At 61.5% G+C, this 109,976-nt stretch carries 113 protein-coding genes and 1 other annotated feature (2 of these 114 only partly in view); of the genes, 32 read left to right on the top strand and 81 right to left on the bottom strand.

Features of this window, described 5'->3' with window-relative positions; all coding sequences use genetic code 11:
* Nucleotides 1-817, top strand: partial view of an aldo/keto reductase gene (locus B3C1_RS04165; RefSeq protein ID WP_008483125.1) — the 3' portion only. The gene continues 74 nt to the left of window position 1, outside the view; 817 of the gene's 891 nt are visible here — the last part of the coding sequence; its start codon lies beyond the left edge, outside the window; the stop codon is at nt 815-817.
* Here B3C1_RS04165 and B3C1_RS19270 read toward each other — a convergent pair whose 3' ends face one another.
* Nucleotides 818-1,252: a YbaY family lipoprotein gene (locus B3C1_RS19270; protein ID WP_008483124.1), complete on the bottom strand. Its 435-nt coding sequence runs from the start codon at nt 1,250-1,252 to the stop codon at nt 818-820.
* A 152-nt stretch (nt 1,253-1,404) separates the two neighbouring features.
* Here B3C1_RS19270 and B3C1_RS04155 point away from each other — a divergent pair, with 152 nt between their 5' ends.
* The gene (locus tag B3C1_RS04155) at nt 1,405-2,337 is read left to right on the top strand and encodes a TAXI family TRAP transporter solute-binding subunit (protein WP_008483123.1); all 933 of its coding nucleotides are present in this window, start codon (nt 1,405-1,407) and stop codon (nt 2,335-2,337) included.
* 5 nt (nt 2,338-2,342) lie between these two features.
* Nucleotides 2,343-4,235 carry a TRAP transporter permease gene (locus tag B3C1_RS04150; protein WP_008483122.1) on the top strand — a complete coding sequence of 631 codons (1,893 nt, stop codon included), beginning with the start codon at nt 2,343-2,345 and terminating at the stop codon, nt 4,233-4,235.
* 70 nt (nt 4,236-4,305) lie between these two features.
* On the opposite strand, the gene B3C1_RS04145 is transcribed toward B3C1_RS04150, so the two are convergent.
* The 5 genes from B3C1_RS04145 to B3C1_RS04125 all read right to left on the bottom strand — a co-directional run bounded on the left by B3C1_RS04145 (nt 4,306) and on the right by B3C1_RS04125 (nt 10,114).
* Nucleotides 4,306-5,694 carry an ATP-binding cassette domain-containing protein gene (locus tag B3C1_RS04145; RefSeq protein ID WP_008483121.1) on the bottom strand — a complete coding sequence of 463 codons (1,389 nt, stop codon included), beginning with the start codon at nt 5,692-5,694 and terminating at the stop codon, nt 4,306-4,308.
* Between the two features lie 68 nt (nt 5,695-5,762).
* Nucleotides 5,763-6,977 carry a 3-oxoadipyl-CoA thiolase gene (gene pcaF / locus B3C1_RS04140; protein ID WP_008483120.1) on the bottom strand — a complete coding sequence of 405 codons (1,215 nt, stop codon included), beginning with the start codon at nt 6,975-6,977 and terminating at the stop codon, nt 5,763-5,765.
* Between the two features lie 51 nt (nt 6,978-7,028).
* A complete protein-coding gene (locus tag B3C1_RS04135; protein WP_008483119.1) occupies nt 7,029-8,510 on the bottom strand; it encodes a tripartite tricarboxylate transporter permease in 1,482 nt (493 codons plus the stop codon).
* Nucleotides 8,511-8,571: 61 nt separating this feature from the next.
* Nucleotides 8,572-9,069: a tripartite tricarboxylate transporter TctB family protein gene (locus B3C1_RS04130; RefSeq protein WP_008483117.1), complete on the bottom strand. Its 498-nt coding sequence runs from the start codon at nt 9,067-9,069 to the stop codon at nt 8,572-8,574.
* Between the two features lie 55 nt (nt 9,070-9,124).
* Nucleotides 9,125-10,114, bottom strand: a complete 990-nt coding sequence (locus tag B3C1_RS04125) for a Bug family tripartite tricarboxylate transporter substrate binding protein (protein WP_008483115.1) — start codon at nt 10,112-10,114, stop codon at nt 9,125-9,127.
* 293 nt (nt 10,115-10,407) lie between these two features.
* Here B3C1_RS04125 and B3C1_RS04120 point away from each other — a divergent pair, with 293 nt between their 5' ends.
* Nucleotides 10,408-11,262 carry a CoA transferase subunit A gene (locus B3C1_RS04120; RefSeq protein ID WP_008483111.1) on the top strand — a complete coding sequence of 285 codons (855 nt, stop codon included), beginning with the start codon at nt 10,408-10,410 and terminating at the stop codon, nt 11,260-11,262.
* Nucleotides 11,255-12,025, top strand: a complete 771-nt coding sequence (locus B3C1_RS04115; RefSeq protein ID WP_008483110.1) for a CoA-transferase subunit beta — start codon at nt 11,255-11,257, stop codon at nt 12,023-12,025. Before B3C1_RS04120 ends, B3C1_RS04115 begins: the two co-directional genes overlap by 8 nt.
* On the opposite strand, the gene B3C1_RS04110 is transcribed toward B3C1_RS04115, so the two are convergent.
* Nucleotides 12,022-12,801, bottom strand: a complete 780-nt coding sequence (locus tag B3C1_RS04110) for an IclR family transcriptional regulator domain-containing protein (RefSeq protein WP_035481112.1) — start codon at nt 12,799-12,801, stop codon at nt 12,022-12,024. The two genes, B3C1_RS04115 and B3C1_RS04110, sit on opposite strands and share 4 nt — an antisense overlap.
* An 85-nt stretch (nt 12,802-12,886) precedes the next feature.
* Between B3C1_RS04110 and B3C1_RS04105 the strand changes: the two genes are divergently transcribed.
* From B3C1_RS04105 to B3C1_RS04095, 3 genes are read left to right on the top strand one after another with little or no spacing between them, the layout of a single operon-like run.
* Nucleotides 12,887-13,612 carry an SDR family NAD(P)-dependent oxidoreductase gene (locus B3C1_RS04105; RefSeq protein ID WP_008483107.1) on the top strand — a complete coding sequence of 242 codons (726 nt, stop codon included), beginning with the start codon at nt 12,887-12,889 and terminating at the stop codon, nt 13,610-13,612.
* Nucleotides 13,609-14,895 (top strand): hypothetical protein, encoded by a 1,287-nt coding sequence (locus B3C1_RS04100; protein WP_035481050.1) that lies wholly within the window; start codon nt 13,609-13,611, stop codon nt 14,893-14,895. Before B3C1_RS04105 ends, B3C1_RS04100 begins: the two co-directional genes overlap by 4 nt.
* A gap of 52 nt (nt 14,896-14,947) precedes the next feature.
* Nucleotides 14,948-15,598 (top strand): MarC family NAAT transporter, encoded by a 651-nt coding sequence (locus B3C1_RS04095; protein ID WP_008483105.1) that lies wholly within the window; start codon nt 14,948-14,950, stop codon nt 15,596-15,598.
* A 27-nt stretch (nt 15,599-15,625) separates the two neighbouring features.
* On the opposite strand, the gene B3C1_RS04090 is transcribed toward B3C1_RS04095, so the two are convergent.
* The 6 genes from B3C1_RS04090 to B3C1_RS04065 all read right to left on the bottom strand — a co-directional run bounded on the left by B3C1_RS04090 (nt 15,626) and on the right by B3C1_RS04065 (nt 20,807).
* On the bottom strand, nt 15,626-16,162 hold the full coding sequence (locus B3C1_RS04090; protein WP_008483104.1) for a glycine zipper 2TM domain-containing protein: 537 nt from the start codon (nt 16,160-16,162) through the stop codon (nt 15,626-15,628).
* 126 nt (nt 16,163-16,288) lie between these two features.
* A complete protein-coding gene (locus B3C1_RS04085; protein WP_008483103.1) occupies nt 16,289-17,125 on the bottom strand; it encodes a hypothetical protein in 837 nt (278 codons plus the stop codon).
* 3 nt (nt 17,126-17,128) lie between these two features.
* Complete coding sequence (locus tag B3C1_RS04080; protein WP_008483102.1) at nt 17,129-17,815, bottom strand: glutamine amidotransferase-related protein; 687 nt, start codon at nt 17,813-17,815, stop codon at nt 17,129-17,131.
* A gap of 62 nt (nt 17,816-17,877) precedes the next feature.
* A complete protein-coding gene (locus tag B3C1_RS04075; RefSeq protein ID WP_156804443.1) occupies nt 17,878-18,519 on the bottom strand; it encodes a hypothetical protein in 642 nt (213 codons plus the stop codon).
* Between the two features lie 117 nt (nt 18,520-18,636).
* The gene (tyrA, locus tag B3C1_RS04070) at nt 18,637-19,746 is read right to left on the bottom strand and encodes a bifunctional chorismate mutase/prephenate dehydrogenase (RefSeq protein WP_008483100.1); all 1,110 of its coding nucleotides are present in this window, start codon (nt 19,744-19,746) and stop codon (nt 18,637-18,639) included.
* Nucleotides 19,746-20,807 carry a 3-deoxy-7-phosphoheptulonate synthase gene (locus B3C1_RS04065; RefSeq protein WP_008483098.1) on the bottom strand — a complete coding sequence of 354 codons (1,062 nt, stop codon included), beginning with the start codon at nt 20,805-20,807 and terminating at the stop codon, nt 19,746-19,748. Before B3C1_RS04065 ends, tyrA begins: the two co-directional genes overlap by 1 nt.
* 324 nt (nt 20,808-21,131) lie before the next feature.
* On the opposite strand from B3C1_RS04065, the gene B3C1_RS04060 reads away from it, so the two are divergent.
* Nucleotides 21,132-23,276, top strand: a complete 2,145-nt coding sequence (locus B3C1_RS04060; RefSeq protein ID WP_008483096.1) for a M4 family metallopeptidase — start codon at nt 21,132-21,134, stop codon at nt 23,274-23,276.
* 53 nt (nt 23,277-23,329) lie between these two features.
* On the opposite strand, the gene B3C1_RS04055 is transcribed toward B3C1_RS04060, so the two are convergent.
* From B3C1_RS04055 to B3C1_RS04045, 3 genes are read right to left on the bottom strand one after another with little or no spacing between them, the layout of a single operon-like run.
* Nucleotides 23,330-26,440, bottom strand: coding sequence for an efflux RND transporter permease subunit (locus tag B3C1_RS04055; RefSeq protein ID WP_008483094.1), 3,111 nt, complete (start codon nt 26,438-26,440; stop codon nt 23,330-23,332).
* An 8-nt stretch (nt 26,441-26,448) separates the two neighbouring features.
* Entirely contained in the window at nt 26,449-27,516 is a 1,068-nt protein-coding gene (locus tag B3C1_RS04050; RefSeq protein ID WP_008483093.1) for an efflux RND transporter periplasmic adaptor subunit, read from the bottom strand.
* A 51-nt stretch (nt 27,517-27,567) separates the two neighbouring features.
* Nucleotides 27,568-27,888 carry a hypothetical protein gene (locus B3C1_RS04045; protein WP_035481047.1) on the bottom strand — a complete coding sequence of 107 codons (321 nt, stop codon included), beginning with the start codon at nt 27,886-27,888 and terminating at the stop codon, nt 27,568-27,570.
* 103 nt (nt 27,889-27,991) lie between these two features.
* Between B3C1_RS04045 and B3C1_RS04040 the strand changes: the two genes are divergently transcribed.
* A complete protein-coding gene (locus B3C1_RS04040; protein WP_008483091.1) occupies nt 27,992-28,294 on the top strand; it encodes a hypothetical protein in 303 nt (100 codons plus the stop codon).
* Between the two features lie 218 nt (nt 28,295-28,512).
* Nucleotides 28,513-33,291: a S8 family serine peptidase gene (locus B3C1_RS20735; RefSeq protein ID WP_008483090.1), complete on the top strand. Its 4,779-nt coding sequence runs from the start codon at nt 28,513-28,515 to the stop codon at nt 33,289-33,291.
* A 73-nt stretch (nt 33,292-33,364) separates the two neighbouring features.
* Here the strand turns inward: B3C1_RS20735 and B3C1_RS04030 are convergent, their stop codons facing one another.
* Entirely contained in the window at nt 33,365-33,799 is a 435-nt protein-coding gene (locus B3C1_RS04030; RefSeq protein WP_008483089.1) for a hypothetical protein, read from the bottom strand.
* Between the two features lie 317 nt (nt 33,800-34,116).
* Here B3C1_RS04030 and sbcB point away from each other — a divergent pair, with 317 nt between their 5' ends.
* The gene (gene sbcB / locus B3C1_RS04025; protein WP_008483088.1) at nt 34,117-35,532 is read left to right on the top strand and encodes an exodeoxyribonuclease I; all 1,416 of its coding nucleotides are present in this window, start codon (nt 34,117-34,119) and stop codon (nt 35,530-35,532) included.
* On the opposite strand, the gene B3C1_RS19265 is transcribed toward sbcB, so the two are convergent.
* A complete protein-coding gene (locus tag B3C1_RS19265) occupies nt 35,529-36,365 on the bottom strand; it encodes a M23 family metallopeptidase (protein ID WP_008483087.1) in 837 nt (278 codons plus the stop codon). The genes sbcB and B3C1_RS19265 overlap by 4 nt on opposite strands.
* Nucleotides 36,366-36,483: 118 nt before the next feature.
* Between B3C1_RS19265 and B3C1_RS04015 the strand changes: the two genes are divergently transcribed.
* Together B3C1_RS04015 and efpL are read left to right on the top strand one after the other, a co-directional pair.
* Complete coding sequence (locus B3C1_RS04015; protein ID WP_083858254.1) at nt 36,484-36,978, top strand: DUF3592 domain-containing protein; 495 nt, start codon at nt 36,484-36,486, stop codon at nt 36,976-36,978.
* 58 nt (nt 36,979-37,036) lie between these two features.
* On the top strand, nt 37,037-37,606 hold the full coding sequence (gene efpL / locus B3C1_RS04010; RefSeq protein WP_008483085.1) for an elongation factor P-like protein EfpL: 570 nt from the start codon (nt 37,037-37,039) through the stop codon (nt 37,604-37,606).
* A 27-nt stretch (nt 37,607-37,633) separates the two neighbouring features.
* On the opposite strand, the gene B3C1_RS04005 is transcribed toward efpL, so the two are convergent.
* The 3 genes from B3C1_RS04005 to B3C1_RS03995 all read right to left on the bottom strand — a co-directional run bounded on the left by B3C1_RS04005 (nt 37,634) and on the right by B3C1_RS03995 (nt 39,520).
* Nucleotides 37,634-38,119 (bottom strand): aminoacyl-tRNA deacylase, encoded by a 486-nt coding sequence (locus B3C1_RS04005; RefSeq protein WP_008483084.1) that lies wholly within the window; start codon nt 38,117-38,119, stop codon nt 37,634-37,636.
* Nucleotides 38,120-38,192: 73 nt separating this feature from the next.
* Nucleotides 38,193-39,023, bottom strand: a complete 831-nt coding sequence (locus B3C1_RS04000; RefSeq protein WP_008483083.1) for an NAD-dependent epimerase/dehydratase family protein — start codon at nt 39,021-39,023, stop codon at nt 38,193-38,195.
* Nucleotides 39,020-39,520, bottom strand: a complete 501-nt coding sequence (locus tag B3C1_RS03995; RefSeq protein WP_008483082.1) for an MgtC/SapB family protein — start codon at nt 39,518-39,520, stop codon at nt 39,020-39,022. The genes B3C1_RS04000 and B3C1_RS03995 overlap by 4 nt, the downstream gene beginning before the upstream one ends.
* A gap of 153 nt (nt 39,521-39,673) precedes the next feature.
* Between B3C1_RS03995 and B3C1_RS03990 the strand changes: the two genes are divergently transcribed.
* Nucleotides 39,674-41,569, top strand: a complete 1,896-nt coding sequence (locus B3C1_RS03990) for a methyl-accepting chemotaxis protein (RefSeq protein WP_008483079.1) — start codon at nt 39,674-39,676, stop codon at nt 41,567-41,569.
* 77 nt (nt 41,570-41,646) lie between these two features.
* Nucleotides 41,647-42,063: an acyl-CoA thioesterase gene (locus B3C1_RS03985; protein WP_008483076.1), complete on the top strand. Its 417-nt coding sequence runs from the start codon at nt 41,647-41,649 to the stop codon at nt 42,061-42,063.
* Here B3C1_RS03985 and B3C1_RS03980 read toward each other — a convergent pair.
* Genes B3C1_RS03980 through B3C1_RS03920 form a run of 13 tightly spaced genes read right to left on the bottom strand, consistent with a single transcriptional unit; the run spans nt 42,060 to nt 52,585 of the window.
* Nucleotides 42,060-42,578 (bottom strand): AraC family ligand binding domain-containing protein, encoded by a 519-nt coding sequence (locus B3C1_RS03980; protein ID WP_008483071.1) that lies wholly within the window; start codon nt 42,576-42,578, stop codon nt 42,060-42,062. The genes B3C1_RS03985 and B3C1_RS03980 overlap by 4 nt on opposite strands.
* Nucleotides 42,578-43,744 carry a methyltransferase gene (locus tag B3C1_RS03975; RefSeq protein ID WP_008483069.1) on the bottom strand — a complete coding sequence of 389 codons (1,167 nt, stop codon included), beginning with the start codon at nt 43,742-43,744 and terminating at the stop codon, nt 42,578-42,580. Before B3C1_RS03975 ends, B3C1_RS03980 begins: the two co-directional genes overlap by 1 nt.
* 32 nt (nt 43,745-43,776) lie before the next feature.
* Nucleotides 43,777-44,295, bottom strand: a complete 519-nt coding sequence (locus B3C1_RS03970; RefSeq protein ID WP_008483068.1) for a DUF3833 domain-containing protein — start codon at nt 44,293-44,295, stop codon at nt 43,777-43,779.
* On the bottom strand, nt 44,280-44,738 hold the full coding sequence (locus B3C1_RS03965; RefSeq protein WP_008483067.1) for a chalcone isomerase family protein: 459 nt from the start codon (nt 44,736-44,738) through the stop codon (nt 44,280-44,282). The genes B3C1_RS03970 and B3C1_RS03965 overlap by 16 nt, the downstream gene beginning before the upstream one ends.
* Nucleotides 44,735-45,214: a DUF2878 domain-containing protein gene (locus B3C1_RS03960; protein ID WP_008483066.1), complete on the bottom strand. Its 480-nt coding sequence runs from the start codon at nt 45,212-45,214 to the stop codon at nt 44,735-44,737. Before B3C1_RS03960 ends, B3C1_RS03965 begins: the two co-directional genes overlap by 4 nt.
* Nucleotides 45,199-46,449, bottom strand: a complete 1,251-nt coding sequence (locus B3C1_RS03955) for an SAM-dependent methyltransferase (RefSeq protein WP_008483065.1) — start codon at nt 46,447-46,449, stop codon at nt 45,199-45,201. The genes B3C1_RS03960 and B3C1_RS03955 overlap by 16 nt, the downstream gene beginning before the upstream one ends.
* Complete coding sequence (locus B3C1_RS03950) at nt 46,446-47,174, bottom strand: DUF1365 domain-containing protein (RefSeq protein ID WP_008483064.1); 729 nt, start codon at nt 47,172-47,174, stop codon at nt 46,446-46,448. Before B3C1_RS03950 ends, B3C1_RS03955 begins: the two co-directional genes overlap by 4 nt.
* Nucleotides 47,171-48,403: an NAD(P)/FAD-dependent oxidoreductase gene (locus B3C1_RS03945; protein ID WP_008483063.1), complete on the bottom strand. Its 1,233-nt coding sequence runs from the start codon at nt 48,401-48,403 to the stop codon at nt 47,171-47,173. Before B3C1_RS03945 ends, B3C1_RS03950 begins: the two co-directional genes overlap by 4 nt.
* Nucleotides 48,400-49,119: an SDR family NAD(P)-dependent oxidoreductase gene (locus B3C1_RS03940; RefSeq protein ID WP_008483062.1), complete on the bottom strand. Its 720-nt coding sequence runs from the start codon at nt 49,117-49,119 to the stop codon at nt 48,400-48,402. Before B3C1_RS03940 ends, B3C1_RS03945 begins: the two co-directional genes overlap by 4 nt.
* Nucleotides 49,116-49,544: a nuclear transport factor 2 family protein gene (locus B3C1_RS03935; RefSeq protein WP_008483061.1), complete on the bottom strand. Its 429-nt coding sequence runs from the start codon at nt 49,542-49,544 to the stop codon at nt 49,116-49,118. The genes B3C1_RS03940 and B3C1_RS03935 overlap by 4 nt, the downstream gene beginning before the upstream one ends.
* Nucleotides 49,544-50,932, bottom strand: coding sequence for a deoxyribodipyrimidine photo-lyase (gene phrB, locus B3C1_RS03930; protein ID WP_008483060.1), 1,389 nt, complete (start codon nt 50,930-50,932; stop codon nt 49,544-49,546). The genes B3C1_RS03935 and phrB overlap by 1 nt, the downstream gene beginning before the upstream one ends.
* On the bottom strand, nt 50,929-51,651 hold the full coding sequence (locus tag B3C1_RS19260) for a MerR family transcriptional regulator (protein ID WP_008483059.1): 723 nt from the start codon (nt 51,649-51,651) through the stop codon (nt 50,929-50,931). The genes phrB and B3C1_RS19260 overlap by 4 nt, the downstream gene beginning before the upstream one ends.
* The gene (locus tag B3C1_RS03920; RefSeq protein WP_008483057.1) at nt 51,641-52,585 is read right to left on the bottom strand and encodes a YbgA family protein; all 945 of its coding nucleotides are present in this window, start codon (nt 52,583-52,585) and stop codon (nt 51,641-51,643) included. The genes B3C1_RS19260 and B3C1_RS03920 overlap by 11 nt, the downstream gene beginning before the upstream one ends.
* A 117-nt stretch (nt 52,586-52,702) precedes the next feature.
* On the opposite strand from B3C1_RS03920, the gene B3C1_RS19255 reads away from it, so the two are divergent.
* Entirely contained in the window at nt 52,703-53,467 is a 765-nt protein-coding gene (locus tag B3C1_RS19255; protein ID WP_051012877.1) for a DUF1853 family protein, read from the top strand.
* A 14-nt stretch (nt 53,468-53,481) separates the two neighbouring features.
* Here B3C1_RS19255 and ihfA read toward each other — a convergent pair whose 3' ends face one another.
* From ihfA to thrS, 7 genes are all read right to left on the bottom strand, one after another.
* Nucleotides 53,482-53,772, bottom strand: coding sequence for an integration host factor subunit alpha (ihfA, locus tag B3C1_RS03910; RefSeq protein WP_008483054.1), 291 nt, complete (start codon nt 53,770-53,772; stop codon nt 53,482-53,484).
* A gap of 3 nt (nt 53,773-53,775) precedes the next feature.
* On the bottom strand, nt 53,776-56,154 hold the full coding sequence (pheT, locus tag B3C1_RS03905) for a phenylalanine--tRNA ligase subunit beta (RefSeq protein WP_008483053.1): 2,379 nt from the start codon (nt 56,152-56,154) through the stop codon (nt 53,776-53,778).
* A 16-nt stretch (nt 56,155-56,170) separates the two neighbouring features.
* Nucleotides 56,171-57,154, bottom strand: coding sequence for a phenylalanine--tRNA ligase subunit alpha (gene pheS, locus B3C1_RS03900; protein ID WP_008483052.1), 984 nt, complete (start codon nt 57,152-57,154; stop codon nt 56,171-56,173).
* A gap of 17 nt (nt 57,155-57,171) precedes the next feature.
* Nucleotides 57,172-57,293: a sequence feature (Phe leader region), on the bottom strand.
* A gap of 44 nt (nt 57,294-57,337) precedes the next feature.
* The gene (gene rplT, locus B3C1_RS03895; protein ID WP_008483050.1) at nt 57,338-57,691 is read right to left on the bottom strand and encodes a 50S ribosomal protein L20; all 354 of its coding nucleotides are present in this window, start codon (nt 57,689-57,691) and stop codon (nt 57,338-57,340) included.
* Between the two features lie 16 nt (nt 57,692-57,707).
* Nucleotides 57,708-57,905 carry a 50S ribosomal protein L35 gene (rpmI, locus tag B3C1_RS03890; protein ID WP_008483049.1) on the bottom strand — a complete coding sequence of 66 codons (198 nt, stop codon included), beginning with the start codon at nt 57,903-57,905 and terminating at the stop codon, nt 57,708-57,710.
* A 78-nt stretch (nt 57,906-57,983) separates the two neighbouring features.
* On the bottom strand, nt 57,984-58,529 hold the full coding sequence (gene infC, locus B3C1_RS03885; protein WP_035481042.1) for a translation initiation factor IF-3: 546 nt from the start codon (nt 58,527-58,529) through the stop codon (nt 57,984-57,986).
* Nucleotides 58,530-58,532: 3 nt separating this feature from the next.
* Entirely contained in the window at nt 58,533-60,461 is a 1,929-nt protein-coding gene (thrS, locus tag B3C1_RS03880) for a threonine--tRNA ligase (protein WP_008483046.1), read from the bottom strand.
* 285 nt (nt 60,462-60,746) lie between these two features.
* Here thrS and B3C1_RS03875 point away from each other — a divergent pair, with 285 nt between their 5' ends.
* The 3 genes from B3C1_RS03875 to B3C1_RS03865 all read left to right on the top strand — a co-directional run bounded on the left by B3C1_RS03875 (nt 60,747) and on the right by B3C1_RS03865 (nt 63,850).
* Nucleotides 60,747-62,093, top strand: coding sequence for a M20/M25/M40 family metallo-hydrolase (locus B3C1_RS03875; RefSeq protein WP_008483045.1), 1,347 nt, complete (start codon nt 60,747-60,749; stop codon nt 62,091-62,093).
* Nucleotides 62,044-62,745, top strand: a complete 702-nt coding sequence (locus B3C1_RS03870) for an START domain-containing protein (RefSeq protein ID WP_083858252.1) — start codon at nt 62,044-62,046, stop codon at nt 62,743-62,745. Before B3C1_RS03875 ends, B3C1_RS03870 begins: the two co-directional genes overlap by 50 nt.
* A 229-nt stretch (nt 62,746-62,974) precedes the next feature.
* Nucleotides 62,975-63,850, top strand: a complete 876-nt coding sequence (locus B3C1_RS03865; RefSeq protein ID WP_008483042.1) for a fructosamine kinase family protein — start codon at nt 62,975-62,977, stop codon at nt 63,848-63,850.
* Here the strand turns inward: B3C1_RS03865 and B3C1_RS19250 are convergent.
* The gene (locus B3C1_RS19250) at nt 63,844-64,350 is read right to left on the bottom strand and encodes a hypothetical protein (protein ID WP_008483040.1); all 507 of its coding nucleotides are present in this window, start codon (nt 64,348-64,350) and stop codon (nt 63,844-63,846) included. The genes B3C1_RS03865 and B3C1_RS19250 overlap by 7 nt on opposite strands.
* Nucleotides 64,351-64,458: 108 nt before the next feature.
* Complete coding sequence (locus B3C1_RS19245) at nt 64,459-64,824, bottom strand: hypothetical protein (RefSeq protein WP_008483039.1); 366 nt, start codon at nt 64,822-64,824, stop codon at nt 64,459-64,461.
* 124 nt (nt 64,825-64,948) lie between these two features.
* Between B3C1_RS19245 and B3C1_RS03850 the strand changes: the two genes are divergently transcribed.
* Nucleotides 64,949-65,149, top strand: coding sequence for a zinc ribbon domain-containing protein (locus B3C1_RS03850; RefSeq protein WP_008483038.1), 201 nt, complete (start codon nt 64,949-64,951; stop codon nt 65,147-65,149).
* A 1-nt stretch (nt 65,150) separates the two neighbouring features.
* Here the strand turns inward: B3C1_RS03850 and B3C1_RS03845 are convergent, their stop codons facing one another.
* A complete protein-coding gene (locus tag B3C1_RS03845; protein ID WP_008483037.1) occupies nt 65,151-65,987 on the bottom strand; it encodes a 23S rRNA (adenine(2030)-N(6))-methyltransferase RlmJ in 837 nt (278 codons plus the stop codon).
* A gap of 64 nt (nt 65,988-66,051) precedes the next feature.
* On the opposite strand from B3C1_RS03845, the gene B3C1_RS03840 reads away from it, so the two are divergent.
* On the top strand, nt 66,052-66,627 hold the full coding sequence (locus B3C1_RS03840; RefSeq protein ID WP_008483036.1) for a DUF5655 domain-containing protein: 576 nt from the start codon (nt 66,052-66,054) through the stop codon (nt 66,625-66,627).
* Here the strand turns inward: B3C1_RS03840 and rsuA are convergent.
* Nucleotides 66,624-67,316 (bottom strand): 16S rRNA pseudouridine(516) synthase RsuA, encoded by a 693-nt coding sequence (gene rsuA, locus B3C1_RS03835; protein ID WP_008483035.1) that lies wholly within the window; start codon nt 67,314-67,316, stop codon nt 66,624-66,626. The two genes, B3C1_RS03840 and rsuA, sit on opposite strands and share 4 nt — an antisense overlap.
* A gap of 132 nt (nt 67,317-67,448) precedes the next feature.
* Between rsuA and B3C1_RS03830 the strand changes: the two genes are divergently transcribed.
* Entirely contained in the window at nt 67,449-68,633 is a 1,185-nt protein-coding gene (locus B3C1_RS03830; protein ID WP_008483034.1) for an amino acid aminotransferase, read from the top strand.
* A gap of 46 nt (nt 68,634-68,679) precedes the next feature.
* Here B3C1_RS03830 and ggt read toward each other — a convergent pair whose 3' ends face one another.
* The 3 genes from ggt to B3C1_RS03815 all read right to left on the bottom strand — a co-directional run bounded on the left by ggt (nt 68,680) and on the right by B3C1_RS03815 (nt 71,616).
* On the bottom strand, nt 68,680-70,380 hold the full coding sequence (ggt, locus tag B3C1_RS03825) for a gamma-glutamyltransferase (protein WP_008483033.1): 1,701 nt from the start codon (nt 70,378-70,380) through the stop codon (nt 68,680-68,682).
* 247 nt (nt 70,381-70,627) lie between these two features.
* Nucleotides 70,628-71,041, bottom strand: a complete 414-nt coding sequence (locus tag B3C1_RS03820; protein WP_008483032.1) for an acyl-CoA thioesterase — start codon at nt 71,039-71,041, stop codon at nt 70,628-70,630.
* Between the two features lie 8 nt (nt 71,042-71,049).
* The gene (locus B3C1_RS03815; protein ID WP_083858251.1) at nt 71,050-71,616 is read right to left on the bottom strand and encodes a tRNA-uridine aminocarboxypropyltransferase; all 567 of its coding nucleotides are present in this window, start codon (nt 71,614-71,616) and stop codon (nt 71,050-71,052) included.
* A 47-nt stretch (nt 71,617-71,663) separates the two neighbouring features.
* On the opposite strand from B3C1_RS03815, the gene rrtA reads away from it, so the two are divergent.
* Nucleotides 71,664-72,227, top strand: a complete 564-nt coding sequence (rrtA, locus tag B3C1_RS03810) for a rhombosortase (protein WP_008483030.1) — start codon at nt 71,664-71,666, stop codon at nt 72,225-72,227.
* 12 nt (nt 72,228-72,239) lie between these two features.
* Here the strand turns inward: rrtA and B3C1_RS03805 are convergent, their stop codons facing one another.
* The 11 genes from B3C1_RS03805 to gyrA form a co-directional block, all read right to left on the bottom strand.
* Complete coding sequence (locus tag B3C1_RS03805) at nt 72,240-72,554, bottom strand: ComEA family DNA-binding protein (RefSeq protein ID WP_008483029.1); 315 nt, start codon at nt 72,552-72,554, stop codon at nt 72,240-72,242.
* Nucleotides 72,555-72,622: 68 nt separating this feature from the next.
* Complete coding sequence (gene pyrF / locus B3C1_RS03800) at nt 72,623-73,324, bottom strand: orotidine-5'-phosphate decarboxylase (protein WP_008483028.1); 702 nt, start codon at nt 73,322-73,324, stop codon at nt 72,623-72,625.
* Nucleotides 73,325-73,333: 9 nt separating this feature from the next.
* Nucleotides 73,334-74,503: a lipopolysaccharide assembly protein LapB gene (gene lapB / locus B3C1_RS03795; RefSeq protein ID WP_008483027.1), complete on the bottom strand. Its 1,170-nt coding sequence runs from the start codon at nt 74,501-74,503 to the stop codon at nt 73,334-73,336.
* 3 nt (nt 74,504-74,506) lie between these two features.
* Nucleotides 74,507-74,764 carry a LapA family protein gene (locus B3C1_RS03790; protein ID WP_008483026.1) on the bottom strand — a complete coding sequence of 86 codons (258 nt, stop codon included), beginning with the start codon at nt 74,762-74,764 and terminating at the stop codon, nt 74,507-74,509.
* A gap of 104 nt (nt 74,765-74,868) precedes the next feature.
* Nucleotides 74,869-75,159 (bottom strand): integration host factor subunit beta, encoded by a 291-nt coding sequence (locus tag B3C1_RS03785; RefSeq protein WP_008483022.1) that lies wholly within the window; start codon nt 75,157-75,159, stop codon nt 74,869-74,871.
* Between the two features lie 51 nt (nt 75,160-75,210).
* Complete coding sequence (rpsA, locus tag B3C1_RS03780; RefSeq protein WP_272944682.1) at nt 75,211-76,917, bottom strand: 30S ribosomal protein S1; 1,707 nt, start codon at nt 76,915-76,917, stop codon at nt 75,211-75,213.
* 58 nt (nt 76,918-76,975) lie between these two features.
* A complete protein-coding gene (gene cmk / locus B3C1_RS03775; RefSeq protein ID WP_008483020.1) occupies nt 76,976-77,665 on the bottom strand; it encodes a (d)CMP kinase in 690 nt (229 codons plus the stop codon).
* A 72-nt stretch (nt 77,666-77,737) separates the two neighbouring features.
* A complete protein-coding gene (aroA, locus tag B3C1_RS03770) occupies nt 77,738-79,009 on the bottom strand; it encodes a 3-phosphoshikimate 1-carboxyvinyltransferase (RefSeq protein WP_008483019.1) in 1,272 nt (423 codons plus the stop codon).
* A gap of 1 nt (nt 79,010) precedes the next feature.
* Nucleotides 79,011-79,589 carry a chorismate mutase gene (locus B3C1_RS03765; protein ID WP_008483018.1) on the bottom strand — a complete coding sequence of 193 codons (579 nt, stop codon included), beginning with the start codon at nt 79,587-79,589 and terminating at the stop codon, nt 79,011-79,013.
* Complete coding sequence (gene serC / locus B3C1_RS03760) at nt 79,582-80,655, bottom strand: 3-phosphoserine/phosphohydroxythreonine transaminase (RefSeq protein ID WP_008483017.1); 1,074 nt, start codon at nt 80,653-80,655, stop codon at nt 79,582-79,584. The genes B3C1_RS03765 and serC overlap by 8 nt, the downstream gene beginning before the upstream one ends.
* Before the next feature lie 46 nt (nt 80,656-80,701).
* Entirely contained in the window at nt 80,702-83,275 is a 2,574-nt protein-coding gene (gyrA, locus tag B3C1_RS03755) for a DNA gyrase subunit A (protein ID WP_008483016.1), read from the bottom strand.
* Nucleotides 83,276-83,401: 126 nt separating this feature from the next.
* Here gyrA and ubiG point away from each other — a divergent pair, with 126 nt between their 5' ends.
* From ubiG to B3C1_RS03725, 5 genes are all read left to right on the top strand, one after another.
* Nucleotides 83,402-84,106, top strand: a complete 705-nt coding sequence (gene ubiG / locus B3C1_RS03750) for a bifunctional 2-polyprenyl-6-hydroxyphenol methylase/3-demethylubiquinol 3-O-methyltransferase UbiG (protein WP_008483014.1) — start codon at nt 83,402-83,404, stop codon at nt 84,104-84,106.
* Nucleotides 84,103-84,756, top strand: a complete 654-nt coding sequence (locus B3C1_RS03745) for an HAD family hydrolase (protein WP_008483012.1) — start codon at nt 84,103-84,105, stop codon at nt 84,754-84,756. Before ubiG ends, B3C1_RS03745 begins: the two co-directional genes overlap by 4 nt.
* 251 nt (nt 84,757-85,007) lie before the next feature.
* A complete protein-coding gene (gene nrdA / locus B3C1_RS03735; protein WP_008483010.1) occupies nt 85,008-87,329 on the top strand; it encodes a class 1a ribonucleoside-diphosphate reductase subunit alpha in 2,322 nt (773 codons plus the stop codon).
* Between the two features lie 48 nt (nt 87,330-87,377).
* On the top strand, nt 87,378-88,508 hold the full coding sequence (gene nrdB / locus B3C1_RS03730; RefSeq protein WP_008483009.1) for a class Ia ribonucleoside-diphosphate reductase subunit beta: 1,131 nt from the start codon (nt 87,378-87,380) through the stop codon (nt 88,506-88,508).
* A 113-nt stretch (nt 88,509-88,621) separates the two neighbouring features.
* On the top strand, nt 88,622-89,182 hold the full coding sequence (locus B3C1_RS03725; protein WP_008483008.1) for a GNAT family N-acetyltransferase: 561 nt from the start codon (nt 88,622-88,624) through the stop codon (nt 89,180-89,182).
* Here B3C1_RS03725 and B3C1_RS03720 read toward each other — a convergent pair.
* The 21 genes from B3C1_RS03720 to B3C1_RS03620 all read right to left on the bottom strand — a co-directional run bounded on the left by B3C1_RS03720 (nt 89,179) and on the right by B3C1_RS03620 (nt 106,565).
* Nucleotides 89,179-89,598 (bottom strand): META domain-containing protein, encoded by a 420-nt coding sequence (locus B3C1_RS03720; RefSeq protein WP_008483007.1) that lies wholly within the window; start codon nt 89,596-89,598, stop codon nt 89,179-89,181. The genes B3C1_RS03725 and B3C1_RS03720 overlap by 4 nt on opposite strands.
* A 40-nt stretch (nt 89,599-89,638) precedes the next feature.
* Nucleotides 89,639-90,043 (bottom strand): hypothetical protein, encoded by a 405-nt coding sequence (locus B3C1_RS03715; protein WP_156804441.1) that lies wholly within the window; start codon nt 90,041-90,043, stop codon nt 89,639-89,641.
* A gap of 71 nt (nt 90,044-90,114) precedes the next feature.
* Complete coding sequence (locus B3C1_RS03710; RefSeq protein WP_008483005.1) at nt 90,115-91,371, bottom strand: NAD(P)/FAD-dependent oxidoreductase; 1,257 nt, start codon at nt 91,369-91,371, stop codon at nt 90,115-90,117.
* A 7-nt stretch (nt 91,372-91,378) separates the two neighbouring features.
* A complete protein-coding gene (locus B3C1_RS03705) occupies nt 91,379-92,605 on the bottom strand; it encodes a beta-ketoacyl-ACP synthase (RefSeq protein ID WP_008483002.1) in 1,227 nt (408 codons plus the stop codon).
* Complete coding sequence (gene fabG / locus B3C1_RS03700; RefSeq protein ID WP_008483001.1) at nt 92,605-93,330, bottom strand: 3-oxoacyl-ACP reductase FabG; 726 nt, start codon at nt 93,328-93,330, stop codon at nt 92,605-92,607. Before fabG ends, B3C1_RS03705 begins: the two co-directional genes overlap by 1 nt.
* Nucleotides 93,327-93,788, bottom strand: a complete 462-nt coding sequence (locus B3C1_RS03695; protein WP_008483000.1) for a hotdog family protein — start codon at nt 93,786-93,788, stop codon at nt 93,327-93,329. The genes fabG and B3C1_RS03695 overlap by 4 nt, the downstream gene beginning before the upstream one ends.
* A complete protein-coding gene (locus tag B3C1_RS03690; protein ID WP_008482999.1) occupies nt 93,778-94,944 on the bottom strand; it encodes a beta-ketoacyl-[acyl-carrier-protein] synthase family protein in 1,167 nt (388 codons plus the stop codon). The genes B3C1_RS03695 and B3C1_RS03690 overlap by 11 nt, the downstream gene beginning before the upstream one ends.
* The gene (locus B3C1_RS03685; RefSeq protein ID WP_008482998.1) at nt 94,937-95,476 is read right to left on the bottom strand and encodes a DUF3261 domain-containing protein; all 540 of its coding nucleotides are present in this window, start codon (nt 95,474-95,476) and stop codon (nt 94,937-94,939) included. The genes B3C1_RS03690 and B3C1_RS03685 overlap by 8 nt, the downstream gene beginning before the upstream one ends.
* The gene (locus tag B3C1_RS03680; protein ID WP_008482997.1) at nt 95,473-97,587 is read right to left on the bottom strand and encodes an MMPL family transporter; all 2,115 of its coding nucleotides are present in this window, start codon (nt 97,585-97,587) and stop codon (nt 95,473-95,475) included. The genes B3C1_RS03685 and B3C1_RS03680 overlap by 4 nt, the downstream gene beginning before the upstream one ends.
* Nucleotides 97,584-98,078 (bottom strand): outer membrane lipoprotein carrier protein LolA, encoded by a 495-nt coding sequence (locus B3C1_RS19240; protein ID WP_008482996.1) that lies wholly within the window; start codon nt 98,076-98,078, stop codon nt 97,584-97,586. Before B3C1_RS19240 ends, B3C1_RS03680 begins: the two co-directional genes overlap by 4 nt.
* Complete coding sequence (locus B3C1_RS03670) at nt 98,066-98,482, bottom strand: acyl-CoA thioesterase (protein ID WP_008482994.1); 417 nt, start codon at nt 98,480-98,482, stop codon at nt 98,066-98,068. Before B3C1_RS03670 ends, B3C1_RS19240 begins: the two co-directional genes overlap by 13 nt.
* Nucleotides 98,472-99,995: an HAL/PAL/TAL family ammonia-lyase gene (locus B3C1_RS03665; protein WP_008482992.1), complete on the bottom strand. Its 1,524-nt coding sequence runs from the start codon at nt 99,993-99,995 to the stop codon at nt 98,472-98,474. Before B3C1_RS03665 ends, B3C1_RS03670 begins: the two co-directional genes overlap by 11 nt.
* A complete protein-coding gene (locus B3C1_RS03660) occupies nt 99,992-101,665 on the bottom strand; it encodes a glycosyltransferase family 2 protein (protein WP_008482991.1) in 1,674 nt (557 codons plus the stop codon). Before B3C1_RS03660 ends, B3C1_RS03665 begins: the two co-directional genes overlap by 4 nt.
* Nucleotides 101,662-102,018 (bottom strand): ApeI family dehydratase, encoded by a 357-nt coding sequence (locus tag B3C1_RS03655; RefSeq protein ID WP_035481034.1) that lies wholly within the window; start codon nt 102,016-102,018, stop codon nt 101,662-101,664. Before B3C1_RS03655 ends, B3C1_RS03660 begins: the two co-directional genes overlap by 4 nt.
* Complete coding sequence (locus B3C1_RS03650; RefSeq protein ID WP_192813344.1) at nt 101,990-103,351, bottom strand: AMP-binding protein; 1,362 nt, start codon at nt 103,349-103,351, stop codon at nt 101,990-101,992. Before B3C1_RS03650 ends, B3C1_RS03655 begins: the two co-directional genes overlap by 29 nt.
* A complete protein-coding gene (locus B3C1_RS03645; protein ID WP_008482988.1) occupies nt 103,327-103,854 on the bottom strand; it encodes a COG4648 family protein in 528 nt (175 codons plus the stop codon). Before B3C1_RS03645 ends, B3C1_RS03650 begins: the two co-directional genes overlap by 25 nt.
* Nucleotides 103,851-104,099 carry an acyl carrier protein gene (locus B3C1_RS03640; RefSeq protein ID WP_008482987.1) on the bottom strand — a complete coding sequence of 83 codons (249 nt, stop codon included), beginning with the start codon at nt 104,097-104,099 and terminating at the stop codon, nt 103,851-103,853. The genes B3C1_RS03645 and B3C1_RS03640 overlap by 4 nt, the downstream gene beginning before the upstream one ends.
* A complete protein-coding gene (locus B3C1_RS03635) occupies nt 104,096-104,356 on the bottom strand; it encodes a phosphopantetheine-binding protein (RefSeq protein WP_008482985.1) in 261 nt (86 codons plus the stop codon). Before B3C1_RS03635 ends, B3C1_RS03640 begins: the two co-directional genes overlap by 4 nt.
* The gene (locus B3C1_RS03630; RefSeq protein WP_083858248.1) at nt 104,301-105,128 is read right to left on the bottom strand and encodes a lysophospholipid acyltransferase family protein; all 828 of its coding nucleotides are present in this window, start codon (nt 105,126-105,128) and stop codon (nt 104,301-104,303) included. The genes B3C1_RS03635 and B3C1_RS03630 overlap by 56 nt, the downstream gene beginning before the upstream one ends.
* Nucleotides 105,113-105,811, bottom strand: a complete 699-nt coding sequence (locus B3C1_RS03625) for a beta-ketoacyl synthase chain length factor (protein WP_008482983.1) — start codon at nt 105,809-105,811, stop codon at nt 105,113-105,115. The genes B3C1_RS03630 and B3C1_RS03625 overlap by 16 nt, the downstream gene beginning before the upstream one ends.
* Before the next feature lie 178 nt (nt 105,812-105,989).
* The gene (locus B3C1_RS03620; RefSeq protein ID WP_035481031.1) at nt 105,990-106,565 is read right to left on the bottom strand and encodes a 4'-phosphopantetheinyl transferase family protein; all 576 of its coding nucleotides are present in this window, start codon (nt 106,563-106,565) and stop codon (nt 105,990-105,992) included.
* Between the two features lie 69 nt (nt 106,566-106,634).
* Here B3C1_RS03620 and folM point away from each other — a divergent pair, with 69 nt between their 5' ends.
* From folM to B3C1_RS03605, 3 genes are all read left to right on the top strand, one after another.
* On the top strand, nt 106,635-107,330 hold the full coding sequence (gene folM / locus B3C1_RS03615; protein WP_035481028.1) for a dihydromonapterin reductase: 696 nt from the start codon (nt 106,635-106,637) through the stop codon (nt 107,328-107,330).
* An 11-nt stretch (nt 107,331-107,341) separates the two neighbouring features.
* Nucleotides 107,342-107,893, top strand: coding sequence for a GTP cyclohydrolase I FolE (folE, locus tag B3C1_RS03610; RefSeq protein ID WP_008482979.1), 552 nt, complete (start codon nt 107,342-107,344; stop codon nt 107,891-107,893).
* A gap of 238 nt (nt 107,894-108,131) precedes the next feature.
* Nucleotides 108,132-108,989 carry a dihydrodipicolinate synthase family protein gene (locus tag B3C1_RS03605; RefSeq protein ID WP_008482978.1) on the top strand — a complete coding sequence of 286 codons (858 nt, stop codon included), beginning with the start codon at nt 108,132-108,134 and terminating at the stop codon, nt 108,987-108,989.
* Between the two features lie 293 nt (nt 108,990-109,282).
* Here B3C1_RS03605 and B3C1_RS03600 read toward each other — a convergent pair whose 3' ends face one another.
* Nucleotides 109,283-109,976, bottom strand: the 3' portion of a protein-coding gene (locus B3C1_RS03600; RefSeq protein WP_008482977.1) for an SDR family NAD(P)-dependent oxidoreductase. It continues 32 nt past the right edge of the window; 694 of the gene's 726 nt are visible here — the last part of the coding sequence; its start codon lies beyond the right edge, outside the window — the gene reads right to left on this strand; its stop codon occupies nt 109,283-109,285.

Genomic DNA, 109,976 nt, shown 5'->3' with positions numbered 1-109,976 from the left:
GAACCTCAATGTCCAAGACAGGGTACGTTGGATTGAAGAAGCCCTGGAACTTGGGATAACCAGCTTCGATCATGCCGACATCTACGGCGATTACCGCTGTGAAGCCCTTTTTGGCGAGGCCCTGAAAGCGGCCCCTCACCTTAAAGATCAGATCCAGCTGATCAGCAAATGCGGCATCCGCCTTTGCTCCCCTTCCCTGCCCTACCAGCTCAACCATTACGACACCTCCCCTGCCTATGTCAGGGGCCAGGTGGAAGCGTCTTTGCAAAAGCTGGGGGTGGAAAAACTGGATCTGCTGCTGATCCACAGGCCCGATTACCTGCTGGACGCCGGGGAGCTGGCCGACACGTTCAGCGCCCTTCGTGACGAGGGCAAGGTGGCCCATTTCGGGGTGTCCAACTTCACCAGCAGCCAGTTCGAACTGCTGGACCAGCGCCTGCCCCTGGCCACCAACCAGTTGGAGCTGTCGGTATTGGCCCACCAGGCCTTGGACGACGGTACCCTGGACCAGTGCCAGGCCAAGCGTATCCGCCCCATGATCTGGTCCCCCCTTGGGGGCGGCCGGCTCTTTAGCGGCCAGGACGAGCAGGCCTGCCGGGTGCGCCAGGTACTGGAAGAGCTGGCCCCGGCCTATGGGGTGTCGGTGGCTTCCCTGGCCTATGCCTGGATCTTACGCCACCCCGCCAAGCCGCTCCCCATCACCGGCAGCGGCCGCCTGGCGGCCCTCAAGGAAGCGGTTGCCGCCCTTGGCGTAACATTGTCCAACCAAGACTGGTACCGGCTGTGGGTGGCGGCCAGGGGCCATGATGTGCCCTGATCAGGGCTCGGTGCGGTAGAGCCTGAGGGTAACGATTTCCAGGCCGAAGGGGTCTATCAGCCTGTCTTCCTTACTGTGAAAAACCAGGGTGCCGTCGGCCAGCTGAATGTGGGCACTCAAGGCATATTGATGGCCTTTGAGGATGTCTTCGGCCCTCATGCTCAGCTGAAAGGGAATAGGTACCTGCCCGTCAACGGCAACCCTGTCCATGGCCAGGGGTTTGTCGAGGGTCGCATCGGTGAGCAGCACTTCGGCCTGGGCCCCCTTGGGTAGGGCGATGCGTTCACGGTAGGTCAGGTTGCCCTTCACCGTCAGCGCCGCTTTCTCAAAATCCTGTTCGGTCAAGTCCTTAGGACCTCCGTCGTCCAGGCAGCCTCCCAGCAGCAGCGCCAACCCCAGGGCCAACACCGACCGCCTGCTCCTGCTTACCATCATCTTTCTTCCTTTACCGTTAACTGCGTAAAACCGACCATTAAGCTAAACCGCCGTTGTAGACGGGGTAAAGCACATTAAACTAAAGTCTCACAGACAAAATGCCGGATATTCATAAACTGGCAAACACGCAAAACATAAGAAGGAAATCCACTATGACATCCTGGTTCAAACGTGCACTGGTGACTGCGTCCCTGGCCGTGACCCTGCCGGTCGCCGCAGCCAACTACACCATAGGCACCGGCAGTCAAAGCGGCACCTACTATCCCTTCGGCGGCATGCTCGCCAAAGTCTGGAGTGAGAACATCGATGGCTTCAACATGCGCGCCGAAGTTACCGCCGCCTCCGTTGAAAACATCATCAAAGTCGCCTCTGGCCAGCAGCTGGCCGGTATCGCCATGGGCGACTCCGTCGTTGCCGCCATCAAAGGTGAAGCGCCGTTCCGTCGTCCCGTAGACGTAGCCGTGCTGTTCGCCCTGTACCCCAACGTGGTGCAGTTCATGGTGCCCGCCGACTCCGACATCAAGTCTGTGCATGACCTCAAGGGCAAGAAAGTGTCCGTAGGCGCCCCGGGTTCTGGTACCCGTGTCGGTTCTACCGCCATTCTCAAAGCCCTGGGTATTAATGAAGGCGACTTCAAAGCCCAAAGCCTTAACTACACCGCCACCACCGAAGCCCTGGCCAACGGCCAGATCGACGCCGGTGTCATCATCGGCAGCGCCGGTGTGGGCGCCATCACCGAGCTGGCCCTGACCCGCGATATCCGCGTGCTGTCTTTCAGCAAGGACGATCTGGACAAGATCCACGCTGCCCTGCCTGCCTACGCCGGCATGGAAATCGCTGCCGACACCTACAACAAGGTACCGGCCTTTACCGCCCCTGCCGTGTGGAACGTGCTGGTGGTGAAGAAAGACATGGATCCCAAGCTGGCCAGCGAGATGGTAAAAACCGCTTTTGGCAACATGGACAAGATCAAGAACGTCATCGCCGACGCCAAAAACACCACTGTTGAGAACATGGATCGTTTGCAAGGCGTGCCTTTGCACCCCAGCAGCCAAGCCTACATGAATGAAATGAAAGGCAAGTAAGCTCCATGCAACAACATGATGTAGCTAAAGAACCCGTCAAGCTTGGCGGGTTCGACTATTTGATTGGGGCCATTGCTGTGGCCCTTACCTTTTTCCAGATATGGCATGGCCTGGCAGCGGAATTGTCCGCCCCGGTGTTCCTGCCTATCCACCTGAGCTGGGTGCTGGTGCTGGTGTTTATGGTTAAACCCAGCTTCCGCCGCTCCGCCCCCCAACCCCTTTATCTGTTCGGCCGCTTCCTGGACCTGGTATTTGCCCTGTTCAGTGTCTGGGCCGGCTTTCGCCTGTCGCAGTTCGACTACGACGACCTGACCTTCCTGCTGGACGGCCTGGGAGACGTGGATCTGTACACAGGCACGCTGCTGATCGTGCTGTTGCTGGAAGCCACTCGCCGTACCGTCGGCTGGGTGATGAGCGGCATTGCCATTCTGTTTCTGGTTTACGCCATGTGGGGCAACGTGCTACCAGACAGCTTTGCTTCCAAGGGCTTTGACCTGCAGGAGATCATCCGCTTCCACATCTTCTCCACCAACGGTGTCTTCGGTGCGCCTCTGGCCATCTCGGCCGGCGTGGTGTTCGTGTTCGTGCTGTTCGGTGCCCTGCTGCAGGTAACAGGCGCAGGCCAGTTCTTTATCGACTGCGCCTTCGCCGTTGCCGGCCGCTATCGCGGTGGCCCGGCCAAAGCCTCGGTACTGGCCTCGGCGGCCCTTGGTTCCATCTCAGGCTCAGCCATCGCCAACACCGTGACCACCGGTGCCCTGACTATCCCCATGATGAAAAAGCTCGGCTACAAGCCCGAGCAAGCCGCCGGCATCGAAGCGGCCGCCTCCACCGGTGGCCAGATCATGCCGCCGGTCATGGGGGCTGGCGCCTTCGTCATGGCCCAGTTCACCGGTCTGCCTTACTCCGAGATCCTGCTGGTGTCCATAGCGCCGGCCATCCTCTACTTCTTCTGCACCCTGCTGTACGTGCACCTGATGGCCTGCAAACTGGGCCTCAAGGGTATGGACAACGTGGAAAAAGTGGCCGTGGTGATCAAGCAAGGCTGGCATTACCTGCTGCCGCTGGTGATGATCACCGTGCTGCTGTTGATGGCCTATTCACCGGTGCTGGTGGGCTTGGCGGGCTGTTTGGCCATAGTGGTCGCCGCCTTTAGCCGCCGTAAAACCTGGGTCAAGTTCTCTGCCCTGCTCGAAGGCCTGCGTGACGGCGCCCTGATGATATTGCCCATCAGTGCCGCCTGTGCCACCGCCGGTATCGTGGTGGGTGTAGTAGGCCAGACCGGGATCGGCCTGCAATTTACCCAGATGCTGCTGGCCCTGTCCGGCGGTTACCTGTGGGGCGCCTTTATCCTGATCGCCCTGGCCGCCGTGGTACTGGGTATGGGTCTGCCGGTCACTGCCGCCTACATCGTGCTGTCGGTGATGGCGGTACCGGCCCTGAACGAATTCGGCCTGCCGGTCCTGACCGCGCACCTGATCGTGTTCTGGCTGTCCCAGACCTCCAACGTCACCCCGCCCATCGCCCTGGCTGCCTTTGCCGGTGCCGGTATTGCCGGCGCGTCGCCGATGAAATCGGCGGTACAGGCCTTCAAACTGGCCTTTGGCTTCTTCATCATCCCGCTGATGATGGCCTACTCCGGCCTGCTGTGGCGTGAAGACGAAACTGCCTTCCAGTTTGCGGTCGCCATCATGGCCACCATCGGCCTTATCGTCGCCTTTGCCTGTGGTGTGGAAGGCCGTATGGTCAACCGCCTCAAGCCCTGGACCCGGATCCTGTTGATCGTCATCGCCGTGCTGATGCTGATCGAGAACCCGGTGCTGCGCTTGAGCGCCCTGGCCGTACTGGCCCTGGTTGCCCTGTGGGACTGGAAAAAAGGCGAACCGGACAGGGTTTAATGCCCTTCCCTGCCGGGCCCTGCCCGGCAGTTCTCCCCCATCAAAAAAGCCGGGCTTATGCCCGGCTTTTTCATAGCGCTTCGGTGCGGTAGTGCCAGCCGTCACCGGCGGGCTCGAAATGCAGCCGGTGGCTTATCCCTCCTGGGCTATCCTCCCCGTGGTGGCTGACCAGCAGCAGCTGGGTGCGGCCCTTGGCCATCAACAGGCTTAGAAAGCGGCTAAGGCGCTGGCGCCGGGCGCTATCCACCCCTTGGTAGGGTTCGTCCAGTATTAACAGCCTGGGGTGCTTGACCATGGCCCTGGCGATAAGCAGCAAGCGCTGTTCCCCGTAGGAAAGACCTAAAAAAGCGCTGTCTTCATCCAGCCCCAACAGGGCCAGCCACTGGCGGGCCAGCGCCAGGCGCCGCTCCCCCGGTGCCTGGTAAAGGCCGATGGAGTCGAAAAAACCCGACAGCACCACGTCCAGCGCGGTGCAGTTGACCCGGTAGGCGCCATGGAGGGCCGGTGACACCAAACCCTGCTGGGCACGGATATCCCACAATGTCTCGCCGCTGCCCCGACGCCGGCCAAAAAGCCAGACCTGGTTGCTAAAACCCTGAGGATTTTCCCCGGTGATAATCGACAGCAACGTCGACTTGCCGGCGCCGTTGGGGCCGATAATTTGCCAGTGCTGGCCCCGTTGCAGCTGCCAGTTGAGGCCGGTCAGCACCGCCTTGTCCCCAAAGCGTACCCAGAGGTCATTAAGGACCACCAGAGGGCCTGCCGGTTCTGCTTTGGGAGCGTCCAGCGGTGGTGGCAGCTCTCCCTGGGCAAAGACTTCCGGTTGTGGCCCTGGCTGCCAACACAGGCTGTCCATATGGCCTTGCTGGCAAGGCAACGGCCAGTCCTCCTGGCGGCTGCTGACCAGCACCAGCGCCAGGCCGGCGGCCAACAAAGGTTGTAAATGGCCGGTCAAGGCCTGGCGGGCCTTGGTGTCCAGGCCGGCGTAAGGCTCGTCCAGCAGTAACAGCGCCGGCTTTTGCAACAAGGCCCTGGCCAGCAGCAGCTTGCGCCCTTCACCGCTGGAAAGGGCCGTAAAGGGACTGTCCAGCACCGCCCCCAACCCCAGCATCTGCGCCATGGCGCGGGCCTCTGGCTCAGAGGCAACCTGGCACAACAGCCCCAGGGCGCTGGCCACCAGCTCTTCCCCTGCAAAGGCCCAGTCGGTATTGGCGTCCTTAAAGGCCTGGTCCCAAAGGGCCAGCTGGCCGTCCATGGACACCAAGGCAGTGCTTGCCGGTAACTGGCATTGGCCCTGGCTGCAAGGCAGCTGGCCGGCAAGGGCCCTTAGCAGCAGGCTCTTGCCGCTGCCGTTGCCGCCGCCTACCCAGAGGCACTGCCCCGGCGCCAGGGACAACTGAGGCACCACCAGGTGCTTGTCGTTTGCCAGGGGAAAGTGGGCTTGGGCCAGGTTCAGCATGGGCGCTCCTTGGATGAAAAAAGGCGCCCTTGGGCGCCATGTTGTTGTGTCACAGCCTTGGCGGCAGGTCAAACCCGCTCCAGCAGCAGGGCTATGCCCTGGCCTACCCCGATACACATGGTGCAAAGGGCGTAACGGCCCTGGCTGCGGTGCAGCTGCTGGGTTGCGGTCAGCACCAGGCGCGCCCCGCTCATGCCCAGGGGATGGCCAAGGGCAATGGCACCGCCGTTGGGGTTGACCCTGGGATCGTCGTCCTTGAGGCCAAGCTCGCGCAGCACCGCCAGGCCCTGGGCGGCGAAGGCTTCGTTAAGTTCAATCACATCGATGTCGGCCAGGCTGATGCCGGTCTGGGCCAGCAGTTTGCGCACTGCCGGCACCGGCCCTATGCCCATCACCCTGGGGGCCACACCGGCGCTGGCCATGGCCACTACCCTGGCCCTTGGCACCAGGCCATGGGCCTCGGCGGCGGCCTTGGAGGCAAGAATAAGGGCGCAGGCGCCGTCGTTGACCCCAGAGGCGTTACCGGCGGTAACGGTGCCGCTGCCGTCGGCCTTGAAGGGGGCCTTGAGCTTGGCCAGCATCTCCAGGCTGGTTTCGGGCCTGGGGTGCTCGTCCTGGCTGACAAGGGCCGTTTTACCCCGGCCAAGGGCCACTGTGACCGGCACGATTTCGGCGGCAAAGACGCCCGCTTCTTGGGCGCGGGCGGCCTTTTGCTGGGAGGCCAGGGCGAAGGCGTCCTGGTCGGCGCGGTTTATCCCGTAGTCGTCGGCCACGTTTTCCGCCGTCTCCGGCATGGCATCTACCCCATATTGGCTGGCCATCAGGGGGTTGATAAAGCGCCAGCCGATGGTGGTGTCATAGAGGCCATTGGCCTCGCGGCTAAAAGCCTTCTCCGCCTTACCCATCACGAAGGGGGCGCGGGACATGGACTCCACACCGCCGGCCAGCACCAGCTGCTGCTCACCGCTCTTGATGGCGCGGGCAGCCATGCCGATGGCGTCCATGCCCGAGCCGCACAGGCGGTTGACTGTGGTACCGGGCACCGACTGGGGCAGACCGGCCAGCAGGCTCGACATGCGGGCCACGTTGCGGTTGTCTTCCCCGGCCTGGTTGGCACAGCCGAAGATGACGTCGTCGATGGCGTCAAGGCGCAGACCGGGGTTGCGCTCGGCCAGGGCTTTGAGCACCAGGGCGCCCAGATCGTCGGGACGTACCGGTGCCAGGGCACCGCCGAAGCGGCCTATGGGCGTGCGAATGCCGTCACAGATATATGCATCAGTCATAAAAGGTCCTACCGGGAATAGGCAGGCCGCCTTGGCGGCCTGGGTTGGGGATCAGGCTTTGGGTTGCTTGAGGGACTGCCAGTAGCGATAGGCGGCAAAGCCCAAGGACAGCACCGTCAGCAGGATGAAGAACCAATCGATGGGGTTGCGCACGAAGATGGCCAGCTCGCCCTTGCCGATCAGCAAGGTGCGGCGCAGGTTGTCTTCGAACATGGGCCCCAGGATAAAACCGATAAGGAAGGGCGCAGCCGCCACCCCGGTGCGGTTGAACACAAAACCCAGCAGGCCAAACACCAGCATGACGGTGATATCGAAACTGTTGTTGTTGACCGCGTAGGCGCCGTAGATGCAGAACATCAGCACTATGGGGAACAGCACCGCCTTGGGAATATCCGCGATCAAGGAGAAGTAGCGGATGGCTACCTTGCCGGTGGCAAAGAGCACCACGGAACTCAGCATGATGCCGCAGAACAAGGCATAGATGAGGTTGATGTTGTCCTGGAACATCAGCGGGCCCGGGGTCAGGCCGTGCAGCATGAAGGCGCCGAGGATGATAGCGGTGATCACGTCGCCGGGAATACCCAGGGACAAGAGCGGGATCAAGGTGGCGCCGGCAACGGCATTGTTGCCTGCTTCGGCCGCCGCAACCCCTTCCACTTCCCCTTTACCGAAGTTGTCCTTGTTGCGGGAAGTGCGGCGGGCCTCGGAGTAGGAAATAAACGAGGCGGCGGTGGCACCGGTGCCGGGGATGGCGCCGATGATGACACCGATCACCGAGCCGCGCACGATGGACTTCATGGAGCCTTTAAGCTCGGTCCAGGTCACCGCCGCACCTTTGGCGGCAGACTGGATATGGGGCTTGGCCTTGGTCAGGTAGAAATCCAGGATCTCAGGGATGGCAAAGAGGCCAATGAGCAGCGGCACGAAGTTGACCTTGTCCATCAGGTCGAAGTTGTCGAAGGTCAGGCGCTGAGTGCCGTAGACCGCATCAAGGCCTATGGTGGAGATGATGATCCCAAGGGCGGCGGCGATCAGGCCTTTGAGTACCGAGTTGCCGGACACGGAGATGATGATGGTCAGGCTAAAGCAGATCAGCCAGAAGTACTCCGGCGGCCCGAAGTTCAGGGCTATTTTGGCCAGGTAACCGGCCAGGAAGATCAGCGACAGGTTGGAGATAAAGTCGGCGATGCAGGAGGCATAAAGGGCCATCTGCAGGGCTTTTTTGGCTTGGCCTTGCTGGGCCAGGGGGTAACCGTCCAGCAGGGTACAGGCCGACGCCGGTGAGCCTGGGGTACGGATAAGGATGGCAGTGATGGAACCGCCATACATGCCGCCTTTGTAGATCCCCACCAACAGCAGGATGGCGGTGACCGGCTCCATAGCAAAGGTAAAGGGCAAGGCCAGGGCCACGGCCATGGTGGCGGTCAGGCCGGGAATGGCCCCGATAACGACGCCGATCAGCACCCCGACGGCGATCATCAGCAGGTTGTCTACGCTCAGGAAAAGGCTGAGCACCTCAGTGAAGTTTTCCATCCGATACGTCTCTTATAGGTTTCAGGTCAGGCCCTTGGGCCCGAAGCGTCCGTGCATCGGATCACCACCAGTCACCCTGTGGCAGGGGTACATTGAGGCCGTGGTTAAACACCCAGCACACCGCCAGGGGAAAGACCACCGCCAACACATAAAGCAGGGGATGACGCACCTTGAGGCCGGCAAAGAGCAGCACTGTCGCCGCCGCACCGGTCAGGGGGGCACCCAGGTATTCAAAACCGAAGCCGTACAGGGCCAAGGCCACCAGAATGCAGAGGTACTGGGCTGCCGGTACCCCTTTGAGTAAAGGGTACTGGCCAGCGACGGCTTTGGCGTCTTTGAGCAGGCCGCCCAGCACCAGTCCCAGGCTCAGCACCAGCACTATCCAGCCCATGACGCTGGGCAAAAAGCGCGGCGACAGCAGTGGATGCTGCATATAGCCCGGCTGCTCGATAAAGTCCGGCACCAGCTTGACCAGGAACACCAGGGCCGCCACCAGGAAGATGAGGCCGAGAACCACATCGCCATTAAGGCTCAGGCTACGGCGTTTGCTTTGAGTCATGGATACAGTGTCCATCATGGCTCCCGTCAAAGGGGGGCCAAGCCCCCCTTTTTTCTTAGTTGCGGATCCCGGCTTCCTGGGCAACGTCGGCCCATTTCTGCACGTCTTTGGCAACGAAGGCCTTGAAGTTGTCACCTTTCTCGGTGGCAGGCTCAGCACCCAACTGGGGCAGGAAGTTCAGGAAAGCCTGGTTGGCCATGACCTTGTCCAGGGCCCCCTGCAGTTTGCCGACCGCTTCTTCGGACATCTTCTTGTTGGCAACCAGGCCGAACCAGGCGGAGGTCTGGTAGTTGGCCAGGCCCAGGTCCTTGCCGGCTTCAGCCAGGGTGGGGATACCGGGCAGGAAGGGGGACGGCTTGTCGGTGGTCACCGCCAAGGCCTTGACCTGGCCGGACTTGATCATGGCCATAACGGTGGGCAGGTTCTCGAAGGACACGTCCACGTCACCAGAGATCAGGGCCGGCAGGGCCTCACCACTGCCACGGAAAGGCACGTGCACCATCTTGGTACCGGTCATCTTCTTGAACAGCTCACCGGACATGTGGATGGAGCTGCCAACACCAGAGGAGCTGAACGCCATGCCGTCTTTTTCACGGGCCGCTTTAACGAACTCGGCCACGCTGTTGTAAGGGCTATTGGCCGGCACCACCATCACATTGGGGATGTTGATGACGTTACGGATAAAGCGGAAGTCCTGGACCGGGTCATAGCGCAGGCCAGGGTAGATGGCGGCGCCGATGGAGTGGCCAGGGGAGGCCATCAGGATGCGGTAGTTAGGGTCACGGGCCCGGGTCAGTTGCGCGGTAGCGACGGTAGAGCCGGCACCGGGGCGGTTTTCCACTATCACCGGTTTGCCCAGCTCCGCTTGCAGCAGGTCGGCGACCCGGCGGGACAGGACATCGGTGGTACCACCGGCAGCGTAAGGCACCACCAGGGTAATGTTCTCTTGCGGCCAGTCACCCTTGGCAACGGCAGATGACGTAAAGGACAAGGCAGCAGCAGCGCCAACGGCCCAGAGAGCCCCCATCAGAGTACGTTTTTTCATAGCTTTCACCTTATTTAGTTCGATTATCGAACTTTTGTTCGTAAATGCTGACGATTAGACTCTTGCACGAAAGCCAGGGTCGATCAAGCGCCTTACCACTAAAGGCTAATACGGCTCGCCCTTTTACGAATACGTCAACTGCCGCCAACGGCAACCAGGACGGGCCCTGCGGCCCCAAGGCGGTGTTTTTTGCAGCACTGCTCCGTCCTGATCGCCCTTGACAGCCACCGGAAGGGCCTCTTAGGATTTCCACTAATCGAACATACGTGCGATAGTCGAACAACGAGGCTTACATGGCTGAACATTTGACCCTGAGGGACGCCATCCAACGACATGTCCTGCCCGGCAGTACAGTGGCACTGGAAGGTTTTACCCACCTTATCCCCTACGCAGCGGGCCTGGAGATCATCCGCCAGGGCATCACCGGCCTGACGGTCGTCCGCATGACCCCGGATCTTATCTATGACCAGCTGATCGGCATGGGCTGTGTCGACAAGATGATCTTTTCCTGGGGGGGCAACCCCGGTGTCGGCTCCCTGCACCGCTTTCGCGACGCCTTCGAGCACCAAAGGCCCAAGGCGCTGGTTATCGAAGAGCATGCCCACGCCGCCATGGCCAACGCCTACGTCGCCGGTGCCAGCGGCCTGCCCCTGGCCCTGTTCGACGGCTACCTTGGCACCTCCTACGAGGACATCAACCCCAACATCAAACGCCTGACCTGCCCCTTTACCGGCAAGGCCCTGGCGGCGGTGCCGGCCATCAACCCGGACGTAGCCATCATCCATGCCCAGAAGGCCGACAAGGAAGGCAACGTCTGGCTGAGCGGTATCGTCGGGGTGCAAAAAGAAGCGGTGCTGGCGGCCAAGGTGGCCATTGTCACCGTCGAAGAAGTGGTGGACCGGGTTGATGACAGCCAGGGCGGCACCGTCATTCCCGCCTGGGTCATTGACGCCGTCTGCGTGGTACCCATGGGGGCCTTCCCGTCCTATGCCAGCGGCTATTACCCGCGCAACAACCGCTTTTATATCAAGTGGGACGCCATAGCCCGGGACTACGACAGCTTTAAGGCCTGGATGCAGGACTTTGTCCTGGACACCCAGGATTTTTCCCATTACTTGCGTAAGTTGCAGGAGGCCGATTATGTCTGAGCAAGCCTACAGCGCCTCGGAAATGATGACGGTGGCGGCCGCCCGAATGCTGGCCGAGGATGATGTCTGTTTTGTGGGGATAGGTTTGCCGAGCGCGGCGGCCAATATGGCCAGGCTCAGCCATGCCAAGCAGATCAAGCTTATCTACGAAAGCGGCACCCTGGACACCAAGCCCAATGTCCTGCCCCTGTCCATCGGCGACGGCGAGCTGGCCGACACCGCCATCAGTGTGATCTCGGTGCCCGAGATGTTCCGCTACTGGCTTCAGGGCGGCAAGATCCGCACCGGTTTCCTGGGCGCCGCCCAGATTGACCGCTTCGCCAACATCAACACCACGGTGATCGGCGACTACGCCAAGCCCAAGGTGCGCCTGCCCGGCGCCGGCGGCGCACCGGAGATCGCCTCCCACTGCGGCCGGGTGCTGATCACCTTGAAGCACAACGCCAGGGCCTTTGTGGAAAAGCTCGATTTCATTACATCAGTGGGCTTCTTGGACGGCGGCGACAGCCGAGAGCGCCTGGGCCTGCCCGGCAAGGGTCCGGCCATGGTGATCACCGACCTGGGTATCCTAGAGCCCGATCCAGTCACCAAGGAGCTGACCCTGACCGCCGTTCACCCCGGGGTAAGCGTCGAGCAGGTGGTAGCTGCCACCGGCTGGCCCCTTAAGGTTGCCGCCACCGTAGCCACCACCCAGGCGCCCACCGCCGAGGAGCTGGCCATACTCCGTGACCTTAACGAACGTACCCAGGCCGCCTACGGCTAAGGCAGGGCCGCCGTCATCCGGGCGGCGGCCTCTTCCAGCAGGGGCACAAACTCCGACACCAGCCGCTCAGGGGACACCTTCGACACATGGGAACTGACGTTCAGCGCAAAGCGGATGTTACGGTGCCGGTCATAGACAGGTACCGCCACCGAACGCAGCCCCAATTCCAACTGCTGGTCGTTGATGGCATAGCCCTGGGTCCGCACCTTGTGCACTTCCTGGCGAAGGGCATCGACTGTGGTCAGGGTGTAGGGGGTCAACTGCACGAACTCCACCTGTGCCAGGTATTCTTCCAACCGCTCGTCGCTCATGGCCGCCATCAGCACCCTACCCATGGAGGTGGCAAAAGCGGGCAATTTGGCCCCCACCTGCAGGTTGATGGGCATCAGCCCCCTGACCGGGATCCGCGCTATGTAGACGATGTTGGGGCCGTCCAGCACCGAAGCCGAGCAAGACTCCCCCAGCTTGTGGGTCACTTCTTCCATGTAACGGGTGATAACGCCACCAAAGTCCAGGGTGGACAGGTAGCTGTAGCCCAGATCCAGCACCCTGGCGGTAAGCCGGAACTGCTTGCCGTCACTGCTCACGTAACCGAGTTTTTGCAGCGTCAACATAAAACGCCGGGCCGTGGCCCGGGACAGATCATTCTTCTTGGCCACCTCGGTGAGGGTCATGGCCGGGGTTTGGGCATCGAAGGACTTGATCACCTCCAGACCCCTGGCAAAGGTGGCCAGAAAGTCCTTGTCCGGACCTTCCTGTTTGCTCTGTTCCGTCATGGTATTGTGCATCATCAAACTTGGACATTATGTTCGAATATCGCACATCGCAAGGCGATCGCCAAGTCCAGTACAGGAGTTTTTCATGTCAGCAAAGCCCTATGTCATCGTCACCGGCGGTGCCCGCAACATCGGCCAGGCCATCAGCCTGCGTATGCAGCAAGACGGCTACCAGGTGATAGTCCTGGACGTGGCGGCCCCCGAAGCCCCCTCCCTTACCCACCATTACCAAATTGATTTGAGTGACGGCCAAGCCACCGCCGAACTGGTCAAGGCCCTGGGCCAGGAGTTCGGCATTACCCGCCTGGTCAACAACGTCGGCCTGGTCAAGCCAGCTGGTCTGGACGAGGTCAGCGAAGCCGATTTCCTGTCCCTGATGCACCTCAATACCCTTTGTGCCCTGCACTGCGTGCAGGCCCTGACCCCGGTGATGCGCCAGCAGGGTTTTGGCCGTATCGTCAACAACTGCAGCCGGGTGGTGTTGGGTAAAACCGACCGCAGCGCCTATAGCGCCAGCAAAGGCGCCCTGCTGTCCATGGCCCGCACCTGGGCCCTGGAACTGGGGCCTCACGGCATCACCGTCAACAACGTGGCCCCGGGCCCTATCGCCACCTCCGCCTTTTGGGCCAACAACCCACCTGGGTCCCCCAAGGCCCAGAAGATCATCGATAATATTCCCCTTGGCCGCATGGGCCAGCCGGAAGACGTGGCCCAGGCCATGAGTTTTTTCCTGGATGAGCGCTCCGGCTTTATCACCGGCCAAACCCTCTATGTGTGCGGCGGCGTAACCACAGGCCTGGCCCCGGTATGACCAGGCTGCAGGGGGCCATGGCGGCCCTGATGGCCCTGGGCCTGGCCCTGGCGGTGGCGCACCTGGTAAGCCCCCTGCCCCTTTATTGGGCCGGTATGGTGTTCTGGCTGGCCGCCCTGCTTAAGCTGCCATCCCTGCCGCCTTTACTGAAAAGCCAGGTGCTGCTGCTGACCCTGGCCGGCGCCACCCCCCTGGCGGTGCTGCTGGCCCTGGGTAAGGACGCCCAATGGCAGCGGGCCCTGGCCGTTAACCTGCCCCTTATCTGCATCATCTTGGCGGCAGGGCTGCTAAAGCTTATCTGCCTGCCGGCCCCCGGCAAGGAAGGGGCACCCGCCAAGGGCCCCAAGGCCCTGTGGCAGACCCTCTTTGGCGTCCACGCCTTTAGCGCCGCCATCAACATGTCGGCCCTTTACATCGCCGCTGACCGCTTAAGTGCCCAAAGGCCCCTAGACATCAACCAGGCGTCGGTACTGGCCAGGGCCTTCACCTTGAGCATGTACTGGTCGCCACTGATGGCCGGCATGGCCCTGGCGCTCAGCTGGGCTCCAGGGGCAAGCCTTAGCGAGCTGATGCGTTGGGGCCTGGTGCTGGCCTTGTTGTCACTGCTGATAACGGCCCTGCAGATCCGGCTGCAAGGTAAAGGGGACTATCAAGGCTTTGTGGGCTTCCCGGTATCCCTGTCGTCCCTGGCCATACCGGCTTTTTTAACGGTGCTGGTGCTGGGCATCAGCCATTTGGCCCCGACACTCTCGGTACCCTTGCTGGTGGCGGGCTTGGCGCCGCTCTTGACCCTGGGGGTGATGTTTTGGCGCAAGGGAACCCAGGGGGTAAAGGCCCTGGCTCGCCACGGCCGGGAACAGCTGCCCGCTCAGGGCGGTGAGCTTTGCCTGTTCCTGGCCGCCGGCCTCTTTGCGGTGGGGTTGTCCAATGCCTTTGGGGCCCTGGGGCTTGGCCAGCAGCAACTGGTGCTCAACCACTGGCACACCCTTGGGATCCTCGCCGGTATCGTGCTGCTGGCCTATTTGGGGCTACACCCCATCGCCTCCATTGCCATTGCCGGCTCCTGGACCCAGGCCATGGTGGTGGACCCCAACCTGCTGGCCTTCACCTACCTGGCGTCTTGGAGCATCGGGGTTATCGCTAATCCCTTTTCCGGCACCATGCTGGCCATGGTGGCCCGTTACGGGGTGCCTTATCACAATCTGCGCCGCCATAACCTGCCCTTTGTGCTGGTAAGCCTGGTGCTGGCCGGGGTATTGATGGCACTTATCCCGCCGGGCTGACAGACCGGCGGATTTTGCTAGGATGGGGACATGTTCTTCACGGAAGACGGCCATGAACCACTTTGTCGAACTTAGCCTGGCAACCGTTGCCGCCCTGTTACCCATTATCAACCCCTTCAGTACCGCCGCCCTGTTCCTGGGGCTGACCGAGGGGGATCTGCCCAGTTGGCGGCGCCAGCAGGCCAAGATGGGGGTGATCTACATGGTGGCGATACTGGTGGTGTTCCTGCTGGCCGGTACCCTTATCATGAATTTCTTCGGCATTTCCCTGCCGGGAGTCCGCATAGCGGGTGGCATATTGGTGGGCCGTGTGGCTATCGGCATGCTCTATCCCAGAGATGAAGAAGGTAGCGAGGCGGCCCACAAGGAAAACCGCAAACGCAAGGACGTCTCCTTCTTTCCGTTGGCCATGCCCAGCCTGGCCGGCCCCGGCGCCATCGCGGTGACCATCACCCTGGCCACCCTGGCAGACAGCTGGAGCCACTATCTGGCCATCATCATCGGCATACTGGTGATGGGGGTTATCACCTACCTGACGCTGCTGGCGTCGGGGGCCATCACCCGGGTGCTGGGGGTGACCGGCATGCAGGCCCTGACCAAGATCATGGGCTTTCTTATCTTTTGCATCGCCGTGCAATTTATCGTCAATGGCGTTTTGGACCCCAGCCTGTTGGCCCGCCTCAAGGAAGGGTTGGGGCTATAAAAAAGGCGCCCTTGGGCGCCTTTTTCATCATTGCTGGGCGGTGAGGATCACCTGGCCGTTCTCCACCGGTAGGGTTGGTCCCGGCTTGTGGTCCATACGCACCGTTTCGGTCTTTTCACCCAGGCGGTAGGTCACGTCATAGCCCAACAGTTTCTGGGACTTGTCATAGACGGTTTGGCATTGGCGCTCGGTGACCTGGGTCAGATCTTTGTCCTGCATGTCCTTTTGCACCTGGTTTCCGGCATAGCCCCCAGCCGCAGCGCCAGCGACGGTGGCCAACTTCTTACCGCTGCCGCCGCCAACCTGATTGCCCAGCACACCGCCTACCACGGCGCCTATGACCGAGCCTGTGATGCGGTTCTCGTCCTGAACCGGTTTTTTCACCGTTCTGACCACGTCCTGGCACGCCTGCCTGGGGGTACTGATGTTCTGGTTGACCGCCTTGACCTTGATCACATCGGCATAGGTAGGGCCACTGTCGTTCAGTGAGTAAGCGGCAATGGCGCCACCACCGGCTGCCACGGCCACACCCACGGCAACGCCGGCCAGCATGGACTTGTTCATAACACTTCCCTCTTTCGGTTCTAGCGCCCAAAGAGTAGGAAGCCTTGGCCAAGGGCAAGCTGAACAGGCCTGGGGTTGGCCGGGTTGATGACAGGTTTGTTCAGGAAAGGCTTGGCTAAAGCGGCCTCAGCGCCAAATGGTGTCCAACAGCTGCCAGCGGGCAGCCAGGGCTTGAACTTCCAGGTCCGCCGCATCCTGGTCGTAGTAAGGTAAATCCGCCACCAGCCCTTCCAGCCCTGGTGCTGAAAAGCCCGGCAGCAAGGCCTTGAGGAACTGAACATAGGCCAGGGCCCGCACCGGCTGGTAGAACTCGCCGTTGTCCGGATCGGCCAGCTCGGCGGCCAGTACCGCCAGGGCCATCACCGATCCCTGGCGGGCGGCCGCTTCGAAGTAACCTATGGCCTGGCCACGCAGCTGATAGGCCGGGCCCTGTCCGGTGTAGCCGGCCATGTCTGCCTGGTAGCTGACCTCGAAACCGCGCATCAGCTGCGCCAGCAGGTAGCCTTGCTGGGCCGAGCCTTCCTTGAGGCCGACCAGAAAAGGCTTTTCCCGCCAGGCTGCCGGCAGGTTTTTACAATGGGCCAGCCAAAGGGCCATGTCCCCCTGGCCAGGCTCTTCGCCGCCCCGCTGGCTGCAAAATTCGATGCCCTCGGCCAGGCCATACATTTGCGCCCCGTCCACATTGGGCCAGGCCAGGGCGGCCGCCAGGGCATCGCTTGGGTTAAAGTCATGGCGCAAGGTGACGATTTTCTGCCTGAGGCCAGCCATGGGATCGGGGTCAAGCTCAGGGTCGGTCAAAAGGTCTGCGGTCTGTGCATCGTCGTCGACCGGGTCGGCCTGAGCCTCAAAACCGGGGGCGGCGCTGCCCAAAGCGGCCGGCTGCGGGGGCGTCAAGGCCGGACGCTGGCACCACCACAGCAGTACCAGCAATGCCGACAGCAACACGCCTGGCCAAAGGCGCATGGTTCAGCCCAGTCCCAACTGGCTGGCAAAGCCGTCCAGGAAACGCAGCAGCAAGCCGTTCATCTCGGTAAAGTCCTGGGCCAGGAAGGTCTCCGGCGCCATCACATATGGGCCTTGGGGCAAGGGGCCCTGGGCCAGCAACCCTTCCACCAGGCCAGGGTTGAGTTCCAAATGACACTGAAAGCCCCAGGCCTTGTCGGCAAAGCGTACTATCTGGCGGGGACAGCCGGCACTTTGGGCCAGCACTTTGGCCCCTTCGGGCAGGCCGGGCATATCCTGGTGCCAATGGCCGACCAGCAGCTCTTTGGGGAAGCCGGCCAGCAAGGGATCGGGGCCGGTAAGCACTATGGGATAGACACCAATCTCGGGCTCTGGGCTGGCCTGGTGACGGGCCCCAAGGGCGGCGCCAATCAGCTGAGCGCCAAGGCAGACTCCCAGCACCCCCTTGCCTTGGGCAAGGGTATCGCGGATCAGTTGCTGTTCGGCCTGGCTGTCAAAGTAGGGACAATCCTGGGTATCGGGGCTTTGGGGACCTCCCATTACCACCAGCAGCTCTGCCTCACCGGCCTTGGGCAGGGGGTCGTTGTCGTAAAGGGCACTGACCGCCACCGCCAAACCCCGGCTCTGCGCCCATTCCAGTATGGCCCCTGGGCCTTCAAAGGCTTCGTGGACCAGGATCTGGATCTGCACTGACTGTACTCCTTAAAGCAAAAGGCCAGCATAAAGCTGGCCAGGAAACGGATGAAAGCAATTTAAATCACCGCTTTACCGCCATAATGCTGCTGGCGATCCAGCACGTCGTCCATAAAGGGGGTATTGGCACTGACAAAGTCCACCAGGTGGAACAAGTCCGGCAGCAGTTGGTGGAATTGCTGGCGCCCCCTCAACAGGGTAACGGCAATACCTTTTTCCACCACTTCGGCTTTGAGATCGTAACCCAGGGTGTTGAGGCTCAGCAGCCCTTGGCCATCAAAACGTTCAGCCAGCCAGATGGCGCATTGGCCCTTGGGGCTTTTCAGCCAAGCCGGATGCTGCCAATCCCCATAGCGCAACATCAAGGTTACCCAAGGCAGCAGCAGTGCCAGCTGAATAAGGTAGGTGGACAGGCTGCTGGCGTCCCCGAAGTCGTACCAGGGGCGGTCGGGAGCCAGTATGTGGTACTGCCAGGCGGTGAGGCCTTCAAACAGCAGCAACACCAGCAGGGCCACCGCCAGAGATTGCCATAGGCCAGGAGTCAGCAGCGGCAGGCGCCGGGCCTGGCCGTAGAGCCCCAGCCAAAGCACAGCCAGTAGCACAGTGAAGAAAGGGTTGAACGCCATGGACGGCGCCAACAAGGCGGATAATGGGTAGCAGCCCAACAGCAATCCGTAACAGACGAACAGTACGGTTCTCATGATCAAGTCCTTGATGTAGTAGGCACCTTCCTGGCGCCGGTTGGATTTTAACCTTTTACAGCAAGGACTTGCAATGAACCCGAGTTACAGCCTGCAAGGCAAGGTAGCGGTTTGGCGTTAACTTCGGCGGTTATCCTTGCTCTGAGCTAAGAGTAGCTGACTTTCCCGTAAAAACGACTTCGCTAAAGGACCGAAGTACTGTGCGACATCGCCGAATTTTGCCACGAAAGATGCCCTGTCCCCTTCCTCCAACAGGGCGATCACCTGCCCCAGCCGGGCCTGGAAACGCTTGATAAGGTCAAGGTGACCCTTGTTGGACAGGATAATGTCGGCATAGAGCTCGGGGGACTGAGCAAAGAGGCGCCCGACCATGGCCAGCTCCAAACGATAGATGGGAGAACTCATGGCCAGTAGCTGTTCCAGATCGGCTCCTTCTTCCTTGAGGTGCATGCCAAAGGTAAAGCTGGTGAAGTGTCGCAGGGCCTGGATAAAGCCCATGGCCTTGTCGTGCTCTGCAGGGTCCACCGCCACCGCCTTGACCCCCCAAAGCCCCATCTGGGCGATCAGCCAGTCGTTATCCCCTCGCCCCTGGCAGTGGACCACCACTTCCTTGGCAAAACTGGAAACGTCCGGGCCGAACATGGGGTGCAGTCCCAGCACAGGCCCGGGGTGCTTGGCCAGCATGGCCGCCAAAGGCGCGCTCTTGGTGGACGTCAGATCCACCAGGGTGCACTGCTCCGCCAGCGGCGGCAGCGCCTCTATCACTGCCAGGGTCTGGTCTATGGGCACGCTCAGCACCACCAGGCCGGCACCGGCCAGCAAGGCGTCGGCGTCTTGCCAGTCGTCTTTGTCCAGGGCCGCCACCTGGTAGCCTGAGGCCTCGAAGTACTGCACAAAGCGGCTGCCAAGGCGGCCTTTACCCCCCACTACCACCACCTTGCCAAGGTCAGGGCGCAGGCATTTGCTGCCCGCCCCCACTTCCTGTTGGTAGGACTCGCGCATGCAGCGGCGCAGTATGTCTTCAATCAAGTCGGGACTCAGGCCCCGCTGCTCGGCTTCGGCCCGGCGCTTGGCCAGCATGCTCGCTTCCCGGTCCGGGGCATAGATGGGCAGGCCATGCTCACGCTTGACCTCCCCCACTTCCCGGACCAAGGCCAGCCGCTGGTCCAGCAACTCCAGCAGCGCCTGGTCCACTTCGTCGATACGGCTACGAAGGTCGTCCAGCATCAGCAGGCTTCCTCTACGGCCTGCATGCCTTCGAACAGCTCGGCCAGCAGGTTGGCGGTGGTGTCCCAACCCATACAGGCATCGGTGATGGACTGGCCGTAAACCAGACTGTCTCTGGGCCCTGCCGATTGGGCTCCTTCCACCAGATTGGACTCGAGCATCATCCCCATCAGCGCCTTTTGGCCGTTCTGCCGTTGGTGCAATACCTCACGGGCCACCAGCGGCTGGCGGCGATGGTCCTTGCCGGAGTTGGCGTGGGAGCAGTCCACCATGATGGCTTCATTCAGGCCAGATTTTTGCAGGTTTTGTAACGCTTCCTTTACGGACGCGTCGTCGTAATTTGGTTTGGCGCCGCCCCGCAATATCACATGGCCGTCCGGGTTACCTTCGGTCTGCAATACCGCCACCTGACCGCCCTGGTTGATGCCCATAAAACAATGGGGCTGGGAGGCGGCCTGCAAGGCGTTGACCGCCGTTGACAAACTGCCGTCTGTGCCGTTTTTGAAGCCCACCGGCATGGACAGGCCAGAGGCCATCTCCCTGTGGGTCTGGGATTCAGTGGTTCGGGCACCTATGGCAGACCAGGCAAACAGGTCAGCCAGGTATTGGGGGCTGATGGGGTCCAGCGCCTCTGTGGCCACCGGCAGACCCAAGTCCGCCAGCCAGACCAGCAGCTCCCTGGCCAGGCGCAGCCCGGTTTCCAGGTCGAAACTGCCGTCCAGGTGCGGGTCGTTGATCAGGCCCTTCCAGCCTACTGTGGTACGGGGTTTCTCAAAATAAACTCGCATCACGATATAGAGGCGGTCTTGATACTGATCATGGAGGGCCTTAAGGCGGGTTGCGTAGGCTTTGGCAGCCTCCAGATCATGGATGGAGCAAGGGCCACAGACCACCAGCAGCCGGTCGTCACGGCCGTGGATCATGTCGGCAATGGCCTGGCGGGCATCGGCGATACGGGCCAGGGAGGCTGAGGATACGGGGATCTGGGCTTTCAGTTCGAGGGGACTTACCAGAACCTGTTCGCCACGGATGTGGACGTTGTTCAGGGCATCTTTTTGCATTTTCACACCTTGCTTAAAGTTTTGTTTACACAAAGAGGCAAGGCTTGATATTGCGCCTGTATTGACTTTAAACCAAACCTGCCTACGCAACACCTGCACCCTACCATTGCGCCCCTCGGGTTGCCTAGCCCCAAGCCCCGCTTTTTGTGCTTTTGGCGGCTTTTTGTCCAGAAAGACGATCAGGCAAAAGCTGCTCAAGCAGCCATACATTTGCTCATTTTTAAATCAAGTGTTGACAGCAAAGGCTTTTGTTATCTAGTTGTAACGAGTCCGATCTAAGGGAGGACCGGACCTCGATACCTATAACGAACAAGGAACTTGTCCATGAATAAACTTGCACTAGCAGTGTTAAGTACGGCCGCCTTTGCGCCTTTGGCCATGGCCGCCAACATTGTCGACATCAAACCCGGCAGTCCTCGTGCCGAAGCCCTCAAACCCGACCAGGATCTGGTCAAGATGTTGGGACTGCCCCAGACCCAGGAGCTGCGTAAAAAGGTCATCAAGCGCGGCGGCATCGTCAAAACCCGTATCAAACAGCGCTTCATGGGCGTGGAAGTCTTCGGCCTGTCCATGGCTGCCGACATGGATACCATGGGGATCTACCACAACCTGACCGGTCAATATGTGGAAGGCCTGGAAGGGGATTTGGCCGACGTGAAACCGGCCTTCAACGAGAAGGCGGCTCAGGCCAAGGCGGTGGCCTATCACGGCCTGGCAACGCCGGAGCGCGGCAAAACCAGCCTCTTTATCTGGCTGGACGAGGAACAAAAAGCCCATCTGGTGTACCTGGTAGACCAGTTTGTTGGCGGTGATGAGCCGCGCCGCCCCATGACCATCATCGATGCCCACAGCGGCGAGGTGCTCAAAAGCTGGGATCAGTTGGCCTTCCAAGACGCCACAGGTCCTGGTGGTAACCAAAAGACCGGCCAGTATTTTTACGGCACCGATTTTGGCTACCTGGACGTGGACAGCAACTGTCGCATGGACAACACCAATGTCACCACGGTGAACATGAACAACAGCACCTCCGGCGGTTCTGTGTTCCAGTTCACCTGTCCTGAGAACACCTACAAGTCGGTCAACGGTGCCTATGCCCCCCTGAACGATGCCCACTACTTCGGTGGTGTCATCTTCAACATGTATTCCGACTGGCTGCAAACCGCCCCCCTGACCTTCAAGCTGACCATGAGGGTCCACTACGGCAACAGCTACGAGAATGCCTTCTGGGACGGCTCCGCCATGACCTTCGGTGACGGCGGCTCCACCTTCTATCCCCTGGTAAGCCTGGACGTATCTGCCCACGAGGTGTCCCACGGCTTTACCGAACAAAACTCCGGCCTTATCTATTCCGGCCAGAGCGGCGGTATCAACGAGGCCTTCTCGGACATGGCCGGTGAAGCGGCCGAGTTTTACATGAAGGGCAGCAACGACTGGATGGTGGGCGCCGAGATCTTCAAAGGCTCGGGGGCCCTGCGCTACATGGACCAACCCAGCCGGGACGGCAGCTCCATCGACAATGCCTCCGACTACTACAGCGGTATGGATGTGCACTATAGCTCCGGCGTCTATAACCGCGCCTTCTACCTCATCGCCAACAGCAGCGGTTGGGACACCCGCAAGGCGTTCGAACTCTTTGCCCTGGCCAACCAGGTGTATTGGAATGCCAGCTCCGACTATGACGACGCCGCCTGCGGCGTGGTTCAGGCCGCCACCGACCTTGGCTTCAGCGTGGCCGACGTCCAAACCGCCTTTACCACTGTTGGGGTCGATTCTTCCTGCGGCAGCACCCCACCTCCAGAGGGCGGTGAGCTGACCAACGGCGTACCTGAAACCGGTATCAGCGGTGCCAGTGGCTCAGAACAGTTCTGGACCCTGGACGTACCGGCCGGCGCCAGCAACCTGGTGTTCAACACCAGTGGTGGCAGCGGTGATGCGGATCTGTACGTGCGCTTTGGCAGCGCGCCCACCTCCAGCAGCTACGACTGCCGTCCCTATAAGAGCGGCAACAGCGAAAGCTGCAGCTTCAGTGCGCCCCAGAGCGGTACCTACCATGTGATGCTGCGTGGCTATAGCGCCTATTCAGGGCTGACCCTGACCGGTAGCTATGACGCCGACAGCACTACCCCAGGTAGCTACGAGAACGGCACCGACACCAATATCCCCGATAACAACACCACCGGTATCCAAAGCGTGATTGCCGTGGACCGCAGCGGCGACAGCGGCACCGTCTCCGTGCAGGTGGATATAGTGCACAGCTACCGTGGCGATCTGCAGATCGATCTGCTGGCGCCCAACGGCCAGAGTTTTCGCCTCAAGAGCATCGGCTCTGACAGCGCCGACGATGTCCACGAAACCTACAGCGTCAACGCCAGCGGTATCGACAGCAGCGGCACCTGGACCCTCCAGGTATCCGACCGCTACAGCCAGGACACCGGTTACCTGGACTACTGGTCGCTGAGCTTCAATTAACACCCGCAAACAAAAGGCCGGACAATTGTCCGGCCTTTTTTATGGGCTCTTGCTTATTGGGACCTTGGTGCCAACAGCAGGTACAGGGCAGGCAGCAGTAGCAGGGTCAGCACCGTTGCCGACACCAGCCCCCCTACCACCACGGTGGCCAGGGGCTTTTGGATCTCCGCCCCCACCCCGGTGGCCAGCAGCATGGGAATAAGGCCAAGGGCCGAGGTCAGGGCCGTCATCAACACCGGCCTGAGCCTCGACAAGGCCCCGGCCTGGACCGCCTCGGCGGTGGCCATGCCCCCCGCCAGCCGCTGATTGATGGCATCCACCAGCACCACGCCGTTCAGTACCGCCACCCCAAAGAGGGTAATAAAGCCGACACTGCCCGGTACCGACAGGTATTGACCCGACAGATACAAAGACCAGATCCCCCCCACCAGGGCCAGGGGCACCGCCGACATCACCAGGGCCGCCTGGGCCATAGAGCCGAAGGTCCAGTACAGCAACAGGGCAATCAGCCCCAACGACAGGGGCACCACCAGCATCAGCCGGGCCTGGGCCCTGGCCTGGTTTTCAAACTGGCCGCCAATCTTGAGGTAGTAGCCGGGGGGCAGGGCCAGTTCGGCCGCCGCTTTGGCGTTGATATCGGCCGCCACCGACCCCATGTCGCGCCCGGCCACGTTGGCCTGCACCACCAGCCGGCGCTGCACGTCGTCCCGGCGAATTTGAATGGGGGCCTGCTCCAGGCTCAGCTCGGCAATATCACGCAGTTGCACCCTATAGCCCTGGGGGCTGGTCAGCCACAGGGCGTTCAGCCGGGCCATGTCCTTACGGTGAGCAGCGGCCAGGCGCAGCTGCACGTCGTAGCGCTCGTTACCGTCCACCACCTGGCCTACCTGCCGGCCACCTATGCCGTCCGACACCAGCGCCATCAGATCCGCCACCGTCATGCCAAGCTGCGACAAGCGCTCCCGCTTGGGTCTGACCACCAGTTGCGCCTCCCCACCCAACTGCTCCAGGGCCACGTCCCGGGTGCCAGGCACGGCCTTGACCAGGGCTTCAAGGTCGGCGCCTTTAAGGGCCAGCACCTCAAGGTCCGGGCCGAACAGCTTGATGGCCAGTTGGGCCCGGACGCCGGACAGCAGCTCGTCCACCCGGGTGGCGATGGGCTGGGAGAAGGTCAGCAGCAATCCCGGGTGGCGGGAAAGGGCCGCCTCCATCTTGGCCTGGAGCGCCGGTCTGGTGTCGGCACTTTGCCATTGGTCGAGGGGTTTTAGGCCAAGGTAGATCTCGATATTGGACACCGGCTCCGGATCGCCCCCCAGCTCCGGGCGCCCCACCCGCGACAGGGCATAGTCCACCTCGGGAAAGGCCAGCAGCTGCTGCTCTAGCTTGCCGGCCACCGCCAGCGCCGTATCCAGGCTTGCCGACGGCGCCAGGGTCACCCTGATGTTCAAGGTGCCCTCCTCCAGCTCCGGTACGAACTCGGTGCCCAGGCGAGGCAGCAGCATCAGGGTACCGGCCACCAGCAACAGCGCCCCCAGCACCAAGCTCTTGGGCCTTGCCATACAAAAAGACAAGACCCTGCCATAGCCTGCCTCAAGGGCCTGTAAGGGCCGGTTGGCACGGGGCCTGACCCCCTTGGCAAAGAGCAATACCGCCAGGGCCGGCACCAATGTCATGGCCAGCAACACCGCCGTGGCCAGCGCCAGCATCATCGACAGGGCCATGGGGATAAAGAGCTTGCCTTCCACCCCCTGCAGGGCAAAGAGCGGGGTAAACACCAGTAGCACGATAAGGGCGGCAAAGAAGCTGGGCCTTGCCACCTGGCGGCAGGCTAGCCCCACCACCTTTCGGGCCTGTGGCCTTTGCTGGCCGGCAAACTCCCGGAAAATCCCCTCCACCATCACCACGGCCCCGTCCACCAGCATGCCGATGGCGATGGCCAGCCCCCCAAGGGACATCAGGTTGGCCGAGATCCCCAGAAAGGACATCCAGGTCAGGCTCATCAGCAGCGCCAGGGGTATGGTGACCAGCACCAAAAAGGTGGCCCGCAGGTTAACAAGAAAGAGCGCCAGCACCACCAGGATAAAGACAAAGGCCTGGGCCAGGGCCTGGGTAACGGTGGCCACGGCCTTGGCGACCAAGTCGGACTGGTCGTAGACCGGCTCCAGGGTAACACCGGCCGGCAGGGCCGCCGCAATGGCCGGCAACCGCTCCTGGATACCGGCTATGGTGGCCTGGGTATTGGCCCCCATGCGTTTAAGGACGATGCCGGAGACCACCTCCCCCAGGGACACCACCTGCCCTTGCTGGCGCCGGGTCATGGACACCGCTCCCTGGCGCACCTCGCCGCCAAAGCCCACTTCAGCCAGATCACGTACCCGGATGATGCGCCCTTGGCGGGCCTGCACCACGGTGTCGGCAATGTCGTCCAGGCCCTGCTGGCCCGGTCGGTACCAACCGGCGCCCCGCACCACCAGCTGCTCCTGGCCCCGGTCCAGGTACCAGCCGCCGGCGTTCTGGTTGCCCTTTTCGATGGCATCGGCCAATTGCTCGAAACTGATGCCAAAGGCCAGCAGCCGGTCCGGGTCGACCTGCACCTGGAACTGGCGCACCTGGCCGCCAAAGGACAATACGTCGGTGACCCCGTCCACCGGCATCAGCATCAGCTTGACCAGGTAATCGTTGAGGCTGCGAAGGCTCATGGCGTCCAGGCCGCTGTCTGGGCTTGCCCTAAGCAGATACTGGAACACTTGCCCAAGGCCCGAGGTATTGGGCCCAAGGCTGGGTTGGCCGACCCCCTCCGGAATAAGGGCCTGGGCTGCCTGCAACCTTTCCAGCACCAGTTGCCGGGCAAAATAGATGTCCACCCCCTCCTTGAACACCACTGTCACCACCGACAGCCCAGTCTTGGACACGGAGCGCACCTCCTCGACGTCGGGCAAGGCATAAAGCACCGACTCCACCGGATAGGTAATGAGCTTTTCCACGTCCTCGGCCGCCAGACCCTTGGCCTCGGTGTTGAGGGTGACCTGGACATTGGTCACGTCGGGGAAGGCGTCCAAGTCCAGGGCCGGCAGGCGCCATAGGCCAAGGGCCGTTGCCAGCAGCACCAGCAGCAGCACCAGCCAGGGATGGCGGATACTGGCATCAATCAAACGATTCAGCATGGCGCCTCCTAGTGGCCGTGGGGGTCAAAGCCGGCCTTGGCCAGCTCTGCCGCCAGGAAAAAGGCGCCCTGGCTGACCACCTGGCTGCCAGGGGCCAGCCCCTCGACCACAAAGCCCCCCAGGACCGCCTGGCCCCTTTGCACCTCTTGGGGTACAAAGCGCCCGTCCCGGGCCACAAACACCTGCCAGTCGCCGTCCGGCGAGCGCACCAGGGCCTCTTCCCCCAACACCAGCCCCTGGCGGCCCAGGGGCTGGGCCAGCTCCACAGTGGCGAACTGGCCGGCGTGCCATTGGTGGTCCGCATTGGCCAGGCTCAGGCGCAGGCTGCGGGTGCGGGTGTCGGTTTGCAGTTGATGGGCCAGAGCCTCGATCTTGGCCGCTCGCCGCTCCCCGGCCACCTCGACCCAGGCGCTGTCACCAGGGGCCAGGCTAAGGCGGGTGTCGGCGGGCAGGCTGGCCTGTACCCAGAGCCTGGACTCGTCCGCCACCGTCAATAGCGCAGTGCCGGCTATGATGCGCTGGCCCACCACAAACTCATCGCTCATCACCAGGCCCGCCAAGGGGGAGTGCAGCTGGTACTGGCCCAAGGCAAAGGCCTGGTGGGATTCCACCGCCGCCAATTGTGCCTCGGCCACACCGGCGGCCAGTACCGCCGCCCTGGCATCCTGGTAGCGGGTGCGAAGCAAGTCCCGCTCGCTGTCCGACAAGGTGCCTTTGAGACCTTTGGCCCTTTGCCAGTCCAGCCAGGCCAGGCGCAGGGCCGTTTGCCGCTCGGCCAGGCCTTCACTGTAGAGGGTGACCAGGGCCTGCCCTGGGCTGACCTTGTCCCCAAGGCTTGCCTGGCGGCTAAGGACGGTGGCGTCCAGCCTGGGCGCGATAATGGCCTGGCTGTCAAAAGGGGTGTGCAGTTCGGCCGCCAGGCGCAGGGGCTGGTAAAGGGGGCCGGGTGCCAGGGTAGTGACGCTGATGCCGGCAAGGCGCTGCTGTTGACCGTCCAGCACCAGGCCTTCGGCAGGTTCGGCCTGCGCATAGGCCGCGCCCAGGGCCAAAAGCCCCAGGAGATAAAGCTGTTTCATGGATTACCTCGTTATCGAATAAAGACCAATGCCGCTCTGCGGCGCCGGGCGTTAAGCGATAGGAGGCCTTAAGGGGTGGCTGGGTGGCGCCAGGCGCGCCACAAAGTCCGGTGCCCTGTGCAGGGACGCACCGGGCTCGAAGGCCAAGAGGCTATGGGAAAGGGGGGCTGCCGTCATGTGGCCGGCATGGCAATGGCTATGGGCACATTCCTGATGGGCTTTTTGGTCCAGGTCCTGCGTGCTCAGATGGCTGCTGGCCTGATGATCGCTGTGGTTGTCGGCCAGGTGCGCGCCAAGGCTTATCCCCTGAAGGACAAGGCAAAGGCTCAAGGCGAGGGTGAACAACAAAGCGCGCATAAAGGTCCGGGTCATGACGTTCCTTCTAGGCTACTGGATATCGGCGCCCAGTCAAAGCCCCGGGCTTGGCAATGACGCCTTGGCCGCGCCACAATAACCGTAACCAAAGGAGATCTTGATGTTGCTGTCCAGCCTCTTGTTTGCCGCCCAGTTGGCCCAGCCCTTTCCCAGCCCCTATAGCGCCCAGGCAACCCGTCTTTGCGAATTGGCGGTCAGGGGCCGCCTGGGTATGGTGCGCACCGACCATCTTCAGGTGCAGCATCAGAACCAATTGGTGGTGGTAAGCGGCACCGCTCTCAAACCCAGAGACCCCATCACCTTTGTCTGCGAATTTACCCTGGACGAGCAGGACCAGTTGCACCTGACCAAGCTGGAGTTATTGGCCTTGAGCACGGCGCCCGCAGGCAACACACAATTGTAACAATATGACTGAGCAGCGCTTGACCAACCTCAAGATATAGCGCAAAAACATACAATTAAGCCATTGATTAAAAAGGAAATTAAACCGAGCCCCCTGTGTCACACCCGTTTTATGACCTGTAGCATTTTGTATGGTGGCATTGCAGGCAAGATGTGAAGTGTTTGTTATTCCGAGGCCCGTGAGGCACCCAATACAACGATATTGTCTCGGAAGGACACATGAAAAAAACACCTATCTACCTTGCCCTGGCTACCGCCTGCGTAGCCCTTGGTGCAACCGGTGCACAACTGCACCAACTGACCCTACCAAGCCAGGCCATCAGCCAGCTTAAGAGCCGCCAACAGGCGGATAACCTAAAGCAGAACAAAGGCCTGAACATTGCCCTTACCCCCAGCCGCAAGTTCAGCCCCGAAGCGGGCCTGACCGGCAGCCACCGCTACATTATTCGCTTGAAAGACAAACCGCTCAGCCAATATGGCGGTGAGTTACAAGGCTATGGCTCAGCCCTGGTGTCGAGCCGCAGCGGTGAGCAAAAGCTTGATCTCAAAGGTACGGCCGCCAGCCGTTACAAGGCGTTGTTGGAGCAAAAGCAAAGCCACTTTATCAGCAGCGCCAGCAAACTGGGGGTTAGCGTCAGCCCCCAGGCCCAGTTCCAACTGGCCATCAACGGCATGGTCGCCCAGTTAAGCCAAGCGCAAGCACAGCGCCTGGCAGAACTGCCGGAAGTGGCCCATATCGAGCGGGTGCAAATGCGCCAGCTGCTGTCTGACACCGGTGCCAAGCACATAGGAGCAGGCGACGTTTGGGCAGGCAATACCGCCAGTGGCGTTGGCTACCTGGGTGACGGCATGGTGGTGGGAATCATCGACACCGGCGTAAACTCCGATCACCCCAGCTTTGCCGACACCGGCGCTGACGGGGTCAAGATAGCCAACCCCCTCGGCAGCGGCCATTACCTCCATGACTGTACCAAGGCCGGTTTTGAAGACCGCTGTAACGACAAGCTGATCGGTATCTGGTCCACCCCCATCATCACCGATACTTTCCAAGATCCCTACTTCGCCGAAGGCCGCCCGGCCATTGGTGAGGACTATAACGGTCACGGCTCCCACACCGCCTCCACCGCCGTGGGTAACGTGCTGGACGCCGTACCGCTGCAGCTGGCCTCGGTGGGTAACGGTGACGGTGTCGACACCGGCTTTACCTTCGAACGCCTCTCCGGCATGGCCCCCCATGCCAACCTCATCACTTACCAGGTCTGCTACCCGGGCAACAGCGGCGACCTCTATGCCGGTTGCCCAACCGATGCCCTGGTTGCCGGTATCGAGCAAGCCATTGAAGACGGCGTGGACGTCATCAACTTCTCCATCGGCGGCAGCGAGAAGTTCCCCTGGGAAGACAGCGTCGAGCTGGCCTTCCTGTCGGCCCGCCAGGCCGGCGTATCCGTGGCTGCCGCCGCCGGCAACAGCGGCGGTGACGGCTGGCAGGAATATTACGGTTCGGCCGACCATTCCAGCCCCTGGCTGGCCACGGTGGGTGCTACCACCATTCCCGACGGTATCCTGGTTCACGACCGCTACCTCAAGGATTTGAGTGGTGGCGACACCACGGCACCGGCCAATCTTCAAGGCCTGGGGATCACCGACGCCTTCACCGGCAACATCGTCTATGCAGGCGACTTTGGCGACGCCCTCTGCCTGGCCTCCTTCCCTGCCGGTACCTTCAGCAGCGACCAGATCGTGGTTTGCGACAGGGGCGATAACGCCCGGGTGGAGAAAGCCGACAACATCAAAGCCGGCGGTGCCGGTGGCTTTATTCTGGTGGATGTGAGCCCAGACACCACGCCGGTAAACGACGTCTACTCCCTGCCGGGTATCCATCTGGGGATAAGCGAAGGCGAGCAGCTGAAAACCTGGCTGGCCAGTGGCAGCGGCCACAGCGGCACCATAGAAGCAGCCCTGATAGAGGAAACCTATGATCCGAGCGCTGGCGATCAGTTGGCCTATTTCTCTTCCAGGGGCCCGGCCAATACCCACGGCGATTACCTGATCCCCGACCTGGCCGCCCCCGGTGTTGATATCTATGCCGCCTACGCCGACGAGCACCCATTCAGCGAAAGCCCGGTGTCCAGCGATTGGAGCTATCTGTCAGGCACATCCATGGCCAGCCCCCATGTGGCCGGGGCCATGGCGCTACTTAAACAAGCACACCCGGACTGGAGCGACGCCGAAGTGCTGTCGGCGCTGATGATGACGGCAGAGCAGGTCTGGTGGAAAGGCGAAAAAGCCAATCTCTGGCAAGCCGGCGCCGGGCGCATCAATGTCGCCAAGGCCATCGACACGGGCCTGGTGATGGACGTGCCGGTCGACGATTTCATGGCAGCCAATCCCCATAACGGAGGCGATGTCAAAGCCCTGAACCTGCCAAGCATGGTCAACAGCCAATGCCTGGGCACCTGTTCCTGGCTGCGCACTTTCACCGCCACCCGTGACGGTACCTGGGAACTGGCCACCGACACCGGCGAACTGTCCTACGTGCTGGACGTCCATCCCAAGCAGTTCAGCCTGCAGGCCGGGCAAACCCAGACGGTGATGGTGACCGCCTCCATCCTCGATGCCCAAACCCCTCTTGGCAACTCCGAGTTCTTCCTGGATGGCCAGTTGACGCTGACCCCAAGCGATGCCGCCCTGCCAGCTTTGCACCTGCCGGTGCAAGCCAAGTTCAGCCACGGCCGCCTGCCCGAGGCCATGCAGGTGCCGGTCAACCGCAACAAGGGGCAATTTGGCATCAACCACCTGACCCTGCCCGCCACCGACAGCCTGGACGGCGAGGTAACGGCCCTGGTCAAACCCGCCATCGAAACCCTGACCCTCAAGCAGGACAGCAACTATGAGCTGTGGGACGACATCACCGACGGTACCAGCCTGCGCATTCTGGAAGTGCCGGCCAATACCGCCCGCCTGATCGTCGAAAGCCTGGGTCTGGTTGAATCGAGCATCGAAGAGCCCTATAAGCAAGGTTCATTGACCGTGGTCATCGGCAAGGACATCAACGGTGACGGCCTGCCACAGTTCGACACCGAAGCCATCTGCCTGTCCAACGCCTCGACCATCAACAACTACTGCAATATCAACGAACCCAGCGCCGGTAACTATTGGGTGGTGCTGAACAACTACGCCAACGCCCTGCCCTATGGCGAAACGGCCACCGACAGCTTCAAGGTGGCTACTGCCATCGTCAGCAAAGACGTTGCCACCGATGCCAGCCTGTCGGTGCCGGCCAGTACAGACGGTGTCAACCCGGCTACCGTTACCCTCAACTGGGCCCTGGACGACTTCAGCGAAGGTGATTTCCGTTATGCCATGTTGAGCCTGGGCCATCAGGGCAGCAAGGACAACCTGGGGTTGATCCCGCTCAAAGTGGTGCGTGAGGCGGACGATGTCAGCTTCAAGGTCAGTAAAACCAAGGCCAAGCCTGGCGATGTCATCGACTTCTCAGTCAAGGTCACTCCCAATATCCAGGGCCTGGACAGGCAATTCAGCCTGGGATTGGCGCTGCCGGAGGGGCTGACCCTGCTGCCCGACTCCGTGGCGCTTGGCACCCTTGGCGACCAGGAACTGGTAGTGGATGGCAACAGCATCAGCCTAAGCGGCGTGCAGCCCAACACCGCCGATCTGCTGCCCCGTTACCAGACCAGCACGTCCCTGACCGACGCCCAATGCCGCACGCCCGACATCAACAGCGACACCGACGGCGGCTATAAGGACTTGGCCAGCTACGGCGTGTCACCGTTGCCTTTATGGGACGGCGGCTACACCGCCGAGGCGCCCCTGGATCTGTCCTGGATCTGGTATGACTTGGCCGCCAATGAAGGCGTCAGCCTCTACCACAACCAGGCTTATAGCCGCACCCAGACGGTCACCATCAACCCGGCCGGCTTCATCGACCTCGAAGGCCTGCCCCTGTTCTGGCCCTTCCACTATCCGCTGCCCTTCGACGGTTTCCCCTACAGCGTGATAGCCCCCCTGTGGCGCGGGCTCTTTGCGGTGGACTACAGCCCGTCTTTCGGCGATGCCCTGGCCGGCATCTCGGTGGCAGGCCTAACCCATAGCGACAACAGCAAGACCCTGATCGTCGAGTGGGACAATGTCTACACCCAGACCATAGACGGCTCCACGCCCAACGACAGCTTCGACTTCGAGGCCTTCATCAACCTCGATTACAAGTTTGAGAAAGGGCAGCCGGAGATCATCTTTGCCTACGGTAAGCTGGACGGGCAGCTGGCCGGTGTTGCCGGCTTCCCGGCCAATATCGGCGGCAGTGTCGGTGTCAAAGGCTTCCAGGGTCCTCTTGATGCCTTCGGTCCCATCTACGGCTACCTTGGCACCCAAGTGGCCTACGATGAGAGCCTGAACCAGATCCAGGAGGGTGTGGTGGTCTGTCTCGACTATCGCGGCCCTGAAGAGAGCCAGATGTCCCTAAGCTTCCAAGCCAGGGTCAACGAAAGTGCCATAGGCCAGGATATGGCCCTGACCCTGGAGAACCAGGTCGAAGGGCTGGACGATGACAACAAGACTGCCATGCTGTCCGTTGCCACCAATATCCAAATAGCGCCCATGGCCGATCTCAGCACCGAAGAAAATACCGCCATCGAAGGCATTGAAGTGCTGTATGTGGACAACCTGGGTGGTGACAACAGCATCAGCGTGACCGGCAAGCACATCAGTGCCACTGTCCACGGCCACGGCCCCGGTGCCACCTTTGATCTGGTCCCGGAAGCCAACTTCCATGGGCAAACCCTGGTTACCGTCACGGTGGCAGACCAAGCCGCCCCCAACGACAAGGCCAGCACCAGCTTTATGCTGACCGTTAACAGTGATGGCGTAGACCCTGTGGAGCCGCAACCCACTCCAGACGCCGACAACGGCGGTGGTGGCGGTGCCTTGGGCTTTGGTCTAGCCTTGCTGGCCCTGCTGGGATGGCGACGCCGCGCCTGAACCAGCCTTTAGGCAAAAAGAAAAGGCCGCTCTTGGGCGGCCTTTATTTTTAGTTGCAAGCAAGGGTTGGTGCTCAATACGCCATGGGCTTGGGAACGATCTCCACCCGGGTCAGGCGCAAGGCGCCCAGCTCCTTGTTGGTTTCCACTGCTTTGGCAAGCCAGGCACTCTTGTCGAACGGGTTTATCAACCGGTACGACAGCTCAAGCTCACAGCGATAAGCGGCATCCTGCCACTCACCCAGGTAGTTCTCGGCCGACAAGGTACCGGCGATAACAAAGCGACGCTCGTCAGGCTCCAGCACTGTGGTGGTCCACACCGACAAAGAGCGGGTAAAGGCGTCTTCAATCTTATGGTGGATCTGGGTTTCACACTGCCGGGACGCCAGGTCCCGCCAGTTGATCAACTCATATCCTTCCCTGTTACTGTAATAATGCTCCAGCACTACGGCGACAAAGGCCCCATGGGCCAGGGTCACGGCGGCGGCAACGGTCAAGCGCAAGTCCATATGGCAATCCCTTGATTACGAAGCAGCAAATTCAAACCTGTAACCTAATCTAGGCAAATATAGTTCAAATTCTTTACAGTTGCCCTTCCGCTAATACTGAATCTTGGTTAAACGGTGCCGCTCATCACACTTCTCATCGGTCTTTCACTGAGTAAAATTAAATTCGCAAGCAAGGTAATCGACCCTGTCGAGACCCCTCTTATTCAGGCCGCTTTTCCCACCTCTGCGGCCTTTTTTTTTGCCTCTTCCCAGCACCCTGTTTGGGTCCGAAGCCGCCTTTAGTTTAGACTGGGGTTTTGCTCCCACAGACCCGCTTCATGACTGCCAGCCTGCTTTTTCACGATTTTGAGACATTCGGCACCGATCCTAAAAAGGACAGGCCCTGCCAGTTCGCCGCCATCCGTACCGACGAACAGCTCAACCCCATCGACAGCCCCAAGGTCTGGTTCAGTCAGCCCACAGACGACTACCTGCCCCACCCCATGGCCTGCCTTATCACCGGCATCACCCCCCAGCAGGCCATGGCCAAAGGCGTGGCGGAGCCCGAATTCATTCGCCTTATCCACCAGGAGATGAGTCAGCCCCAGACTTGCAGCCTGGGTTACAACACCCTGAGGTTCGATGACGAGGTCACCCGTTTTACCCTGTATCGCAATTTCTACGACCCCTATGAGCGGGAGTGGCAAAACGGTAACAGCCGCTGGGACTTGATAGACATGGTGCGGGCCACCTATGCCCTGCGCCCCGAGGGTATCGAATGGCCCTATTACGAAGATGGCAGCCCTTGCTTCAAGCTCGAAGAGCTGTCCAAGGCCAATGCCCTGGTCCATGCCCGCGCCCACGACGCCCTGTCGGACGTGGAGGCCACCATTGGCCTTGCCAAGCTGATCCGCGACCGCCAGCCCAAGCTCTATGACTATTTTTTCAAGCTGCGCCGCAAGCAGGCGGTAACGGCCCTTATCGACGTCATTAACCTGCAACCCCTGGTACATACCTCCAGCCGCTTCCCGGGCCTGCAAGGCTGCAGTACCTACGTGGTGCCCCTGGCCTGGCACCCGGTCAACAAAAATGCGGTGATCGTCGTGGATCTCAACGGCGATCTGGCGCCGCTTTTAGATTTGGACGGCCAGGCCCTGCGCCAGCGGCTCTACACCCGCAGCGCCGATCTGGAAGAAGGCCAATCGCGGCTGCCGGTCAAGCTGGTTCACCTCAACAAGTGTCCCATTCTGGCCCCGGCCAAGACCCTGGGCCCGGAGCGGGCCGACGAGCTGGGTATAGACCGCAACCGCTGCCGCCAAAACCTCGACACCCTCAAAGCCCACCCAGAGCTGCGCGACAAGCTGGTGGAACTGTTTAGCGACAGCGGTGACTTTGCCGAACAGGACGCCGAAGAAGCCCTTTATGGCGGCTTTATCAGCGATGCCGACAAGGCCAGCATGGCCCTGGTGCGGGCCAACCAGGACCCTAACCGCCTGACCCAGATCCACTTCAAAGACCCCCGCCTTAACACCCTGCTGTTTCGTTATCGCGCCCGCTACTTTGCCCAGACCCTCACCGAAAAAGAGCAGCTGCGCTGGCGCCAGTACCGGGAAGAAGTGCTGGTACAGGGCAGCCGGGGCTTTGGTATGCAGGATTTCATGCTGGAACTGGAAGTCTTGGCCGAGGAAAGGGCCGATGACGAAAAAGCCATGGCTATCCTCAAGCAGCTTTACCTCTACGCCCAAAACCTCTAAGGCTGACGGGCCAGTTGGGTCTGGGCCGGGGCCTGGTAAAGGTGTCCTGCCATCAGGCCCCGTCTTGGGCCCTCTTCTTTGGTATCGAAGTTGACAGGCAGGGACTGGGGCTCACCGTCCTGATTGGCGGTCTTGACCACAAAGTGCAGGTGCGGTTCGGTGGAAAAGCCGGTATTGCCCGCCGCCCCAATTACCTGCCCTGCCAGCACCCATTGCTCAAGGGCCACCCTGGCGCTGTTGGCTTGCAAATGAAAGTACTCGGCCAAAGTACCGTCTTCCTGCTCCAGCACCAGATAGTTGGCGTCCTGGATACAGCGGCGGCTGTCGCAGCCCCGGGTGGAGTCCATCCGCATCGCCACCACCCGCCCGGCCCGGGCCGCCACTATGGGGGTGCCCTCCGGCATGGCGATATCCAGGGCATAAAGGCTATGGAGTTCCTGGTGGGAAAAACGCCCGCCCCAGCCCTGCAGCACCCGGAAGCGGCCTTTAAGCCAAGGCAAGCGGTAGAGCACGCTGTCGTCGTGGACGGCGCTGGCGCTGCCTCTGGCCCAGTTGTACCAATAGCGCAGTTTCCAGGGCCCAAGCTTGGTGAAGATCGCCACCGCCCGGCTCTCCCTTGGGCCAAGCTGGGCCAGCAACGGGATGGCAGGTTCGGCCTTGAGGCCGCTGAACTGAGCCTCGACCTTGACGGTGACAGGGGCGGTACCGCTGTTCTGGGCCACCAACACCACCTTGTTCTGCCGCTCCTGCATACTCATGCACAGCTGTCCATCACAGGCCAAAGCCAGGGATGGGCAAAGCAGCACCAGCAGTAACCAGAAGGCTCCCTTCATCGGGTAAATTCCTGTGAGATCAATCACTTTGTTATGTAAATGTAGACCAAATCCGGGCGTGAACTTACCCCGGAAATGTGCTTTACTCTTGCCTAATTGTCTTTAGTGCCCGGTCTCAATGCAGACAGACGTTCCACCTAACAACGATAATCGCTGGTTGCCGCACTTGCTGCTGGTACCCTTCGTGATCTTCGCGATTATCGCGCTGCTGATGGCCGTAAAATTCAGCCTGTCCGTCCAGGACCGCGTCAGTTGGCTAGATAATGCCCAGAAGACCCGTGGCGTGGTGCGCCAACACTTGGTCAAGCACCTGCCCCAGCGCTTTGGCATGAAGGAAAAGCTGCAGCTGGCCATCTACTACAACGACAAGAAAGGCCATTGGCACGAATTTATTTCCCAAAGTGACCTGACCGAGTACAACCCCTTTGCCACCCCACCCCAAGTCGGGGAAAGGCTCTGGCTCTATTACCTGCCCGACAAACCTCAACAGGCCCGCCTGGCCGATTTCAACGCCTTTTGGCTGCCGGTGATCCTCGAAGGGGTGTTCCTGTTGTTCTCCGCCCTGCTGGGCTTTGGCCCCTTGATTTATATCTGGCTCAAACGCAAAGGCTAAGCTGGCGAAACGGCGGCGCCCGGCATAAGATGCGCCGTCAACGTCAAGGAGATGGCTAATGCCAAGGGCAAACGAAATCAAAAAAGGCCTGGTAGTGGAACTGGGCGGCAAACTGCTCATCGTCCGGGACATCGAGGTGCAAAACCCCAGCGCCCGTGGTGCCGCCACCCTCTATAAGATGCGCTTTTCCGACCTGCGCACCGGCCTGAAGGTAGAGGAAAGGTTCAAAGGCGACGATCTGCTCACCACAGTAGAGATGCAGCGCAGCAACGTGGTGCTGTCCTATGTGGACGGTGACGAACACATCTTCATGGACCAAGCCGATTACACCCAATACCCCATCAAGTCAGCCGATCTGGTAGACGAACTGCTGTACCTGGACGAAAACACCCAGGGCATCATGCTGTTGCTGGTGGACGGCCAGGTGGTAGGCCTGGAACTGCCGCAAACGGTGGAAATGGTGGTCACCGACACCGCCCCCGAACTCAAGGGCGCCTCGGCCACGGCCCGCACCAAGCCGGCCAGTTTTGCCACTGGCCTGAGCATCCAGGTGCCGGAGTACATCAAGATTGGCGACAAGGTGAAGATCCACACCGGCGAGCGGCGTTTTATGGGCCGCGCCGACTGACAAAAAGGGCCGCTAAGCGGCCCTTTTTCAATGCCAGGTCTGATCTTCAAAGGCGATGGCCCCCTGCTTGGCATGGGGGAGCAAGGCTCTGAAGTGTTCACCCTTGATATGCAACAAATCCTTGTGATCGCCACTTTCCATAAAGACATCGTCTCGCCACCACAGGGATTCATCCACCAGGGTTTCCATGGCGAAGGCTTCGCCGATGGCGGGAATGGCGCCCAGTTCACAGTCGCGGAAGCGATCGGCCAGTTCCCGTTCGGAAAGCAGCCGGCAATCGCGGTCAAGGAGCATTCGGACTCGTGACAGGCTCAGCTTGTGGCTGGCCGGTACCACCGCCATGATATGGCGGCCTTCGTGGTCTTCCAGTACCACTGCCTTGGCCATGTACTTAAGGGGTACCTGGCTGGCAATGGCGCTTTGCAGCGCCCCTTCACTGTAGGGATGGTGAATGTGTTCGGCACGCACGTTCCGCACAGCGAGGTAGTTACGCAAGGACTCTGACATGCTCATAACAACCTCCTTCGTCAACGCCCAGCATTCAGTATAGGCGCCGTCCAGGCCGCGAAAATCGGGCCCTTGGCGGTCAGTGACTTAGCAAGGTTTCGAAGTTAAATTGCGGCTCATAGCCCAGCATTTGCCTGGCCTTGGTGATGTCGTAGACCCGGTCGATACTGGCCGGCAGCTGCCAGCCCTTTTGCCGGTAGACCAGCTCCGCCTGGGGGTAGCAGCGGCGGATAACGGCGGCGGCATCTTCTTTAAGTGCCTGGCAATCGGCGCGGGTAAAGGGAGACTGGTTGGAGACGTTAAAGATCTCGAAGCGCGCCAGCGGCGCAGTCAGGGCCTTGAGGTGGGCCCGGGCCCCGTCCCGCTCGTCAAGGCCCCGGTACAACCGGTAATTGGCGATGGCATTGGCCGGTTCGTCCATAAAGCGCGACACTCGCAGCGCCGCCGTGACAAAGTCCTTTTCGAAAAAATCCCGGCACAGGGCTTCGGCCGCCTGCTTGGTGATGTCGTAGATATCCCGGGGCGCCACCGGCAATTGCTCATCTACCCACACCGCCTGGCGATCATCTTCCATGGCGCTGCCGTACAAGGAGGTGGTGCTGGTATAGATAAAGCGCCCCACCCCCTGGTTTTTGGCCGCTTCCAAGAGCCGCAAGGTGGCACCGATGTTGGTGTCCACAAAGGCCTGGCGGCTAAAGCCCAGGTCCAGGTGGCGGCCATGGAGGGCGGCGCAGTGGATAACGGCGCTCACCCCTGCCATTAACGGCTCCAGAGCGTCGCGGCGCAGATCGCAGGGCCTGGCATAATCGCTTGGCGCCAGATCCAGCCCCACAACCGGCAGCCCCTGGGCCCTGGCTTGGGTTACCAGCGCCTTACCGAGACGGCCATTGGCGCCGGTAACCAGGATCATTGGCCCTCCCAGGGCTCTTTGGGCAGGCGCTGGCGCCAGCTTTGGTAGCGCTGGTGCACGCCTCGGCGCAGGGACTGAAAACTGGCCTCGAGCATGTCGACACCGGTCAATACCGCCACCACCACCAGGCTCAGCTTCAAGGCCGTGTAGTCATGGTGTAAGGAGATCACCACCCCAATGCTGGCCAAGGCCCAGATGGCCGCCGCCGAGGTCACCCCGATAACGACCCCATCCCGGGACATCATCACCCCGGCCCCCAAAAAACCGACCCCGGTCACCACCTGGCCGATGATCCGGGAGGGATCAGAGTTTTCGGTGGTCACCGACAGGGCCGAGGCCACGAAAAAGTAGGTGCCCAGCACCACCAGGGCAGAGGTGCGAATGCCTACGGGCTTACCCCGCAACTGCCGTTCCAGGCCGACGATGGCGCCGCACACCACGGCCATCAGGATGTCGCTCCAACGAAAAGGGGCTATGTCCACCAGCTCCTGCCACATGCTTGCTTACCGGCAATGAAAACAAGGGGCTATTGTAGGGTCAGCCCTACAAAAATGCGCGGGGGCCAAGGTGGCTTTTTTCATGACCGATGCTTAAAGAAACACCAGCACTTCGCCGATAGGAGAAAGAGCATACTTCCTTAAGGCGCCCCCATGCAGCACTGGTCACTCCGTTCCAAGATCCTGACCGTTACCGGTCTTTGTTTCCTGTTGTTCTTCGTCGCCGTGTTGTGGCAGAGCCTGTCGGCACTGAAACAGAACATCAACCGCATGTTGGAAGAGGAAGTGGGCCTTTTCGCCTCTGCCTTTAGCAGCAGCGTGGGAGACTGGATGCAGGACAGGCGCCAGGCCATGACCAAGCTGGCCAAGTCCATCGCCGACCACCCCGAGGTGCCCAGCTACCTTTTTCTGGACCAGACCAAAGATGGCTTGGGTTTTTCCCTGACCTACCTGGGCACCCCGGCTGGCGACATGATCCGTAACGATCCCAGCATCAAAAACAAGGACGGTTACGACCCCCGCCAGCGCAGCTGGTACCAGGGGGCCACGCAGGCCAGGGGCAGCTTCCTGACCGCGCCCTTTGTTTCTGCCACCAACAATCAATATGTGGTGACCCTGGCTGAGCCGGTTTGGCGGGACGGAGACATCGCCGGTGTGGTTGGGGGCAACCTGACCCTGGACCAGCTCACAGCCCACGTCAACGCCCTGAAGATACCCGGCAAGGGTTACGCCGTACTGGTGGACAAGAGCGACCAGGTCATAGCCCACCCCGAAACCAGCCGCCAAAGCAAGAAGGCCTCGGCCATCACCAGTGAATTTACCGGGGCCGGCCTAGAGGCCCTGATCAAGACCCGCCACCTCAACGAGCGCCGCCTTGACGGCCGCGACCGCTTTATCTTCGCCGAGGCCATCCCCAACACCAGTTGGGCGCTGATCCTGGTGATGGACAAGGACACCCTGATGGCCCCTGTCCAGCGCCAGCTCTATACCCAGCTGGGGATCAGCCTGGTGATCCTGGTCCTGGTACTGGCCGTGCTGTCCTGGCTGATGAAAATACTGCTCAAGCACCTGTCTGAGATCACCCGCAACCTCGACGCCATCGCCAATGGCAACGGTGATCTGACCATTAGGCTGGCAGTGCACAGCCAGGACGAAATAGGCCGACTGGCAGGCAGCTTCAACCGCTTTGTCGAACAGCTGCACGGCATCATCAGCCGCCTCAGAGAGGCTTCCCAGGGCTTGCTCAAGGAAGCCGAGCAGACCGCCGTCGGTGCCCAGCAGCAGGACCAACGCATCCAACGTCACCAAAGCGAGATCCATATGGTGGCCACCGCCGTCACCGAAATGGCCTCAGCCACCCAGGAGATCTCCACCAATGCCGAGCAAACCGCCTTCTCGGCCCGCAGTTGCGTGGGTTTGACCGAGGAAGGCCGGCGCCAGGTCGAGCAAAGCCAAAAGTCCATCGAGAACCTGGCCGGGGAAGTGGCCCGCGCCAATGGCATCATCGGCGAGCTTAACCACCATGCCCAGAACATCAACTCCATACTGGCCACCATCAGCGGCATTGCCGAGCAGACCAACCTGCTGGCCCTGAACGCCGCCATTGAAGCGGCCCGGGCCGGGGACCAGGGCCGGGGCTTTGCGGTGGTTGCCGACGAAGTGCGGGTGCTTTCCCAGCGCACTCACAGCTCCACCCAGGAGATCCAGGGCATGATCGAATCCCTGCAGCGCTCCGCCAGCCAGGCGGTAGACGCCACCGACCAAGGCAGCCTGATGGCCGAGCGCAGCGTGGCCGACGCAGAGCTTGCCAACCAGAGCCTGGGAGCCATACTGGACGCCATCAACCAGATCAACGACATGTCGGCGCAGATCGCCTCGGCGGCCGAAGAGCAATCCTCGGTGACCCTGGAGATCAACCGCAACACCGAAACCATCAGAGGGGTTGGCGACGAGATGTCTTCTTCCAGCCGCCAGGCCGCCAGCCAGGCCGGCAAGCTACAGCAGCTGGGCCAACAGGTGGCCTCCGAAGTGGGCAAGTTCAAACTCTAAGAAAAGGCGCCTTGGGCGCCTTTCTTCTTTGCTGCCAAGGGGTTAGCCTGGGGTTTTGAACCTTGACCGAGGCGCCCATGGCCCGCATTACCCTGCAATTTCCCACACCTGTGCTCTACCGCTGTCCCCTTACCCTTCGTATCGGCGATATCAACCACGGCCAGCACCTGGGCCATGACACCCTGGTGTCCCTGCTCCATGAGGGGCGCTGTTGCTGGCTGGCCAGCCATGGCCTCAGTGAAGGGGACAGCGGCGGCGCCGCCCAGGTGGTGGCAGAGCTGGCGGTCAATTACCTGGGGGAAGCCTTCTACCCGCAACAGCTGACCATGGAACTGGCCGCCGGGGAGCTGTCCAGCAAAGGTGTAGAGATTTACCAGCGACTCAGCCGGGAAGACGGCAAAGCGGTGGCCGTTGCCAAGGTGGGGTTGGTGTTTTTCGATATGGGCGCCAGGGCGGCGGTGGCCGTACCTGACGCCTTCAAGGCGCTGCTTTAGGCGGGGGTCAGGGCCAGGGGCCTGGGGTCAATATCCAGGCCCTGCTGGTGCTGGCCCTGGCGCCCGGCCTCGATAAGGGCCAGGGGTGCCAAGGCTCCGGGAGCCGGCCAGGGCAAGACCTGGCCCAAGGCTTGGGGCTTGGCGGTAGCTAATTCACCGGCCAGCACCTTGAGCAGCCCCTGGCGATGCTCCCCTTGCGCCGCCGTGGCGCGGGCCAGGGTGGCCGCGAACCAAGGGTCCGCCAGCAGGCCCACTTGCCCCGGCAGGGCCAGGGCCAGGCGCTTGGATAGCCACAGGACGCTAAAGGCGCTGGCATCAGAGGCCCCCAGGGCAAACAGGGTGCCGGCGGGCAGCCAAATCAGATCACCGGGTTTGACGGCAAAATACTGCTTACCCAGGCGCAGGGCGCCCAGCCCTTCTTCCCAGGCGAGCAACAGATCGGTTGCCAGCCGTTGGCGGGCGGAAAGCCTGGCTTTGGCCTGCTGGCGGCGCTCCAGTGTCAATGGCAGGTACATCAGGCATCTCCTTTTCTAGCGTCTATCAGGGCATTGCGGGGGGTTTGGGCTTTGTCGGTAAAGCTGCCCAGGCGCACCTGGTAGCCGGCGTCCACCAGGTAGCAGACCCGGTCCAGCAGCAGCCACAGCTCCAGGGGCCGCCGGTACCAGTGGCGGACCCAATCGAGGCGGCGCACCTTCTGGTGGCGGCGCAGGCCCTCGGCCAGGAAGGGCTCGAGAGCCATCTTTGCTGGCAGGGCCAGCCCTTTCTTCTCCGCCGCCCAGTGGGCGAAGCTGGCAAAGTCGCCGCTAAACAGGGACTTGGGGGCATTGGGCACCGGCAGGTAGCTGTCATCGCCCCGCAGCTGGCGTTGCAGGCTGTCAAAGGCCAGGCGGTAGCCAAGCTCTTTGTGGCGTAGGCGCTCTGCCCTGTCGCCTCCGGTGACCAGCTCTTGCAGCGGCAGGCGCAGATCAAAACGGGTTAGCCCCAGATCCAACTGGCGGCCCAGGGCCGACAGGGGCTGGTAGCGATCACCGGCAATCAGGTGGTAGCAGCAGGGGGACAGGCTGATGGCCTGGGTACCGGCCTTAACCGCATGGACCAGCAGCTGGCTGTGCAGATCGCCACAGGCATGGAGGGCCACGGCGTGCTGCTGGGCCTTGACCCAGCGGCCACTGTCCGGGGCCAGGGCGTCGGCGCAGACAAACTGGTGATCAAGCTGCCATTGGCGGGCCAAGTCCTGGCCCTGGTCACACAGGCTTTGTTGCCATTCCAGGGCTTGTACCGTCAGCCCCTGGCTGGCCAGGGCCCGGCCCAAATGACCTTTGCCGGCACACCATTCCAGCACCGGCAAGCGGGGGGCCACGGCGGCGCTAAAATCCTGTATTTGCTGCCACTTTCGCCCGCCCATCCCCACCGCCAGGCGCTCTGGCAGGGCCAGGGCCGGGCCGCTGATGCGGGGCAAGGCCTTGGCGTGCCAGGGGCTAAGGCCGGGCCTGTGGCGATCGAGCAGGGCATGGAGGGCCGCTTGCTCCATGGCCTCCAGCTCGTCCGGGGTTTTATCCTGCAAAAACGCCAGCTCAGGCCAGGGCCAGTGCTGGGTGTCGAAGGGCAAAAAGCGCCAGTCGGCCTGATAGGCCAACAGCAGCTCGCCAAGGGTGCGCAGTTGGGCGTGGAAGTCTTGCATGGCGGCGCATTATACGTGAGGCGCCGCCATTTTTACTGCTTTTCGAAAAAGAGGGTCACCTGCCCCACCGCCACCCCGAATTTGGTCATGGTGGAGCGGTTGACCAGGTGCTTGTCGTCCAGTTGGTACATCCAATCGTCAAAGCCCACGGTCAGGGTGTCGCCGTCGTCCATGGCCAGCGCCAGATCGTAGGCCCATTGGAAGGCCATGCCCCTGGCCTGGCCCTGGGCCACCCCCAGCACGTCACCGGCGGTGCCGCTGTAGCGGCCATCTCCCAGGGCCTTTAAGGTCCACACCCGGCGCTGGGTGCTGCCGTCGTCATAAACGAAATGCTCGTCCAGGGTGCCGGTATCCCCCTGCCAATTGGCGTCTATGGTCACCACGAAGCGTTTGACTACCCTGTCCCGGTAGTCTTGGAACATGCCTCTAGCCACCAGGCGGCCCTGGAAGTAGTCCTCCAGGCGCAAGGTGGGCTGGCTGCCCTGGTAGTGGTCTATACCCACCGAGCAGCCGGCCAACAGCAGCGCCAGGGCCATCAACAGGTTTCGCATTGCTCCTCCTTACCCAAGAGCGCCTGGCGCAGGCCGGGGGCGCGGGTCTTGTGTGACAGCCAGATGGCCAAGAAGGCCGGGCCAAAGGCCGGATCGTCATTGCTGGCCAGCAGCTGGCCGTTGAAATACAGCCGGCTTTGTTGCTGCTGCACCTCCAGGCGCAGCTCGTCGCCGGCCTGAACGTCCGGGCAATAACGGGCAAGCCAGGCCAGCCACTGGGGCTGGCCCAGGTCTAAACGGCGCCATTCCTTACGGGTCTGGGCCAGGATATCGTCGGCGTCTATGGCCCTTAGGTAGGTGAGGCTCAGGGCCTGGCCGTCCTCGGCCTTGTAGTAGCGGGCATCGTAGAGATCCCAAAAGAGATAGCTATAGCGCCCCTGCCCTTGCAGTTGCCATTGGCCAAAGGCGGGCATGGCCAGCAGCAGGATAAGCAGCCATTTCATGGGCACCACCGGCGCGATTGCAGCATCAGCAGGGGCCAGAGGCCGCCCCACACCAGGGCCAGGGTGGCCAGGCTTTGGACCAGGGGCCAGCCAAATTGCGCCGCCCCAAGCCGCACCCCACCCCAGTAGGCAAAGGCGCCCCCGATAGCCCCCAGCAGGGCTGACAGCCAGGGGCGGTATTTAAGCCAGGCCAGGCTATGGTTGGGCAGCATGGCAAGGGCCGCCCAAAGCGCCATCAGCCAGGTGGGGATCACATAAGGACTGGCTTCGAACACCAAGAACCCAGCCGCCCCCAAGCCGCCGTCAACAATGAGTCCCACCAGTAAAAAAGCCACCATCAAACGGGCATCGGCCTGACGCCTTGGGCTTAACAGCAGGTGCAGCGCCAAAAGCCCCAGGGCCGGCCAGGGGCTTTGCCAGAGCACCGCCCCCAGCCAGGCCAGCTGGAACAGGGCCAGGTTTAACAGCCAATGCATGTCCTGTTCCCCGGGCGGGTGGCCACCAGGTGCACCACGCTGATGGCCCTTTCCCAAAAGCCCCCTTCGCAATAGCACAGGTAGTAATCCCAAAGCCGCTTAAAACGCTCGTCGTAGCCCTGGCTGCGAAGGCCCTCGAAGGCGCCGTGAAAGCGCCGCCGCCACTCGGCCAGGGTACGGGCGTAGTCAAAGCCGAAGTCCTTGAGATCCCGCACCACAAAGTCGGTATGGGCCGTCATCAGGCTCAGCATGCGGGTGTTGGACGGCAAGCAGCCGCCGGGAAAGATGTAGCGCTGGATAAAGTCCACCGAGCCGGCATAGCTGTCGTAGCGCTGGTCCCCTATGGTGATGGCCTGAAGCAGCATCAGGCCGTCGGGCTTTAACAGGGACTGGCACTTGGCGAAAAAGCCCGGCAGGTAGCGGTGACCCACCGCTTCAATCATCTCGATACTCACCAGCTTGTCGTACTGGCCCTTGAGGTCACGATAATCCTCTTTAAGGAGGGTGATGCGCTCCCCCAGGCCTTCGGCTGCGACCCTGGCCTTGGCTTCCTGGTACTGGGCCTCGGAAATGGTGGTGGTGGTGACATGGCAGCCGTAATGGCGGGCGGCATAGAGGGCCAGGCCGCCCCAGCCGGTACCGATCTCCAGCAGCCGGTCTCCGGGTTTGAGGTCCAGTTTTTCACAGATCACCGCCAAGCGGTGCTGCTGGGCTTCTTCCAGGCTCGCCTCTGGATGGGGATAGAGGGCCGATGAATACATCAGGCTGTCGTCAAGAAAGCTCTTGTAGAGGGTGTTACCCAGATCGTAATGGGCCAGGATATTGCGCTTGGAGCCGCTCTTGGAATTGCGGTTGGCCAAGTGGGCCAGGCGCTGCACCGGCCAGGTCAGCCAGGCCAGGCGCCGCTCCAGGCTGTCGAGCATGGGCAGGTTGAGCACCATGATCCGCACCAGGCTAACCAGGTCTGGGCTGTCCCACAGGCCAGCAACGTAGGCTTCCCCTGCCCCTATGGAGCCCCCCAGCAGCGCCTTGGGGTAGAAGGCCGGGTCACGCACCTTCAGCAGGGCCACCGGTTCCCCGGCGCCAAAGCGGTGCTGGCCTTCGTCGTCCTCCAGGGTCAACTGCCCCTCTTTAAGGTGGCCAAGCAGGGCCAGCAAGGCTTTCTTGGCCAGGCGCTGGCCCGTGCTCAGGGCGGGCTGGGGCACAACTTTGGTTTGGCTGGCAGGGTCTGTCATGCCGTCTCCTTGGGGTAACCGTAAAATTTCACGCCTTTAAGGGCCAGTTTCAGGGCCTGCCAGTAGATGCCGGCCACCACTGTGGCGGTCATCACCGGCCGGCGCAGCAGTTGCCGGCGCACCGAGGCCAGGGTCAGGGGCTCGCGGTGCATGGCCAGGGTGGCGTCAAAGACCCGGCCGCGCTGGTCATGGTTTTCCAGGTGCACCAGCAACGCTTCGTCCGGCACCTTGAGGCGCCAGTGGTATTGCTGGTCCATGGGGTTAAAGGGGGATACGTGAAAGGCCTTGGCCTGGTCCGGCACCTGGCCGTCCTTGACCAAAAAGCCGTAGCAGTGGCGCTGGTTCCAGGGGGTGTTGGACACCTCGGCCATAAAGTGGCTCCAGGTGCCGTCCTGGTCGAAACCGTAGTAGAAATTGACCGGGCTAAAGTAGAGCCCCAGGGTCCTAAGGTTAACCAGGCCATAAACCTTGCCGCTGGGGGCCGAGCCGGTCAGCTCCTGCCAACGCGCCCTTAGGGCGTCGTCCAGGGGCATGGCCGGGTCCCCCAGATAATCGGGGCGATGAAAACGGGCCAGGGCCCAGCGGTCGCTGGCAAACCAGCGCCCCACCGGCGCCGGCAGCTGGCCAAGGTCGAGCCACCACATGAAAAAGGGATAGCTGAAGCTGTGGCCTTTGGGGAGATGGCGGCGGTGGCGCACCTGCCCTACGTACAGGGCGCTGCTCATGGGGTGGCTCCTAGGGCGTCGCACACCCGCAGGGCGCTGCGCACCCCGTCTTCGTGAAAGCCGTTAAACCAGTAGGCGCCGCAGTAATGAATACCCCCCTGCCCCGAGATGCGCTGCCACTGCTGCTGGGCGTCGATGGCGGCCAAAGTGTAAACCGGGTGACTGTAACGGTAGCGGCCCAGCACCTGGCTTTCGTCCACCTCGTCGTTCAGGGTCACCAGGTACTGATGTTGCTTGGCCAGGCGCTGCAGGATATTCATCTGGTAGGTCACTACCGCCTTGCCCCGGCCCCGCCCCAGACGGTAGTTCCAACTGGCCCAGGCGCGGCGGCGCTTGGGCAGGTGGCCCTGGTCGGTGTGTAACACTACATCGTTATCACTGTAACCCAGGGCGCCCAGCACCGCCTTTTCTCCGTCGCTAGGTTCGCTAAGCATGGCCAGGGCCTGGTCGGCATGGCAGGCCAGTACCACCTCGTCAAAGTCCCAGCTCTGCTGGCCACTGGTCAGCCTGACCCCTTGCGCCAGGCGGGTAATGCCGTGGATGGGGGTGGCCAGGTGGATTTGCTGGCGATAAGGGGCCGTCAGCGGCCCTATGTAGCTGCGCGAGCCCCCTTCGATGGTGAACCACTGAGGGCGGTTGGCCACGTCCAGCAGGCCGTGGTTTTCAAAAAAGCGGGCAAAAAACTGCAGGGGGAAGTCCCGCATTTCATCCAGGCCCATGGACCAGATAGCCGCCCCCATGGGCAGCAAGTAGCAGTCCACAAACCAGCGGCCAAAGCCGTTCTTATCCAAAAAGGCGCCCAGGGTCTGGGCGCTGGGGCTGTGCAGCTCGGCCTTGGCGGCCTTGTTGAATTTGAGGATATCCCTGATAAGGGCCCAGAACTTGGGGCGCAGCAGGTTGCGTTTCTGGGCAAACAGGGTGGCCAGGCTGTGGCCGTTGTATTCGAGGTTTTGCTGGTCACTGCGCACCGAAAAGCTCATCTCGGTGGGCTGATAAGCCACCCCCAGCTCCCCCAAAAGGTGCTGGAAATGGGGGTAGGTCCTGTCGTTAAAGACGATAAAACCGGTGTCGATGGCGCTCTTTTCCCCGCCATGGTCCAGATCCACCGTATGGGTATGGCCCCCCAGGCGCTGATCGGCTTCGAACAGGCTGACATCATGGTGCCTGGACAGGTAATAGGCGGCGCTCATGCCGGCAATGCCGGAGCCGACGACGGCGATACGTTTCATTGTTTTATCATCCTGCTGGCAAGGGGCCGCCACAGCCATTGGGGCAACAGCCCCAACAAGCGCAGCGGCCAGGTAAAGGCTTTGGGAAAATGAATATGGCGCCGGCCCCGGGCTATGCCCTGGCGGATATGGCGCGAAGCCGCCACCACGTCGATGGCCAGGGGCATGGGAAAATCATTGCGGTCGGTCAGCGGGGTGCGGACAAACCCCGGGTAGACAGTGCTGACCGCCACCTTGTGGGGGGCCAGGGTGATGTCCAGGCATTCGAGCAGGTAGCGCACCGCCGCCTTGGAGGCGCCGTAGGCCTCGGCCCTTGGCAGGGGCAGGTAGGCGGCGCTGGAACAGACTCCTACCAGGCGGGCCCCTTCCCGGCCCAACAGCTTGGGTAGCAGTCCTTCGATGCAGATGGCCATGGACTCCACATTGGCGCGCATCACCCGGATAAAACTGGCGGCATCAAAACCGGGCATATCCTGGTATTCGCAGGTACCGGCGTTGAGGATGACCAGATCCAGGCCGCCGAGGGGAGCGCACCAGGCCAGCACTGCGTCCCGGTCGGTAAGGTCAAGTTGAGCGCAGTTCAGGCCGAGCCTGGCAAGCTCGGCCAGGGCCTCGCGGCTTCGCCCCAAGGCCCAGACCTCATGGCCGGCGCCGTGGTAGTCCAGGGCCAGCTGGCGCCCTATGCCGGAAGTGGCTCCCGTCACCAGCACCTTCATTGGGCGAGCCTCCCTTTAACCCAGCGCACCAGGGGCCCCAGCAGCGGCAGCCGCTCATAGAGCATGGCGCCAAGGTCAAAGTAGTCCCGGTGCAGGCTGACCTTGCCGTCCTTGTCGAACAGCAGTTGGCTGACACCGTCAAACTCAAAGCGGTGGCCAGCATTGAGGCGGGGGTGGCAGAGCACCAGGGTCCACTGCACCCAAGCCTTGTTCCCCACCACTTCGCTGCTCTGGTAGCGAAAATGTACCGCCTCGACGTTGTCGTACAGGCTCTCGAAATAATGATGCAGGGCCACCAGCCCTTCCAGCTGATGGGCCGGGTCGATAAAGCGCACATCCGGGCTGTACATGGCGTCCAGCAGGTGCAGGTTGCGCCTGTCCAGCTGCTGGTAGTGGTCTAGGAACTGCGCCAGAGCCTCTTCCATTACCCCTCCTTGAGGGCCTTGAACATGGCCAGGGTTTTTTGCCTAGCCTGTTTGTGGTCCACCAGGGGCTTGGGATAGTCCAAGGGACCCGGGTAGCGCTGTGGCTCGAACAGGTACTTGTCATCAAGTCCTTGAAGCTCTGGCAAAAAACTACGGATAAAGCGGCCGTCAGGATCAAAGCGCTTGCCCTGTTCGGTGGGATTGAAGATACGAAAGTAGGGGGCGGCGTCGGTGCCGGTACTGGCCGCCCACTGCCAGCCGCCGTTGTTGGCGGCAAAGTCGCCGTCGATGAGGTGGCGCATAAAGAAGGCTTCCCCCAGGCGCCAATCGATCAGCAGATCCTTAACCAGGAAGGAGGCCACTATCATCCGCAGCCGGTTATGCATCCAGCCGGTTTGCACCAGCTGGCGCATGGCGGCATCGACGATGGGAAAGCCGGTCCGCCCTTCACACCAGGCTTTGAAAGCCGCCTCGTCATAGGACCAAGCAATGGCGTCGGTGTCGGCCTGGAAGGCCCGGCCCTTGACCACCAGGGGATAGTGCCAGACCACGTGCTGGTAAAAATCGCGCCATATCAGTTCGTTAAGCCAGGTGCCTGGGCCACTGGCATCGTCCCAGACCGCATCCTGGTGCTCGTGAAGCAGCCGCCACAAACACTGGCGCACCGACACCAGGCCAATGCTCAGGGCCGCCGACAGCCTGGAGGTGATATCCAGGGCTGGAAAGTCCCGCTGTGCCTTGTAATCGGCCACCCGTTCGGTGACAAAGCGGCGCATGGCCAGCAGGGCCGCCTCTTCATCCTGGGGCCAATCGGCAAGCTGGCCGTCAAATGCGCTGTCTGAAAACTCCGGCACCGGCGCCTGGCTAATGCTTTGCCCTTTGAGCCTGGGCTGCACCTCTGGCAAGGCCGCCATCAGTTTGGCTTTCAGCTGCTTTTTAAAGGGGGTAAAGACCCTGTAGGGCTGCTCTTGGCCGGTCAGCACCGACCCCGGCGGCGCCAGTAAGGCATCGTCGCTAAAGTGGCAGGCAATGGGTAAGGCGGCGGCTACCGCCTGGTCCCGGGCCAGCTCGTTAACCAGGTATTCGCGGTTGGCGTAAAGGGCGCTGATACCCTGTTCCTGACAATAACGGGCCAGAAAGGCCGGTATGGCGGCAAAGTCGTCCAGCGCCACCACATCCAAGGGGATGCCCAGCGCCGCCAAGTGGCCGCTTAACTGCGTCACCGCGTTATTGATAAGGCGCATTTTGACCGGCGCCATCTGGTGCAGCCGCCATTGGCCCGGGGTGGCGATAAAAAGCCCCCTGACCTGCCCTGCCCTTGCCGCCTGCACCAAAGCGCTGTTGTCCAGGCTGCGAAGGTCGTTTCGAAACCAGACCAACTGGGTCATAGGGCCTCCTGAAATGCAAAAGCGCCGGGCAACACACTGTGATGGGCCGGCAATTCCCCCTTGATGGCCCCCAGGAACAAGAGGTCTACGTTAAGGGCGGCCAGGGCCAAGCGCAGGGCCTTGTCGTCCAGGCTGTCCCCCAGGTCGATAAGCTGGTAGCGCTGGGACAACACCGCCGCCACCATCTGCCGCCACAGCAGCGGTAACTGCCCAGCCAACACCGCCGCCGGCCGCTTTTGCTGCTGTTGCAGCCGGCTAAAGGCCGCCAGGCGCAGGCTAAGTTCCCCTTCCAACAGGCCCCTGGCCGGCTCCGAAAAAGGCCCCTGGGGCCATTGTTCCAGCTGCTGCCAAAGGGCGCTGCACACCAGCTCCAGGGGTTGCTCTTTCAAGAGTTGTTCAAGGGCCTGGCGCAGGCCCCGCACATTGAGGCTTTGGGCCAGGGCCAGGATGGGGGTAGCCAGGGCATCGGCCAGGGGGGTGGCTACCGGTTCGGGCAAGCCGGCCAGCAGCTTTTTGATCTCCCCCAGGCTTACCCCCATGGCCAGGTAGCGGCAGATCTTGGCGACCTTATCCAGTTCGCTGCGGGGATAGAGGCGGTGGCCCTTGGGGGTGCGCTGGGGCTTTAACAGGCCATAACGACGCTCCCAGGCCCGCAGGGTTACCGGCAGTACGCCGCTTTGCTCGGCCAGCTCGCCGATTTTAAGAAGGTCAGAGTCCATAACGCAGTTTCAGGTCCACAGGATAAGGATTGAGGTAACTTTGCTCGGCCAAATAAGGCACCGGGTGGCGGCTAAGGTGATGGTTTATGAGGGTCAAGGGCACCATCAGCGGCACCAGCCCTTGGCGGTACTGGTCGATAAGGCTGCGCAGCTCGCCCTTTTCTTCCCGCGACAGGGCCTTTTTGAAAAACCCCTGCAAGTGCATCAGCACATTGCTGTGGTCCTTCTTGCTGGCCGGGTGGGCCAGGGCCGCCATAAAGTCGGTGATATACCGCTCGGCCAGGGCCGGTAGCTCGGCAGGGTCGGCCTTGGCGATAAGGGGCCCCAATTCACGGTAAAGCTTTTGGTTGTGGGCCAGCAGCAAAAACTTGTGCCGCCGGTGAAAGGCCATCAGCCCGGAGACACTGAGCCCTTCGGCCAGCAAGACCAGCCATTGGTGGTAGGTCATCACCCGCATCACGAAGTTTTCACGGAGCAAAGGGTCGTGCAGGCGGCCGTCTTCTTCGATAGGCAGGTTGGGGTATGCGGCCATCAACCGGGCGGCAAAAAGCCCTACTCCCACCTTGCCAAGCCCTTCCCCTTCCGGGGTATAGACCTTGACCCTTTCCATGCCGCAAGTGGGCGATTTACCACAGAGGATATAACCGGCCAGGTGGCCAAGGCCCGGCAGCACCTTGTCGCTATAAGCGTGGAGGTCGTCGGTAATGTCCCAGCTACCGTCCTTGGTGCCCACCAGCCTTGGCCGCTCGGCGTTACCCACCAGGCGGATGGTGGGTCTGGGTGAGCTGAGCCCTACGGCCATCTCCGGGCACAGGGGAAAGAAGCGAAAATGCCGGCCCAGCTCGTCTGCCACAAAGCGGGACAGCTTATGGCCGCCGTCAAAGCGAACCTTTTCCCCCAAGACACAGGCACTAACCCCGACCCAGATGCTCATTGCCGCCTCCAAATCTATACAAATTTAATTTTGTGTATAGGTTTTAATTGATGATGGCAGATACGCGTACAAGTTACCAATGGATCACCACAGCCTCGGCCGTGTTAGCCTTAGGCCATGAACATCGTCTCCTTCACCCCACAAGATGCTGGCGCCATGGTGCGCTGGGTACTGAACAGGCCGCCGCTGCTGGCCCTTGGGAAGAGCGCGCACTTGCCGGCGCCCGGCCAGCTGGATCTTGAGGCCCTGGCCCAGCAGTTGGGCCGCACCCAGCGCCTGGGCCAGCGCTTTGAATGGCTGGTAGCCGCTATCCTGGCCGGCTCCGGGCGTTACCAAATACTGGCCAAGGACAGCCCCCTGGTGGTGGACAAGCGCACCCTGGGGGCGCCGGACCTTATCCTCAGGGACAACCACAGCGGCCAGCTGGAACATTGGGAGCTGACCGTCAAGTTCTACCTGGGCCTGCCCCAGGGCTGGCTGGGCCCTGGCCAGCGGGACTGGCTGGAGCACAAGGCCAGCCACCTGGCCCGCCAGCAACTGCCGCTGCTCAGTACACCACAGGCCCAAGGCTGGCTGGCCGAGCGCGGCTGGGCCATCAGCGAGCGACGGCTACTAAGCCGAGGGCTGTTATTCGGACAAGGGCCGGCACATGACTGGTTGGCACAGGGCCATGAACAAGGAAGCTGGTTTCGGCTTGGAGAACTGCCTGCCGGGCGCTGGTATGGATTGGCGCGTTGGCAATGGCTGGCGGAAGTGGACACCGCGCAGCTAGTGCCCTTTAACGGGATAACAGACCAGCCGCTGATGTTGCTGGACGCTAATACCGGCCTTAGGCACATGCTGGTGCCCAGCGATTGGCCGCAAGAAAAAGGGGAGCCCTAGGCTCCCCTTTTTCATCACTCTTGAACCGTCTCGACGCGGCTCTTGAGCTTCTGGCCAGGCCGGAAGGTCACTACGCGCCGCGCAGAAATGGGAATGTCCTCTCCGGTTTTTGGGTTACGACCGGGACGTTGGTTTTTGTCCCGAAGCTCAAAGTTGCCGAAGCCGGAGAGCTTGACCTGCTCTCCACTTTCGAGTGCCTGACGGATCTCCTCGAAAAAGGACTCCACCAGCTCCTTGGCTACCCGCTTGTTGATCCCCAACTTGGTAAAGAGGTGCTCGGCCATTTCTGCTTTGGTCAGCGCCATAGATCACTCCCTCAAGGATGCGTTGAACTGGCTTTTCAGCGCCTCGACGACTTGGTTGACCACTTGAGCGATCTCGCTGTCTTCGAGGGTGCGCGCTGTGTCCTGAAGCGTCAGACTGACTGCAAGGCTCTTATGGCCTTCAGCGACGCCCTTACCGCAATACAGGTCAAACAAGTTTACGTCAACTACCTGATTTCCGCCAATTTTTTGCACGACCTCGAGAATATCACCGGCAGCAACCTCGTTTTTCACCACCAATGCCAGATCGCGGCGGTTGGCGGGGAAGCGAGAAACCGGCTTGGCGTCGGGAATGCGGCGTTCACCCAGTAGATCCCATTGTAATTCAAAGACCAAAGGTTGCGACTTCAGGCCGAGGGCTTTTGCAGCGGCCGGGTGCAGCACACCAAAGTGGCCAACCACCTCGCCATTACGCAAAATCTTGGCGCTTTGGCCCGGATGCAAGGCATCGAGGTCACTGCGCTCGAAGCGGAACTCGCCGATAGCGCCGGTCAGGGACAGCAGTTGCTCCAGGTCCCCCTTGAGGTCGAAGAAGTCGCAGCCGCGCTGCTCAAGGGTCCAGTGCTCACCAAAGGCACTGCCGGTGATAACGCCGGACAGCATCTTCTGCTGCTTGAGCTCGCCATCGCGGGTGACAAAGCGCAGGCCGCTCTCAAAAAAGCGCACCCGGCTCTGCTGGCGGTTCTGGTTGTGCAGCACCGCCTGCAGCAAGCCCGGCCACAAGGAGACCCGCATGGCGGACATTTCCACCGAGATGGGGTGCGGCAGGATTTGCACTGCTTCACCGGGGAACAGCGCCGCCTGGGCCTTGGGCTCGACAAAGCTGTAGGTAATGGCTTCCTGGTAACCCAAGTCCACCAGCAGGGAACGCACCCGCTTGAGGCTCAGTTCCGCTTCGCGGTGCTGGCTCATCACCAGCTTGGCTTGGGGAGCCTTGTTGGCGATGTTGTTGTAGCCAAAGACCCGGGCCACTTCTTCGATGAGATCTTCTTCAATCTCCATGTCAAAGCGGTAGCTTGGCGCCGTCACTGTCCACTGGCTGCCGTCAAAGGCAGGCTCTGTGCCCAGGCGGGTCAGGATCTCGGTAACCTTGTCATCGGCGATGTCGGCGCCCAGCACCTTGGCCAGGCGGGCCTTGCGCAGCACGATTTGCGCGCCTTTAGGCAGATGCGCCTCGGCTGCCGCTTCCACCACGGGGCCAGCTTCGCCGCCGACGATGGCCAGCAGCAGCGCGGTGGCACGCTCCATGGCTTTATGGGTCAGCTGCGGGTCGACGCCGCGCTCGTAGCGGTGGGAGGCATCGGTGTGCAGGCCGTATTGGCGGGCACGGCCGGCGATGGCGGTGGGGGCAAAGAAGGCCGCTTCCAAGAAGATGTCTTGGCTGTCGCTGGTCACGCCAGAATGCAGGCCGCCAAAGACACCGGCCATGGCCAGGGCTTTGCTAGCGTCGGCAATGACCAGGGTGTTATCGGCCAGTTCCACTTCGGACTCGTCCAGCAGCACCAGCTTCTCGCCTTTTTCGGCCAGGCGCACCTGGATGGCGCCATCCAGTTTGGCCAAGTCGAAGGCGTGCATGGGGTGGCCGAGCTCAATCAGCACATAGTTGGTGACGTCCACCACCGCATCGATGCTGCGAATACCGCTGCGGCGCAGGCGCTCGGTCAGCCACAGGGGGCTGGGGCGGGAAAGGTCCACACCCTTGATCACCCGGCCCAGGTAGCGCGGGCAGGCATCGGGGGCCTTGAGGCTGATATCCAGCTTGTCATTGATGCTGGCGGCAACCGGGGCGCAAGGCTCAGGGGTAACGTCGAGGTTATTGAGTACCCCTACTTCCCGGGCCAGACCCAGCACGCCCAGGCAGTCGGCGCGGTTGGGGGTCAAGTCCACTTCGATGATGCTGTCGTTGAGCGCCAGATAATCGCGGATATCGGTGCCGATGACGGCGTCCGCCGGCAGCTCGATGATGCCGTCCGCTTCAATCTCGATACCCAGCTCGCTGAAGGAACAGAGCATGCCGTGGGACGGCTGGCCGCGCAGCTTGGCTTTCTTGATTTTGAAGTCGCCGGGCAGTTCGGCGCCCACTTTGGCGACCACCACTTTCAAGCCCGCTCGGCAGTTGGGGGCGCCGCAGACGATGTCCAGCAGCTCTTCTTCGCCCACATTGACCTTGGTGACCCGCAGCTTGTCAGCGTCGGGATGCTGGGCGCATTCCACCACTTCCCCCACCACCACGGTGTGGAAGCTGCCGGCGACCGGCTCGATGCCGTCCACTTCCAGGCCGGCCATGGACAGTTGCTCGGACAGGGCCTGGGTATCGATGGCCGGGCTTACCCATTGGCGCAGCCAGTTTTCAGAAAATTTCATGTTCGGACTCCCTGCCTTAGTTGAACTGCTTCAAGAAACGTACGTCGTTCTCGAAGAACGCCCGCAGGTCGTTAACGCCGTAGCGCAGCATGGTCAGGCGCTCAACGCCCATACCGAAGGCAAAGCCGGTGTACTTTTCCGGGTCTATACCCACAGCCTTGAGCACGTTGGGGTGCACCATGCCGCAGCCCAGTACTTCCAGCCATTTGCCGTTCTTGCCTTTCACGTCCACCTCGGCAGAGGGCTCGGTGAAGGGGAAGAAGCTGGGACGAAAACGCACTTCCAAGTCTTCTTCAAAGAAGTTCTGCAGGAAGTCGTGAAGAATGCCTTTGAGATCGGCAAAGGAAATGTTCTCGTCAACCAGCAGGCCTTCGACCTGGTGGAACATGGGGGTGTGGGTCTGGTCGTAGTCGTTACGGTAGACGCGGCCAGGGGAAATGATGCGCAGCGGCGGCTGTTCCACTTCCATGGTGCGAATTTGCACGCCGGAGGTCTGGGTGCGCAGCAGCATGTCAGGGGTGAAATAGAAGGTGTCGTGGTCCGCCCGGGCCGGGTGATGGGCCGGAATATTCAGGGCGTCGAAATTGTGGAAAGCATCTTCGATTTCCGGGCCTTCTTTGACCGCAAAACCCAGCTCACCGAAGAAGCTCTCGATACGCTCTATGGTGCGGGTCACCGGGTGCAGGCCGGCCAGGGGCTGGCGGCGGCCCGGCAGGGTCACGTCCACCTGTTCGGCGGCCAGCTTGGCATTCAGTTCCGCTTCCACCATGGCGTTCTTCTTGGCGTTCAGTACCTCCTGAACCGCCTCTTTGGCCTGGTTGATAACGGCGCCCGCCTTGGGGCGTTCTTCCGGGCTAAGGTCACGCAGAGATTGCATCTGCAGGGTCAGCAGGCCCTTTTTACCCAGGTAGTCGACCCGGATGGCGTCCAGTGCCGCCATGTCCGTAGCGGCCTCGACGGCGGCTGTGGCCTGGCTGACGATCTCGTCAAGATGTTGCATGGCGTCCTCGTATCACAAACAAAAAAGCCTCCCGACGGGGAGGCCTTGGGTTTCCTTTAGCTTCTTCTTCACCAAAGCAAGGCCTCCTGGAGTTCAGGAAGTAAAGAAGAAGCTAAAGAAAAACAGTGTTCGCATTGGATTGTCCCTTCGGGGCAAAAAAGGGGGGCAGAGCCCCCCTCCGTCTTACAGAGCTGCCTTGGCCTTTTCAACCAGGGCAGTGAAAGCGGCTTTGTCGTGAACAGCGATGTCAGACAGAATCTTACGATCGATTTCCACGGAAGCTTTCTTCAGACCGTTGATGAAACGGCTGTAGGACAGACCGTTCTGGCGGGAAGCCGCGTTGATACGGGCAATCCACAGCTGACGGAACTGACGCTTCTTGGCGCGACGGTCACGGTAAGCGTATTGACCGGCCTTGATCACGGCCTGGAAGGCAACGCGATAGACGCGGCTACGAGCACCATAATAACCTTTAGCGGCCTTCAGAACCTTCTTGTGACGGGCACGAGCGGTTACACCACGTTTTACTCTTGGCATCTCAAATCCCCCTCAATTACAGGTTAGGCAGCATACGGTCGACCAGCGGCTTATCCGCAGCGGCAACCATGTGAGTGTCGCGCAGCTGACGCTTACGCTTGGAGGATTTTTTGGTCAGGATGTGGCGCAGGTGAGACTGCTTGAACTTATAGCCACCAGACGCGGTTTTTTTGAACCGCTTGGCAGCGCCACGATGGGTCTTCATTTTAGCCATTACGAATAACTCCGCATTGTTAACGTCTAACAACCAGGGCGAACGGGCCAGATTGGCCCGCTACTTGTGGGCGCCTGGTTATTTCTTTTTAGGTGCCAGCACCATCACCATCTGGCGGCCTTCCATTTTCGGGAAGGACTCGACAACAGACAGCTCTTCGAGGTCAGCCTTGATCCGCTCAAGCAGGTCACGACCCAACTCTTGGTGCGCCATTTCACGACCGCGGAACCGCAGGGTGATTTTGGCTTTGTCACCGTCTTCCAGAAAGCGAACCAGGTTGCGCAGTTTTACCTGGTAGTCGCCTTCATCTGTGCCAGGGCGGAATTTGATTTCCTTCACCTGGATCTGTTTCTGCTTTTTCTTTTGTTCTTTTGCGCTTTTTTGTTTCTCGTAGAGGAACTTACCGTAGTCCATGATCTGGCAGACCGGCGGCTCAGCGTTAGGGCTGATCTCAACCAGGTCCATTTGGGCTGCTTCAGCCTGGGCCAGTGCGTCCTGGATCTTCACGACGCCGATCTGCTCGCCTTCGGCACCGATCAGGCGCACTTCTGGGATACGGATCAGGTCATTGATACGGTGTTTCGGTTTCTGCTGGACCACTGGGCCCCGTCTTCCGCCTTTAATACGTTATTCCTCCACGGTTTGTTGTCCCCGGCTGGCGATTTCGCCTTCGAGCTTGGCGATAAAGTCAGCCAGCTGGAATTTGCCGAGATCTTGTCCTTTGCGCGTGCGGACGGCAATTTCGCCGGATTCCCGCTCTTTGTCCCCCACAACCAAGAGGTAGGGAACGCGCTTAAGCGTGTGCTCGCGGATTTTAAAGCCAATCTTCTCGTTTCTCAAGTCGGCCTTGGCGCGAATACCCGCTCTTTCAAGGGTTTTTACCACATCCTGCACATAATCGGCCTGGGCATCGGTGATATTCATCACCACCGCCTGGGTCGGCGCCAGCCAAGCAGGGAAGAAGCCGGCGTACTCTTCGATAAGGATACCGATGAAACGCTCCAAGGACCCGAGGATGGCGCGGTGGATCATCACCGGCACCTTGCGGTCATTGTCTTCGGCCACAAAAGAGGCGCTCAGACGACCCGGCAGGGCGAAGTCCAGCTGCACGGTACCACATTGCCAGGCACGGTTGAGACAATCGTGCAGGGTAAATTCGATTTTAGGGCCATAGAAGGCGCCTTCACCGGGCTGCAGGTCGAACTCGATACCCTTGGCCTTGAGGGCTTCTTCCAGGCCTTTCTCGGCCTTGTCCCAGATGGCATCGGAACCGATGCGCTGCTCGGGGCGGGTAGAGAGTTTAACCTTGATGTTTTCAAAGCCGAAAGTGGCGTAAGTGCTGTACACCATGTCGATGCAGCTGGCCACTTCCGCCTGGATTTGGTCTTCGGTACAGAAGATGTGGGCGTCATCCTGGGTAAAGCCACGGACCCGCATCAGGCCGTGCAAGGCGCCGCTCGGCTCGTTGCGGTGGCAAGAGCCGAACTCGGCCATGCGCAGCGGCAGGTCGCGGTAGGATTTAAGGCCCTGGTTGAAGATCTGCACGTGGCCCGGGCAGTTCATCGGCTTGATGGCGTAGTCGCGGTTCTCGGAGCTGGTGGTGAACATGGCGTCCGCGTACTTTTCCCAGTGGCCGGAGCGCTCCCAGAGCACCCGGTCCATCATCAAGGGGCCCTTGACTTCCTGGTAGTCGAACTCGCGCAGTTTTTCGCGGATAAAGGTCTCGAGCTGGCGGAAGATCAGCCAGCCGTCGTTGTGCCAGAACACCATGCCCGGGGCTTCTTCCTGGAAGTGGAAGAGATCCAGTTGCTTGCCGATCTTGCGGTGGTCGCGTTTTTCCGCTTCCGCCAGCTGCACCAGGTAGCTGTTAAGGGCTTTCTTGTCGGCCCAGGCGGTGCCGTAGATGCGTTGCAGCATCTTGTTCTTGGCATCGCCACGCCAGTAGGCGCCGGACACCTTCATCAGTTTGAAGTGGTGACAGAACTTCATGTTCGGCACGTGGGGGCCACGGCACATGTCGACGTATTCTTCGTGGTGGTAAAGGCCCGGACGGTCATCACGGCTGATGTTCTCGTCCAGAATGGCCATCTTGTAGCTTTCGCCACGGGACTCAAAGGCGTCGCGGGCTTCTTGCCAGCTCACCTTTTTCTTGATGACGTCGTAGTCCTTTTCGGCCAGCTCATGCATGCGCGCTTCCAGCTGCTCCAGGTGTTCCTGGGTCAGGGGGAAGTCCAAGTCCACGTCGTAGTAAAAGCCGTTGTCGATCACCGGGCCTATGGCCATTTTGGTCTGGGGCCACAGCTGCTTGATGGCATGGCCCAGCAGGTGGGCACAGGAGTGGCGCAGGATCTCCAGGCCGTCGGTGTCCTTGGCGGTGATGATGGACAGGCTGGCATCCCTGTCGATAAGGTCGCTGGCATCCACCAGCTCGCCGTTGACACGGCCGGCGATGGTCGCCTTGGCAAGGCCTGGGCCTATATTGAGGGCCACATCCATCACGGATACGGGGTTGTCGAACTGGCGGACGGAACCGTCTGGCAGGGTAATAGCAGGCATGAGCTTTCCTTTGTCAGTGGTGACCCGTACCAAGGGCCACATGAAAAATAACAGATTGAAATGTCAGTTGCTTACCACCCAAACCAAGGGCGTCTCGGCAGCGGGATCCCCGCCCTGACCTAAAAGCGAAGGGCAATGATAGCGGCGATAATGACCGGCGCGCAACGGCCATGAAGCACAGCGGCTCGCCTTGGTCGCAAACCAGGGGCTGGGCACCGCAGCAAAGGCCCCTGCCCTTGGGCCCTGCTGCTAGGGTGAGAGCACCGACAACAGGAGCAAAAGACCATGAAAAAGACCCTGCTTGCCACCGCCTTGCTGCCGCTGCTGGCCCAGGCGCAAACCCCGCCCCCGGCAGAAAATCCGGCCCTCTATCAGGTGGTGGACGCCGTCAACGCCGAGCGGCTGCAAAAGGACGTGACCAAGCTGGTGGGCTTTGGTACCCGCCATACCCTGTCCGACACCCACTCCGATACCCGAGGCATAGGGGCGGCTAGGCGCTGGTTGGAGCAGGAATTCAACGCTATCAGCAAAGACTGCGGCGGCTGCCTGGAGGTGATCACCGTCAAGGGCACCGTCAGTGGTGAAAAAAGGGTCCCCAACCCCACCGATATCGTCAACGTGGTGGCCATCAAATGGGGCAGTGAAGACAAAAAACGCATGGCGATGATCACCGGCGATATCGACTCCCGGGTCTCTGACGTCATGGATTTTACCAGCGACGCTCCCGGCGCCAACGATAACGCTACCGGTGCGGCCGCCACCTTGGAAGCGGCCCGGGTGCTCAGCCACCATGACTTTCCCGGCACCCTGGTGTTCGCCGCCCTTTCCGGTGAAGAGCAAGGCCTTTTTGGCGGCAAGATCCTGGCCCAATACGCCAAAGACCATGGCTGGAACATCGATGCGGTCATCAATAACGACATGATTGGCAACACCAGTGGTATCGACGGCATTGTCGACAACCACACCATAAGGGTATTTTCCGAGGGCACACGCGCCGTGGAAACCCCACAAGAGGCCAACTACCGGCGTTTTACCGGCGGTGAGTTGGACTCCCCTTCCCGTAACCTTGGCCGTTATATCAAGGCACTGGCCCACCAATACCAGCCGATGCTGGACGTGATGATGGTCTACCGCCTGGACCGCTTCGGCCGGGGTGGCCACCACAGGCCCTTTAACGAAGCAGGCTTTCCTGGGGTGCGGCTGATGGAGGCCCATGAAAACTACCACCGCCAGCACCAGGATCTGCGCACCGAAAACGGCATTGCCTACGGCGACGTCCTGGCCGGGGTCGATTTTGACTATGTGCGCAAGGCAACGGTCCTTAACGCCCTGACCCTGGCCTCCCTGGCCTGGGCCCCCAAGCCTCCGGAAAACGTCAAGATTGACGGGGCGGTAAGCGCCGATACCCAGCTGTCTTGGACCCTGGGCCAGGACAAACAGCTGGCCGGCTACAAGGTGCATTGGCGCTTGACCACCGAACCCACTTGGTCCCACAGTCGCTATGTGGGCAAGGTGGACAGCTATCGCCTTAAAGGAGTGGTCATTGACAATTATTTCTTCGGTGTTTCGGCGGTCGCCAAAGATGGCAGCGAAAGCCCTGTGGTATTCCCGGGCCCGGCCGGGGCTTTCTAAATGGTTGGGGGCCCTGTTGCTGGCCCCCTTGGCCTCCTTTGCCGGCCCCTGGACCTTGAAAAGCCAGCAGGACGGCATCAGCCTTTGGACCCGTGAAAATCCACAAGGCCTCGTGGACATAAAGGGGCAATGTGAGGTGGTGACCCGCTTGTCGGCCTTTGTGGCGGTAATGGAAGACATGGCCAGCATGCCCAAGTGGGTGGCCCACAACGCTGGCACCCGGCGCCTGGCCAAACCCTCAGCCACCGAAGACATCATCCACAGCCGTTTTCACCTGCCCTGGCCCGCCAAGGACAGGGACATGGTGACTTATTCGCGCTGGTCCCAGGGCGAGGACGGGGTCTTGCACCTGGATATCGAAGACAGGGGTCAGGCCTATCCGGCCGAACCCGGGTACCTGCGCATGAATGGGGTCGAAGGTCATTGGACCCTGACCCCCCAGGGAGGCGGCCTGACCGAGATAAGCTACCAGGGCAGCGCCGATCCGGCCGGGCTGTTACCTCACTGGCTGGTCAACCGCATTGCCACCCGCTCGACCCGCCAAACCTTGGCAGGGCTCTGTGGGCGCATCACGGCCCTGGATTACCAAGACAGCCAGTACCCCTTTGTCACAGAACCTCCGGCCACCCGCACCCGCTCCGAGCGGCGCTGACGCCATTAAACTGTCATGACCCTGTGGCAGACTGATTGCCGTCAACCACCGCCATGCAGGAGTGCAGCATGGTCAAGTCACCCAACAATGCTTCCTTTACCAAAGCCCTGCCTGGGCTTTGCCGACGCCTGGTTCCTTACCAGCAACAGTTGGCACTCTTGGAGAACCGCCGCCAGGCGCAGCGATCCGCGCTAAGCTCTTAACACAGAGCTTTTGCCGGGAGCAGACCATGTGGCATGCCCTTCAGACCGAGATCAGCGCCTTTCTTGGCCGGCCCTACCCCCTGGCGGACCGGCACCTGATGCAGCGCAGCCCCCGCTGCCAACTGTATCGCATCAGCGACGGCCAACTGGCGTTGTTTGTTAAACTCACCGACGCTTGCCACGGTGACCAGCTCAGGGCCGAAGCCTTTGGCCTGGGTGAATTGTCGCGCTTTGGTCCCCTGCAAACCCCGGAAGTGGTCTGTGTTGGCACCACCAAGGGTTTTGGTTTTTTGGTGATGGAATACCTGCCCTTTAGCTCCCCAAGCCGCCTGGGTTGGCAGCGCCTGGGTGAAGGCCTGGCGGCCCTGCACCAACGCCAGGACCAGGCCATGTACGGTTTTGATGACGACAATTTCATCGGTGACAGCCCCCAACCCAACCCCTGGCACAAACACTGGTACCGGTTTTTCGGTGAACAGCGCTTGGCCTATCAATTGGAACTGTTGGCGGAAAAGGGCTTGGCCCTGGAGGCCAGTAGCGGCTTATTGGACATCGCCGGGAGGTTGTTGAAGCATCACCAGCCGGGGCCCAGCCTGCTCCATGGGGATCTGTGGCGGGGCAATATTGGTTTTGTGGACGACCACCCTGTGGTGTTCGACCCGGCCTGTTACTACGGGGACCGGGAGGCCGACATTGCCATGACCGAACTGTTTGGGCGCTTTGACCCGGACTTTTACGCCGCCTACGATGACGACCTGCCGTTACCGGACGACTACGAGGCCAGGCGCGAGCTGTACAACCTCTACCACCTGCTCAACCACGCCAACCTCTTTGGCCCTCATTACCTGGAACAGGCCCAGCAAAGCGCGGCGCGCCTGCTGGACCTTTATGGGCATCAGTAACGAGGCCTGACCACCACATACTGGCTGCCGCCGTCTACCGGCAGGTACCAGATACCATTGGCCACGTAGTAAAGGCGGCCTTCGTAGGCAATTTTCTTGGTGGGGCCGACGATGGCGTCCACCACGGTACCGGGGCTCAGGTCGCCACCGCTGTAACCGTTATAACCGCTGTATCCATTGTCTACGACCTGGTAGGAACCGGCAGGTGGCCTGTCCACATAAGTGTAGCCGCTGCCATTTTGGCGGTAATAGGCGTTGTCGACGATGGCATAAGTCACCCCAGCCAGGATGGCAAAGGTGGCGATACCGGCCAGGGCATCCCTGTGGTAATAACGGTGGCGCGGTGCTGGCCCGTAATGGTGATAACCGGGTTTGACCACGATGACCTTGCTGCCGTGACCATGGCCGTGACCGTGGCGGCCCCAGCGGTCTGCCTGGGCAGCCATGGGCGCCAGGGCAAGGCCGGCAATGGCCAGGCTACAGATAAGGGCATTTTTCATGGCAGTCTCCTTTGGTCTTGCTCATGACTAAGTATGCGGCCTTGCCTTAAACACAGCTGAACACAACAGGGTAAAAAAGCGTAAAGCCCCGTGACCGGGGCTTTGACGTTAGCGGCCTTCAAGGACCCTGTAGCTACCTGCCGGCGGCTGGGCCACGTATTCGTAGCGGTCACCGCGTTGCTTGTAGTAGACGTTGTCGACGATGGCATAGGTCACCCCGGCCAGCACCGCAAAGGTGGCTATCTTGGCCAGGTTGTCCCTCTGGTAGGAGCGGTGACGGGGCGCAGGCCCCCTGTGGCGATAGCCTTCCTTGACCACAATCACCCGGTCCCGGCTGTAGTGATGGCCACGTTCCTTGTGATGATGACCCTTGTCCTTGTGGTGATGGCCGTGGCCATGGTCTCCGGCGCTGGCGGCCAGGGGGGTCAGCGCCAGGGCGGCGATGGTCAGGCTGCAGATAGTCATTGTTTTCATGGCAGTCTCCTCTTGCTTCTCTCGACGCCACAGTAGGCAGGGCTACCCAACCCCTACCTGAATGCGCGAAAAAATACCCGGCCCGGTGCCATACTTGATGTCATCGGCCAGTGCGGAGCCTGTCATGGACGCCGTAAAACAATGGCGGGTGGAATGCCCCAATTGCGGGCACCCTACCTTCATCACCATAGAGCCTGACGACGTGGGCCAGGACTTTGTCGAGGACTGCGCCAACTGTTGCAGCCCCATCCATATCCAGGTCAGCGAAGACCAGGACGGCACCCTGCTGGTGCAGGTGGACGGGGAAGACGAACAGCTTTACTGAATTATTCTTCCACCAGCCATTGGCAGCGGTACTGCCCTGCCCCTTTGGCCAGTACCTTGTCCAACCAGGGCAAAGCCTCGTCCATGGCCGCCTTGAGGGTCCAGGGGGGGTTGATCACCAAGACTCCGGCCGAGGTCATACCGTGCTGGTCGGTATCGGGCCTAAGGCCGTGTTCGATACGCAGCTGCTTACGGATACCGGTCGCCTTAAAAGCCGCCATCATGGCTTCGACCCGGGCCCGTTCCACCACCGGGTACCAAACAATGTAGGTGCCGGTGGCAAAGCGCCGGTAGGCGTCGCCGATGGCATTCACCACCGCCTGGTAATCGTCTTTTAGTTCATAGGGTGGGTCCATCACCACCAGGCCGCGTTTCTCCTTTGGCGGTAGCTTGGCCACCAGGGTCTCGTAGGCGTCCGCCTGCTCGATACGCACTTGCCGGTCCCGCTCGAAAGTCCCTTGCAACAACTTAAGGTCGGCCGGGTGCAGCTCGGTCAGGAACAGCCGGTCATAGGGCCTTAGCAGCTGGCGTACCAGCCAGGGTGAGCCGGGGTAATGGACCAGCTCACCGGGGTTCATGGCCTTGACCACGTCCAGGTAAGGCAGCAGCGCCGCCGGCGGCTCGGCGGCGGCCAGCACCTTTTCGATACCGTCCCTGTACTCACCGGTTTTCTGGGCCTTGGCGTCCCCCAGCAGGTAACGGCCGGCACCGGCATGGGTGTCGTGGACATAGAAGGGCTTGTCCTTCTGGGCCAGGTAGTCCACCACCAGAGCGATAACGGCGTGTTTAAGGACGTCGGCATAGTTGCCGGCATGAAAGGCGTGGCGATAGCTGAGCATGGTACTGGCCTGACTGGAAAGTTGCGGGCATTCTAAAGCCAAGGCTCCCACAAATCATCCGCCCATGTATCACTTGCACCCTGCCATCAAGCATGCCCAAGCCATGGCCCAGAACCTGGCGGCCGACACCGGTCGGGAACTGGACGACTGGCGCGCCCTGGTCGAGGCCGAAGATCCCAAGGACCCCAAGGCCTGGCTCAAGGCTGAATATGGCCTGGGGGCGGCCACCGCCGGCCTTATCCTCGACCCCTACAGCACAGACGAAGACCATTACCTGGCCCAGGCGCCAGCCATGGTGGACGCCCAATACAGCGGCAAAAAGGCGGCGCTGCGCCCCTTGTATGACGCCATCGAGGATCTGTTGTTGTCCCTGTCGGACGAGGTCAAGCTATGCCCGGCCAAGACCCAGGTGGCGGCCTATCACAACAAGGTGTTTGCCACCGTCAAGGCGGCCAGCATGCAGGCCATCGAGCTGGGGCTGGCCCTGGGGCCGGAGCGCCCTTTTGAGGGGCGTTACCAAAGCACCGGGGGCCTGGAGAAAAAGGACAGGATCACCCACAGGGTGCGGTTGACGTCGGTCAGCGAACTGGACCAGGAGCTGCAAGAGACCCTGGCCCAGGCGTTCGAGCTGGGCCGTTAGGAAAGGGCAGCGATCTCAGCGTCGGTCAGGGGCCGGTATTCCCCTTCGGCCAGGGCCGGGTCCAGCTCCAGGGGACCTATGGCTTCGCGGTGCAGGTCCACCACCTTGTTGTCCAGGGCGGCAAACATCCGTTTGACCTGGTGGTACTTGCCTTCGCTGATGGTCAGCAGCACTTCGCAGGCATCGATGCGCTCCAGTTGGGCCGGTTTGGTCAGATGGCGCTCGCCGCGCAGCTGTACCCCTTCTTGAAAACGCGCTTCGGCATCTTCCACCAACGGATCGGCCAGCCATACCCGGTAGCGCTTGGGGCAGTCATGTTTGGGGCTGGTTACCTTGTGGGACCATTGGCCGTCGTCGGTGAGCAGCACCAGGCCGGTGGTGTCCAAGTCCAGGCGCCCGGCCATGTGCAGGCCGAAACGGTCGCGGTCTTCCAGCAGCATCAGCACCGAGGCGTGCTCGGGGTCGTCGGTGGAGCAGACATAGCCTTTTGGCTTGTGCAGCATCAGGTAGCGGTTGCCCATGGCCCGCATGGGCTCGTCGTCCAGGCACACCTGATCGGCCTCTCCCAGCTTAAACCCCGGATCCTTGACCACCTCCCCGTTCACGGTCACCCGCTCCTTGTGCATCAGCCGTTTGACCTCGGCCCGAGAGAAGTCGGAGTTGTCCGCCAAAAACTTGTCCAAACGCATCGTTACACGCCTTAAAGCAAAAGGAGCGGCATTTTACTCTGAAATGGCGCCGATACCCACTTAACCTTCCCCGGCATTTGCCTTAGGCTATGGGAAGATCTCACTGCCCACCCACCTTTTGGAAAACCGAACATGTTCGAAAGCCTGCAAGCCCTGCCCGCTGATCCCATCCTCGGTCTGTCCGTGGCCTACCAGAAAGACAGCAACCCCAGCAAAGTTGACCTGGGGGTGGGTGTCTACAAGACCGAAACCGGCGCCACTCCCATCATGAAGGCGGTGGCCTTGGCCCAGCGTCACCGTATCGACACCGAGACCACCAAGACCTACATCAGCTCAGCAGGGGATGCCGGCTTTAACGACAAGATAGCCAAACTGGTGTTCGGTGAAGACAGCCCGGTGCTGGCCCGCCAATGCACAGTGTCCACCCCGGGCGGTACCGGCGCCCTGCGCATGGCTGGCGAATTCATCAAGCGCTGCAACCCCGGCGCCACCCTGTGGGTCACCAACCCCACCTGGGCCAACCACAACGCCCTGTTCCAAGCCGCCGGCCTGGTAGTCAAGTCGTTCAGCTACTTCGACAAGGCCAACTCCTGCGTGGATTTTGACGCCATGATGGCCGACCTGCAGGCCGTACCCAAAGGGGACGTGGTATTGCTGCACGCCTGCTGCCACAATCCCTCAGGGGCCGACCTCAACCAGGCCCAATGGCAGGCCTTTGCCCAACTCGCCAAGGACAAAGGCTTTACGCCGCTGCTGGACATGGCCTACCAGGGTTTTGGTGAAGGCCTGGAAGCCGATGCCTATGGCCCGCGCCTGCTGGCCGAGACCTTGCCCGAGCTGCTGCTGACCACCTCCGGTTCCAAAAACTTTGGCCTGTACCGGGAGCGGGTCGGTGCCTTTACCCTGGTGGGGGATTCCAGCGCCAAGGTGGACATCCTGTCCAGCGTGCTGCAAAACGTAGCCCGCTGCATCTACTCCATGCCGCCGGCCCATGGCGCCGCCATCATCGACATCATCCTGGGCTCTGAGGAGCTGACCGCCCTTTGGCAAGATGAGCTGGCCGAGATGCGCGGCCGCATTCATGAACTGCGTGCCCTGTTGGTGGAAAAACTCCATGCCCGTCAGGACAAAAAAGACTTCTCCTTCATCACCCGCCAGTACGGCATGTTCTCCTTCCTGGGGATCGACAAGGAACAGGTGCACCGCCTCAAAGACGAGTTCTCCGTCTACATGGTGGACTCGAGCCGCATGAACGTGGCCGGCATCAACCACAACAACGTCGACTATCTGGCAGACGCCATCACCAAGGTGCTCTAAGCCAGGCGCAAAAAAAGCCGCTCAACTGAGCGGCTTTTTTATGGGTTTATTCGGCCAGGACCTTGCCTTCGCGGCGCGGGTCTGCCCCACCCTGCCAGCGCCCGTCCGGCAGGCGCCAAAAGCCCTGGAGGCCAGAGTTAAGGTCAATCAGGCGTACGTCATGGCCACGGGCCTTGAGCCCTTCAACCCAGTCTTCGGCAACAGTGCCCTTTTCAAGGGCGGTGTAGTCGTTGCGGTTGGTGACATTGGGCATGGCGATGGCATCTTGGATGTCCATGCCGCCGTCGATAACGTTGACCAAGGTACGGGTCACGTAGTTGATAATGCGTGAGCCACCAGGGGAGCCAATAAGGCCCTGAAGCTGACCCTGATAGAGCACCATGGACGGCGCCATGGAGCTGCGGGGCCGCTTGCCCCCCTGCACCCGGTTGGCCACCCAGCGGCCCTGCTCGTCTTTGGCACCGAAGTTGAAGTCGGTAAGTTCGTTGTTGAGCAAAAAGCCCCCCACCATCAGGGTGGAGCCAAAGCCCATCTCGATACTGGCGGTCATGGACACGGCGTTGCCGTCCTTGTCGATGGCCACTAGGTGACTGGTCGAGGGCAGCTCCGGGCTCTTGGTCAGGGCCCTTGGGGCCAATTCGCCGGCTACCGCCGGTTGATCGGCATCGCCAATCAGGCCGGAGCGGCGGGTCAGGTAGCTGTCGTCCAGCATGGCGGCCATGGGCACTTCAACAAAGGCCGGGTCCCCTTCGTACAGGTTGCGGTCGGCAAAGGCCAACCTGGATGCCTGGGTAAAACGATGGATCGCCGGCACATCCCAGTTGGCCAGGGCCGGTAGCTTGTTGAGGATCCCCAGTTGCTGCACCACCACCAGGCCACCGGCCGGGGGCGGCGCACTGCACACCTGGTACTGGCGGTAGGGGCCGCACACCACGTCGCGCCAAACAGGCTGGTAGTCTTTGAGGTCGGCCAGGGTCATCTGCCCGGGATTGGTGGCATGGCCACGTACCGTTTTCACCAGGGCTTCGGCAAGCTCACCTTCATAGAAGGCCTTGGGGCCGGCTTTGGCAATGGCTTCCATGGTCTTGGCCAGGGCCGGGTTTTTCAGCAAGGTGCCCGCTTTGAGGGGCTGGCCATGGGGAAAGAAGTAGTCCTTGGCGGTAGCAGAGGATTTAAGGCCGGGGTTCATCTCCATCCGCACCAGTTCGGCCAGGCGCGGACTGACTTCAAAGCCATCTTTGGCGAGCTTGATGGCCGGCTCAAACAGCTTGGCCCAGGGGAGCTTGCCGTAGTGCTGGTGGGCTTCCCAAAAACCTTTGACCAGGCCCGGCACCCCCACGGAGCGCCCCCCAACCAAGGCTTTGAAGAAGTCCATGGGCTTGCCGTCTTCCATGAACAGCTCCGGGGTGTCGGCCTTGGGAGCGGTTTCACGGGCATCCAGGGTCTGCATCCGCTGCTTATCCTGATCCCACAGCAGCATAAAGGCGCCGCCGCCCAAACCGGAAGACTGAGGCTCAACCAGGGTCAGCACCATCTCGGCAGCAATAACGGCATCCACCGCCGAGCCACCTTGCCTGAGCATGGCAAAGCCGGCCTCGCTGGCCAGGGGGTTGGCGGTGGCCATCATCAGCTTGGACCCCACCACCTTCTGCTGTTCAATCCGGCCTGTGGCCGCTTCCGGTTCCCGCACTTCGCCCTGGGCCAAAGCCAGGACAGGTAATAAGGCAAGCCAAGCCAGATGTCGCACGGCAGCACTCCTTCAAGTCATTGTGATCCCGGGGAATGCTGACAGGGGGCAATAAAAAAGGCAACCCGCAGGGGGTTGCCTCTTTGTTTCACGTAATGCATCTAGCAGAGCTGAGCATCTTCTTCCAGCTCGATGGGCAGTTCGTTGACCACCTCGTCTTGGAGCTGGTAGTAAGGCTCGTGACTCTCATGGTATTCCATGGGCCAGCCTCGTTATTGTAGGGTCGGCGCGCATTGTAACGTTTTCGTCAGTGGGTCTCTAGGTGTTTTTGCAGGAAATCACCCAGCTCTCCCGTCATGGGCAGGGCCTTGCCGGTTTTCTGGTCCAGGCAGACAAAGGTTATGGCGGCGTCAGCTACCAGGGTGTCGGTACCCTCAAGATATACGGCCTGCTTGACCACACCGGAGCGCTCAGACAGGGCGCCAAGGCCGGTGTCAACGCGCAGCTGCTGGCCCAGGGTGGCGGCAGCACGGTAATTAATGTTGATGTTCACCACCACAAAGGCAATGGCATGGTCTTGGAACCAGGCCAGTTCACCGGAATCTTCTAGCCAGCCCCAACGGGCTTCTTCCAAAAACTCCAGGTAACGGGCGTTGTTGACGTGCTGGTAGACGTCCAGGTGATAACCACGGACCTTGATGTGGGTTTGATGTACTGCCATGTGCTTCCTCATTGGTATTGGGCACGCACCTCGGCCGGTAGGCGGTCCAAGGCGCGCGCGATCAAGCCTTCGAAGGCCTGGTTTAGTGGCCCCAGTTCCAGCTGGGGCTCGATAATGGCAAGCGCCGCCATCACCGCCTCGACGGTACTGAGCGCCCCTGTCTTGCGGCTGCGGCGCAGCAAATAACGGCTCTGATCAGCCAGCGGCAAGTGCACCTTGGGCAGGGCCTGCAGCGCCGGGCTCTGCTCGTAGAGCCTCAGGGCCTTGCGCCAGGTGCCGTCTATGACCACCAGCTCTTCAGGGGGGCTAGCCAGTTCAGTCAGGCAGCAGCTGCCTGGCCCGGGAAAGAGCACTACGGCGCCGGGCCTAGCTTGCAACTCGGTAACGACCTCGGTGCGCAGCAGCTGGCAATTTACCAGGCTGCGTTCAACCAGCGCCGCCGTACCCAGGGGATGCTTTTCCTCCCCGGGGAATTGGATCAGAGTGACCGCCGTCCTGGCCACTATGGGTGTGACCAAGCAACAGACACAGTGGACCGTCAAGCGCCGACAGTCCGGGCAACTTGCTCGCGCCATGACTCCCCCTTAGGATGGAGGCCCATTCTAAGAAGAGTCACCCTCACATGCCACATCTGGTCGGAGCTTTTACCCTGATCGGCCTGAGCGGGCTGCTGGCATTGCTGCCCAACGACTGGGGGCAATGGCTGATTTATGACCGCCAGGCCATCCTAGACGGCCAACTTTGGCGCCTTGTTACCGGCCATTTGATGCACACCAACGGTTGGCACTTTGCCATGAACAGCGCCGGCGTCCTGGTGATCGCCTGGCTTCATGGCCGCTATTACCGCTTTGGGGACTGGTGGCTGCGCCTTGGCTACTTGGCCTTGATGACCAGCCTGGGGCTCTTGGTATTTAGCCCTGAGCTTTACTGGTATGTGGGGCTTTCCGGCGTGCTGCATGGGCTTATCTTGATGGGAGCGCTCGAGGACATCCGCTGTAGCGAGAAAACCGGCTGGCTTATTCTGTTGGGGCTGGCAATCAAGATTGGCTGGGAGCAGTGGATGGGGCCGTCGGCCGAGGTGGTCAGCCTGATAGGGGCACCGGTGGCAACCCAGGCCCACCTTTTTGGTGCCTTGGCCGCCCTGCCCTATGGCTTATGGGCCTTTAGACGAAAGAAAGGGGCCTAACGGCCCCTTTTGTTACTTGAAGCGAATTTTATCGGCGTTCGCGTCGAGAAGCTTGTCTCCAATGCCTTTCACCGCCTTGAGGTCTTCAAGGCTTTTGAAAGGACCATGGGCCTCTCTATATTCAACAATTAACGCTGCCTTTTTCGCTCCGACGCCCTTGAGAATGCGGGCGATTTCCTCTGCCGAGGCAGAATTTATGTCCACGGTCTCGGCCACCATTGGTGCCATGGCGGTAGTGCCTGACTCGGTTTCGGCACGGGTTGCCGGGACCACGCCACAGGCCAGCACGCTGGCCAACAATATCACTGACTGAAAAATCCGTTTCATAGGTGTTTCCTTTACCCAGATTGTTCCCTTGAGCACCTCCATCGCTCGACCCTAAGTATAGTCAGTTTTCAGCCTTGCAAGCTGTCATTGATGGCCTTGAGTACCGCCAGGGGATCGCCGGCCTGGGTTATGGGTCGCCCTATCACCAGAAAATCGGAGCCAGCCTCGATAGCGTCCATGGGGGTCAGCACCCGGCGTTGGTCACCGGCGTCACTGCCGGCAGGGCGTATCCCCGGCGTCACCAGTTTGAAGTCGCTGCCCAAGGTGCTTTTCAGCAGGCCTGCTTCCTTGGCGGAACAGACCACACCGTCAAGACCCGCCTGCTGAGTCAGTTTGGCTAGACGCAGCACCTGCTCCTGGGCTGTATCGGCGTCAACCCCCAACTCGGCCAGCTCGCTGTCGGTCATGGAGGTGAGTACGGTCACGGCGATAAGCAGCGGCGCCTTGTCACCATAAGGGGCCAAGGCCTCCTTGGCGGCACGCATCATGCGGCTGCCGCCGCTGGCATGGACATTGACCATCCACACCCCCAGCTCGGCAGCCGCAACGACTGCCTTGGCCACGGTATTGGGAATGTCGTGGAATTTAAGGTCAAGGAAGACGTCAAAGCCCCGCCCCACCAGGTCGCGCACCAGCTCCGGACCAAACAGGGTAAACATTTCCTTACCCACCTTGAGGCGGCACTGGGCCGGGTCAAGCTGGTCCACCAGGGCCAGGGCCTTGGCCTTATCGTCAAAATCCAGGGCCACTACGACCGGCTTGTCTTGCATGTTGTCTCCTTAATCGCCATCCAAACCACGGATGGGTTTGATCTGCCCCCACTGCTGGCAGGACGGGCACAGCCAGTAGCGCTTGTTGGCACTGAAGCCACAGTGGCGGCATCGGTAAGTGGGCCTGATACGGATCTGCTGCTCAACCAGTTCGGCCAGCAGGTTGAGGCTCTCCTTGGCCGAGGGTTCGGCCACCTTCTCACGCTGATACTGGATCAGGCGACGAAAGCCCTTAAGGGTGGGGTGGCGCTTGAGCTCGTCGAGCATCAAGTCCTCTGCACTGTCCAGGCCGGCCTGGGCCTGGGTCAGGTCGGCCAGGGCCAGCACCACCGACACGCCGCTGTCGCGAATAACCGCCCTTGCCAAAAACTCCCGATACCCCTCACTGTCCCCCAGGCGGCTGAACAGATCCGCTATCAGAGGCAGTACTTCACAGGTGTTGTCCGGATCGGTGCTGACCACGGGCACCAGGGCCGCCAGGGCATCATCCAATTTATTGGCCTGACGATAAAGTTGCGCCAGCCCTTCCCGGGCGCGGGTGCACCCCATGTCCACATCCAGGGCTTTCTTGTACTCCTTGATGGCGTCGCCGGTCTTGCCCTTGTCCTGGGCCAGCTCCGCCAACTGGCAATGGAAATGGCCAAGGGCCCGGTTGATAGCCGCCGGCCTGTCCTTGCCCATGGCCTTGGCCACTTTCACGGCCTGGTGCCAGTCCTTGGTATGTTGATAGATGGCCAGCAGCTGCTCTTGGGCCTGCTGGCGATGATCGGGATCGTCCTTGAGCTCGTCGAAAATGTTCTCCGCCCTGTCGTAGAGCCCCGCTACCATGAAGTCCTGGCCCAGCTCCATCATCGCCAGACGCCTGTCGTCCTCGCTGATGGATGGCCTGGCCACCAGGTTTTGGTGGATGCGGATAGCCCTGTCCACCTCGCCACGGCGGCGAAAGAGGTTACCCAGGGCCATGTGGGTCTCGAGGGTCTCGGCGTCCACCGCCAGCATGTCGATAAAGAGATCGACCGCTTTATCTGGCTGGTCAGACAGCAGGAAGTTGAGCCCCTTGAAATAGCGCTGCGACAAGCGGTTACGATGGACTTCCCGCTCCTGGCGCACACTGCGCCGCCCCATGTACCAGCCGTAACCGGCCGCTATGGGTAAAAGCAGGAACAGGAGTTCAACCATAACCTAGGCGTCTTTCGTCTGGGCGCGCAGCTTGCGTTGCAGGGTCCGGATCTTGAGCCTCTGTACCCAGCATTGCGTGCCAAGTACCAAGAACGCCAGTACGGCTCCCAGGGCAAAGGCGATCCCTAACCACTGACCTGCGGACAGGGTTTTCTGGGCGATCAGGTAGTTGACCGCGATCGGCTGAGCATTTTGGGCACCCACGGCCAAGGCCAGGGCAAAAATGAGGATGGCAAACAGCCATTTGATGAGGGTGACCACCGCACCTCCTGTGGGCATGAGCAAACGCCGCTATTATTGCCCAAAAGGGGCGTCAGACACAAAAACGGCATGCGATTGCATGCCGTTTTTTTCAGTGGTGCTGATCAGGAATCAGCGCTGAGGTTGACCCTCTCCCGCAGTTCCTTGCCCGGTTTGAAATGCGGGACCTGTTTGGCCGGCAATTCAACGGACTCTCCCGTCTTGGGATTACGCCCGACTCGGGGCGCTCGGTAATGCAGGGAAAAGCTACCAAATCCCCGGATCTCAATGCGTTCCCCTGCTTCCAGGGTATTGGCCATCTGCTCCAGAATTTCTTTAACTGCCAGTTCCAGATCCCGCGCGGGCAGGTCGGCGTACTTGGCGGTCAAACTCTCAATGAGTTCTGATTTGGTCATTTGGTCTTCCTCGGCGCCAAGGAGGTGGGGCACTTTGCCCCACCCACCTGATTAGTCTTCGCTCTTGGCGGCTTTGAAAGCTTCAGCCATGGCGTTCGGGATGACCGCATCTTCCTGGTTGTTCAGGTGATCGATGGCATCACGCTCGTCTGCTTCATCCTTAGCGCGGATGGACAGGGAGATGGTGCGGTTCTTACGGTCAACACCCATGAACTTGGCTTCAACTTCTTCGCCGGCTTTCAGCACGGTAGAAGCGTCTTCGATGCGCTCACGGGAGATGTCGGAGGCACGCAGGTAGCCTTCAACACCTTCGCCCAGATCGATGGTGGCGCCTTTGGCGTCAACAGCGATCACGGTACCAATAACGATAGCACCTTTCTTCTTATCGTTCAGGTAGTTGTTGAACGGATCGGCTTCCAGTTGCTTAACGCCCAGGCTGATGCGCTCGCGCTCGGCATCCACTTGCAGTACAACGGCGGTGATTTCTTCGCCTTTCTTGTACTCGCGAACGGCTTCGTCGCCGGTAGCGTTCCAGGAGATGTCGGACAGGTGAACCAGACCGTCGATGCCGCCGTCCAGGCCAATGAAGATACCGAAGTCGGTGATGGACTTGATCTTACCGGAAACCTGGTCGCCCTTGTTGAAGCGGCCGGCAAACTCTTCCCAGGGGTTTTGTTTGCACTGCTTGAGGCCCAGGGAGATACGACGACGTTCTTCGTCGATGTCCAGAACCATAACTTCCACTTCGTCGCCCAGGTTGACAACCTTGGAGGGGTGGATGTTTTTGTTGGTCCAGTCCATTTCGGAAACGTGTACCAGGCCTTCAACGCCTTCTTCGATTTCAACGAAGCAGCCGTAGTCGGTCAGGTTGGTCACGCGGCCTTTGAGCTTGTGACCTTCAGGGTAACGCTCGGCGATGGAAACCCACGGATCGGCACCCAGTTGCTTGAGGCCCAGGGATACACGGGTACGCTCGCGGTCGAACTTCAGTACCTTGACGGTGATTTCGTCGCCGACATTGACGATTTCGGAAGGATGCTTAACGCGCTTCCAAGCCATGTCGGTGATGTGCAGCAGGCCGTCAACGCCACCCAGGTCTACGAAGGCACCGTAGTCAGTCAGGTTCTTAACGATACCTTTGACTTCCATACCTTCTTGCAGGTTTTGCAGCAGTTGCTCACGCTCAACGTTGTTCTCGGACTCGATCACAGCGCGACGGGAAACCACGACGTTGTTACGCTTCTGGTCCAGCTTGATGACCTTGAATTCCAGGTCTTTGTTTTCCAGGTGAGCGGTGTCGCGGATCGGGCGCACATCAACCAGGGAGCCAGGCAGGAAGGCACGGATGCCGTCCAGGTCGACAGTGAAGCCGCCTTTGACTTTGCCGTTGATGATACCGATAACGGTCTCGTTGTTTTCGTAAGCTTTCTCGAGCACCAGCCAGGCTTCGTAGCGCTTGGCCTTCTCGCGGGACAGGATGGTCTCGCCGAAGCCGTCTTCTACGGTGTCCAGGGCTACGTCAACAACGTCACCGACGTTAACGGTGATTTCGCCGTTGGCGTCTTTGAACTGTTCGGCAGGAATAGCGGACTCAGATTTCAGACCAGCGTCGACCAGTACGATGTCCTTTTGAACGCGGACAACGGTACCTTTAACGATGGAACCCGGGCGGGTTTCGATCTCTTTCAGGCTTTCTTCGAACAGTTGAGCAAATGATTCAGTCATGTGTGTCTGCTTATTTAACAAACCATGTGGCATCCGTCCGACATGGGGTTGTTCATGGTTTTCCGCGCCAATCCTTGGTGCGGAAGGGTTCTTACTTGGCCGCTGCCGGGATCTTGGCAACAACCTCCTGCCAGGCGGCATCGAGCACCTGCTCGATGGAAAGATGGCTGGTATCGATGATGACCGCATCCTCCGCTGGCTTTAGCGGCGCCACGGCGCGATTGGCATCACGCTCGTCACGCTCACGTATCTCGGTTAAAAGACGTTCAATTTTAGCATCCTGCCCAGACGCCAGCAACTGCTGAAATCGGCGCTCGGCGCGGACTTCGGCGCTGGCGGTCAGGAACAATTTAACCTGGGCATTTTTAAACACCACTGTGCCCATATCGCGGCCGTCGGCCACCAGGCCTGGGGCCTTTTGGAAGGCACGCTGACGGCGCAGCAGGGCTTCACGGACCCGGGGAAAGGCCGCCACTTTCGAGGCGGTATTGGCCACGTCCTGGGTACGGATGGCACTGGTGACGTCTTCCCCTTCGAGGATCACCTTGACCTGGCCGTCCTGGGGCTCGAACTGCACGTCCAGATGCGCGGCCAACGGCACCAGGGCCTCTTCGTCTTCCAGGGGGCACTGATGGTGAAGCGCCGCCAGGGCCAGCACGCGATAAATGGCACCGGAATCCAGGAAATGCCAGCCCAGCCGGTCGGCCAGGTGTTGGCACAGGGTACCTTTGCCTACACCGCTGGGCCCGTCTACGGTGACGACGGGTACCAAATCAGCCATAAAATCCTCCATTTCTACGGATGCAGGCCAAAACCTGCAGGCGTCGGGCGCGCATTATAGGGTAAAAGGCTGTCAATTACCTTGCCTAATCGCGCCAAAGCGTTCAAAGAAATCAGGAAAAGTCTTGGCGGTACACTTGGGATCGCGAATGCCTATGGGGCTCTGGCCCAGGGCCAGCAGGGCAAAACACATGGCCATGCGGTGATCGTTGTAGGTATCGATCTCGGCGTACTGGATGGCATGGCCCCGGCTGACACGGATGTAGTCCCTGCCCTCTTCCACCTCGGCGCCCACCTTCTTGAGCTCGGTGGCCATGGCATGGAGGCGGTCGGTTTCCTTGAGGCGCCAGTTGTAGATATTGCGGATAACCGTCTCACCTTGGGCAAAGAGCGCCGTGGTGGCCAGGGTCATGGCGGCATCGGGAATGGCATTGGCGTCGATGTCGATGCCTTTGAGCTCGCCCTTACGCACCCGTACCTGGTGCTCGCCCCACTCGACGACGGCGCCCATTTGCTCCAGGGCGTCCACAAAGTCCACGTCCCCTTGCAGCATGCCTTTGAAAAGGCCCTTGATGGTGACGTCACCGCCGATGGCGCCGGCGGCGGCAAAGTAGGAGGCGGAAGAGGCGTCCCCTTCCACGTAGTAGTGGCCAGGGCTGTGGTATTGGCTGTCCTTGGTGATGACGAAGGTCTGCTCATCGGGGCGCAGGGCCTTGACCCCAAACTGCGCCATCAGCCCCAGGGTCAGCTCCACATAGGGTTTGGACACCAGCTCGCCATCCACCTTGATAGTGACGTCCCCTTCACACAGGGGTGCAGCCATCAGCAGCGCCGACAGGAACTGGCTGGACAGGTCGCCCCTGACGCTCAAGGTGCCGCCGGCCAGCTTCTTGCCGTTAATTTTAAGGGGCGGGTAGCCCTCTTCCCCCAGGTACTGGATGTCGGCACCCAGTTGCCGAAGGGCATCCACCAGATCCCCTATGGGGCGCTCATACATGCGCGGCTCGCCGGTCAGCTCGAAGGTGCCCGGGGTTAGCGCCAGGGCCGCTGTCAAAGGGCGCATGGCAGTGCCGGCGTTACCCAGGAAAATGGCACCAACCGGGCTCTGGGGCTGCCAGGGACCGGCCACCACCAGATCGTCGCCCTGTTCACTGACAGCCACACCCAAGGCTTTGAAAGCGCTGCGCATATGGCGGATATCGTCGGCGTCCAGGACGTTACTCAGGGTAGTGGGGGCCTGGCAGAAGGCGCCCAGCAGCAAAGCCCGGTTGGACAGGGATTTGGAGCCGGGCATGGCCAGGGTACCGCTGACGCTGCCGCCGGCGGTCAGTTGCAGTAATTCCATGTTATTCATCCGAAAGCAAAGGCCAGACATCAAACTGATGCCCGGAAATCAAAAACCAGTGATCACCCACCGCCTCGCCGGGGCCCTGGGCCGCCAACTGCCAATGGCCCCCTTTGGCGCCGTCGGCGGTCAGCAGGAAACCGGCCTGCTGGCCGTGGCGAAAAGCCGCCGCCACCAACAGACCTTTGAGACTGTCAGGCAAAGGGCCCAGCCACAGGGCGCCGTCCGCTTCCCCTTGGAAAACGGCGGCAAAAGGGTCCTGGGTGGTGAGGGTCTGGGTGTAACGACCCAGCAGGGCCTTGGCCAACTGCGGGCTTTGGCTGGCGATACAAAAGCGGCCCTGGTGCCCCCGGCACAGGGACACCCAGTCCCGGCAGAACTGGCGCACCACAGGCGCAGGCAGGTCGGGGAAACCCTGTACCCGGCTTTCCACCAGGGCAAACTCGCGAGCCGGGTCGAACACCCGGCCCCCTTTGAGTTCCCCCAGGGTGTCGGCCAGGGCCAACCTTTTGCCCAGCAAGGACAGCAGGGCCTGATCGACCTCGTCTATCTGCTGGCGCAGCCGCTCAAGCTCAGCCATGACGGGCGGCAAAGTCCTGCATGAAGGCCACCAGGGCCTGGGTGCCGGCCAAGGGCATGGCGTTGTACATGGAGGCGCGCATACCGCCCACGAAGCGGTGGCCTTTAAGGGCCAGCAAGCCCAGGGCCTCGGCTTCGGCGAGGAAGGCCTCGTTGAGGCTTTCGTCCTTGAGCTGCCACACCACGTTCATTCGCGAACGGCAGCTGGCATCCACCAGGTTCTGATACAACGGCAGGCTGTCGATGGCGCCGTACAGGAGTTCGGCCTTGGCGGCATTGTGGGCTTCCATGGCGGCAACGCCACCCACTTCTTTGAGCCACTCGAACACCAGGCCAGCCAGGTACCAGGCATAGGTCGGCGGGGTATTGACCATGGAGCCCTGCTGGGCCTGCTGGGCGTAATCCCAGATGCAGGGCACCTGCATGTCATCCCGCAGCAAGTCGCTGCGCACAATCACTACCGCCAGGCCGGACGGGCCGATGTTCTTCTGGGCGCCGGCGTAAATCAGGCCGTATTTGCTGACATCGATACGACGGGACAGGATGCAAGAAGACATGTCCGCCACCAAAGGCACGTCCACTGCCGGCTCTTCGAACATCTCGATGCCGTCCACGGTTTCGTTGGGGCAGTAATGGAGGTACTTGGCTCCTGCTCTTACCTTGATGTCGACAGGCAACGCGATGGGCTTGGTGCTCATGTCGATTTCGGCGGCAATGGCCACGTCGCGAAAGCGCTTGGCTTCCTCGAAGGCGGCCTTGGACCATTGACCGGTGATCAGGTAGTCGGCCTGCTCGCCTTCTTTGAGCAGGTTAAGGGGCACGGCGGTAAATTGGCTGCGGCCGCCGCCGGCCAGGAACAGCACCTTGTAGTTGTCGGGAATGGCCATCAGCTCGCGAAGGTCGGCCTCGGCTTTGGCCGCTACCGCCATAAAGGGCTTGTCGCGGTGGGACACTTCCATCACCGACACGCCCAGGCCTTGCCAGTCGATCATTTCACTCTGGGCGCGCTGGAGCACCGCCGGGGGCAGCATGGCGGGGCCTGCACAAAAATTGAATACTTTATTCATACAACCCTTTTAATACGTAAAAAGCGGCCTGGCGGCCGCTTTTGAATCACTCGTCGGCGCTCTCGCCTTCGACCTCTGGGACCACTTCCTCGTCCACTTCGGCGATGCGCTGCAAGCCAACAACCTTCTCATCCGTTGCGGTGCGGATAATGGTCACCCCTTGGGTGTTACGGCCGACCCGGGATACTTCGTTGACCCGGGTGCGCACCAGGGTGCCACGGTTGGAGATAAGCATAATTTCATCGCTTTCTTCAACTGCTACCGCACCAACCACCTTGCCGTTACGCTCGGAGACCTTGATGGACACCACCCCTTTGGTGGCCCGGCTCTTGGCCGGGTACTCGTCCTGGGCGGTACGCTTGCCGTAACCGTTCTCGGTGACGGTAAGGATGTCCACCTCGGCGCTGGGGATCACCATGGACACCACGGACTGACCGTCTTCCAGGTTGATACCACGCACACCGGTGGCGCCACGGCCCATGGCCCGCACCTGGTCTTCGCTAAAGCGCACCACTTTGCCTTCATCGCTGAACAGCATCACTTCGTTGCTGCCGTCGGTGATGGTGACACCGATCAGTTCGTCGCCCTCATTGAGGTTGACGGCGATGATGCCGTTGGAACGGGGGCGGCTGTACTCGGTCAGGGCGGTTTTCTTCACGGTACCGAAGGCGGTAGCCATAAAGATGTATTTGCCTTCTTCGTACTCGCGCACCGGCAGAATGGCGGTGATGCGCTCGTCCGCTTCCAAGGGCAGCAGGTTGATGATGGGGCGGCCACGGGCGGTGCGGCTGGCCAGGGGCAACTGGTAAACCTTGAGCCAGTAGAGGCGGCCACGGCTGGAGAAGCACAAAATGGTGTCGTGGGTGTTGGCCACCAGCAGCTGCTCGATGAAGTCTTCATCCTTCATCTTGGTGGCTGCCTTACCCTTACCACCACGGCGCTGAGCCTCGTAGTCGGCCAGGGCCTGGTACTTGACGTAGCCTTCGTGGGACAGGGTCACCACTACGTCTTCTTCGGCGATCAAATCCTCGATGGAAATGTCGGCGGAAGACTCGCTGATCTCGGTGCGGCGCTCGTCGCCAAACTGCTCGGCAACGGCCACCAGCTCTTCGCGGATCACTTCCATCAAGCGAGCCGGAGAGGCCAGGATGTGCAGCAGTTCCTTGATGAGGTCCAACAGACCCTTGTATTCGTCGAGGATCTTCTCGTGCTCAAGGCCGGTCAGGCGGTGCAGACGAAGGTCCAAAATGGCCTGGGCCTGCACTTCGGTCAGGTAGTATTTGCCGTCGCGGATGCCGTATTGCGGCTCCAGGCTCTCGGGGCGGGCGGCATCGGTGCCGGCGCCTTCGAGCATGGACGCCACGTTGCCCAGCTCCCAAGGGGTGCTGACCAGGCCGGCTTTGGCTTCGGCCGGGGTCGGGCTGCGGCGGATAAGCTCGATGACCGGATCGATGTTGGCCAGGGCAATGGCCAGGCCTTCCAGTACATGAGCGCGCTCGCGGGCTTTACGCAGTTCAAAGATGGTGCGGCGGGTCACCACTTCACGGCGGTGATTGATAAAGCACTCAAGGGAGTCCTTGAGGTTAAACAGGCGCGGCTGGTTTTGGTCCAGGGCCACCATGTTGATGCCGAACACCACCTGCATCTGGGTCAGGGAGTAGAGCTTGTTGAGCACCACTTCGCCGGCTTCGCCACGCTTGAGCTCGATAACCACCCGCAGGCCGTCTTTGTCGGACTCGTCACGCAGGGCGCTGATGCCCTCGAGGCGTTTTTCCTTGACCAGCTCGGCGATCTTTTCAATCAGCCGCGCCTTGTTCACCTGGTAGGGCAGTTCGTGGACGATGATGGTCTCACGGCCGTTGTCTTCGTTGACTTCCACCTCGGCGCGGGCACGGATGTAAATCTTGCCGCGACCGGTGTGGTAGGCGTCACGAATGCCGCTCTTGCCGTTGATGATGCCCTGGGTGGGGAAGTCGGGGCCCGGGATGTATTCCATCAACTCGTCGATGGTCAATTCCGGATTGTCGATCAGGGCCACACAGCCACCCACCACTTCTTTTAAGTTATGGGGAGGAATGTTGGTGGCCATACCGACGGCGATACCGGCGGCGCCGTTAACCAGCAGGTTCGGCACCCGGGTCGGCAGCACATCGGGGATCTGTTCGGTGTTGTCGTAGTTGGGAACGAAATCGACGGTTTCCTTTTCCAGATCCGCCAGCAGTTCGTGGGAGATCTTGGCCATGCGCACTTCGGTGTAACGCATGGCGGCAGCGGAGTCGCCGTCCACCGAGCCGAAGTTCCCCTGCCCGTCCACCAGGGTGTAGCGCATGGAGAAAGGCTGGGCCAGACGCACGATGGCGTCATACACAGCGGAGTCACCATGGGGGTGATATTTACCTATCACATCCCCTACTACACGGGCCGATTTCTTATAGGGCTTGTTCCAGTCGTTGCCGAGCTCGTGCATGGCAAATAGAACGCGCCTGTGTACCGGTTTGAGGCCGTCGCGCACATCGGGCAGAGCCCGGCCGACGATAACGCTCATGGCGTAGTCAAGGTAGGAGCTCTTGAGCTCGTCCTCGATACTGACCGGCACAATTTCTTTGGCCAGATCGCTCATCTCAGTCGTCCCTATTAAAGGTCTTCCAACAAAGTGAGCCACTATACCACAACGGTCGACGTTGACCATGAAAAGGCAACGCACTCAGGGCTATAATGCCCCGTCAGCCAATGTTGGAAGGTGAAGATGAATAACAACGTTGATAACGCCGAAATCGCCAAGTTCGAGGCCATGGCCCATCGCTGGTGGGATAAGGAAGGGGAATTCAAACCCCTGCACCAGCTGAACCCAGTACGGCTGGGTTTTGTCGAAGAGATGGCCGATGGTCTGGCAGGCAAGCGCGTGGTCGACATCGGCTGTGGTGGCGGCATTTTGAGTGAGTCCATGGCCCGCTTGGGCGCCGTGGTCACCGGCATCGACATGGGCGGGGAACCTCTGAACGTGGCCCGCGCCCACGCCGCCGAGGTTGGCGTAGACCTCCAATACCGGCAGATCACCGCCGAAGCCCTGGCCGAAGAGCTGCCCGGCCAGTTCGACGTGGTCACCTGCATGGAAATGCTCGAGCACGTACCGGATCCGCAGTCGGTGGTGAGCGCCTGCGCCAAGTTGTGCAAGCCAGGCGGCACCCTGGTGTTCTCCACCCTCAATCGCACGCCCAAAGCCTGGGCCCTTGGGGTCTTTGCCGCCGAGCGCATCCTGCGCTGGCTACCCGCCGGCACCCACGACTACCACAAGTTCATCAAGCCGGCAGAGCTGATGGGCTTTTGCGACCAGGCCGGTATCGTCAGCGAAAAGGCGGTGGGCATGAGCTACAACCTCTTTACCGGTCAGTTCAACCGCTCGGCACGCCTGGACATGAACTATCTGGTCGCCGCCAGGAAGCCGGCATGAGCGCGGTTCTTTTTGACCTCGATGGTACCCTGCTCGATACCGCCCCGGACCTGCGCCGGGCCCTCAACGAGGTGCTGGCGGCCCACCACAAGCCCCTTAAGACCCTGGATGAAGTGCGCCCCCATGCTACCCACGGCACCAAGAGCCTGCTGACCCTGGGCTTTGGGGAAGGGGCCTTTGAGCAAGAAGCGCTGCGCCAGGCTTTTTGGGACGCCTACCTTAGGGACATCTCCGCCGAGACCCGGCTCTTTGACGGCGTCGCCGAGCTGATCGGAGCCCTTAACCAGGCAGCCATACCCTGGGGCATCGTCACCAACAAGGTCACCCATTTAACGGTGGCCGCCCTGCCCCATTTCCCGGCCTTGGACGCCTGCCAGGCCCTGGTTTGTGGCGACACCCTGACCGAACGCAAGCCAAGCCCCCTGCCCCTGCTGCACGCCGCCGCCATGCTGGGGGTAGAGCCTGAGCATTGCCTTTATCTGGGGGATGCTCTAACCGATATGGAAGCGGCCCAGGGCGCCGGCATGCAGGGCCTGGTGGCCAGTTGGGGTTATGTGGATGACAGTCACCCTCGCTGGCCGGCCCAAGGGGTACTGACGCACCCCCTCGAGGTAACCAAGTGGTGCAAGATCAGTCGATCGGTCTTGTGATCGGATTTTTCTTCCCAGGGCTTGCTTTTTCAAAAGGGCGGCGACGCCCTTTGCCCTTACGTTAGTGGATACTCACAGGGGCAAAAAGCCACCACTTAGCAAACTTGAAAGCGACCCAATACCTCACTATCTTGTTCCTCGTATCGTAAAAAAACCCAATATCTTGTGTATCTAAAATACACAGGTCATACACGCCAGTGTCGAAGTAGTGTTGCCGGCGGTACTTAGGGAAAAGGCAGATAAGGTAAGCCATGAATAAGAACCTCCTCGTCACCAAGCGCAACGGCCAGCAGGAAGCGATCGATCTGGACAAGATCCATCGCGTTGTTACCTGGGCCGCCGATGGTCTCAATAACGTCTCTGTCTCCCAGGTGGAACTGCGCGCCCAGATCCAGTTCTATGACGGGATCAAGACCGCTGACATCCATGAAACCCTGATCAAGGCCGCCGCTGATCTGATCAGCGAAGAAGCGCCTGACTATCAGTACCTGGCCGCCCGCCTGGCGGTGTTTCACCTGCGCAAAAAAGCCTACGGTGAGTTCGAGCCCCCCCACCTGTTTGACCATGTCAGCAAGATGGTGGAGATGGGCAAATACGACAAACACCTGTTGTCCGATTATTCCCGCGAGGATTTCGACACCCTCAACGGCCTGATCGAGCACGGCCGCGACATGAACTTCTCCTACGCGGCGGTCAAACAGCTGGAAGGCAAATACCTGGTGCAAAACCGGGTAACCGGCGAGATCTACGAATCTGCCCAGTTCCTTTATATCCTGGTGGCCGCCTGTCTGTTCGCGGACTACCCCCACGATACGCGCCTGGACTACATCAAGCGTTTCTACGACGCCGTGTCCACCTTCAAGCTTTCCCTGCCCACGCCCATCATGTCCGGCGTGCGCACCCCCACCCGTCAGTTCAGCTCCTGCGTGCTGATCGAGACCGGTGACTCCCTCGATTCCATCAACGCCACGGCGGCTGCGATAGTCCGGTACGTCTCCCAGCGTGCCGGTATCGGTATCAACGCCGGCCGTATCCGCGCCCTGGGTAGCCCCATTCGCGGCGGCGAAGCCTTCCATACCGGCTGTATCCCCTTCTACAAGCACTTCCAGACCGCCGTTAAGTCCTGTTCCCAGGGCGGGGTCCGAGGTGGCGCTGCCACCCTGTTCTACCCCCTGTGGCACCTGGAGGTGGAGAACCTGCTGGTACTGAAGAACAACCGTGGCGTTGAGGAAAACCGGGTCCGGCACATGGATTACGGCGTACAGATCAACCGCCTGATGTACCAGCGCCTGATCAAGGGCGGCGACATCACCCTGTTCAGCCCCTCCGACGTGCCTGGCCTTTATGACGCCTTCTTTGCCGATCAGGCCAAGTTCGAAGAGCTCTACGCCAAGTACGAGCAGGACGAGTCGATCCGCAAACGCAGCGTCAAAGCCGTGGAGCTGTTCTCCCTGGTGCTGTCCGAGCGTGCTTCTACCGGCCGCATCTACGTGCAGAACGTGGACCACTGCAACACCCACAGCCCCTTTGACCCGGCTGTGGCGCCGGTGCGCCAGTCCAACCTGTGCCTGGAAATCGCCCTGCCCACCAAGCCGTTGATGGACATCAACGACGAGAACGGCGAGATTGCCCTGTGTACCCTGTCCGCCTTTAACCTCGGCGCCATCAGCGACATCAGCGAGTTCGAAGAACTGGCCGAGCTGGCGGTACGGGCCCTGGACAGCCTGCTGGACTACCAGGACTACCCGGTCAAGGCCGCTCATATCGCCACCATGGGCCGCCGCACTTTGGGTGTGGGCGTCATCAACTACGCCTATTATCTCGCCAAGAACGGCGTGCGCTACTCCGACGGCAGCGCCAACGGCCTGACCCACAAGACCTTCGAGGCCATGCAGTACTACCTGCTCAAAGCCTCCATGGAATTGGCCAAAGAGCGCGGCGCCTGCCCCATGTTCGATGAGACCACCTACGCCAAAGGCGTACTGCCCATCGACACCTACAAAAAGGACTTGGACAAGATTGTCGAAGAGCCGCTGCACCTGGATTGGGAACAGCTGCGCAAGGACATCGTCCAGCATGGCCTGCGCAACAGCACCCTGTCGGCGCTGATGCCCTCCGAGACCAGCTCGCAGATCTCCAACGCCACCAACGGCATTGAACCGCCGCGCGGCCACATTTCCGTGAAGGCCTCCAAGGACGGCATCCTGCGCCAGGTGGTACCGGACTACGAGAACCTCAAGAACGCTTACGAGCTGCTGTGGGACATCCCCAACAACGATGGCTACCTGCAACTGGTGGGCATCATGCAGAAGTTCATCGACCAGTCCATCAGCGCCAACACCAACTACGACCCGGCCAAATTCCCGGGCGGCAAGGTGCCGATGCAATCGATGATCAAGGATCTGCTCACCGCCTATAAATACGGTGTGAAGACCCTGTACTATCACAACACCCGTGACGGCGCCGCAGATGCCCAAAAAGATCTGTCTGCCACCGCCGCCAAGGAACCCCAGGCCACTGTCGCCATCATGGAAGAAGATGACGGTTGCGCCGGCGGTGCTTGCAAGATTTGATGATTTGAAGGGGGGCTAAGCCCCCCTTCCTCAGGGAGCCATTAGCGAATGCGTTACACCACTTTCAGCCGGGTCAACAACAATGCGCTGACCGAGCCGATGTTCTTCGGCCAGCCGGTCAACGTGGCCCGCTACGACCAACAAAAATATGAAGTCTTTGAAAAGCTGATTGAAAAGCAGCTGTCCTTCTTCTGGCGCCCGGAAGAAGTGGACGTCTCAAAAGACCGTGTGGATTTTTCCCAGCTGCCTGAGCACGAGCAGCATATCTTCCTGTCCAACCTCAAATACCAGACCCTGCTGGATTCCATCCAAGGCCGCAGCCCCAACGTGGCCCTGCTGCCCCTGGTGTCCATCCCTGAGCTGGAAACCTGGATAGAGACCTGGTCTTTTTCCGAGACCATTCACTCGCGCTCCTACACCCACATCATCCGCAATATCGTCGCCGATCCGTCGAAGGTCTTCGACGATATCGTGATGAACGAGGAGATCCAAAAGCGCGCCGACGAGATTGCCGGTTATTACGATGTGCTCATCGAGTACACCCAGATCTGGCAACTGCACGGCGAAGGCAGCCATCTGGTGGGCGGCAAGACCTATGAGATAAACCTCCGGGATCTCAAGAAAAAGCTCTATCTGTGCATGATGGCGGTCAACGCCCTGGAAGCCATCCGCTTCTATGTCAGCTTTGCCTGCTCCTTTGCCTTTGCCGAGCGCAAACTGATGGAAGGCAACGCCAAGATCATCAAGTTCATCGCCCGGGACGAAGCCCTGCATTTGAGCGGCACCCAGCAGATCTTGAACCTGATGCGCGACGGCAAGGAAGGCAACGAGTGGGCCGAAATTGCCATCGAGTGCCGCGCCGAGAGCGAAGCGCTGTTTACCCGCGCCGCCGAGCAGGAAAAGGCCTGGGCCAAGTACCTGTTTAAAGACGGTTCCATGATCGGCCTGAACGAGTCCATCCTCAGCCAGTACGTGGAATACATCACCAATGTGCGGATGAACGCGGTGGGCCTGACCCCGGCCTTTGCCACCACCTCCAACCCCATCCCCTGGATCAATGCCTGGCTGGTCTCGGACAACGTGCAGGTGGCGCCCCAGGAGTCGGAAATAAGCTCCTACCTGGTGGGCCAAATCGACGCCAATGTCGACCTTGGCGACCTGGACGACTTCGACCTCTAAACAAAAACCCCGCCCCGGCGGGGTTTTTTACAACTGCTCCGCGCAGTTGATCCAGATCCTGTGTTGGCCATCATAAGTGGTTACACTATGCGCAAATTGCGCACGGGCTCCCCATGATCAACAGCCGCCACTACCTGTCCTTTGACCGCATGAAAGACGGCACCCCCGTTTTCGTGCGCGCCGTGCGCCGGGAAGACAAGTACGCCCTGCTCAAGGCCTACGAGCACATGTCCGACCGTTCCATCTACTACCGCTTCATGCGCCCCAAATGGCAGATGAGCCTGGACGAAGCGGCCCGCTTTACCGACGTGGACTTTGAAAACCACGTGGCCATCGCTGCCGGCCATTACAGCGATAAAGGCGAAGAAGAGGCACTGGGCATAGGCCGCTACATAGTGCTGCCGGGCACCAAGGTCAAAAGGGCCGAATTTGCCTGTGCCGTGGTGGACAGCCTGCAAAGCCATGGGGTCGGCTTCATCCTCTTCAACCACCTGGTCAAAATCGCCCGGGAGCAGGGCATTGAAGAGTTCGTGGCCGAGGTATTGCCCCAAAACAGGGGCATGATAGGGGTCTTCAGGAAGTCGGGGCTGCCCACCCGCACCATCATGGAAGACGGTCTGCTGCGGGTGAACCTGGATCTGCGCCAGCGGCGCGAAGTGTTGGAGTGGGACTAACGCTGCTGGCGAAAACGCAGCGGTGTCTCGAATCCGTCGGAGTAGAGCTTGAGGGTGTCACCTTCCTGTTCCAGCCAGTTGGCCTTGCTCAGCCGGTCCAGGAACAGCCCTTCCCCCTGCATCAGCTCACCCAGGCAAGCCATCTTGGTGCTGCCGATGGCCCCCACCTGGAAGGCGGTACCGTTGACCAGCTGGTAAGAACCGAAATAGCGGTTACAGCCGCTGCTACCTGACAGCTTGCCGTCCGAGGTCAACCTCAGGGTCACCCCCTTGGTGCCGCTGGCCGCAGTACGCAAGGGCCCCTGCACCGTCTCTGGTGCCAGATACCACTGGGTGTCATAGAAACTGGGGTCATCGGGGCGTTGGCACCCCGCCAGCATCGCCATGGTCGCCCACAGCCAAAATCGCTTGTCCATCATTAACGCTCCCTGCCGAGGCGGACCTGCCTGGCCGCCCTCATTGTTGCGGGGTATCGCCGGGTACCGGGGTCAGTTCCCAACAGAGTTTAGGGTCCCCCTGCCAGCGGATCTGCGCCACCTTGCCGTCAGCCACCACCACTTGGCGGGTACAGCCGTCACTGCTGCGGCCACCGCCGAAGACGGTACCGATGGAACCAAATACGTTGCCGGACCCTCCGCCAACCCCTACCCCTATGCTGGGCTTGGACGAACTGCGGCTATCCCGGTAAATAAGCCAGTCCTGGCCTTCCACTTTGGTGGTCTGGGCCGGTACCCCCCACTTGTCCATTAAAGCTTCTACCGGGTAGCCTTGCCATCGCTGCATCCGGGCATCCACCCCTTCTGGCGGCACGCTGGTACAGGCCGCCAGGGCCAACACCGGCAGGGACATCCATCTTTTCATGGCACTGTTCTCCTTGGCTATCTGCCTACACTGTTGCAGAAAGGCCGGCATTTGGCTACGCCGGCCTTAGCTCAGTTCAGGCGGCAGACCTCGGCCAGGGCCGCCAAGCGGCGCTTGGACTCGGCCACATAAGGGTTGGACCTGTCCCAAGCGTACCCCGCCAGGATGGAACAGACCATGCGCTTAATCTGGGCCTGGGGATTGGGGTAGAAGATCACGTCCTGGAATATGCCGTCGTACCAGCCTTCCACATAGGTGCGAAACACATCCACTCCCTGCTGCAGGGGCTGGGCGTAATCGGCCTGCCAGTCCACCACATCACCCTTGAACTGGCGCACCAAAGCCTTGGCGGCGAGGCTAGCCGAGGTAAAGGCAATGGTGACCCCAGAAGAGAACACCGGGTCCAAAAACTCACCGGCATTGCCCAGCAGGGCATAGCGCTTGCCCCACAGCTGCTTGACCTTGGCCGAGTAGCCCTTGAGGCTGTTGACCGGATTGAGGTACTGGGCCTGGCTCAGCAGGGCCTTGAGCCCCGGTTCTTCAGCCACCAGGGTGCGCAGCATGGTTTCGTTATCCAGGCCACGCTCTTCGAAGTAAGCCACTTCCCCCACCACTCCCAAAGAACAGGTGCCGTCACTGAAGGGAATAAGCCAGTACCAGACATCATGGTGCTGGGGGTGGACGCTGATGAGGATCTTGTTGCGATCAAAATCCGCCGGGGCTATGTGGTCGCGCACATGGGTGAAAAAGGATTGGCGCGGCGCCAGGCCGGAGGGACTTTCCAGGTCAAACAGCCTTGGCAGTACCCGGGCAAAACCGGAGGCGTCCAGCACAAAGTCGGCGGCAACCTGGTAGGCATTGCCCTCGTTGTCGGTGCCGGTCAGCAGCGCCTGCTGCTCGTCCGTCGTCACGGTGTCGATGCCGTGGCCGAAACGGATATCCACCCCCTGCTCCTGGGCCTGGTCGGCCAGTAGTTTGTCAAAGGCCGCCCTTTTTACCTGAAAGGTGGTACCCGGGCCCGGGCTGACCTTGTCGGTGAAGTCAAAATCGACGTAGCGGCCCTGGTGGCGAAAGCCGGCGCCGTTTTTAAACTGAAAGCCCAGTTCCTGAGCCTTGTCCTGTAGCCCCCCGATGAGGCCCGCCTCTTCCAGATAGACCATGGATTGGGGCAGCAGGCTCTCGCCGATGGAAAACCGTGGAAAGTGGTTCTTTTCCAGGACCCTGACACTGATCCCCTGGCGATGCAGCAAGGTGGCTGCCAAAACGCCGGCCGGGCCGGCACCGATCACCGCTACCTGTACTCGGTCGCGACGTACTTCCGTTTTCATTATGTTGTTATTCCTGGACGCGTTTGAAAATCAGCGAGGTATTGATACCGCCAAAGGCAAAGTTGTTGCTCATCCAGCAGTCCACCGCCATCTGGCGGCCGCTGCCGGTGAGGTAATCAAGGTCGCCACAGCGCGGGTCGCGCTCGGTGAGGTTGAGGGTTGGCGCAAACCAGCCGTCGTGCATCATCTCGATGCCCAGCCAGGCTTCCAGGGCGCCGCAGGCCCCCAGGGTGTGGCCGAAGTAGCTTTTCAGTGAGCTGATGGCAATGCCCTTGCCAAACACCCGGTGGGTGGCCTGGCTCTCGGCGATGTCCCCCTGCTCGGTGGCAGTGCCGTGGGCGCTGACATATTGCACGGCTTCCGGCGCCAGGCCGGCGTCTTTAAGGGCCAGACGCATGGCCACTTCCATGGTCTCAGAGGTGGGTGAGGTCACATGGCTGCCGTCGCAGTTGGTACCAAAACCCACCAGTTCGGCCAAGATAGTGGCGCCACGGGCCTTGGCATGCTCATAGGATTCCAGCACCAGGGTGGAGGCGCCCTCCCCTATCACCAGGCCGTCGCGGCCGGCATCGAAGGGGCGGGGGGTAAGTTCGGGGCTATCGTTGCGGGTCGAGGTGGCATAGAGGGTGTCGAACACCGCCGCCTCGGTGGGGCACAGCTCCTCGGCGCCGCCGGCCACCATTACCTCCTGATGGCCGTATTTGATGGCTTCAAAGGCGTAGCCGATGGCCTGGGACCCGGAGGTGCAGGCGCTGGAGGTGGGGATCACCCGGCCCTTGAGGCCGAAGAACAGGCTGACATTGACACAGGTGGTGTGCCCCATCATCTGGATGTAGCTGGTGGCGGTGATCTTGGAGCAATCATTGCGCTCGAGCATGGCCGAAAAGGCCATGATGGGCGGGGTGGAGCCGATGGAGGAGCCATAGGCGATACCGGTACGGCCGTCGGTCAGGCAGTCGTGGCCCAAAAGCCCGGCCCGCTCCAGGGCAAGCTCGGTGGCGCGGGTGGCCATCATCGACACCCGGCCGTGGGACCTAATCTGTTTGCGCGAATAGTGCTTGGGCCGCTCAAAGTCCACGGGGCCGGCCAATTTGGTGTTCAGGCCCTCATATTGGTCCCAGGCGTCCATGCGGACGATGCCGTTCTGGCCGGCCTGCATGGCAGCCTTGATGCTGGGCCAGTCGGCCCCCAGGGAACTGATACCGGCCATGCCGGTTACCACGACACGGCGCATCAGCACAGCCCCCCGTTGACGGCGAGCACCTGGCGGGTGATGTAACCGGCCTTGTCGGAACAGAGGAAGGCCACGGCGTCCGCCACTTCTTGGGCCTGGCCGGCGCGGCGCAGGGGGATAAGGTCAACAATATGCTCGCCATGTTCCAGCTCGGCGGTCATGTCGGACTCAATCAGGCCGGGGGCCACGCAGTTGACGGTGATCTTGCGCTTGGCCAGCTCCAGGGCCAAGGCCTTGGTGGCGCCGATAATACCGGCCTTGGAGGCCGAGTAGTTGACCTGGCCACGGTTGCCGATAAGGCCCGACACCGACGCCAGGGTGACGATACGGCCCCCTTTGCGGCCTTGCACCATGGGCATCACCACCGGCTTGAGCACGTTGTAGAAGCCGTCGAGGTTGGTGTGGATGACACTGTCCCAGTCGTCGTCGGTCAGGGCCGGGAAGGCGCCGTCACGGGTAATGCCGGCATTGACCACCACCCCGTAGTAGGGGCCGTTGGCGGCCATGTCGGCCTCGAGGGCGGCCTTGGCGGCGGCCCTGTCGCTGACATCAAAGGCCAACAGGCTGGCCTGGCCACCGGCCGCTTCAATCTCGGCCTGCACCGCCAGGGCGGCGTCTTGGCGGTTCCGATAATGGATCACCACGGCTATGCCCTCGGCGGCCAGGGTTTTGGCGATGGCTGCGCCGATCCCTCGGCTGGCACCGGTTACCAGAATGCGTTTCATGCTTGTGCTCCTGCCAGGAAGGCGCTGGCGTCCTGGGGTTGATAAACGGTCAATTGGGCCTTTTGCTGGCCCTTGGGGGTCTGGATAAGGCAGGTGAATACGCTCAGGCCGTCTTCCTGCATCAGGGCGCGGCGCGCTTCAATCTCCACCCAATCCCCCAGGTAGAAAAAGTCGAAATCCGCCTCCAGGCGGCGGGTACCCAGCAAAAAGCCGGGCTTGACCGGCTCACCGGCCTGCTCGGCCAGGTAGCCGGCGTACACGGCGATGGTCTGGGCCATGTACTCGATACCTACCCAACTGGGCACTCCTTCTGGGGTGGCAAAGGGGCTTTGGGGGTCCACCACCAGCCGGCAGCGGGCAAAATCGTCCCCCACCTCCAGCACCTCTTGCAGCAGGGCCATGGGCGGCCTGTGGGCGATGTACTGGTCCGGGGGACCAAAGGTCGGTTTAGGGTTCATGGGCAAGGATCACACTGACATTGCTGCCACCGAAGGCATAGGAATTGGACATGGCATAGCGAACAGGCGCCTGCTGGTTGGGCGCAGTAAAACGCAGGGCCGGCAGCTGCGAGTCGGGTTCGCCGCGCCACAGCTGGGGCGGCAACCTGTCCTGGGTCAGGGCCAGGTAGCAAAAGGCCGCTTCCAGGGCGCCGGCCGCCCCCAGGGCGTGGCCCACCTGGGCCTTGCTGGTGGACACCCAGGGCCGGTGCGGGAAATAACCCGCCATCAGGTGCCCTTCCATCTCGTCGTTCTTGGGGGTACCGGTGCCGTGCAGGTTCACATAGTCGATTTGGGCCGCCTCGATGCCGGCCTGGGCCAGGGCCTGGTCCATGGCCCGGCGAGCGCCGCCGCCGGCCGGGTCCGGCGCCGAAATATGGTAACCGTCGGAGGACTCCCCGACCCCGGCCAGACGCACCGCCCCAGGTGCTTTGGACAGCAGGAACACCGCCGCCCCTTCCCCGATGCTGATGCCCTGGCGGCCCTCGGTAAAGGGGGCGCAGGGGCCGGGAGCGATGGACTCCAGGGCGGCAAAGCCGTTGAGGGTCAGGCGGCACAGGCTGTCTACGCCCCCCACCACCACGGCGTCGGCCAGGCCGGCGGCGATCAGGCGCTGGGCACTGGCAAAGGCCTTGCCGGAAGACGAACAGGCGGTGGACAGGCTGTAACAGGGGCCTTCCAGCCCCAGGTATTGGGCGGCAAAACGGGCTACCGAGCCCAGGGTCTGGACCTCGTAATGAAAGTCGGCGGGCAACTGCCCCTCTTGCTGCCAGCTTTTCAGGGCCAGCTCGCCCTTGTCGATACCGGCGGTAGAAGAGCCCAGCACCACCCCTACCCGCGCCGCGCCATGGCGGGCCTTGGCGGCGTCGATAGCCGGGGCTATCTGATCCAGGGCCAGCATCAGGATGCGGTTGTTACGGCAATCGAGGCGCTCAAGGCGGCTTGGCACCGCAGGCAAGGCGGCGGTGATGGCCCCTACCCAGGTGCTGCGGCCGGCCAGCAGGCCGTCCTGGCTGACCAGGCCGCTGTGGCCGGCAAACAGGGCCTCGGCAACCGGCGCCAGGGCCGCTCCCAGGGGGCAGACGATACCGGGGGCCGACAGGTAAAGATCAGTCATAAGTCACCTCAAATCCGTATCCCAGGGCCAGCTGCTCGAACCGAAAGCCCTTGGGCAGGTACTGGATACGGACCATGTCCTTGTGAAAATGCACGACGCGAAGTCCCTGCTGCTCGGTCACAGTGGCGCCGCTGCCCACAAGGCTTTGGCGCAGCCGCTCTACCGGTAGCAGCGCCAGCAACAGGTCGGCCAGCAGCTGCTCCGGGGTGGCCTCGGCCGGCAGCAGCGGCGACTTGGTCAGGGTAAATCCCTGGCCGTCAAAGCTGGCCTGGAACAAAAAGCTGCCAAAGCCGCTGACCGCAGTCAGGCTGAGCTTGTCCTTGGCAAGTTGCATCTCCCCCAGCAATTGCCAGCGCTTGTCGCCGTGCCAGGCCACCACCTGTTGGGTACGGGTACTGGGGGCCTGTACCCAGTCAAAAGGCGGCAACTGCCAGCTGAGCTGGCTGCCCAAAGGCACTGTAGGGCCCAGCTGGCGGGTGCTCTGGCAGCCGGCCAGCAGCAGGGTTATACAGATAAAAATGATTTTTTTCATGGTCTTGCCCAAAAAAGGCTGGCCAGGAAGGCGCTTAGCAGGCCGGCCGCGACCACGGCGCCAAAGCCCACCAACACCGGGGTGCTGGAGGCGGTCAGCAAGCCGAAAGCAAACAGGCTGGACACCATGGACAGCAGCACCGCCAACAGGGTATGGGGCGCCTTGCTGGGGCCGGTTGCAAAGAAAAAGCCGTAATCGAGGCTAAGCCCCAATACCAGCACCAGGGCCAGGGCATGGATAAGGTTGAAGGGCTGGCCCAGGTAAGCCGGTATGGCAAGGCCTGCCCCCAGGGCAGCCAGGCTGGTGGCCAGCACCGCCAGGCCGCGGCCCCTAAGGCACAGCACCAACACCATGGCCAGGACCGCCAGGGCCACCGCCAGCAGGGTCAGAATTTGATCCCGATAATGGCTGAAAACGGCACTGGCCTTGTCGGCCGGGCTGACCAGCAGCAGATCGCCAAGTTGCGCGGCGCCCTGCTCGGTCAACCCTTGCGGCAATATGACGCTGGCCGGAGCCGGGCCGTCCAGCAGCAGGGCCAGGCGGCCGTCATCGTGCAAGGCGCCCGGTTGCAAACCACTGTCAAAGGCCGGTGCCGGGCCAAGGGCGCCTCCCAAAAGGGCGTCAAGGCGCTGGCGAAGCGCCGTCAAGCGCTGCCAATCGGCCTGCTGGCGCGCCTGGGACGGCACAGCCTGACTGACCGCCAGCCATTGCTGCAAATTTCCCGATGCCACCAGGGCCTGCAAACGGGGCTTTAAGGCTTCTTCGGCTGCCAGCACCCCTTGCACATCCTTGGCCGGTACCAACAGGTATTGCCCGGACGGCCGAGCACCCAGCCAATAGGCCAGGCGCCCTTCCACCGCCAGCAGGGCCGGATCCTTGGGTTGCCACTGGCGCACATTGTCCTCAAAAGACAGCCGGGTCACCCCCAGGGTGATAAAGACCAGCAGCCCCAGGGCCAGCACCACGGCGCCAGGGCGGCGCACCTTGTCCAGCACCACCAGCAAACGCTCTGGCCAGTGGCGGCTGGGGCTGTCGGGCACCTTGGCCAGAAAGCGCACATAGAGATAAGCGGTCAGCAGCCCCGCCACCGCCGTTACCCCAAGCTGGGCAAGTCCCGGGAAAGGAGACAGGCTCATCACCCCGTAGGCCAGCAGGCTCGACACCAGGCCCCACAGCAAAGGCCGGCGAATGCCGGGCTGGTCCTTGCCGGCGGCCAGGGCATGAAAGCCATAGTCGGCGCAGATGCCGATGACGCTGGCCCCCATCACCAGGGCCAGCCAATGGGCCTTGGGAAAACACCACCACAGGCCGGCCAGGGCGCCCAGCAGCGACAGCAGCAGCAAGCCGCCCATAAAGCGGATGGCCCGCCAGCCCCCAAAACCCCAGAAGATAAGCACCAGCACTGCCACCAGGGCCAAAGTGCCGAAACGGCTGACTTCCGTCTGGGCCTGCTGGGCTCCCTTGGCGGCGTACAGCACGGTGCCGGTGGCCTCCACATCCGGCCCCAGGCTTTGCAGCCACTGCTGGACAGCCCCCTGCTGGCGGCTGTCGTAGGCCGAATCTTTGAGGGTCAGGGTCAACACCAGGGCATAGTGGCCGTCCTTATGCCAAAGGGGCCAGCCCTGGTGCAGGGCCAGGCTGCTGGCATGGGGCTGCTGGGCCTCAAGCCAGTGGCTGAAGGTCAGCAAGGGGTCGGCTTTGAGGCTTGACGGCACCGGCCCCAGCCACAGGGCCAGGGCGCGGTTCAACAGGGTTTGGTCAGGCAGTTGCCGGTCGGCATCGGCCAGCAGTTGGCCCCGGTAGCGGCCCAGAGCCTGGTAGCCATCGCTGGGGCCCCCTTGCACCGCCGCCACAAAAGGCGCCTCTTTGGCAGAGGCCGCCAGGGCCTGGCCTCGGCTGACCAGGGCATCCGGGTCCTTGGCCTCCACCAGCAGCCAGAGCTGGCGGTCAAAGCGGTCTTGCAGCACCGGGAAGCTGTCCTTCTCCGCCTGGCTTTGGGCGCCAAGGCCGGGGGGCAGCAGATCGGCCAACTGGGCCGAAGGAGACACCCCTAGCCCAAGACGCAGGCCAAGCAGGGCCACCAGGGTCAGCAGCAGCGCCCAAAACCTCACTGGCAGGTCCCCGGGGTCAATTGAATCAAGGTCTGGCCGCCCTGGGGTTCGAGCATGCGGATAAGCGCCGGGGGCTGGCCTTCCACGTCGATGGCCTCAAGGGCGGCCTTGAGCAAAGCGTCCTTGGGCACAAGGCGCAGCCCGGCCGCCTCTTGGGACACCACAAAGTGGGTCTCGAGGGCAGCCTGGTCCCCTTGGATAACGGCCGGCAGCAAACTGGCCAGGCTGGCCACCAAAGGGTTGTCGGCGGAGGCCAGCTGCACCGGCTCTTGCCCCGGCAGCTGCTGGTACAGGCCGCTGCCTTTGATGATCAGGGTGCTTTCAAAGGGGCTCAGGCTGTGCCAGACCAGGGCGCCGTCCCGCAAGCCGTAACGGCCGGGGCTGACCAAGGGCTTACTGAGCCCCGGCAGCATTTTTTGCTGTTCGAACTGGCCACAGGGGGCCGGTTTGGCCAGGCTCATGGCCAGCAGCGCCAGGCTCAGTGCGGCCATGCTTCCCCCAATTTATCGAAGAGCACCTTGGGGGAGACGAACTGCATTTCGCCGTTTTGCTTGTCCACCGCCACCTGGATGCTGTAACCCTTGGTGAGCTTGGCGCCACTGGCCTTGCAGCGCACCAGGTAGTCCAGGCGCAGCCGGTTGTGGAACTCGCTGAGGCTGGCGGTAACCAGCAGCTTTTGCGCAAAGACCGCCGACTTAACGTACTTGACCCGCAGATCGACGATGGGCCAAACGTAACCGGAGGCCTCCATCTGCGGGTAGTTGTAGTCGATGGTGTCGAGCAGGGCGCAGCGGGCCAGCTCGAAGTACTTGAGGTAGTTGCCGTGCCAGGCCACGTTCATGGGGTCCAAGTCGTGAAAAGGCACTTCAATTTCCACCGTCGCTTCACGCTTCATAGAGCCTCCACTGACCGTCCAGCAGCTGGCCGCTCAGCTGGCGAAGGGCACCTTCCAGAGGCCGGTCGGCCACCACCGGCGGGCAAAGGCGCTGTACCTGGCCGACAAAATCCCGCAGCTCGGCGGTGACCAGCAGCTCCTGGTCTCGCTCCCTTAGCCACACCCCCTGGCAGGCCGCCAGCAGCGCCGCCGCCGTGACCTGGGCGGTCAGGGTCAGGATCCGCAGGCAGTCGCGGGCCGCTATGGTGCCCATGCTGACCTTGTCCTGGTTGTGGCACTCGGTGGAGCGGGAGAAGACCGAGGCGGGCATGCAGTGCTTGAGGGCCTCGGCGGTCCAGGCGGAAGCGCCAATTTGCACCGCCTTGAAGCCGTGGCTGATGGCCCGCTCCGCCCCTTGGGCACCGGTCAGGTTGGCCGGCAGGCCGTTGTTGAACTTGGTATCCACCAAAGACGCCAACTGGCGGTCCAGCAAATCGGCGAGGTTGGCCACCTGCACCTTGAGGGTGTCCATGGCCATGGCGATGTGGCCGCCGTAGAAGTGGCCACCGTGCAGCACCTGTTCCCCCAGGGCGTCGATGATGGGGTTGTCATTGCTGCTGTTCAGTTCGGTTTCGATCAGGCCGCGCAGCCAGGGCAGCGCGTCTTCCAGGGCGCCAATGACATGGGGGGCGCAGCGCAGGGAGTAACGGTCCTGCAGGCGGCTGTGGCTCTGCTCACCCTGGTAGTTGAGATCCTGGCGCAGCCGCGCCGCAACCAATCCCTGGCCGGGATGAGGTTTGACCGCGAACAGGGTCTGGTCGAAATGGTAGGCGTTGCCCTTGAGGGCCAGGCTCATCAGCGCCGTGATACGGGTGGCCATGGCCGACAGCCCCTGGGCCTGGTCAAAGGCCTGGCAGGCCAGGGCCGTCATCACGGCGGTGCCGTTCATGATGGCCAGGCCTTCCTTGGGCTTGAGGGTCAAGGGGGCCATGCCCTTTTCCTTGAGCACCTCGGCCACCGGGCGCACCTGGCCCTGGTAATAGACGTCCCGCTCCCCTACCAGGGCAGCGGCCACGTAGGACAGGGGTGTCAAATCCCCCGAGGCCCCCACCGAACCTTCGGCGGGGATCACCGGGATCACGTCTTCGGCCAGCAGCCATTGCAGGCGCTCAAGGAGCGCCCAGCTGACCCCGGAGTGGCCCTTGGCCAGGGACGCCAGACGCGCCGCGACGATGGCCCTGCCCTCTTCCAGGCTGAAATGGCGGCCAAGGCCGCAGCCGTGAAAACGGGTCAGGTTCAGGGGCAGGGCTTCTACCAGCTCCCGGGGCACATCCACGGTCACCGAGTCGCCGTAGCCGGTGGTCACCCCATAGATGTTGCCTTCTTCACGCCACAGGCGGTCCAAGAAGGCTGCGCCCTTGTCGATAAGGGCGCGAAAGGCCGGGCTTGGGTCCAGCTCCGCCGCCTTTTCACGGCGGGCTATGGCGTTAATGTCCTCGAGGGAAACCGACCCTTGGCCGAATACCACTGTCATTGCTTGTCATCCTGCTGACGGCGGCCCTTGTCGGCCTGCCAGAAATCGAAAAAGTTGAACCACTGCAAAGGGGTGCGACGGCAATGCTCGGCCAGCCGCTGGCTGTAGCGCGCGGCCCACAGGGCCAGGGCCTGGCTGCGGGTTTTGCGCTCCAGGCTGATGCCCTCTGGGGCAAAAGGCTCAAGGGAAACCTGGTAATGGTCTTGCTGGCGTGTGCAAAAAAGCAGGTAGACCGGGCATTCCAACACGTGGGCCAGCACCCAGGGGCCAATGGGGAATGGCGCCGGCTGACCAAGGAAGTCCGCTGCCACCGTGTGGCCGGCCTTGCTGGCAGAGGTGCGGTCCCCCACCATGATCACCATTTCACCAGCGTCGATGCGCTGGCGCAGCACCATGGCGGTGTCAGGGCCCATCTGGCTCACTTCCAGCATGTTCATCCGCGCAGCCGGGTTGATCTCTGCCAGCAACTGGTTGAACTTGGCGGCGTGCTCGGTGAGCACCAGTACCGTCATGGGTTTGTCCGACAGGGCCCGGCACAGCTCCAGGTTGCCAAGATGCGCCCCAACCAGCAAAGCGCCCTGGCCGCTGGCGGCGATGGCGTCCAGGTGTTCGCGGCCGTCAAAACGCAGCTCCGCCCCTTTATTGACCTTGCCGGCCCAGGCGGCCAGCTTGTCGAGGATCGACTCCCCAAAGGCCAGGTGATGACGAAAGCTCAGGCCAAGGCCGGGTTTACTGGCCAGGGCGCCGCTTTGATAGAGCCGCTCCAGGTAAGCAAGGGAGTGGCGACGGCTCTGGCCGGTAAGGAAGAAATAGGCCATCACCGGCCACAGCAGACAACGGAACAGGCCGCGGCCAAACAGCCGGTAGGCATGCCAGAGGGTCTTCATACCAAGGCGGCTGCCCCGCTCGCCCATGGCCGACCAATGCTTGGGCTTGAGCCACTTGCGCCCCAACAGCTTTGGCAGGCGCCACAGCATACCCAGCACCAGGCGGGTGTGCATCTTGGAGATCAGCCAGTTGTCGCGCCAGGCCTGGAAATGGGAGGCGCCGTCCTCGGGGTAGATAACCCGGGTCTTAAGCTGCTTGATGGGCACCCCGGCCCAGTCCAGGCGCACCATCACCTCGATATCAAAGTCCATGCGCCGGCCCAGCTGCACCTTGTCCAGCAAGGCGACGGTGGCGGCCAGGGGGTAGACCCGAAAGCCGCACATGGAATCTTTGATATGAAAGCCCAGGGTCTCTATCCAGACCCAGACATGGGTCAGGTAGCGGCCATAGAGGCGGCCCTTGGGCACCGAGCCGTCGTACAGAGGCTGGCCGGCAATCAGGCTGGTGGGGGCGGCCTGGGCTTCGGCCAGGAAGCGGGGAATGTCCTCAAGGGCGTGCTGGCCGTCGGCGTCCACCTGCAAAGCGTGGCTAAAACCGGCCTCCTTGGCCGCCTTCAAGCCGGAAATGACGGCGCCGCCCTTGCCTTGGTTTTGGCTGTGGCGCACCAGGGTGATGGCGCCGTTGGCTGCCGCCAGCCGGTCCAGAATTTGGGCATGGTCCGGGGCCGAGCCGTCATCCACCAGGATAAGGGGCAGGCCGCTATCCAAAAGGGCCGGTACGGTACGCTCGGCGGCGGGGCCATGGTTGTAGACGGGCACCACCAGGCAAGGCTTGAAGCTCACGCCGCCTCCCTGGCCAGGGCCAGTTTGCCGCTGGAATGGACGCCCCTTGGGGAGGCGAAATGAAAGTGCAGTCGTCCCTTGGCGGCATCGTAACAAAGGGTCAGGGTCAGCACCTGGCCCGGCAGCACCAGGGCCTGGAATTTGACCCCTTCGAGGCGCTTACAGGCCAGGCTAAGACCAAAGTGGGCGGCGCCAAAACGGGCCGCCCAGTCCAACTGGGCAACGCCGGGCAAAATGGGGTTGCCGGGAAAATGGCCTTGGAAATGGGCCAGTTCGGGAACCATGTCCAGGGTCAGTATCAGGGCGTCACCGTCAAGGCGGCGCTCAAGTACCGGTGGCAAAGGCAGCATCATGGGAATCGTCGAAAAGGGAAAGCAGGGCCTGGTGGGTCACCTTGCCCTGGCTGTTAAGGGGAAATGCGTCCACTACCCGCCAGCGGCGCGGCAGTACCACAGGTTCGAATTCACCCAGCAGGCCCTGGCGCAGGGCCTGGTTGAACGGGTGTTTACCAAGGCTGGCCAGGCGCTGGCGCCCTTCCCTGTCCAGCACCAGTACCGCCCCCAGCTGCTGGCGGCGACCGTCCAGCAGCAGGCAGCGGGCCTCAAAGACCCCGGCCTGGCGGCACAGGGCCTTTTCCATGGCGTCCAGGGACAGGCGTTTTTGCTCGATCTTGACGATGCGGTCGCGGCGGCCATTGAGGTGGAAGCGGCCGTCGGCCTCAAACAGGGCCTTATCACCCATGGCCACCCGGCCACCGGCAACTACCCCTTCCACCACCAGGCCGTCATCCTCGTCCAGGGCGCAAGCAACGCCGGCAAAGGGGCGCCAGGCGCTGCCGTTTTGCTGCTGGCGCCAGGCAACACCGCCGGTTTCGGTGCTACCCAGCACCTCCACCGGACTTTGGCCCAGTACCGTCAAGGCCTGGGCCGCACCTTGGGCGCTCAGCAGCCCACCGGAGGAAAACACCCGCACCAGCTTGCCGAGCAAGGGCGCCATCACCTCAGGGGCCGGCAGGCGCTCCAGGTGAGCGGGGCTGGACACCAGCAGCAAGGGCCCTTCGGCCTGCGCCCCCAGGCCTGCCAGCTGTTCGGGATAGCCGATGGCCACCCGGTTGATGGTGGCGCCGGGGCTCATCAAGGGCCAAAGCAGCCGGAACAAAAAACCGTAGATATGCTGGTGGGAAACCGTGGCCAGCATCTCCCCTTGCAAAGGGCCAAAGGCCGCTTCCAAGGCGTCCAATTCCGTCAGCAACTGGTTGAGACTTTTGGGCACGGCTTTGGGCTCGCCGGTGCTACCTGAGGTAAAGAGCACCAGCTCGCCAAGCTGGGGGGGCTGGGGATCGGCCAGGTGGGCAAAAGGATGCAGTACCAGCCCTTGATAACTGCCGCCCTGGGTGGCGATAAGCCCCTCGGCGGCAATGGCGGCCAGGGTCTGTGGCTGGCCGTTACCGGGCAGTACCGGCACGGCGCCAGCCTGCCAGCAGGCCAGCACCGCGACACTGAAGGCCGCCGGGTCACTCTCCCAAATCACCCACCGCTCATCGGGGCGCAGTTGGGTCGCCAGGCCGGCCACATGGCGCGCCAGCTCCAGACCGGATAAGGCCGGTCCGCTAAAAAGGGGCCCGCTTTGGGCCAGACGGGCCGCCAGGCGCTGGCGCCACATCAATGTGCTTTGTGTAAAATCCACTGTCGGTAACACCATTCACCGGCCAACAGCAGGCCGATCAGCACATAGCTGAGGGCGCCGTTGTAAAGGGTCCAGACGGCGTCGGAGGCCCACAGGGCGGTGCCCAGGGCCACGGTACCGTTGACAAGGAAAAAGCCGCACCACAACCAGGTGACCTTGCGGGTGTAGGCCACGCCGGAGGGGGGTAAGTCGGGCTCGCGCAGCCGCGCCAACCGCTCAATAACGGGCATGCCGTGAAAAAGACTCCAACTGAAGGCCCCCAGCAGACCCAGGTTGACCATCACTGGATAGAGCTTGAGCCCCAAGGCTGAGCCGCTGACGGCACTAAACCCCAAGGCCAGGGCCGCCAGGGGCAGCCAGGCTTTTTCTACCCCCTGGGCCCGGCGCCAACGCAGCGCCAACAGCGCCAGCAGCACCAGGGCCAGGGTCAAGGGGGACAGCCACTTCAGCCCCAGCACCACCGCCAAGGGATAGAGCAGCCAAAGCAGCGCCCCCGGTTTCACGCCGCCTCGACCAGGCTCAGCACGGCGTCCACCACGTCGTCGACGGTGCGCACGGCTTTGAACTGTTCGGGCTGGATCTTCTTGCCGGTCAGGTCCTGGAGTTTCACCACCAGGTCAACGGCGTCGATGGAGTCCAGATCCAGGTCGCTGTAAAGATGGGCATCACCGGTCACGGCGCTGCCATCCACTTCGAAATCCTCTACCAGGATGGATTTGAGTTCGGCAAAGACTTGCTCGCGGTTCATGCCGCCTCCTGAGAACGAATAAAATCAGCCAGGGTTTTGACGCTGGCGAAATGGGACTTGGTGTCGGCGGCGTTGGCGTCGATCTTCACCTGATATCGCTTCTGGATGGCCAGCCCCAGCTCCAGGGCGTCAATGGAATCCAGGCCCAGACCGTCACCGAACAACATCATCTCGTCTTCGATGTCCTCGACGGTCACATCCTCAAGCTCCAAGGCATTGATGATCAGGGCTTTCAGTTCGGTTTCCAGATTGGTCATCTGTGTTGTTTTCCTTCTTGAGTACCGCCGCCAAATGGCGGGTCATTTCCCTGGCCGACAAGGCGGTGGCAGGGTCGTCAGTGGCAAAGCACTGCGGCTCGATGAGGCATCCTACCTCAGCCTGCAGCAAAAAAGGGCGGGCCGGCACCTGGTACCAAGCGGTCTGCTTGGTCAGGGTGCGGGGTTCTACAGTCAAATGCACCGGCAGCAAAGGGTAACCGGTACGCAGCGCCAGTTGGGCGGCGCCCCGGGTCAGGGGATTGAGGCTGATGTTGGGCTCGGTGCGGGTGCCTTCGGGGAAAATAATGAGGGAAAAGCCCTGGTCCAGGCTGGCCTTGGCGGCCTGGATCAGATCCTCGCCCTGGTTGGCGTTGCTGATATAGCCGGTGGCCCTGACCACGCCGCGCATAAAGGGGTTTTTCCAGATCCCGGCCTTGACCACGCAGTCGGCCTTGGGCATGGCGGCGATCAGCAACACCACATCCAGCAGGGACGGATGATTGGCCACCACCACCGCCGGCTGGGCATTGAGGGCGACTTCACCGCCGACCCGATAACGGCAGATCCCCAGCCATTGCAGGCTGTTGAGGAAAAAGCGAAAACTGGCGCTGACCACCCGGCGGGCCACCTGTTTGCGCTTGAGGGTGTCGCGGTAGCGCCAGCTGATCACCGGGAACACGGTCAGGCTCAGGCAAACCCCGCCGATGCCAAACAGGGAAAAAGCCAGGCCCGTGGCCAGGATACGCCACAGGCGGTTCAAACTTGCTGCCATTGCCACTCCCTGTCGGTCAACTGTAAAGGGCCACTGGCACCGGCAGCCAGCAGGCCGGCCAGTTGCATGGCCAGAGGCCAGGGCGCGGCGCAGCCCCCTTGGCCGGAGGTCAAGGTCACCTGGTTGCCGGCTTTGATACGCAGGGCCAGGGCATGGTCCCGCTGCTGCCCTTGTTGGAATACCAAGTAGGGTTCGGGCACCGCCTGATCCCCCACCACCAGCACCAGCTCGTCCGTGCCGCTGCCGAGGAGGGCGGCGGCTTCCAGCAGGCCCAGCACCAGGCAATCATCGCCTCCCACCACCACGTTGGCAGGAGCTTGGTCCTGGCGCAGTATGCTGAGCAGGCCAGCGGCGGCGTTGTGCACCGACAGGCTGAAATGGGTGGGAGACAGGGGTTCGTCCTGGCCCAGCTCGGTCAGCAGTTGGAAGGTGCGGTGCAGCTCACCGTGGTGGGTAGCAAAAATGACCGGCAGGCTGTCGTCAGCCAGCACCTGCTGGGCACAGGCCAGTTGGATACGGGTCAGGCTGGACAAGCGGCGGCGCTGGGCCAGGGGCACCCAACTCAAGTCAGGGGCGCTTTCATCGCCAAGGCTGCCGTCTTGGTGCCACTGGCGCCACTGCTCGGTGCTGGCGAGGCCGGGGCTCCAGGCGGACCAGGCAACAAGGGAAAAAGACAGCGTCATAAGGCCGCTACCCTGGTGGGGGTCGGGTAGCACAAAGCCCTTGAAACAGTCTGTTTCAAGGCGCCAGGCAGAGAGTGTTTTACAGGTCCGGTTCTATCGCGGTTTACGTCCATACTGTCCTCTCCCCGCAGGCTTTCCGTGTCGGGGAGCTCAAATCATTCTGTATCTTTCAGGGGGCCTAGCCCCGGACGCCGCAGTCTATCAGACATTCAGCTTTCATTAATATCGGACTTTGCCAACGTGGTCGCAATTTTGTGACAGACGCAATGACCAAGGGTACAGATTGTGAACAGTTGTAGAGGAAAAGCGGCGCCAACCCCGGCGCTGTGACGGTTTTTTCACCCCAAAGCAGCTGCTCGGGCGCCACTGCCCTGCCCCAGGTTTTGATGGCAGCTTCATAGGCGCACCAGCGCCGGTAAAAATGCTGCTGGGGCCAGCCTAGCCAGTCGGCCATGGCGCCAAGGGGCCGGCGGGATTTGGGGACTTCAATGTCAATGCCCAGTAATTGGTCGGACACCGCCGCTGCCACCCAGGCACCGCTGTGGCTGAGACTGACCTTGGCCTCGGGGTGCCAGGGTGCCCCCGTCTCGTCCCTTTTCAGCTCGTCCGGCGCCACGGGCCGGCCCAAAAAGCGCCCCAGCAGCAGGCTGCCCAGGTGCTGGGCGGCCAGACGCTGAGCGGATTTCGCGGCGGGGGGATGGCTATCGCCCAGCAGTTCAACAACTGGGCAACGGCACCACAAAAGTGACGGCATAAGGTGATCCAGGGCGGCCAAGCAGGTAGTATGACTGCCCAGTTTGACTTTAACCGTTGAGAAAGCCAAATGACGGCCAATCCCGTGCTGATCACCGGCGCCGCCCAGCGCGTCGGCTTGCACTTGGTCCGTCGCCTCAAGGAGCGGGGCCTGCCGGTCATCATGACCTATCGCCGCCACCGGGAGGTGATCGACCAATTGACCGCCGAGGGTGTGCGCTGCGTCCAGGCCGACTTTGCCACGGACGCCGGTATCCAGGCCCTGGCCGATGCCCTGCAGGGCCAGCCCCTTAGTGCCATCATCCATAACGCTTCCAGTTGGGAGCTGGAGCCGGCCCTGGACGCGGCGGCCTGCCACTTTGACGCCATGATGCAGGTCCATGCCAAGGCACCCTACCTGCTCAATCGCCACCTGGCGCCACAGGTGCAGGACGGGGGCAGCATCATCCACATCACCGACTACACCGTAGAGCGGGGAAGTGACAGGCACATTGCCTATGTGGCTGCCAAGGCGGCCCTGGCCAGCCTGACCCTTTCCTTTGCCAAACAGTTGGGTCCGAGGGTCAGGGTTAACGCCATCGCCCCCAGCCTCATCATCTTCAACGAGGATGACGACGAGGCCTACAAGGCCAAGACCCTGGCCAAGTCGGTGATGGGTATCGAACCGGGCAGCGACGAGGTGTGGCTGGCGGTGGAGTACCTGTTGAACAGCCATTACGTTACCGGCCGCACCCTGCACGTGGACGGCGGCCGTCATATTCGCTAAGAGAGCATCCCATGACTGAACAATTGGCTAAGCATTACGAAGCCATTATCCGTGGCCTGGGGGAAGACCCTTCCCGTGAAGGCCTGCTCAAGACCCCCGAGCGTGCCGCCAAGGCCATGCAGTACCTGACCAAGGGCTACCATCAGTCCCTGGAGGAACTGGTCAACGGCGCCGTGTTCAGCTCCGACAACGACGAGCTGGTGATCATCAAGGACATCGAGCTGTACTCCCTCTGTGAGCACCACCTGCTGCCCTTCGTGGGCCGCTGCCATATCGGCTACCTGCCCAGTGGCAAGGTGCTGGGGCTGTCCAAATTTGCCCGCATCGTCGACATGTTTGCCCGCCGCCTGCAGATCCAGGAGAACCTGACCCGCGAAATCGCCCTGGCCGTGCAGGAAGTGACCGGCGCCAAAGGGGTGGGGGTGGTGATCGAAGCCAAGCACATGTGCATGCAGATGCGCGGTGTGGAAAAACAGAACAGCGTCATGAAATCCAGCGTCATGCTGGGTGCCCTGCGCGAGTCTTCGGACACCCGCAAGGAATTCCTCTCCCTGCTTCGCTAAGCAAAAAAAGGCGCCGCTGGCGCCTTTTTCTTTTCAAGTTTGACGGCCCCCTCGCCGCTTTCCCTCTTTGGGCGCCAATGCCCTCGCAAGCAACTTGTCCTTAATAGCCGCCACAGCCCTCAGTGAGTGTCTTGCCTTGCTGTGGCGGTTTCTTTTTTACAGCTCCCCTATCTGGACAAGCTTTTGTTCTGGCTAACCATTAGGCTAACCTCGGCTTTTTACCGGGAGCCTGTCGGCCATGTTCGGAACCTTGAGCGCTTTTCCCCTTACCCCCTATGACGACGGCCTTGACGCCCAGGCCTATGCCGGGCTGATCGCGCGCCTGGCGGCCGCCCGGGTCGACTGTATCGGTGCCTTGGGTTCTACCGGTTGCGCCCCTTACCTTTCCCTCAAAGAGCGCCAGGAGGCGGCCCGTATTGCCGTTGCCGAGTCGCAGGGCGTGCCGGTGATGGTGGGGATCAGCGCCCTGGCCAGCCGTGACGTCCTGACCTTGGCAGAGGGCGCCCAGCAGGCCGGCGCCAAGGCGTTGCTGCTGGCCCCGGTCTCCTACCAGCCACTGGAGGAGGACGAAGTGTTCGGCCTTTACCAGGCGGTCAGCCAGGCGTCCTCGGTACCTGTCTGCGTTTATGAAAATCCCCGCACCACCCAGTTCACCTTTTCCAATACCCTGCGCCAGCAACTGGCGGCCCTGCCCCAGGTGGCAGCCTTTAAAATTCCGGGCCTGAGCGCCGACACCTTGCAGGCGCTGCGGCCCATGCTGCCGCCTTCCATTCAGTTAGGAGTGGCCGGGGATGGGTTTGCGGCCGCTGCCCTTGGTGCCGGCGCCGATCATTGGCATTCGGTGCTGGCAGGGCTTTTCCCCGAGGCCTGCCAGAGGCTGGTCAGCGCCATAAACCAGGGCACAGACCCTGCCGACCTGGGGGCCCTTTGGGCACTGTTCAGTCGCTACGGCAGCCTCAAGGTGATGGCAGCCGCCGCCTCGGCCATGGGCCTTGCCAACAACAGCCTGGTGCCCCCCTTGAAACCCTTGGTCGGCGAGGCTCAAACCGAGATAAAAGCCACATTGATGACGCTGAATTTATTAGCGATTTCCTAACTTTTTACACAAAAATACTCAGTTAATGGATGCCTGGGTCGCTTAATACCTTGGCAAGCATTTTCGTCCCATGACACCGCCACAGGGTGACCCCTCTGTTAACCTGATTTCCTGTGGCGGATACTTTTCTCCATCAACAACTTCTGCTCCTTTGACCAGGCCATTGCGCTTGTCGGTCACTTTTCAGCCAATCCTGGGTCAACTCCCTGTCAGGGGCCTTTCCTTCAACAGACTTCAAGTTATCCACAACCTTGCCCCCAGCTTCTGTTGATATCCTCAAGGCCTTGTATTCCTTACCAGGGAATGGCGCTGCCGTCCCAAGCCCAAAAGCCGCCATGGGCCTGTGGGCCAGCCACTTCCAAAATGGCCAACAGCTGCCCGGCCGCCCGCTGCGGGCTGAAAAGCCGCTCAGGCGGCACATTCTGGCCAAAGGGGCGGGACAGAGCAGTATCGGTAGTGCCCGGATGCAGGGTCAGCAACAACACCCCAGGGTGGCGCCGGCCCAGCTCCACTGCCAGGGTGCGGTTAAGCTGGTTCTGGGCAGCCTTGGCGGCCCGGTAGCTGTACCAGCCCCCCAGATGGTTGTCGCCGATGGACCCAACCCGGGCCGACAGGTGGCCGATAAGGGCCTGGCCGGCGGCGGCGAGATGGGGTAGCAGCGCTTGTACCGTCAGCGCCTGGGCCAAGGCGTTGACCCTGATGCTGTCCATAAAGGCAGCCTCGGTCAGGGACTCCAGGCGCTTTTCCGGCGCCAGCCCCTCGCCGTGCAGGCGCCCGACCGTGTTGATGAGTAGATGCAAAGGTGCGCCCCCCAAAGCCTTGACCAAGGCCTGCCTGCCCTCTTGGGTACAGATGTCGGCACTGACGGCGATGCCATGGGCACTTTGGCCAGAACGGCTGGCGGCATACAGCTGGTTCACCTGGGGGTGGCTGGCCAACTGGGCGCAAAGGGCCCGGCCTATGCCTTGGCTGGCGCCTATCACCAAG

The organism is Gallaecimonas xiamenensis 3-C-1 (assembly GCF_000299915.1).
GTDB classification, from domain to species: domain Bacteria; phylum Pseudomonadota; class Gammaproteobacteria; order Enterobacterales; family Gallaecimonadaceae; genus Gallaecimonas; species Gallaecimonas xiamenensis.
Note: the sequence above shows the minus strand (reverse complement) of the source record. Positions and strands in the feature narration are given on the sequence as shown.

Excerpts from the sequence above, each read along its gene's own strand:
- B3C1_RS19270 (WP_008483124.1), bottom strand. The coding sequence starts at position 1,252 with ATGATGGTAAGCAGGAGCAGGCGGTCGGTGTTGGCCCTGGGGTTGGCG.
- B3C1_RS04155 (WP_008483123.1), top strand. The coding sequence starts at position 1,405 with ATGACATCCTGGTTCAAACGTGCACTGGTGACTGCGTCCCTGGCCGTG.
- B3C1_RS04150 (WP_008483122.1), top strand. The coding sequence starts at position 2,343 with ATGCAACAACATGATGTAGCTAAAGAACCCGTCAAGCTTGGCGGGTTC.
- B3C1_RS04145 (WP_008483121.1), bottom strand. The coding sequence starts at position 5,694 with ATGCTGAACCTGGCCCAAGCCCACTTTCCCCTGGCAAACGACAAGCAC.
- pcaF (WP_008483120.1), bottom strand. The coding sequence starts at position 6,977 with ATGACTGATGCATATATCTGTGACGGCATTCGCACGCCCATAGGCCGC.
- B3C1_RS04135 (WP_008483119.1), bottom strand. The coding sequence starts at position 8,510 with ATGGAAAACTTCACTGAGGTGCTCAGCCTTTTCCTGAGCGTAGACAAC.
- B3C1_RS04130 (WP_008483117.1), bottom strand. The coding sequence starts at position 9,069 with ATGACTCAAAGCAAACGCCGTAGCCTGAGCCTTAATGGCGATGTGGTT.
- B3C1_RS04125 (WP_008483115.1), bottom strand. The coding sequence starts at position 10,114 with ATGAAAAAACGTACTCTGATGGGGGCTCTCTGGGCCGTTGGCGCTGCT.
- B3C1_RS04120 (WP_008483111.1), top strand. The coding sequence starts at position 10,408 with ATGGCTGAACATTTGACCCTGAGGGACGCCATCCAACGACATGTCCTG.
- B3C1_RS04115 (WP_008483110.1), top strand. The coding sequence starts at position 11,255 with ATGTCTGAGCAAGCCTACAGCGCCTCGGAAATGATGACGGTGGCGGCC.
- B3C1_RS04110 (WP_035481112.1), bottom strand. The coding sequence starts at position 12,801 with ATGACGGAACAGAGCAAACAGGAAGGTCCGGACAAGGACTTTCTGGCC.
- B3C1_RS04105 (WP_008483107.1), top strand. The coding sequence starts at position 12,887 with ATGTCAGCAAAGCCCTATGTCATCGTCACCGGCGGTGCCCGCAACATC.
- B3C1_RS04100 (WP_035481050.1), top strand. The coding sequence starts at position 13,609 with ATGACCAGGCTGCAGGGGGCCATGGCGGCCCTGATGGCCCTGGGCCTG.
- B3C1_RS04095 (WP_008483105.1), top strand. The coding sequence starts at position 14,948 with ATGAACCACTTTGTCGAACTTAGCCTGGCAACCGTTGCCGCCCTGTTA.
- B3C1_RS04090 (WP_008483104.1), bottom strand. The coding sequence starts at position 16,162 with ATGAACAAGTCCATGCTGGCCGGCGTTGCCGTGGGTGTGGCCGTGGCA.
- B3C1_RS04085 (WP_008483103.1), bottom strand. The coding sequence starts at position 17,125 with ATGCGCCTTTGGCCAGGCGTGTTGCTGTCGGCATTGCTGGTACTGCTG.
- B3C1_RS04075 (WP_156804443.1), bottom strand. The coding sequence starts at position 18,519 with ATGAGAACCGTACTGTTCGTCTGTTACGGATTGCTGTTGGGCTGCTAC.
- tyrA (WP_008483100.1), bottom strand. The coding sequence starts at position 19,746 with ATGCTGGACGACCTTCGTAGCCGTATCGACGAAGTGGACCAGGCGCTG.
- B3C1_RS04065 (WP_008483098.1), bottom strand. The coding sequence starts at position 20,807 with ATGCAAAAAGATGCCCTGAACAACGTCCACATCCGTGGCGAACAGGTT.
- B3C1_RS04060 (WP_008483096.1), top strand. The coding sequence starts at position 21,132 with ATGAATAAACTTGCACTAGCAGTGTTAAGTACGGCCGCCTTTGCGCCT.
- B3C1_RS04055 (WP_008483094.1), bottom strand. The coding sequence starts at position 26,440 with ATGCTGAATCGTTTGATTGATGCCAGTATCCGCCATCCCTGGCTGGTG.
- B3C1_RS04050 (WP_008483093.1), bottom strand. The coding sequence starts at position 27,516 with ATGAAACAGCTTTATCTCCTGGGGCTTTTGGCCCTGGGCGCGGCCTAT.
- B3C1_RS04045 (WP_035481047.1), bottom strand. The coding sequence starts at position 27,888 with ATGACCCGGACCTTTATGCGCGCTTTGTTGTTCACCCTCGCCTTGAGC.
- B3C1_RS04040 (WP_008483091.1), top strand. The coding sequence starts at position 27,992 with ATGTTGCTGTCCAGCCTCTTGTTTGCCGCCCAGTTGGCCCAGCCCTTT.
- B3C1_RS20735 (WP_008483090.1), top strand. The coding sequence starts at position 28,513 with ATGAAAAAAACACCTATCTACCTTGCCCTGGCTACCGCCTGCGTAGCC.
- B3C1_RS04030 (WP_008483089.1), bottom strand. The coding sequence starts at position 33,799 with ATGGACTTGCGCTTGACCGTTGCCGCCGCCGTGACCCTGGCCCATGGG.
- sbcB (WP_008483088.1), top strand. The coding sequence starts at position 34,117 with ATGACTGCCAGCCTGCTTTTTCACGATTTTGAGACATTCGGCACCGAT.
- B3C1_RS19265 (WP_008483087.1), bottom strand. The coding sequence starts at position 36,365 with ATGAAGGGAGCCTTCTGGTTACTGCTGGTGCTGCTTTGCCCATCCCTG.
- B3C1_RS04015 (WP_083858254.1), top strand. The coding sequence starts at position 36,484 with ATGCAGACAGACGTTCCACCTAACAACGATAATCGCTGGTTGCCGCAC.
- efpL (WP_008483085.1), top strand. The coding sequence starts at position 37,037 with ATGCCAAGGGCAAACGAAATCAAAAAAGGCCTGGTAGTGGAACTGGGC.
- B3C1_RS04005 (WP_008483084.1), bottom strand. The coding sequence starts at position 38,119 with ATGAGCATGTCAGAGTCCTTGCGTAACTACCTCGCTGTGCGGAACGTG.
- B3C1_RS04000 (WP_008483083.1), bottom strand. The coding sequence starts at position 39,023 with ATGATCCTGGTTACCGGCGCCAATGGCCGTCTCGGTAAGGCGCTGGTA.
- B3C1_RS03995 (WP_008483082.1), bottom strand. The coding sequence starts at position 39,520 with ATGTGGCAGGAGCTGGTGGACATAGCCCCTTTTCGTTGGAGCGACATC.
- B3C1_RS03990 (WP_008483079.1), top strand. The coding sequence starts at position 39,674 with ATGCAGCACTGGTCACTCCGTTCCAAGATCCTGACCGTTACCGGTCTT.
- B3C1_RS03985 (WP_008483076.1), top strand. The coding sequence starts at position 41,647 with ATGGCCCGCATTACCCTGCAATTTCCCACACCTGTGCTCTACCGCTGT.
- B3C1_RS03980 (WP_008483071.1), bottom strand. The coding sequence starts at position 42,578 with ATGTACCTGCCATTGACACTGGAGCGCCGCCAGCAGGCCAAAGCCAGG.
- B3C1_RS03975 (WP_008483069.1), bottom strand. The coding sequence starts at position 43,744 with ATGCAAGACTTCCACGCCCAACTGCGCACCCTTGGCGAGCTGCTGTTG.
- B3C1_RS03970 (WP_008483068.1), bottom strand. The coding sequence starts at position 44,295 with ATGCGAAACCTGTTGATGGCCCTGGCGCTGCTGTTGGCCGGCTGCTCG.
- B3C1_RS03965 (WP_008483067.1), bottom strand. The coding sequence starts at position 44,738 with ATGAAATGGCTGCTTATCCTGCTGCTGGCCATGCCCGCCTTTGGCCAA.
- B3C1_RS03960 (WP_008483066.1), bottom strand. The coding sequence starts at position 45,214 with ATGCATTGGCTGTTAAACCTGGCCCTGTTCCAGCTGGCCTGGCTGGGG.
- B3C1_RS03955 (WP_008483065.1), bottom strand. The coding sequence starts at position 46,449 with ATGACAGACCCTGCCAGCCAAACCAAAGTTGTGCCCCAGCCCGCCCTG.
- B3C1_RS03950 (WP_008483064.1), bottom strand. The coding sequence starts at position 47,174 with ATGAGCAGCGCCCTGTACGTAGGGCAGGTGCGCCACCGCCGCCATCTC.
- B3C1_RS03945 (WP_008483063.1), bottom strand. The coding sequence starts at position 48,403 with ATGAAACGTATCGCCGTCGTCGGCTCCGGCATTGCCGGCATGAGCGCC.
- B3C1_RS03940 (WP_008483062.1), bottom strand. The coding sequence starts at position 49,119 with ATGAAGGTGCTGGTGACGGGAGCCACTTCCGGCATAGGGCGCCAGCTG.
- B3C1_RS03935 (WP_008483061.1), bottom strand. The coding sequence starts at position 49,544 with ATGGAAGAGGCTCTGGCGCAGTTCCTAGACCACTACCAGCAGCTGGAC.
- phrB (WP_008483060.1), bottom strand. The coding sequence starts at position 50,932 with ATGACCCAGTTGGTCTGGTTTCGAAACGACCTTCGCAGCCTGGACAAC.
- B3C1_RS19260 (WP_008483059.1), bottom strand. The coding sequence starts at position 51,651 with ATGGACTCTGACCTTCTTAAAATCGGCGAGCTGGCCGAGCAAAGCGGC.
- B3C1_RS03920 (WP_008483057.1), bottom strand. The coding sequence starts at position 52,585 with ATGAGCATCTGGGTCGGGGTTAGTGCCTGTGTCTTGGGGGAAAAGGTT.
- B3C1_RS19255 (WP_051012877.1), top strand. The coding sequence starts at position 52,703 with ATGAACATCGTCTCCTTCACCCCACAAGATGCTGGCGCCATGGTGCGC.
- ihfA (WP_008483054.1), bottom strand. The coding sequence starts at position 53,772 with ATGGCGCTGACCAAAGCAGAAATGGCCGAGCACCTCTTTACCAAGTTG.
- pheT (WP_008483053.1), bottom strand. The coding sequence starts at position 56,154 with ATGAAATTTTCTGAAAACTGGCTGCGCCAATGGGTAAGCCCGGCCATC.
- pheS (WP_008483052.1), bottom strand. The coding sequence starts at position 57,154 with ATGCAACATCTTGACGAGATCGTCAGCCAGGCCACAGCCGCCGTCGAG.
- rplT (WP_008483050.1), bottom strand. The coding sequence starts at position 57,691 with ATGCCAAGAGTAAAACGTGGTGTAACCGCTCGTGCCCGTCACAAGAAG.
- rpmI (WP_008483049.1), bottom strand. The coding sequence starts at position 57,905 with ATGGCTAAAATGAAGACCCATCGTGGCGCTGCCAAGCGGTTCAAAAAA.
- thrS (WP_008483046.1), bottom strand. The coding sequence starts at position 60,461 with ATGCCTGCTATTACCCTGCCAGACGGTTCCGTCCGCCAGTTCGACAAC.
- B3C1_RS03875 (WP_008483045.1), top strand. The coding sequence starts at position 60,747 with ATGAAAAAGACCCTGCTTGCCACCGCCTTGCTGCCGCTGCTGGCCCAG.
- B3C1_RS03870 (WP_083858252.1), top strand. The coding sequence starts at position 62,044 with ATGGCAGCGAAAGCCCTGTGGTATTCCCGGGCCCGGCCGGGGCTTTCT.
- B3C1_RS03865 (WP_008483042.1), top strand. The coding sequence starts at position 62,975 with ATGTGGCATGCCCTTCAGACCGAGATCAGCGCCTTTCTTGGCCGGCCC.
- B3C1_RS19250 (WP_008483040.1), bottom strand. The coding sequence starts at position 64,350 with ATGAAAAATGCCCTTATCTGTAGCCTGGCCATTGCCGGCCTTGCCCTG.
- B3C1_RS19245 (WP_008483039.1), bottom strand. The coding sequence starts at position 64,824 with ATGAAAACAATGACTATCTGCAGCCTGACCATCGCCGCCCTGGCGCTG.
- B3C1_RS03850 (WP_008483038.1), top strand. The coding sequence starts at position 64,949 with ATGGACGCCGTAAAACAATGGCGGGTGGAATGCCCCAATTGCGGGCAC.
- B3C1_RS03845 (WP_008483037.1), bottom strand. The coding sequence starts at position 65,987 with ATGCTCAGCTATCGCCACGCCTTTCATGCCGGCAACTATGCCGACGTC.
- B3C1_RS03840 (WP_008483036.1), top strand. The coding sequence starts at position 66,052 with ATGTATCACTTGCACCCTGCCATCAAGCATGCCCAAGCCATGGCCCAG.
- rsuA (WP_008483035.1), bottom strand. The coding sequence starts at position 67,316 with ATGCGTTTGGACAAGTTTTTGGCGGACAACTCCGACTTCTCTCGGGCC.
- B3C1_RS03830 (WP_008483034.1), top strand. The coding sequence starts at position 67,449 with ATGTTCGAAAGCCTGCAAGCCCTGCCCGCTGATCCCATCCTCGGTCTG.
- B3C1_RS03820 (WP_008483032.1), bottom strand. The coding sequence starts at position 71,041 with ATGGCAGTACATCAAACCCACATCAAGGTCCGTGGTTATCACCTGGAC.
- B3C1_RS03815 (WP_083858251.1), bottom strand. The coding sequence starts at position 71,616 with ATGGCGCGAGCAAGTTGCCCGGACTGTCGGCGCTTGACGGTCCACTGT.
- rrtA (WP_008483030.1), top strand. The coding sequence starts at position 71,664 with ATGCCACATCTGGTCGGAGCTTTTACCCTGATCGGCCTGAGCGGGCTG.
- B3C1_RS03805 (WP_008483029.1), bottom strand. The coding sequence starts at position 72,554 with ATGAAACGGATTTTTCAGTCAGTGATATTGTTGGCCAGCGTGCTGGCC.
- pyrF (WP_008483028.1), bottom strand. The coding sequence starts at position 73,324 with ATGCAAGACAAGCCGGTCGTAGTGGCCCTGGATTTTGACGATAAGGCC.
- lapB (WP_008483027.1), bottom strand. The coding sequence starts at position 74,503 with ATGGTTGAACTCCTGTTCCTGCTTTTACCCATAGCGGCCGGTTACGGC.
- B3C1_RS03785 (WP_008483022.1), bottom strand. The coding sequence starts at position 75,159 with ATGACCAAATCAGAACTCATTGAGAGTTTGACCGCCAAGTACGCCGAC.
- rpsA (WP_272944682.1), bottom strand. The coding sequence starts at position 76,917 with ATGCCACATGGTTTGTTAAATAAGCAGACACACATGACTGAATCATTT.
- cmk (WP_008483020.1), bottom strand. The coding sequence starts at position 77,665 with ATGGCTGATTTGGTACCCGTCGTCACCGTAGACGGGCCCAGCGGTGTA.
- aroA (WP_008483019.1), bottom strand. The coding sequence starts at position 79,009 with ATGGAATTACTGCAACTGACCGCCGGCGGCAGCGTCAGCGGTACCCTG.
- B3C1_RS03765 (WP_008483018.1), bottom strand. The coding sequence starts at position 79,589 with ATGGCTGAGCTTGAGCGGCTGCGCCAGCAGATAGACGAGGTCGATCAG.
- serC (WP_008483017.1), bottom strand. The coding sequence starts at position 80,655 with ATGAATAAAGTATTCAATTTTTGTGCAGGCCCCGCCATGCTGCCCCCG.
- gyrA (WP_008483016.1), bottom strand. The coding sequence starts at position 83,275 with ATGAGCGATCTGGCCAAAGAAATTGTGCCGGTCAGTATCGAGGACGAG.
- ubiG (WP_008483014.1), top strand. The coding sequence starts at position 83,402 with ATGAATAACAACGTTGATAACGCCGAAATCGCCAAGTTCGAGGCCATG.
- B3C1_RS03745 (WP_008483012.1), top strand. The coding sequence starts at position 84,103 with ATGAGCGCGGTTCTTTTTGACCTCGATGGTACCCTGCTCGATACCGCC.
- nrdA (WP_008483010.1), top strand. The coding sequence starts at position 85,008 with ATGAATAAGAACCTCCTCGTCACCAAGCGCAACGGCCAGCAGGAAGCG.
- nrdB (WP_008483009.1), top strand. The coding sequence starts at position 87,378 with ATGCGTTACACCACTTTCAGCCGGGTCAACAACAATGCGCTGACCGAG.
- B3C1_RS03725 (WP_008483008.1), top strand. The coding sequence starts at position 88,622 with ATGATCAACAGCCGCCACTACCTGTCCTTTGACCGCATGAAAGACGGC.
- B3C1_RS03720 (WP_008483007.1), bottom strand. The coding sequence starts at position 89,598 with ATGGACAAGCGATTTTGGCTGTGGGCGACCATGGCGATGCTGGCGGGG.
- B3C1_RS03715 (WP_156804441.1), bottom strand. The coding sequence starts at position 90,043 with ATGAAAAGATGGATGTCCCTGCCGGTGTTGGCCCTGGCGGCCTGTACC.
- B3C1_RS03710 (WP_008483005.1), bottom strand. The coding sequence starts at position 91,371 with ATGAAAACGGAAGTACGTCGCGACCGAGTACAGGTAGCGGTGATCGGT.
- B3C1_RS03705 (WP_008483002.1), bottom strand. The coding sequence starts at position 92,605 with ATGCGCCGTGTCGTGGTAACCGGCATGGCCGGTATCAGTTCCCTGGGG.
- fabG (WP_008483001.1), bottom strand. The coding sequence starts at position 93,330 with ATGAAACGCATTCTGGTAACCGGTGCCAGCCGAGGGATCGGCGCAGCC.
- B3C1_RS03695 (WP_008483000.1), bottom strand. The coding sequence starts at position 93,788 with ATGAACCCTAAACCGACCTTTGGTCCCCCGGACCAGTACATCGCCCAC.
- B3C1_RS03690 (WP_008482999.1), bottom strand. The coding sequence starts at position 94,944 with ATGACTGATCTTTACCTGTCGGCCCCCGGTATCGTCTGCCCCCTGGGA.
- B3C1_RS03685 (WP_008482998.1), bottom strand. The coding sequence starts at position 95,476 with ATGAAAAAAATCATTTTTATCTGTATAACCCTGCTGCTGGCCGGCTGC.
- B3C1_RS19240 (WP_008482996.1), bottom strand. The coding sequence starts at position 98,078 with ATGGCCGCACTGAGCCTGGCGCTGCTGGCCATGAGCCTGGCCAAACCG.
- B3C1_RS03670 (WP_008482994.1), bottom strand. The coding sequence starts at position 98,482 with ATGAAGCGTGAAGCGACGGTGGAAATTGAAGTGCCTTTTCACGACTTG.
- B3C1_RS03665 (WP_008482992.1), bottom strand. The coding sequence starts at position 99,995 with ATGACAGTGGTATTCGGCCAAGGGTCGGTTTCCCTCGAGGACATTAAC.
- B3C1_RS03655 (WP_035481034.1), bottom strand. The coding sequence starts at position 102,018 with ATGATGCTGCCTTTGCCACCGGTACTTGAGCGCCGCCTTGACGGTGAC.
- B3C1_RS03640 (WP_008482987.1), bottom strand. The coding sequence starts at position 104,099 with ATGAACCGCGAGCAAGTCTTTGCCGAACTCAAATCCATCCTGGTAGAG.
- B3C1_RS03635 (WP_008482985.1), bottom strand. The coding sequence starts at position 104,356 with ATGACCAATCTGGAAACCGAACTGAAAGCCCTGATCATCAATGCCTTG.
- B3C1_RS03630 (WP_083858248.1), bottom strand. The coding sequence starts at position 105,128 with ATGGCAGCAAGTTTGAACCGCCTGTGGCGTATCCTGGCCACGGGCCTG.
- B3C1_RS03625 (WP_008482983.1), bottom strand. The coding sequence starts at position 105,811 with ATGACGCTGTCTTTTTCCCTTGTTGCCTGGTCCGCCTGGAGCCCCGGC.
- B3C1_RS03620 (WP_035481031.1), bottom strand. The coding sequence starts at position 106,565 with ATGCCGTCACTTTTGTGGTGCCGTTGCCCAGTTGTTGAACTGCTGGGC.
- folM (WP_035481028.1), top strand. The coding sequence starts at position 106,635 with ATGACGGCCAATCCCGTGCTGATCACCGGCGCCGCCCAGCGCGTCGGC.
- folE (WP_008482979.1), top strand. The coding sequence starts at position 107,342 with ATGACTGAACAATTGGCTAAGCATTACGAAGCCATTATCCGTGGCCTG.
- B3C1_RS03605 (WP_008482978.1), top strand. The coding sequence starts at position 108,132 with ATGTTCGGAACCTTGAGCGCTTTTCCCCTTACCCCCTATGACGACGGC.